This is a genomic window from Massilia aquatica (assembly GCF_011682045.1).
Taxonomy (GTDB): Bacteria; Pseudomonadota; Gammaproteobacteria; order Burkholderiales; family Burkholderiaceae_D; genus Telluria_A; species Telluria_A aquatica.
Genome location: NZ_VVIW01000012.1, coordinates 55454 through 167325 on the forward strand (window position 1 = coordinate 55454; position 111872 = coordinate 167325).

The window sequence follows — 111872 nt, forward strand, 5'->3', positions numbered from 1 at the left end:
GCAGCACGCCGGCGTGGATGGTGAAGTAGTCGACGCCTTGCTCGGCCTGTTCGATCAGGGTATCGCGGAAGATTTCCCAGGTCAGGTCTTCAGCCTTGCCGTTGACCTTTTCCAGCGCCTGGTAGATCGGCACGGTGCCGATCGGAACCGGGCTGTTACGGATGATCCATTCGCGCGTTTCGTGAATGTGCTTGCCGGTCGACAGATCCATGACATTGTCGGCGCCCCAGCGGATCGCCCAGGTCATTTTTTCGACTTCCTCGCCGATCGACGAGGTCACGGCCGAATTGCCGATGTTGGCGTTGATCTTGACCAGGAAATTGCGGCCGATGATCATCGGCTCGACTTCCGGATGGTTGATGTTGGCCGGGATGATGGCGCGGCCGCGGGCGATTTCTTCGCGCACGAATTCGGCGGTGATGGTGTCGGGGATGGAGGCCCCGAACGACTGGCCCGAATGCTGGCGTCCCAGCAGCTGCGCGCTGCGCTTGCCCATCGGGCCGGATGCTTCGAGCTCCTGCAGGTACTCCTGGCGGCGCAGGTTTTCGCGGATCGCCACGTATTCCATTTCGGGCGTGATGATGCCGCGCCGCGCGTAGTGCATCTGCGTCACGTTGGCGCCTTCGAGCGCGCGGCGCGGGGTGCGCTGCAGCTGGAAGCGCAGCGCGGCCAGGGCCGGGTCGTCCAGGCGCGCCTGGCCGTAGGCGGAACTGGGGCCGGCCAGTTGTTCGGTGTCGCCGCGTTCCAGGATCCACGGCAGGCGCGGGGTACCGAGGCCGGAGCGGATGTCGATGGCCGCTTCCGGATCGGTGTACGGGCCGGAGGTGTCATATATATAGACAGGGGGATTCGGTTCGGCGCCGAAGGAGGCGGCCGTATCGGACTGGCTGACGGCGCGCATCGGCACGCGCAGGTCAGCGCGGCTGCCCTGGGCATAGACTTTACGGGAATTCGGAAAAGGCGCAATTGCCGCTTCATCCACCGTGGCGGTGGCGGAATCGAATTTGAGGGGGGCTTTCAGCGGTGCGTTCATGTGGCTCCATTGCGTGCAGGAGCCAGCAAAGGAGTCGGAGCCCGGGATTGCGGCCGTGACGGCGCACCCATGGAACTCACTGGCTTCCCTTCGCTGGCATTATCCAGATCAGGTTCAGAGGGTGTTTCTCACCCGCGCCTCGCTGTTGCGATTTGCAGGACCCCTAGCGTGTGCCGCCTTGCGGCAGCGAGCGCAATTATACCCCCTGATACGGGCGACAACATGGCTTTTTCGCCACGTGATACAGAACAACACCGGCTTGCGGGCAAGTGGGAGACTGGACCACCCGGGCTGCTTGCCAATGGCGCCAGCCTAAGCGCCGTCTTTCCCGCGCAGGCGGGAATCCATAGCACCTCCGCGCGAAGGTGGCATGAATCCGCGCCTGCGCGGGGACGACGAATCTCAGGTCCTCGGCCTTCATGCCAGTCGCCTGCCAATCGTCACTTTGGAGAACCCTCATGATGAAACTGTCAACCAGCGCCAGCGCGGTCCGCTTGCTGCTCTCGTCGCTTGCCATCGGCCTCACTGCGCACGCCGGCGCCGCCGTCGACACCACGCGCGTGATCGTCGCCTTCAAACCCGGCAAGGCGGCCATCGTGCGAGCGGCGGTATCCGGCGCGCACGGCGCGGTCAAGCACGAGATCCACGGCATGGATGCGATGGCGATCGAGGTGCCGGCCCAGGCCCTGAACGGCCTGCTGCGCAACCCGAACGTGGAATACATCGAGGAAGACGTGGTGCGCAAGGCCTTCGCCCTGAGCTCGGCGTCGACCGGCACGCCGTACGCCAGCGGCCAACTGGTCCCGTACGGGATCAACCTGGTGCAGGCCGACCTGCTGCCCGATGCGAATGCCGCCAACCGCAAGGTGTGCATCATCGATTCAGGCTACGACCGCGCCCATGAAGACCTGAGCGCCAACAGCGTCGCCGGCGAGTACGACGCCGGCACCGGCAACTGGTACACCGACGAAAACCACCATGGCACGCACGTCGCCGGCACCATCGCGGCGATCAACAACAGCGGCACCGGCGTGGTGGGCGTGAACCCCAACCGCCTCCTGAAACTGCACATCGTGAAGGTGTTCGGCGCCGCCGGCTGGGCCTATTCGTCAAGCCTGGCCAGCGCCGCCAACAAGTGCGGCAGCGCCGGCGCGAATGTCATCAGCATGTCGCTCGGGGGCGGACGCCCCAGCAAGACCGAGGAGCGCGCCTTCGATGCGCTGGCCGCCAAGGGCGTCCTGAGCATCGCCGCCGCCGGCAACGACGGCAACACGGTGGTGTCGTACCCGGCCGGCTACGCCAGCGTGATGATGGTCGGCGCGCTCGACGAAAACAAGGCCTGGGCCAGCTTCTCGCAGTACAACAGCAAGGTCGAAATCGCCGGCCCCGGCGTCGGCGTGCTCTCGACCGTGCCGATGAACAGCGGCTCCATGCCGGCGCTGACGGTGGGCGCGGCCGTGTACGCGCCGGGGTCGATGGACGGCTCGCCGGTCAAGACTGCCACAGCGCCGCTGGCCGACTTCGGCCTGGGCGACAAGGCCGATGCCGCCGTCTCGGGCAAGGTGTGCCTGATCGCGCGCGGGACCATCGATTTCGCCACCAAGGTCGCCAACTGCCAGAACAGCGGCGGCGTGGGCGCGGTGGTGTACAACAACGTCGCCGGAGGGTTCAGCGGCACGGTCGGCACGGCCACCCTGATTCCATCGGTATCGGCATCGAGCGCCGAAGGTACGCAGCTGAAAACCCAGTTGGGCCAGAGCGCCACGGTGGCGGTGAAACCGGCCAGCTACGCCTACTTCGACGGCACCTCAATGGCGACGCCGCACGTGTCGGCGGTGGCGGCGCTGGTGTGGAGCTACTTCCCGACCTGCAGCGGAACGCAAATCCGCAACTCGCTCGGCAAGAGCGCGCTCGACCTGGGCATGGCGGGGCGCGACACCAAGTACGGCTTTGGCCTGGTGCAGGCAAAAGCCGCCCACGACCGCATCAAGTTACTCGGTTGCGGGAATTGATCCGGCCCCGGATCTGACGCAGGAACGTGCGGAGATGGTACGCTGATAAACTTTTGTTTATCCGGGGCGCGCCGCGCCCCTACCATTCCAGGCACGTATGACCAAAAAGATTTTGCTGTTAAGCGTTTCCGCCGGCGCCGGCCATATGCGCGCGGCCGAAGCGATTCGCGCCGCCGCCAACGCGGCCGCCGGCGGGGTCGAAGCGACCCATCTGGACGTGATGGATTACGTCCCTTCCGCCTTTCGCAAGATGTACACCGAGTTTTACCTGAAACTGGTGAACAAGGCGCCGGCGCTGTGGGGCTACCTGTACCAGGCCAGCAACGACGCCCGCCCGGACAGCACCATGCAGCAGCTGCGGCGCGGCCTGGAACGCCTCAACACGCGAGCGCTGATGACCGCCATCGACGCGGCGCAGCCGGACGCGATCGTCTGCACCCACTTCCTGCCGGCCGAAATTTTGGCGCGCGCGATCCGCAAGCGCGGCTTCACCACCCCGGTGTGGGTGCAGGTGACCGACTTCGACCTGCACCGCATGTGGATGCACGAGAACATGGCCGGCTACTTCGCCGGCAACGAGGAAGTCGCCTACCGCATGCGCCGCTGCGGCATTGCGCCCGAACGCATCCACGTGACCGGCATTCCGATCATGCCCGCCTTCGGCCAGGCGCTTGACCGCACCGCCTGCGCGCGCGAGTTCGGGCTCGATCCCAAGACCACCACCTTCCTGCTGATGGGCGGCGGCGCTGGCCTGGGCAGCCTGGAGACGGTGGCCGAACGCCTGCTGGCCCTGGAAGGCACCTTCCAGCTGATCGTTTTGGCCGGCAAGAACGCCAAGGCGCTGGCCGCGCTCAAGGTGTTGGAGATGCGCTTTCCGGGACGCCTGCTGGCGCAGGGCTTTACCGACAAGGTGGAGCGCCTGATGGCATGCGCGGATCTGGTGATCACCAAGCCGGGCGGGCTGACAAGTTCCGAATGCCTGGCCATGGGCCTGCCGATGATCGTCAATTCGCCGATTCCGGGGCAGGAAGAACGCAACGCCGATTACCTGCTCGAACAGGGCGTCGCCCTCAAGGCGGTCGACGGCCCCACCCTGGAATACCGCATCGCGCACCTGCTGGCGCATCCCGATCAACTGGCGGCGATGAGCCGGCGCGCACGCGCGCTGGGCCGCTCGCATGCGGCCCAGGATGCCCTCGGCCATGTGCTGGGTAACCCCGCCCGCACGCCATCGAACTGACCATACCGAAAAACGCCCCATGACCAGACTCTTATTTGCCGCAACCCTTTTCAGCGCCTGCGCCGGCGCGCTGGCCGACACCGGCATCGACACCGCCAAGCTGACCGAAACCGAGGTCGCCCTGGCCGATGTGAGCCGTGCAGGCCAGCCCGGCAAGGCCTTCATGGCAGCCACCATCATCAACGCCCCAGTGCCGAAGCTGTGCGCGATGATCCAGGACTACGCCGCCTACCCGTCGTTCATGCCGAACGTGGACAAGGTGGCGGTGCTGCGCAAGGAAGACGCCGCGCAGGTCGACATGACGCTCAAGCTGCCGCTCGGGAAGGTGAAAAAATACCGCCTGCGCATGGAACCGAAGGTGTCCGCCGCCCAGTGCCAGCTATCGTGGAAAATGCTGCCCTGGCCCGGCGTGAGCGCCGAGGAAGCGATTGCCGACACCACCGGCTACTGGCTGCTGGCGCCGCACGCCAGCGACAAGAACAAGACCGTGGTCAAATACATGGTGTACACCGATCCGGGCCCGGTGCCGATGGGACTGGGGTGGATCGTCGACAGCATGAGCCGTGGCAGCATGCCCAAGACCCTGGAAGCGCTGCGCCAGCGCGCCGCCGCTGCGCAATAACTGCCCGTCGCGGCTGCGCCCCGTCCTCCTCTATAATGAACGTTTTCGCAAAAATACACGACAAACCATGGAATTAGACAAATCTTTCGAGCCCGCCGACATTGAACGCTACTGGCGCGCGGAGTGGGAAAAACGCGGCTACTTCGCCGCGACCACCGACGCCGACAAGCCGTCGTTTTGCATCCAGCTGCCGCCGCCGAACGTCACCGGCACCCTGCACATGGGCCATGCGTTCAACCAGACCATCATGGATGGCCTGACCCGCTACTACCGCATGCGCGGCTATAACACCGCCTGGGTTCCGGGCACCGACCATGCCGGCATCGCCACCCAGATCGTGGTGGAGCGCCAGCTCGACGCGCAAAAAGTCTCGCGCCATGACCTGGGCCGCGAGAAGTTCGTCGCCAAAGTCTGGGAATGGAAAGAAAAGTCGGGCAACATCATCACCGGCCAGATGCGCCGCATGGGCACCTCGCCCGACTGGGCGCGCGAATACTTCACCATGGATGAACCGCGCTCGAAGATCGTCACCGACGTGTTCGTGCGCCTGTTCGAGCAGGGCCTGATCTACCGCGGCAAGCGCCTGGTGAACTGGGACCCGAAGCTGGGCACCGCCGTATCGGACCTGGAAGTGGTGTCGGAAGAAGAAGACGGCTCGATGTGGTACATCCGCTATCCATTCGTGGACGGCAGCGGCCATCTGACGGTGGCCACCACGCGTCCTGAAACGCTGCTCGGCGACGTCGCCGTGGCGGTCGATCCGACCGACGAGCGTTACCAGGCGATGGTCGGCAAGATGCTCAAGCTGCCGCTGACGGAACGTGAAATCCCGATCATCGCCGACGACTACGTCGACAAGGCCTTCGGCACCGGCTGCGTGAAGATCACCCCGGCGCACGACCTGAACGACTACGCCGTCGGCCAGCGCCACAAGCTGCCGATGATCTGCGTGATGACGCTCGACGCGAAAATGAACGACGAAGCGCCGCAAGCCTACCGTGGCCTGGACCGTTTCGTGGCGCGTAAAAAAATCGTTGCCGACCTCGATGCGCAAGGCTTGCTGCAGGAAGTCAAGCCGCACAAGCTGATGGTGCCGCGCGGCGACCGTACCGGCGTCGTGATCGAGCCGATGCTGACCGACCAGTGGTTCGTGGCGATGACCAAGCCGGCGCCGGAAGGCACGTTCTTCCCCGGTAAATCGATCGCCGAAGTGGCGCTCGACAAAGTCGCCAGCGGCGAAATCAAGTTCGTGCCCGAAAACTGGAACACCACCTACAACCAGTGGCTCAACAACATCCAGGACTGGTGCATCTCGCGCCAGCTGTGGTGGGGCCACCAGATCCCGGCATGGTACGACGATGCCGGCAATATCTTTGTGGCCAAGACCGAAGAAGAAGCCAAGGCCAAGGCGCTGGCGGCCGGCGTGACGGCGCCGCTGCGGCGCGACGACGACGTGCTCGATACCTGGTTCTCGTCGGCGCTGGTGCCGTTTTCGACCATGGGCTGGCCGGAAGAGACGGTCGACCTCAAGACCTTCCTGCCGTCGTCGGTGCTGGTGACCGGCTTCGACATCATCTTCTTTTGGGTGGCGCGCATGGTCATGATGACCGCGCACTTCACCGGCAAGGTGCCGTTCGAGACCGTGTACGTGCATGGCCTGGTGCGCGATTCGAGCGGGCAGAAAATGTCCAAGTCGAAGGGCAATACGCTCGATCCGATCGACCTGATCGACGGTATCGATGTCGAAGCGCTGGTCGAAAAGCGCACCACCGGCTTGATGAATCCGCGCGACGCCGAAAAGATCGCCAAGGCCACGCGCAAGGAATTCCCGGCCGGGATTGCAGCCTACGGCACCGACGCGGTGCGCTTCACCATGGCCAGCTATGCTTCGCTGGGGCGCAACATCAACTTCGACCTGGGCCGCGCCGAGGGCTACCGCAACTTCAACAACAAGCTGTGGAACGCCACCCGCTTCGTGCTGATGAACACCCAGGAAAAAGATTGCGGCGTGCCGGCAGATGCCGACCTGTCGCAGGGCGACCGCTGGATCCTGTCGACCATGCAGCGCGCCGAGATGGAAGTGGCCAAAGGCTTCGACGACTACCGCTTCGATAACATCGCTTCGGCCATCCACAAGTTCGTGTGGTACGACTACTGCGACTGGTACCTCGAAATGGCCAAGGTCCAGATCCAGCACGGCACCGAAGGCCAGCAGCGCGCTACCCGCAACACCTTGCTGCGCGTGCTGGAAGTGATCCTGCGCCTGGCGCATCCGATCATTCCGTTCGTGACCGAAACGCTGTGGCAGACCGTCGCGCCGCTGGCCGGCAAAGTGCTCAACCCGGCGGGCGACTCGATCATGGTGCAGCCGTACCCGGAAGCCAATCCGGCGCTCATCGACGAGCGCGCGGAAGAGTGGATGGTCCAGCTCAAGGCGCTGACCGACGGCACCCGTACCCTGCGCGGCGAAATGAAGCTGCCGGAGTCGATGCGCGTGCCGCTGATCGTCGAAGCGGCCGACGCGGCCGACCGGGCGCGCCTGGAAAGCTACGCGGCTTACGTGCAGACCCTGGGCAAGCTGTCGGAAGTCAATATCGTCGACACCTTGCCGGAGTCGCCGGCGGCGGTGGCGGTGGTGGGCGCCACCAAGCTGATGCTCAAGGTGGAGATCGATGTCGGCGCCGAGCGTGAGCGCATGTCGAAGGAAATTGCGCGCATCGAAGGCGAAATCGCCAAGGTGAACGGCAAGCTGGGCAATGAAAGCTTCGTGGCGCGCGCGCCCGAAGCGGTCGTTGCGCAGGAAAAAGAGCGCCTGGTGGCATTCTCGGCCACCATCGAAAAGCTGCGCGAGCAGCTGGCCAAGTTGCCGGCAGCGTAAGCTGTCACAGCGGTGCGGCGCGCTTTTGATTCCACCAGGAATCAAAAGCGCGCTGTACGTACGGAAAAAAATGTCAAGTTGAAAATAGAGACTGTCTTATTCGGTTAACATTTGATAATATTTTTCTGATAAGAACTTAAAGTTTCTCTATACTATCGCTCTTTGGTGAGTCGGATCCAGTCCCGCTATTGGTTCTCCGGTTAACACCTGCGATGTCCCTGATTTGTTCCCCCTGTTACCCGGTTGCGTGCGCTTGCACGGACCTGGCGTTCCCAGCGCACATAACAACTTCATTCACCGGTTGACGCCGGCACGCAGACCAGCAACTTGAACACTGCCCACCGAATGGCCGTGATGGATATCCATTGCCTGTCGTGGGTACGAGGATTTTTGAAAGAGGAATTACATGAAACAATCAGCTTATGCCATCGCCCTGTCCAGCGCCCTGATCGCCGGTTGCGGCGGCGGGTCGTCCGAGTCGTCGACCGCACCGGCCATGGCGCCGGCGGCGCCGGTGGCTGTGGTGCCGGCGCCTGTACCTGCACCAGCGCCGGCGCCCGTGGTGACGCCGGAGCCGGTCGTGGCCGCGCCGACACCGGTGGTCACTGCGCAACCGGCGCCGGTCCCGGCTCCTGTACCAGCACCGACGTCCGCCCCGGTGCCTACGCCAGCCCCAGCGCCCGCCCCTGCACCGGCGCCGGCCCCTGTATCCGCACCGGCTCCGGCACCAGCGCCAGCACCTGCGCCAGTATCGGCCACATCGACGTCGGCCTCGGCTTCCTTCGCCGACTGCTTCGAGGTAACGCCGGGCACGCAATACACGACCTCGAATACCTACACCCATGTGGTTGTCAAAGAGATGTTCGAGGGCGTCATGGCCTACGGCATCATGGAACTGCGCGATAACGGCGCGCGCCGTGGCGGTCCGTACTTCATCACCGACAACAATATCCACAGGATGCTGGGCGTCGGCCAATACGATACAAGCGGCGTCCAGAAGGGCAAGGATGTGTTTTCCAAGGAAGCAGTCTTCCCGCTGACGATGGTTCCCGGCCAGACGTCCATGGCCAACTTCACCAGCACGAGCACCAGCTGGCGCCTGGAGTTCGACAAGTCGGGCGCATCGAGCACGGTGACCAGCACCGACGTCACAGCGCTCTCCGATCAATTGACATTCGTCGGCTTCGACACGATCACGGTCGCCGGCCGCACGTTCGCGAACGCGTGCAAGATTGCCTCGCCAGGATCGGTCGCGGGGCAGGTGTCGATGGCATGGCGCGCCAAAGGCTTTGGCTGGGTCCGCACCGAAGAGCAAACCGTCCAGGGCGCGCTGGTGCCCGGCACGCGCGTCGAGATCGTCAAGATCATCGCGGCGCCCTGAGTCCTTATTCCGCTCCCCGCGCTGCGGGGAGCACCGCCAATTCAAGAAAAGAGAATCAATGAAACCATCAGCTTATGTCATCGCCCTGTCCACCGTGTTGATCGCCGGTTGCGGCGGCGGATCGTCGGATAACTCCAGCGCGCCCGCAGCCGCGCCGGCGCCGGTTGTTGCCGTACCAGCGCCAGTTCCAGCGCCAGTGCCCGTGGCGACGCCAGAGCCGGTTGCCGTGACGCCTGCACCGGCACCTGTGCCGGCTCCTGCTCCTGCTCCTGCACCTGCTCCAGATCCAGTGCAGGCTCCGACGCCTGCCCCGGCGCCAGTCCAGGTGTCGACCCCTGCTCCTGCCCCGGCGACCGCAGCAACACCCACGCTCGCGGAATGTTTCAAGCTAACGCCGGGCGTGAAGTACGTCGACACGTATGGCAATACGCAAGCAGTAAGCAATGCCGTTTTTGAAGGCATCCCGACCATCGCGATGACGGAAACGCGGACCGATGGCACGCTGTTTGGTATCGTGTACCAGCACGTTATCGGCAACACCTTATACATGCCGGGCATTTTCGACTACACCTCGAATAACATCCCATCCGGAAAATTCGTGAATTCGGCGGATGCCAAAATAGCGCTCGATCTCGTCCCTGGCCAGTCGACTGTAACCCATTACACCGTCACCCGGACCGCGTATCCGGCGAACACCACCAGCATTGAGTCGGAAACGGTGGCATTCACGTTCGTCGGATTCGAGACCATCACGGTAGCGAGCCGCACGTTTGCCAATGCCTGCAAAATCACGTTCGCGCCGGAGAAGAACGGCGATATCCACACCACGTGGATTGCCAGCGGTTTCGGCTCGGCGCGCGCCTACACCAAGGATGCCAAGGGCGCCACCGTGCAGGGCAGCTTCAACGAGATCGTCAAGATTCTCGCCGCACCCTGATTCCCCTGACGCCTGCCCCAACCGGGCGCAGGCAATACCGGCCCTCGGCGCAGGGCCGGCATCCGCGTACCTCGTCCCCTTCCCCCATTCCAGTAAAGCTCACACAACCTGATACAAAGTTGTGGAGTCAGTGCAAAGCCAGTTTGCTACACTAGCAACGCTGCATACACCAACAATACTGGAGACACCATGAAAGCACTGACAACAGCCACCCTGATCGCCGCCATGCTGGCCATGACGCCGGCAATGGCGCAGGAAACAGCGTCCCCGGTCGGCCTGTGGAAAAACATCGATGACGTGACCGGCAAGCCGAAGGCGCTGATCCGCATCAGCGAGAACAACGGCGAGATCCAGGGCAAGCTGGAAAAACTGTTCCGCCCCGAAGGCACCGAGCAGAATCCCAAGTGCAACAAGTGCGAAGGCGTCAACAAGGACCAGCCGATCCTCGGCATGACCTTCATGAGCGGCCTGAAAAAAGAAGGCGACGAATACACCGGCGGCCAGATCCTCGACCCGGACAACGGCAAGGTCTACAAGAGCAAGCTGAAAGTCGTCGAAGGCGGCAAGAAGCTCAACGTGCGCGGCTATGTCGGCATGCCGATGTTCGGCCGCTCCCAGGTCTGGGTGCGCGAAGAGTAAGCTGCTGTTCTGCGCGTCCTGCGCTGCGGCGATCGAGATTATTGCTGATCGCCAAGCTCTCCTCTGTTATTATCTAAAGCGCAAGGTTGCCATGGCATACATGGCAGCGTTTTATCACGTTAACTCACTATTGGACCTGACATGATCATCGACCATCTTGGCTTTTCGGTAAGTAACTATGAGGACAGCAAAACCTTCTTCGGCAAGGCGCTTGCGCCGCTCGGCATTTCGCTGGTCGCCGAAGTCAAAGGCTGGGCGGGGCTGGGCAAGCAGGGCAAGCCGGAATTCTGGTTCGGCCAGGGCGGTCCCGCGCTCGGGCAGATGCATGTGGCCTTCGCGGCCGAGAACCGCGAACAGGTGCGCCAGTTCTACGCCGCCGCGCTCGAAGCGGGAGCGAAAGACAACGGCGCGCCCGGCATCCGCGCCCACTACCATCCGGACTATTACGGCGCCTTTGTCATCGGACCCGATGGCCACAATATCGAAGCGGTGTGCCACACGCCTGAAGCCTGACGCGCAGTCGCGCCCATGTCGCGCCTGAGGAACCGTCGGCCCGTGCCGCAGCGCGAGCGCGACATCGCCCGCCTGCGCGGCAAGCTCGAACGCGAGAAGTCATTGCCATGAAACGCGCGCCGCGCTGACGGGCATGGCGTCGCGACGCTACTGCGCCCCGATCGGAATGACCTTGCGCGGCCCCTTGCGCTGCGCGCTCTGCTGCGCGATGCTGGCGCGGATCGTGGCCAGCTGCTCGCCGCTGCGGTACAGCAGGTTGTAGCTTTCGAACGGGATCATCTTCCCGTCCGGCTGCGCAAAGTGGATGCATGATTTTTTCAGCGCGCGCACATCGAGCGAATAGGCGTCCATGAACTGCACGATCAGCACGCGGAACACGTTCTCGTAACCCAGGCCGGCCGGCGCGTCGATCAGCGGCAGGCAGCACATCAGCTCCGACAGGCAGTTGGCCTGCGACTCGGGCGAATGATTGGTCGCGAACAGCTTGAAGATGTGCTCCTTCATGCTCTTTTTGAGCGTCTCGTCGCGCTCGAAGACGATGGTGTTGCCGCTGCCTTCGACCAGCGTTTGCGGATCGAGGTAGCGCGTCAGCGGCACCGCCTGGCCGGCCGTCTTGAGCGCATACGCCATGGCCAGCGTGTCCGGGTTGCAGGGCACCGGCACGATATCGGCCAGCGTGAACAGGGATGTCTGCTCGGTGATCTTGCGCCGTATTTCGGACACCGTGAGGCGGTGCGCGCGCGGATCGTAGCGCTCCACCCGGCCGGCATCCTGGATCGGCTGCAAGGTCACGCCGCGCACGCAGGGCTGGGTCAGGGCGAAGTCGATGATGGCGCCGATTTCGTCGTCGTTGAGGCCCTTCTTGAGCGTGACCACCAAGGTAGTAGAGAGCTGCGCCGCGTTCAGGTTGGCCAGCGCCTGCGCGCGGATGCGGGTCAGGTCGGCGCCGCGCAATGCCTTGTGCACCTCGCTGCGCAGCGAATCGAACTGCAGGTAGACCTCGATGCCAGGCGCGTAGGTGGCCAGGCGGCGCGCAAAGGCCGGGTCCTGCGCCAATACGATGCCGTTGGTGTTGACCATGACGTGCTTGATCGGGCGCGCCTTGGCCGCGTCGAGAATGTCCCAGAAGCGCGGGTGCAGGGTCGGCTCGCCGCCGGAGAGCTGCATCACGTCCGCTTCGCCCTCGTTGGCCACCACCGCGTCGAGCATCCTGATGATGTCGTCGAAGGGTTTGTGCAGTTCGCGGTGGGTGCCGCTTTCGGCGTAACACACGGGGCAGTTCAGATTGCAGTTGTCGGTGATTTCGACGATCGACAGGCAGGAATGCTGCATGTGATCGGGACACAGGCCGCAGTCGTACGGGCAACCGTACTGCATCGGCGTGTTGAAGGTTTGCGGCATTTCGGGATGCTTGACGAAGACTTCGCGGCACAGGCGATAGTAATCGACATCGTCGCTCACCAGCACGCGTTCGGCGCCATGCGCGCTGCACCACTTGTCCATGAAGACATCGCTGCCCTTGAAAATGATCTTGGCCTCGACCGGATGCAGGCAGGTCGAACAGACCGAGGTGGTGGTGTCGTAAAACAGGTAGGGACGGATTTTGCGGCTCATGGTTCGATCGCTTTCAGTGGCGCCGGCGCGCCGAGCTGCCGGGCGAGCAAGGGAAGATAACAGAGCAGCGCAGCCAGGCACACCAGCTGCACGCCGCCCAGGCCCGCGCCATAATCGTAGCGCAGGGGCTTGATGGCGTCGACCGCGAGGCGCCAGGCCAGGTAGCCGAACAAGAACAGCTTGAACATCAAACCCGGCTTGTCGCGCCAGCGCGCGCGCAGCGCCAGCAGCAGGCCGCCCCACGCGAGCACGAACAGGATGTCATAGAGCTGGGTGGGATGGCGCGCAATGCCGTCGCCGAAATCGACGCCCCAGGGCAGCGCGGTGGCCTTGCCGTAGGTGCCATCATTCAGGCCCGCCAGAAAACAGCCGACGCGTCCGAGCGCGATGCCGGCCATGAGCGGCAGTACGAACTGGTCGCCGGTGGACTGGCGCTGGCCGGTCAGTTTCTTGGCGATTTCCACACCCAGCAAGCCGCCCAGCAGGCCGCCGACAATCGAGGTGCCCGACATCCAGATGCTGATGGCGCCCGCATGCGCGGCCCACAGATGCGGGTACTCGATCCAGAACACCAGCTTGTTGCCGGTGGCGGCGCCGAGGATGCAGCCGATGACGACGGCGTAGCCGCTGCCGCTGAGGATGCCGCTGGCGCCGCTGCGGGCGCGCTGGCGCCGGTACAGCTGCATGCCGATGGCAATCGCGGTCCACTCGAACAACAGATGGACGGCATGGGCAGCGCCGGGGGATAGGGGCAGCGTCATTGCTCCGACTGCGGCGGCGCGCCTGCCTTGCGTAAGCGGCGGTAGATACCCCAGCCAAGCATGGCGGAAAGGGTCACGCCGATGAGCCCAAAGACGAGCAATTCGTTCGCTGCCGCGGGTCCCGAGTGTGCGGCAAGATACAGTCCGAGCACGCCACACGCACCGATGCCGACCATGGCGATCAAGGCAATCAACAAGACGACGGCGCGTAGAAAGGACACAACTGCCTCACGAGAAATGGGCGTTCACGATGCTAGCGAACGCCGGCTCACTTACCGGATGCCCTAAACGCTCTATTGAGCTTTCTGACAAGAAACCAGGCAAGCGTCGCGCAGATCGCCAGCCCAGCCAGGCCCATAAAGAAAGTGCCATCGAACATGTTTGCCGCGTCGGTGTATGGGCGGAAACCGATCATTACGCCGAGCACACCGCACAACCCGAAGCCGACCATGGCAAGCGCGGCGACCAAGATGCCAACAATACGTAAGAACTTCATGGATAGCCTTGCAGAAATCGTCGTCGTTCGTCGGAGCGTGCGGTCATTGTACGCCGCTTCAGGGGCGTTTGACGTGGCGCGCCAGATGGCGGTCGAGCTGGTTGGCGAAGTTCTGGCGGTCGGCCTGGCCGAAGGGCGCCGGGCCGCCGGTGTCCACGCCGCTGCCGCGCAATTCATCCATGAACTTGCGCATGGTAAGCATCTGGGCGATGTTGTCGTTGGTGTAGAACTCACCGCGCGGATTGAGCGCGAAGCCGCCCTTGAGCAGCACGTCGGCGGCCAGCGGAATGTCGCCGGTCACCACCAGGTCGCCAGGATTGAGCAGGCGCACGATTTCGGCATCGGCCACATCGGCCCCGGACGGCACCTGCACCGCGCGCACGAAGCGCGATGGCGGCACCCGCATGAGCTGGTTGGCGACCAGGGTCACGTTCAGTTGCAGGCGCTCGGCCACGCGGTACAGGATGTCTTTGATCACGACCGGGCAAGCATCGGCATCGACCCAGATTTGCATCATCTTCAGTTCTTTCTTGACGGGTTGGCAGCGGATGCGCGCAGTATAGCGCTTCGCCTTGGCGCCTCGCCTTGGCGCCTCGCCTTGGCGCTGTGTTGGCACCGTAACGAAACGTGTGTTATCTTTCGACAAGTTTAATAATTATCATGCAATTTTTCCTTTGAACCTTGCCGGACACTGGTCCGTTGCATCAAACGGAGTCCGGATGTTACCTATACAGGCGCTCGCTTTCCTGGCGGGCCTGGCGGCCTTGTTCGCCACCTCGATCACCTTGCTGCCGCCGGCGCAGCTGCATCCGTTTGCCGGCGGCGCGACCTTGCCGGCGATGGTGATGGGTATTCTGGCGTTCGCCAGTGGATATTTCTTCTTTGCGGTGAGCGGCTACCGCACGCTGCGCTCGGCCTGGCGGCGCAGGCTGGCGGCGCTGATCGTGCTGTTCCAGCTGTTGTCGGGCGGCGCGATGATCTACCGCTATCCGGAACCAGCCGCGCTGGGCGTAATGTTATCGCTGCTGTGCGTATCGGTGTTCATGTTCACGTCGTTTGTGTGGCCGGCCAGGCGCGACCCGGGGTATCGGCCGGCGCGCTGGCGCAAGCACGCAGAGGACGGCCTGCCGGGTAAGTAGGGGCACACTTATCCAAGGTTCACATCGACTGGCAACGCACGCCAGCGCGAGCGATGCACCGGTACCGCCGATGAGCAACCTTGATCCAGCGTCATTTGCAGAGCATACTCCGCAGTCCGCAACGCTTGGAATTGGCTGTCATGAACAACCCCCATCTCACGGCAACAGTCTGCTTCGCGCTGGCAGTCGCCCTGTACTTCTACATGCCGTCGAAGGAATACGCAGCCGGTTTTGCGCTGCTCGGCATGTTTTTCGAACTCTCTGCCTGGAAGAAATTCCTGACGAGGAATCGGAAAAATCCGCCGCCAGACCAGTAATTTCATGGGATTTGAGGATATAAATGAACTTAAATGACGAGACTGTGCGCAAGGCGCAGCTGAAGAATATCGCGCGGTTTCGACGCCCTCAGTTGTATTTTTTGATCGGCTTTGGCGGTGCGTTGGCGACAATTGCTTACGCTGATCATACTTCCAACAATTCATTTGTCCTGTTTTTGATTGCTTTTTCCTTAATCGTTTTCGCAGTAATTTCTTTGATGCGATATCGGTGTCCAAACTGCGGCAACTTGCCCTTCGCAGTTGCGGGAGAAACAGATCAGGTGGAAGCCAGGGTCACCGCAGGGGTTGCTCTGTTTCCTGCGAAATGTAAATGCTGCGGATATTACTTGTCGAAGCGTCGGCTCAAACAAGACAGCGCGAGCTAGCCGGTGCGCCCGTGGATGTATGAACACGGCGGGCGACTATGGCGGTTATTTATACGATGAATGCAGTGCGATGATCGTCATATCAGTGGCGGGGGGCGGACGGAAATGATCCAACCCGGCGCCTGGCAAGGTGACGTTTATGCTTGCGACGTTAAAATTTGCCTAAGGCCTTGCACCGAAAGAAATTTTAAGAAATGGCAGAAGATTATTTCCCCCCCGGCGAACCGCTGAGCAGTTCAATGCGCGCCTCTGTTCGCCCGCTAGTGCTCTTGCTGGAGACGGTAATATTAATACTTACTACGTTTGAAATGTTCATCATGTTTTCATTCATGCTAACGGGAAAACAGCATCAGCAGTCATCATCGTTTTATATGGCTTCTTCTGTTTTCATGCTGGGAGTATTCGGTCATCTATTTTTGTGTGCCGGTTTTTTTCGATATCTGGTATATAGAAGGCAATGGTCTGGCCACCTTCCCAATATTGCCAGATATGCATTAATCATCGGAATTCTGGCAGACCTTTTCATTTTTTATACCTTGTCCACTACAGGACCGGGCACAGTTGGATTAGGGGTCGGCGGCTGGCTGATCGTAAGTGTGGCATTTGGAGGCCCTATCGCGGTAGCAGGACATGTGCTGCATGCAATGCGGACCGGGAAGAATCGCGATTTGCCGCTTTGTAAAGCAGGAACAAATTACAAATGGCCACCTTAATCGATAATATCATCGGCAAGTTGTCTTTCGACTATGGCTGGACACGCCCGTATAAGCTATGTTTTCTTGATGAGCCAATTGTTGTCCGATTGTCCGTTTCGGGTGACGAAGATGGTTTTATCCAGGAGAATCAGCGTTCCGCATTTGCTAACTTTGATGCAAATCTGGATGTCCACGTCAAGAACGCGGAAGCGGCAATATTTGAATACTATTCGGGCATTTTTTCTGAATGCCGAGAGAAATTTGGTGCGGAATTCGCCGACCAAATGGCGCCGATCATCACGCAAAAAGAGCAACTGAAGATTCTTATAAAACCTACCAGTTTATTTATCCCGGAATCATTCGACTCAGATGATCGGATTGTCGGTTTACTGTATAACTGCTCTTGGGATACAAGTCTCGACCTGGCCGTAAAATTTATCAATGAAAATATTGATGAAATTGGTCCGCAAGATATTATATTGTGATGTGATCGCGAACAAGACTACTTCTCCGCGCGAGTCGTCCGGCAAGCAGCCCGGCGGTCAAGCCGGTCGCAAGGGCGCCGCACTTAGCTGTTTTACAGCATTCTCCCAGACATACTGATCATCCGCTGACCCAACAGAGCGACGTCAGATCTCCATGTTCAGATTTGGCATTCTCGACTTTTTATAATGATCGTCCCTAGAGATCAAATGCTGTTCTTATGTGAAATAATCATCTTGTACGATGATATTGACCTTCCGGATGCAGGAGTATTTTGTCCGTCATACTGGGAAGCCGAGCACTTTGATTCCGACGGAGATTTTTACTATTATGGTATTGAATCCCGCTGGACCAATCTTGAGCTGTTGAAGTTTTATGGCGACCAGGAACAGAGCAGCTTCGACGTCAACGTTTATCGGGAGAAGAACCGACTTTACGAGCCTGGAATCTTGGAGGCGTCTGATTTAAGCAGATATATCGACTACAAAAATCAAGGCCGCTACAAATACGTGGACAGCATTCATCAGGCCTCAAACCTGTGCGTTGCCTCGCTTTGCGTGGAGACCAGCAGGATCGAAGATTACCGGGAGTTTCTGATGGCTGTTCACACTTTTCTCGCCCATACGCATGGCAGAACTACCAATTTGAACCAATATTATGCGGCGGATGCGTTCATGACGGAGGTAATCCGGCCTTCACCATCGTTTGGAACTTAATATGCCGGCTGCAAGGCAATGATTGCCATCCCGACCAACGCCAATGCCGCCCCTGCATAATCGTAAGGCGTCAGCGCCACGCCATCGACGAATCGCAACCATAACAGGGCGACGCAGATGTAAGCCCCACCGTAGGCGGCATACGTCCGGCCTGCCGCCGCAGGGTGCAGCGTCAGAAGCCAGGCAAACAGGGCTAGCGACACGGCCGCCGGTATCAGGAGCCAGGCCGCCCTGCCTTGCTTGAGCACCAGCCAGGGCAGATAGCAGCCGACGATTTCCGCCAGCGCGGTCACGAAAAACAGTCCAGCCAGCTTCAGGATATTCAAGCAGCGCCCTTTGAATTGATGTCAGCCCAGATCGGGCCAAGCAAGATCCCTACCGAAATACGCGCTCCACCGGCAACCGGGCACGTGCCTCCTCCAGCCGCCCCGCTTCCACCAGCGCATGAATCTCGTGCGCCAGCGGCGTGACGTCGGTGATGCCGCGTATCCATTGCGTCACGTACAGCTTCACCGCTTCCTTGCTCAGCCCGATCTGGATCGAGCGGTAAGGCAGCTTGTACAGATGCAGGTCGCGCTCCGGGTCCCACTGTATGCGCACCGGAAACAGATCCTTGTTGAACCCGCCGGGCGCGTCGGCATCGCCTTCCGCATGGCTCAGGCAGCCGTGTTCCAGCGCCCACTCAAGCCCTTCCCGGCTGATGTCAATCGCCAGGATGCGGCGCTGGCCGGCATCCTTGAAACCCCATCCGGCGCGGTACATCATCCACAAAAACGATGGCTTGATCCAGGTCATGCGCTCCATCTTGAATGGCGGCGACACGAAGGTTCCCCTGGCAAGGGCGGCGTCGGCAACCTCATCCGAATAAGCCTGGTAGACGCGAATGGTGGCGTCGTCATACACGGCGCGAATCTGGCGCTCGGGCACGTCTGGCGCCTCGTCAATCGTTGATTGCATGCGAATTCCCTCCTAGTTTACGGTAGACAAACCTCGTAAATACCTGCTTGTTCTGGAAGAATTGGGAGGACATACTCCCGAAAAACATTGCTTCCGGAAACCAAAATAGGCGCCGCGTTCAGCGTGGCGACAAGCCCACCATGATGAAAACACTCGCGCTCTCGGCGATCGGCTTCTACCAGCGCCATCTGTCACCCTACAAGGGGTTTTGCTGCGCCTACTGCGCCTACACCGGTAACGCCAGCTGCTCGGCCTTCGGCGCGCGCGCCATCCGCCGCTATGGCGTGTGGGATGGCATGGCGGTGCTGCGCGGACGCCTGCGCAAATGCGGCGTCGCTTATCGCCGCTATCGCCCGCCCCCACCACGTCCCTTGCTGGTGCGCCCGAACCAGGCCGGCGATTGCGATATCCCGTGCGACTGCTCGTGCAACCTGCCGTCCCCTGGCGACGCGTGCGATACCGTGTCCGAATGTATTGATGCCAAAGACTGCTGGGACTGGTGGCGGGACCGCCGCAAACAGCAAGAGGAAGAAGAGCTTATCTACATTCCACCCCAGTCCGACCAGCGCGACGAACGCCGCTGACTCAAGGCGTCAGGTTATCCCACAAGTCACCGGTCGGACTGGTGCGCGGCGCGGAAAGGCCGAAGTGCTGGTACGCCAGCGGCGTGGCAATCCGCCCGCGCGGGGTGCGCTGCAAATAGCCCTGCTGGATCAGATACGGTTCGAGCACGTCTTCGATGGTATCGCTCTCTTCGCCGATGGCCGCCGCCAGGTTGCCGATGCCGACCGGCCCGCCGCCGAACTTGAACAGCACCGCTTCAAGGAGTTTGCGGTCCATGACGTCGAAGCCGACCGAATCGACATCGAGCATGACCAGCGCGGCGTCGGCCATGGGCTTGGTGATTTCACCGGTGCCCTTGACCTCGGCGTAATCGCGCACGCGCCGCAGCAGGCGGTTGGCGATCCGCGGGGTGCCGCGCGCGCGCAGGGCGATTTCGCGCGCGCCTTCTTCGACGATCGGCGCATTCAGGAGCGATGCGCTGCGCGTGACGATGCGCGTCAGTTCCGCCGTGTTATAGAACTCCAGCCGCGCCACGATGCCGAAGCGGTCGCGCAGCGGATTGGTCAGCATGCCGGCGCGCGTGGTCGCCCCCACCAGGGTGAACGGCTGCAAATCGAGCTTGACCGAACGTGCCGCCGGCCCTTCGCCGATCATGATGTCGATCTGGTAGTCTTCCAGTGCCGGATACAGGATTTCTTCCACCACCGGCGAGAGGCGGTGGATCTCGTCGATGAACAGCACGTCATTCGCTTCGAGATTGGTCAATATCGCCGCCAGGTCGCCCGGACGCTCCAGCACCGGGCCGGAGGTCTGGCGCAGGTTCACACCCATCTCGCGCGCGATGATGTGCGCCAGCGTGGTCTTGCCCAAGCCTGGCGGGCCGAACAGCAAGGTGTGGTCGAGCGCTTCGCGCCGCTTGCGCGCCGCCGAAATGAAAATCTCGAGCTGGCCGCGAATCTTTTCCTGGCCGACGTATTCGTCGAGCTGCTTGGGCCGCAGCGCGCGTTCGATCGCCTCTTCGTTGGGCGACGCGGGCGTGGGCGCAATGATGCGCTGCTCGCTGAAATCGTCGGTCTGGATACTCATCGATGAACTTTCGTGTAAATGTTAATGCAGATCAAACTCAGCCTTTGGACAGCGCCTTGAGCGCGAACTTGATGCCGTCCGATACGGTGCTGCCGGCCGGCATATTCTTCAATGCCAAGGTGGCTTCCTTGTCAGAATACCCCAAGGCCAGCAGCGCATTCAACATGTCAGATTTTGCATCGTGCTGCACCACGCCGCCCACCGAACCGAGGTCCGCGCCGAGCTTGCCTTTCAGTTCCAGCAGCAAACGTTCCGCCGTCTTCTTGCCGATCCCGGGCACTTTCACCAGACGCCCCGCTTCCTGCAAGGTCACGGCCTGCGCCAGGTCGTTGACCGTCATGCCGGACAGAATCGACAGCGCCGTGCGCGCCCCCACGCCGGTAATCTTGATCAACTGGCGGAACACGGCGCGCTCGGCGGCGTTGCCGAAGCCAAACAGCAGGTGCGCGTCTTCGCGGATGGCCTGGTGGGTGAACAGGGTGACTTGCGCGCCGAGGGCGGGCAAGTCGTAATAGGTACTCATCGGCACATCGATTTCATAGCCGACGCCGTTGCAATCGACCAGCAACTGCGGTGGATTTTTTTCGAGCAGAGTTCCGGAAATACGTCCGATCATGGGAAGACCTTCAAGCGAGGTTAAACGAGACGGCCGCGCTTCATGCGCAGGCCGGAAAGCGACGGCGCCAGCGCGCCGATCAGCGCCAGCGCGTCGATACTGTTGGCGTGGCAAATGGCCACCCCGAGCGCATCGGCGGCATCGGTACCGGGCAGGCCGGGCAACACCAGCAGGCGCGCCACCATTTCCTGCACCTGTTCCTTGGCCGCCTTGCCGTGGCCGGTGACGGCCTGCTTGACCTGCAGCGCGGTGTACTCGGCCACCGACAGGTCGGCGCCGACCAGCGCCGTAATGGCGGCGCCGCGCGCCTGCCCGAGCAGCAAGGTCGATTGGGGATTGACGTTGACGAAGACTTTTTCCACCGCCGCGCAGTGCGGCTGGTAGGTGCGGACGATCTCGCCGATGCCGTTGAGGATGATCTTGAGACGGCCCGGGAGCTCGCCTTCCGACACCGTCTTGATGGTGCCGGACGCGATGTAGCGCAGCTTGTTGCCCTGCTTTTCGATAAGCCCGAAGCCTGTGGTGCGCAGGCCCGGGTCAATGCCAAGAATAATCATGGACGAATGGTATACCGCCGGAGAAACTTCGGTATACCAAACTTGCGCACCCCGTCGACATTAATGACGGAAATGGCGCGCGCCGGTGTACAGCATCACCACGCCGCGCTCGTCGGCGGCGTCGATCACTTCCTGGTCGCGCATCGAACCACCCGGATGGATCACGCAGGTCGCGCCCGCATCCACCACCACGTCGAGGCCGTCGCGGAACGGGAAGAAGGCATCCGACGCCACCGCCGAACCGGCCAGGGTCAGGCCCGCGTTCTGGGCCTTGATCGAGGCGATCCGGGCCGAGTCGATGCGGCTCATCTGGCCGGCGCCCACGCCCAGGGTCATGCCGTTGGCGCAGAACACAATCGCGTTCGATTTCACGAACTTGGCCACGCGCCAGGCGAACATCATGTCTTGCAATTGCTGCTGGGTCGGCTGCTTCTTGGTGACCACGCGCAGTTCCGCCAAGCCCACATTCTTGGCGTCCGGCGACTGCACCAGCAGACCGCCGCCGACGCGCTTGACGTCGAACGGGTTGTTGGCCGCACCGAGTGGAATTTCCAGCAGGCGCACGTTCTGCTTGGCCGCCATGATGGCGCGCGCCTCGGCGCTGAACGATGGTGCGATCAGCACTTCGACGAACAGCTTGGCGATCGCTTCGGCGGTCTTGCCGTCCAGTTCAACGTTGAGCGCGATGATGCCGCCAAAAGCCGAGGTCGGGTCGGTCTGCAAGGCGCGACTGTACGCGTCCAGCGCATCGGTGCCGATCGCCACGCCGCACGGATTGGCGTGCTTGACGATCACGCAGCCGGCCGGCTGGCCCAGGCCGCCGAGCGACTTGACGCATTCCCAGGCCGCATCGGCATCCGCGATATTGTTGTACGACAGTTCCTTGCCCTGTAATTGCTTGTAGGCGGACAAGGAACCGGCGGCCGGCGCCAGGTCGCGGTAAAACGCGGCCGACTGGTGCGGGTTTTCGCCGTAGCGCATGTCCTGCACTTTTTCGAACGTCATGTTCAGCGTTTGCGGATAGGCGGCGCGCGTGGCGTGCGCCTTGTCTTCGCCCAGGCTGGTCAGGTAATTGGTGATGGCGCCGTCGTATTGCGCAGTGTGAGCGAACACTTTCTTTGCCAGGCGGAATTTGGTGTCGTACGGCACTTCACCGGCCGTCACTTCGGCCAGCACCTGCGCGTAGTCGGTCGGATCGCAGATGACGATCACATCCTTGTGGTTCTTGGCAGCCGAGCGCAGCATGGTCGGGCCGCCGATGTCGATGTTTTCGATCGCGTCTTCCAGCGAACAGTCATCCTTGGCCACGGTGGCCTGGAACGGATAGAGGTTGACCACCACCATGTCGATGGTCGGAATGTCATGCTCGCTCAGCTTGGCAACGTGCTCCGGAAAATCGCGGCGCGCCAGGATGCCGCCATGCACTTTCGGGTGCAGGGTCTTGACCCGGCCGTCCAGCATTTCGGGAAAGCCCGTATAGTCCGCCACTTCCGTGACGGCCACGCCGTTATCGGCCAGCAGCTTGGCGGTGCCGCCGGTGGACAGGATGCCGACGCCGAGCGCGGACAACGCGCGTGCAAAGTCGAGCACGCCGGTCTTGTCGGAAACGGAAATGAGGGCTTGTTTGATCATGGTGAGTGGCCTGGTTGTGGAGTATTCGGTGTTTGCACTGGCGCACCCCTCGGGCGCGATGGGCTCGCGCTCGATAGCACGGCCACTCAGTGTGTGCTAATGACTTATTACAGCAATCCGTGTTCCTGCAATTTCTTCCGCAGGGTATTCCGGTTGATGCCCAACATCTGGGCCGCGTGCGACTGGTTGCCTTCCGCTCGCGTCATGACGACTTCGAGGATCGGCTTTTCGACGGTGAGGACCACCATGTCGTAGATGTTCGATGCCTGCTGCTCGCCCAGGTCGTTGAAATACTCTTCAAGACTCTTCTGGACAACTTCCTGGATACTTTCTTTGCTCATAATATGTTGGTGCTTTTCTGCGGATTAAATGTTTCGCCGCGGCTCTGCAGGCAGCGGTCGTTCCAGTATGTCGTCGTGCTGGCTGAGTGCCGTGTCAGGCTGCCAATGCTACTTGAGCAAGGCCTGCGGGCCGGTATTGTAACCGTTCGCCATGAATGTGTTGGGTTTCAAAAAATGCATCGACGGCGCGCAACTGCGTATCGGTTGATTCGAGCAGGTTCATTTGCTGGCGGAATTCTTCGCCGCCGATCAGGTCGCGTACATACCAGCCGATGTGCTTGCGCGCCGTGCGCACGCCCAAAAACTCGCCGTAAAACGCGTAGTGCGCCTGCAAATGTTCGTTCATCAGTGCGCGCACTTCTTCCACCGCCGGCGCCGGCAGGTGCAGGCCGGTGCGCAGGTAATGGTCGACTTCGCGGCAGATCCATGGCCGGCCCTGGGCCGCGCGCCCGATCATGACCGCGTCGGCCCCGGTAACGGCCAGCACGTGCCTGGCTTTTTCGGGCGTGGTGATGTCGCCGTTGGCCACGACCGGAATGGCGACCGATGCCTTGACGGCGGCAATGGTCTCGTACTCGGCGTCGCCGCTGTAGCCGTCGGCGCGGGTACGGCCGTGCAGGGTCAGCATCTGGATGCCGGCCTGTTCGGCAATGCGGGCGATGCGCAGGGCGTTCTTGTTCTCGCGGTTCCAGCCGGTACGAAATTTCAGGGTGACCGGCACATCGACCGCGCGCACCACGGCGTACAGAATCTGTTCGACCAGGTCTTCGTGTTGCAGCAGGGCCGAACCGCACCAGCTGTTGCACACCTTCTTGACCGGGCAACCCATGTTGATATCGATGATCTGGGCGCCACGGTCGACGTTGAATCTGGCGCAGTCGGCCAGGTCTTGCGGGTCGGCGCCGGCGATCTGGACCGCTTTCGGCTCCATTTCGCCCTCGTGGTCGGTGCGGCGCGAACTCTTTTCGGTGGCCCACAGGCGCGGATTCGAGGCGGCCATTTCGGACACCGCATAGCCGGCGCCCAGCTGCTTGCACAGTTGTCGGAAAGGACGATCCGTCACGCCCGCCATGGGTGCAACGAAAACATTATTGCGTAGCAAGTAAGGACCAATTTGCACGGGCGGGACGCTCAGAGTTTGCGGGAACCCTCTATTTTACCCGAAGTGCTGCTCAATTAATAAGCACTATTTTTCATTTGACAGCACGGCGGCGCCACAAAAAGCGGATCGGGGAGGTTTCTACCGTCTCAGCTGAGCTCGTCAAGCACCTTCGGTTGCAGGTGGCCGACCTCGCCCCAACTGACCAGGCTCAGCTTGCCGGCATGGACGGTGAAGCGGTTGATGCTGGCGTTGAGCACCGGAAAGTCGCGTGGGGTTTCCAGCGACAGGCCGAGGGCGGCGCGGTAGGCGCATTCGAGCACGCCGCCGTGGGCGACCAGCGCCAGGGTCCGGCCGGGATGCCTGTCGCCCCAGTGGACGATGGCCGCGACGGCGCGCTGGTAAAACTGGCGGAACGTTTCGGCCACCCGGGCGCCGGACGGCATCGGCGCATCGATCTCGCGTGCCTGCCAGGCGGCGAACTCGACCGGGAAGCGCTGTTCGATCTCGCTGTACAGCAAGCCTTCGAAGCCGCCGAAACAGCGTTCGCGCAGCAAGGGATCGCGTTGCGCCAGCATGCCGCGCGTGCGCGCCACGGCGTCGGCGGTCGCGGCGGCGCGTTGCAGGTCGCTCGAGACGATCAGGTCGATCCGCTCGCTGGCCAGGGCGTCGGCCGTGGCGGCGGCCTGGCGCAGCCCCTCGTCGTTGAGGGCGATGTCAATATGGCCCTGGAGGCGGCGTTCGGCGTTCCAGGCGGTTTCGCCGTGGCGGATGAGAATGATATTGGTCGGGAGCATGGGAAAGCCGGACACGCCGTGCCCGGCCAGAAAAAAGTTGCGTTGGTTAAGGGACCAGGGTCGCCGCGAGTTCCGGATTGAGCGAATACACGCCCACCATCTGCGCCTCGTCGAGGATGTGGCCGCGAATGGCCAGGCGCGCTTCCGGTCCGCTGAAGCGCCCTTCAAGCGCCAGGCGCGGAATGTCGAGCGCGTAGATGCAGAATATATAGGTATGCACGCGCAGGTCGTTCCACGGCGGACAAGGGCCATCGTAGCCGTAATACTCGCCCGCCATGCCAGGATCGCCCACGAACCAGCTGGTGTAATCGTTTACACCCTGGCGCAAATGGTGTTCGGTGCCGTTTTTGACAGTGAACGGCACCAGCGGCCCCGCTTTGCCGTGCGGCGTGACCCCTTCCGAGAATTTGCCTTCGGTGACCGAGCGCATGGCGACGGGAATATCGACCAGGGTCCAGTGATAGAAATCGGCGCGCGGCAACTCTTCAGCCACCAGCGCGCCTTCCTTGTTAACGTTGGTGCCGACCGTGGGCGCGTCGATATCGTAGCAAAACAGGATCAGCGACTGGGTGCCGGGGGGCACCTCGTCCCAGGCCAGGTGCGGGTTGCGGTTGGTGGACAGGCGGGTGTGCGTATCCGCATCGATCGTGGCAAAGGCGCACGCGGCGGGAATCAGGCCGCCATCGGTAAAGGAATCACTCCAGAGTCTCATCGCAACCTCCTGTACTGATGATATTGACCACAAACGGCCCGCTTAGTTTCATTTTGGGTGCACTTGCAGCCAAAAAGTGACCGGTCCGTCATTCGTCAGCGACACTTTCATGTCGGCGCCGAACTGGCCGGTCTCGACCGTAGCATGACGGGCGCGGGCCTGGCGCACCACATGGTCGAACAGGCGCAAGCCATCCTGCGGGCTGGCAGCCGGGGTGAACGATGGCCGCGTGCCGGATTTGGTGTCGGCCGCCAGGGTGAACTGGGGGACCAGCAGCAAGCCGCCGTTGATGTCCGTCACGCTGCGGTTCATCTTGCCGGCCTCGTCGGAAAACACGCGGTAGCCCAGCAATTTGGTCAGCAGGGCGTCGCCTTCCTTCTCGCTGTCGCCCTTTTCGGCGCACAGCAAGACCAGTAAACCGGCGTCGATGGCGCCGATGGTGGCGCCATCGACCACCACCTTGGCGTGGCTGACCCGTTGCAGCAGCGCGATCATGCCGTGAAGGTCACGCGCGCGAACTTGCGGCGGCCAACTTGCAGCACGAAATTGCCAGCCTCAATCTTGAGCGCCTTGTCGCTGACGACCGCGCTGTCGATGCGCACGCCGCCTTGGTCGACCATGCGCATCGCTTCCGACGTCGACGCGCACAGTCCGGTTTTTTTGAGCAGGTGGGCGATGCTCATTGGCGCGCCGTCGACCGTCATTTCAGGTGCATCATCCGGAATGCCACCAGCGGAACGATTGTCGAAGTCGGCCAGCGCCTCGTCCGCTGCTTGAGCCGAATGGAACCTCGTCACAATTTCTTTCCCCAGTGCTACTTTTGCATCGCGCGGATTGCGCCCGCCGTCGATTTCAGCCTTGAGAGCGGCGATGTCGGCCATCGAACGGAACGAGAGCAGTTCGTAGTAGCGCCACATCATGACGTCCGAGATCCTCATCAGCTTGCCAAACATGGTGTTAGCCGGTTCGGTAATGCCGATATAGTTGTTCTTCGACTTGGACATCTTGTCCACGCCGTCCAGACCTTCAAGCAGCGGCATGGTCAGGATACACTGCTGTTCCTGGCCGTAATCCTTCTGCAGCTCGCGGCCGACCAGCAAATTGAATTTCTGGTCGGTCCCGCCCAGCTCCAGGTCGGCCTTCAGGGCGACCGAATCGTACCCCTGCATCAAAGGATAAAGGAACTCGTGGATCGATATTGGTGTCCCACTCTTGAAACGCTTGGTGAAGTCGTCGCGTTCCATCATGCGGGCAACGGTATAACGCGAGGACAACTGGATCATGCCGCGCGCGCCGAGCGGGTCGCACCACTCGGAGTTGTAGCGAATTTCCGTGCGCGACGGGTCCAGCACCAGCGACGCCTGCTTGAAGTAGGTCATCGCGTTTTCTTCGATCTGCTCTTTGGTGAGCGGCGGGCGCGTGACGTTGCGGCCCGACGGATCGCCGATCATCGAGGTGAAGTCGCCGATCAAAAAGATGACCTGGTGGCCGAGGTCTTGCAGCTGGCGCATCTTGTTCAGCACCACGGTGTGGCCCAGGTGCAGGTCGGGGGCGGTCGGGTCGAGGCCGAGCTTGATGCGCAGCGGGGTGCCGGTTTTTTCGGAGCGCGCCAGTTTTTGGGCGAATTCGCTCTCGATCAGCAGCTCGTCGACGCCGCGCTTGGTGATGGCCAGCGCTTCCAGCACGGTGTCCGTCAGCGGCAGTAAAGGTGTCCCTTGCGCAGGGGCGGCAGGCTTGGAAGTGGCAGATGTTGTCATAGGTGCTTTGTAATAAATCTGTAGCAAAGTGTCGAAATTGTTGGGAAGCTTCAAAAGTTTGATATACTGCTCGATCCGATTAATCTTGCCCAATGAAAACTAAACAAAACAATAACAAGAAATAGTTCAGTGCTCAACGCGAATGTTCAAGCGGCAAATTTTAACTGATTGCATGAACCCTACAAACAAATTCACAGGCAAACGCTTGACCGGCCTGCTAGGAACAACGCGAAAGCAGCGCATCGTCAGCGCTGGCGCGGTCTTTCTCGCAGTCTGCGCATTTGGTGCCGCGGGCGTAGCGCCCCTGGCCCCCGATGCGTCCGACCTGCCGGTCAAATCGATCGCACAAAATCTGGAACTGCCGAACCTGGCCGACCAGATCGCTGCGCTGCAGAAAGACGACCAGCAATTCATCCACGAAGAGAAGGTGCGTCCGGGCGATACGCTCGCCGCCCTGCTCACCCGCCTGGGTGTGGACGATGCCGCCGCCGTCAACTTCATCAAGTCAGATAAAGTCGCCAAAGCCGTGATGCAGCTCAAGACCGGTAAACGTGTCCAGGCGCAAACCGACGAAAACGGCGAACTGCAATGGCTGCGCGCCACCGTCGCCGACGGCGACAACAACCCCGTCAAACAGATTTCGATCACCCGCACCGGCGACAAGTTCGCCGCCCAGGAAGCGCCAGCGAAGCTGGAACGCCGGGTTGAAATGCGGGCCCGCGAAATCAACAACTCGCTGTACTCGGCGACCGACGCCACCACCGACGGCGGCAAGCTGCCCGACGCGATCGTCGCCCAGATCGTCGAAATGTTCTCCACCAGTATCGACTTCCGCTCCGACCTGAAACGCGGCGACCGCTTCAACGTGGTCTACGAAACGTTCTGGCAAGACGGCGAAATGGTACGCGCCGGCCGCATCCTGGCAGGCGAATTCGTCAACCGCGGCGTGACTTACCAGTCGGTCTGGTACGAAGACCCGATCAGCAAGCAAGGTGGCTACTACACCTTCGACGGCAAAGCCCTCAAAAAAGCCTTCCTCAAATCCCCTCTCGAATTTTCCCGTATTTCCTCCGGCTTCTCGATGCGCACGCATCCGATTTCCGGTGCCTGGAAAGCCCATAAAGGCGTCGATTTCGCCGCTGCCAACGGCACCCCGATCCGCGCCTCCGGCGACGGCGTGATCGACTTTGCCGGCGTGCAGGGCGGCTACGGCAACCTGGTCAGCATCAAGCACTGGGCCAACTACACCACCGCCTACGCCCACATGAGCCGTTTCGCGCCGGGCATCCGCAAGGGTAGCAAGGTCAGCCAGGGTGATGTGATCGGCTATGTCGGCTCGACCGGCTGGTCGACCGGCGCCCACCTGCACTATGAATTCCGCGTCAACAACGAAGCCGTCGATCCGATGTCGATCAAGGTCCTGGCGCAAGCGCCAATGACCGCGGCCGAACGGGCCCGCTTCCAGATCGCCGCCGGCGACATGTCGCACCGCTTCGCGCTGCTGCGTCCGACGACCACGGCATCGAACATGGCGCGCTAAGCCGTCAGCGCGTACCATACGAGGGCAGGAACCGGATCACCGGCTCCTGCCCTTTTTTACGCCCGCGTTTTTCGACTGGAACACTTATGAGCACGGATTCGACCCTCTACATCGGCATGATGTCAGGCACCAGCATGGATGGCGTCGACGGCGTGCTGGCCGATTTTGCCGGCGGCGCCATCCGCACCCTGGAAGCGGCCTTCGTGCCCTTCCCCGACGCCCTGCGCGCCGAGCTGATGGCCCTGCAAAGCAGCGGCGACAATGAAATCGCCCGCGAAGCGCTGGCCGCCGCGCACCTGGCCGGCTGCTACGCCGAATGCGTGGCGGCCCTGCTGCCCAGCGCGCCCGGCCCGGTGCGGGCGCTGGCCGCGCACGGCCAAACGGTGCGCCACCGGCCCGAGCTCGGCTACACGCGCCAGATCAACCACCCCGCCCTGCTGGCCGAACTGACCGGGATCGACGTCATCGCCGACTTCCGCGCGCGCGACGTGGCCGCCGGCGGCCAGGGCGCGCCGCTGGTGCCGGCTTTTCACCAGGCCTGCTTCGGCCAGCCCGGCCAGACCCGCGTGGTGATCAATATCGGCGGCATCGCCAACATCAGCGTGCTGCACGCCGACGGCACGGTGAGCGGCTTCGATACCGGTCCCGGCAATGTGCTGATGGATCACTGGATCGGCCTGCACCAAGGCAAGGCGTATGACGCCGATGGCGCCTGGGCGGCCAGCGGACAAGCCGATCCGACCCTGCTCGGCATCTTGCTGGACGAACCGTATTTCCGGCTGGCGGCGCCAAAAAGCACCGGGCGCGACCTGTTCCACGCCGACTGGCTGGGGCGCGCCCTGGCGCAGGCGCCGTCGATGCCGCCGCAAGACGTGCAGGCGACCCTGACGGCGCTGAGCGCCGTGACGATTGCGCGCGCCATCCATCAGCAGGCCGGCGAGGTCGAGGCAGTGTATGTGTGCGGCGGCGGGGCGTACAACGGCGCGCTGCTGCGCGAACTGGCGCAAGCGCTGGGCGGCAAGACCAAAGTCGAAACAAGCGACGCCCTGGGCGTGTCTCCGAATCACGTCGAAGCGCTGGCGTTCGCGTGGCTGGGCTACCGCTTCACAAGGCGCGAAGCGGGCAATCTGCCCCAGGTGACGGGGGCCAAGGGCCCCAGGATACTGGGCGCCCTTTATCCTGCGTAAAACGGCAGGCGGCCGCGATGGCTGCCTGCGCTAAAGCACTTTATACCGAGAACGACGAACCGCAACCGCAGGTCGAGGTGGCGCTCGGATTCTTGATGACGAACTGGGCGCCTTCGAGGTCATCCTTGTAGTCGATTTCGGCACCGACCAGGTACTGGTAGCTCATCGAATCGATCAGCAGTTGCACGCCGTTCTTGACCATGGTGGTGTCATCTTCGTTGACGATTTCGTCGAAGGTGAAGCCATACTGGAAGCCCGAGCAGCCGCCGCCCTGCACAAAGACGCGCAACTTGAGATCGGGATTGCCCTCTTCCTCGATCAGCTGTGCAACCTTTTGCGCGGCGCTATCGGTAAACACGATCGGGGCCGGCATCACTTCTGGCATTTCAGCAACTGCATTCATTTGGAACTCCTACGGGGGAACGGATATCAGTCATTATAGACTGTTGGGACAAGTCACGCTCAGCGACGACTGCCGGCGACCGTCAAATGCAACACCCCGGCGCGGGCCGGGGCGGTGCTGCCAGTGTACCTATAATGCGGCCGTTCGGCCGGAATTCAAGCGCTGGCCTTGCGCTGCTTGCGGCGGCGCGCGCAAACGCCGAGCAAACCGAGTCCGGCCAGCATCATGGCGTAGGTTTCCGGCTCCGGAACCGGGCTCAACAACACTGTGCCGCACACGCCGAGCTGGCACGCATCGGCCAGGATCTGGCCATGGTCGTTGATGCTGTAGGTGGACCGGATGCTCCAGCCGGCGAGCGGATCGAGCGCCGCGTCGAGCTGCAGCAACTGGCCGTTCTGGTAGATGAAGCCATGTTGCAAGCCGTTGGCGTCGGCGCCGTAGCCGAGCACCTGACCCAGGTTGTTGATATCGACCGCCTTGGACGGCTTGCCCGCCGACCAGCCCAGGTCGGTCATGACGCCATCCGCGTAGAAAAAGGCCGACTGCATAACTGTGTCCCAGGAATGGGTGGACTGACCAATGATCTGGCCGCTGTCATTGATGTCGTTGGCCACGCTGGAGCCGCCTTCGAACGCGCCCAGGTCGGTCATATGGCCGTTCTGGTAGACGAAAGCGCGCTGGCGCCATGACGGATCGTGGGCATAGCCGACGATGGTCCCGGCGTTGTTGATCGCGGTAGCGCCGCTGTGCACCCCGCCAAAGGTGCCCAGGTCTTTTGTCACGCCGTTGCTGTACGCAAAGGCATGCGACGCAAAACGTGGCTCGTACGGGTTGCCCCCAGGAATCCGCACATCGGTCTTGGAACTGCCCACTACCGTACCGGCGTTGTTGACGCCGTTGGCCCAGGCGGTCGGCAGCCCGGATCCGTCACTAAGCGGCTTAAGACGCGTGTTCACCCCATTCACGTTCACATAGGCCGCGACAGGCCCGTCCGGCATGTACACATCCCACATCTCGGTCGTCGCCATGTGACCGGCATTGCTGATGGCGCTGACCCTGGCATTGGGATTCTCGTGCATGGTGGGCAGGTCCAACACATGCGTCGTCCCTCCGGAATAATAGGCCGAACGCCCCATGGCCTGGCCATACAAGGTGCCGGCATTGTCGATCAGGCGCCAGGAATCGTACTGACCGCCGGTATTGACCGCCTTGACCGAGTAGGACGGGGCTGCCGCGAGCGCGGGAGCGGCGAAAATGCCCAACAGCAGGGCGGACAGCAGGGAGCGGCCACATGTCATGAGCGTCTTTCTGTGAGGGATGAATACCATCCATCATAGATGTTAAAATAACTAAAAGTAAAGATTAATTGAAATTTAAGTTTTTGATGCCACAGGCGTGCACGGGCACAGGAGCTGTCGCCCACAAGGCGCCTCCCCGACCGCCGGCTGGCTCAACGGCAGCCGGGCGGGCGCCTGCACGCTGCGCGGCTCAGGCAGCGCGTGCGGCGCTGGCGCGACGGCGCGCGCAAAACCCGAGCAAACCGAGTCCGGCCAGCATCATGGCGTAGGTTTCCGTCTCCGGAACCGGGCTCAACAACACTGTGCCGCACACGCCGAGCTTGCAGGCATCTGCCAGGATCAGGCCATTGTCGTTGATGCTGTAGGTGGTCTTGATGATCCAGTTGTCGAGCGGATCGACGGCGGTATCGAGTTGGAGCAGCTGGCCGTTCTGGAAAATGAAGCCGCGCTCCAGGCCGTTGGCATCGGTACCGTAGCCGATGATCTGGCCGGCCTCATTGATATCGACGGCGCTGGAAGCGCGCTGCGCCGACCAGCCCAGGTCGCTCATCACGCCGTTTGCGTACAGAAAGGCGGACTGAACGCCGCTGCCGGCACGGTGCGCCGACTGGCCGATAATCAGGCCAGCATCATTGATCCCGGTTGCCAGGCTGGTACCGCCGGCGAACGCACCCAGGTCGGTCATCCTGCCGTTCTCATAGATAAAGGCCCGCTGTGCCGACGCGGCATTGTCGGCGCCGCCGACGATGGTCCCGGCGGAATTAATCCCCAAAGCGCTGCTGTGGGTGCCTCCCAGCGTGCCCAGGTCCTTCATTTTATTGTCGCTGTATGCAAAAGCATGGCTGGCGAAGCGCGGATAATGCGGATCGCCTCCCGGCAAGCGCAGATTGGTGCTCGAACTGCCCACCACCGTGCCGGCATTGTTGACGCCATGGGAGAACGTGTCCACGCCGCCGCCTCCATGGCCGAACGCAGGCAGAGGCGTGGTGGCGCCGTTGACCGTCAGGTAGCCATCGGCATAGACGACGTCGCCAATCGTGGTCCAGTATTCGTAGCTGGCCATATGGCCGGCATTGCTGATGGCCGTAATCGCGCCGGTGGGAAACGGACTCGTGCTGACACGCACCACCGTGGTGCTGCCGCCGGCATGAAATGCCGTACGCCAGTTTGAAGAACCGTACAGGGTGCCGGCGTTATCGACCAGGCGCCATTGATCGTACTGGCCGGTATGGAGCGTCGTGACCGCGTAGGAGGGAGCGGCAAGCGCGGGCGCGGCGAAGATGCCGAGCACGAGGGCGGACAACAGGGAGCGGACGAATCGCATGAGAGCCTTTCCATGGCGGGTAAATACGAGCCATGATAAAGACTACTTAGCCAAATGGAAAGCTTAATTAAAATTTAACCATGCGGACGGCGGGGAGCGGGAAGCAGACGCTTCCCGCTCTTGTACTGCCTTACGGCAGCAGCGCGACCTGCTGCAGGCCCAGGGTTTCTTCCAGGCCGAACATCAGGTTCATGCACTGGACAGCCTGGCCGGAGGCGCCCTTGACCAGGTTATCCTGGACCACCAGGATAACCACGGTATTGCCGTTGTTCGGACGATGCAGTGCCAGGCGCAACGTGTTCGAACCGCGCGTCGAGCGGGTTTCCGGATGCGATCCGAACGGCATGACATCGACGAAAGCCGCGTCTTGATAGGTGGTTTCGAACAATTCCTGCAAGGCTTCGTTGCTGATCTCGGTGGTCAGGCGCGCATACAGGGTCGAATGCATGCCGCGGATCATCGGCACCAGATGCGGCGTGAAGATCAGGTTGACCGGCAGGCCGGTGAAACGCTGCAGCTGGGCCACAGTTTCCGGGGTGTGACGATGGCCGGACACGCCGTAGGCCTTGAAATTATCGCTCGACTCCGAGAACAGGGTGCCGATTTCCGCCTTGCGGCCGGCGCCGGACACGCCCGACTTGGCATCCGCGATCAGGGCGCTGGCGTCGATCAGGTTAGCCTTGAGCAGCGGCACGAAGCCCAGCTGCATCGTGGTCGGATAGCAACCCGGATTGGCGATCAGGCGCGCCTTCTTGACGGCTTCACGGTTCAGCTCCGGCAAGCCGTAGACGGCCTCTTCCAGCAATTCCGGGCAGGTATGGGGGATTTTGTACCACTGCTCGAAGGTTTCCTGGTTTTTCAGGCGGAAGTCGGCGGCCAGGTCGATCACCTTGACGCCGGCGGCCAGCAGGGCCGGGGCCTGCGCCATGGCCACGCCGTGCGGGGTGGCGAAGAACACCACGTCGCACTTGGTCAGGTCGACCTTGTCCGGCGCCGAGAACGCCAGGTCCACCTTGCCGCGCAGCGAAGGAAACATATCAGCGACGGGCAAGCCATCTTCCTTGCGCGACGTAATCGCGGTCAGCTCCACATCAGGGTGGACCGACAACAGTCGCAGCAATTCCACGCCCGTGTAACCCGTACCGCCGACGATGCCAACTTTGATCATATGTATTCCTTGAAAGTAAATAATGGGCCAGGCCCGAAAGAGGGTGATTCTAACAGCGCAAGCAAAACACTGCGCACCACTGCAAAACTCAAACATTTCCTCACCGGACTTGTTGCAAAACCGGGGACAGACCCCCGAACTTGCAAAACCGGGGTCTGTCCCCGGTTTTGCAACAAGCACGGTGGGAAACAACAAAAAAGCCGCGCGACTTTGCAGTCGGCGGCTTTTTTGAAAGCAGCGCACCGGAGTGCGCGCTGGAGGCGAATTAACGCTTCGAGAATTGCTTTGCGCGACGTGCTTTGCGCAGACCAACTTTTTTACGCTCGACTTCACGTGCATCGCGGGTAACGAAACCGGCACGTGCCAGGTCGCCCTTCAACGATGCGTCGTAGTCGATCAGTGCACGGGTGATGCCGTGACGAACCGCGCCAGCCTGGCCGGACTCGCCACCACCGTGAACGTTGACCTTGATGTCGAAACGCTCGACATTGCCGGTCAGTTCCAGCGGCTGACGGATGACCATCAGGCCCGTTTCGCGCGAGAAGTAGTCAGCGGCTGGTTTGCCGTTAACGATGATTTGGCCAGTGCCGACTTTGATGAAGACGCGAGCGACTGCACTCTTGCGACGGCCGGTGCCGTAATTGTAGTTACCGATCATGTCAGCTCCTTACTTGAACAGCACGAGTGCTGTAGGTTGCTGGGCAGCGTGCGGGTGGGAACCTTCCGCGTACACTTTGAGCTTCTTGATCATGGCGTAGCCAAGCGGGCCCTTAGGCAGCATGCCCTTGACCGCTTTTTCAAGCGCGCGACCAGGAAAACGCTCTTGCATTTTCTTGAAGTTGGTTTCGTAGATACCACCCGGGTAGCCGGAGTGACGGTAGTACGTCTTCTCGGTTGCCTTGGTACCGGTCACGCGCAGTTTGCCTGCGTTGATCACGACGATGAAATCGCCGGTGTCGACGTGAGGAGTGAATTCGGGTTTGTGTTTGCCGCGCAACCGGAGTGCCACTTCGCTGGCAACACGTCCGAGGATCAGATCCGTCGCGTCAACCACGAACCAATCGCGCTGGACTTCATGTCCCTTAGCGGAAAAAGTTTTCATGTTGACTTCCTAAATATAAAACTTATTAAATCGCTCAAATGGTGGTTCCGCTCGTACAACCCGCGGACTCTGCCTTATTGTCTTTTCCTGAGCAAACGGAAAGCCGGCTACTATAGCGCACTCCCCACGGCCGAGTCAAGCCCATCGGCCACTGTTGCACTCGTAGCGAAATGACATCGGCGCCATCCCTAGATAAATCGCAAATGGCCGCCCTGCGGCGCGCCCTAGACTGCACCACAGCCGACCATTTAATTGATGGGGAAAAACTTTCTTGACCAGCGAAACAATGTCAACCTACTATGTCTGAGCATTTATCGTCGGGAGACCTCGTGATATTGAACTACCGCCTTGCCGCTTCACTATTATCCCTGCTGGCGACCCTGGCGGCGCCCGGCCCGGCCGCTGCGGCCCCGACCATGCGCACCTGCCACCTGCCCGGCGCCGAAGAAGGCTTGCGCTGCAGCACCCTGAGCGTTCCGCTCGACTACCAGCAAAAAACCGGCGCCGCCCTGCCCCTGCACGTCATCGTGGCCCCGGCCTTCCGCGAATCGGCCAGGCCCGATCCGGTGTTCGTGCTGGCGGGCGGCCCCGGCCAGGCCGGCAGCGACGTGCTGCCGGTGCTCTATTCCATCTTCCGGCGCGCGCGCGCCACCCGCGACATCGTGTTCATCGACCAGCGCGGCACCGGCCTGTCCGGCAAGCTCGACTGCGATGAGAAAGACTTGCCCGAGAACCTCAGCGACGACGAGCAGAACGCCGCCATACGGCGCTGCCTGGCGGGCATCCGCGCGCCGCTGGCGGCCTACACCACCGACAACGCCGCGCGCGACATCGAACAGGTGCGCCTGGCGCTCGGCTACGCCAGGGTCAACGTCTGGGGCGCGTCCTACGGCACGCGCCTGGCCCAGGCCTACGCGCGCGCCTTTCCCGACGCCGTGCGCAGCCTGATGCTCGACGGCGTGGCCGCGCCCGACCAGATCATCCCGGCCGCCGGGCGCGACGGCCAGGCCGCGCTCGACACCCTGTTCCGCCAGTGCGCGGCCGACCCCGGCTGCAACAAGGCCTACCCCGCCCTGCGCAGCGAGTTCGACAGCCTGCTGGCCAAGGTCAGCGCCACGCCGGTACCGCTGAACCTGCCCAACCCGCGCACCGCCGAGCCCTTGCAGATGAGCATGACCAAGGAGCGTTTCCTGAACACCGTGCACAACGTGCTGTATTCGGCGCTCGACGGCCGCCGCCTGCCATTCCTGATCCACAGCGCTTACCAGGGTCGCTGGGCGCCGTTCGTGGCGCGCCGCAATGTCGGCGCCGACCTGGCCGGCGAAGACGGCACCGCGCTGGTGCTGCACATGGCGGTGATCTGCGCCGAGGACTATCCGCGCATGACGCCGCAATTGCTGGCCGAGGACGCCACCAATTCCTTCCTCGGCAGCGGCCGGGTCGGCCAGTTGATGGAGCAGTGCAAGTCGCTCAAGCTGCCGGCCGTGCCATGGCGCGCGCCGACCCCGATCCTGGCGCCGTCGCTGCTGCTGTCGGGCGCGCTCGACCCGGTCACGCCGCCGCGCCGCGCCGAGGCCGCCGCGCGCCACATTCCCAAGGCCCAGCACCTGGTGGTGGCCAATGCCGGGCACGGCATTTCCTCGCTCGGCTGCGCGCCGCGCCTGCTGCGCGAATTTCTCGACGCACCGGCCAGGCAGGTGGTCGCCGCCTGCCTGAACGAGATTCCGGCCGCCAATTTCCAGGTCGGCAGCGCCGGTCCGCACCCCTAGTTTCAGACACGCCGAGGCCACGATGATTGTTGTAGATGACGTAAGAAAACAATTCGGCAGCTTGCAAGCGCTGGGCGGCGTCAGTTTCGCCGCCGCCGACGGCCAGATCACGGCCTTGCTGGGACCGAACGGCGCCGGCAAGACCACCCTGCTGCGCCTCCTGGTCGGCCTGCTCAAGCGCGACCAGGGCAGCATCAGCATCGGCGGCATCGATCCGGCCGTCGATCCGATGGCGGTGCGCAAGGATATCGGCTTCCTCACCGACCAGTTCGGCCTGTACGAGCGCCTCAGCACGCGCGAATACCTGGCCTATTTCGGCGAGCTGAACGGCATGACCCTGCCGGCGGTCCAGCGCCGCATCGACGAAGTGGCCGACCTGCTGGTGATGCATGACATCCTGGAGCGGCGCGGCAAGGGCTTTTCGCAAGGCCAGCGCATCAAGGTAGCGCTGGCGCGCACCCTGCTGCATCAGCCGCGCCACCTGCTGCTCGACGAACCGAGCCGCGGCCTGGACGTGATGAGCACGCGCGCCCTGCGCACCGCCCTCACCGCCCTGCGCCGCGAAGGTTGCTGCGTGATCATGGCGACCCACGTGATGCAGGAAGTCACCCACCTGTGCGACGACGTGATCGTGATCGCCAAAGGCCACACGGTGGCGCAGGGCTCGCCGCAGGAACTATGCCGCCGCACCGGCATCAGCAACCTGGAAGACGCCTTCGTCAGCCTGGTCGGCGAGGAAGGAATCGCGACATGAAGCCCGCCTTCCTCATCGTTTTCCTGAAGGAATTCAAGGAAACCCTGCGCGACAAGCGCGCGCTGGGCCTGCTGGCCCTGTTCACCTTGATGTACCCGCTGATGCTCGGCTACATGCTCAACCAGCAGATCAAGCGCGCCACCCAGTCCGAACGCGAAGGCATGGAACTGGCCGTGATCGGCGCCGCCCAGGCGCCCAACCTGATGGCCCAGCTCAAGCAAAAGAACATCACCGTGCAGCCGGTCGCGGACATGGACGAAGATGCCATCGGCGCACTGCTGCGCGCGCGCAAGGTGGTCGCCCTGCTGCGCCTCGACCCCGCGTTCGGCGAACACTACCAGGCCATGCGCCCGGCCAGCATCGAGCTGTGGTACGACTCGGCCAGCGACAACAGCCAGCGCCAGCGCGATGTCGAAGAAGTGCTGCAACACTACAGTTCGAGCATCAGCAGCGCGCGCCTGCTGGCGCACGGGGTCTCGCCGGCCACCATGACGCCGATCCGCTTGCAGCGCTACGACACCGGCAGCTCGGCGGCGCGCTCGGCCGGGATGATCGGCGCGATTCTCGGCTTTCTGTTCTTTCCGGCGTTCATTTGCGGTTTGTCGGCGGCGGTCGACAGCACCGCCGGCGAACGCGAGCGGCGCTCGCTGGAAGTATTGATGGCGCAACCGGCCAGTCCCTGGTCACTGATCACCGGCAAGTGGCTGGCGGCCGGTTCGCTGGCCGTGATCGGCATCACCCTGGAACTGGCGCTGGCGCATGGCGTGCTGTCCTGGCTGCCGCTGGAAGAAATCGGCATGAGCTGGCGGGTCACGTCGGCCCAGCTGGCCTGGGTGTGCGTGGCCACCCTGCCGCTGTCGCTGCTGGCGGCCGGCCTGCATATCGCGCTGGCGATGAATGCGCGCTCGTTCAAGGAAGCCCAGAGCATCCTCAGCCTGGTGACCCTGATCCCCATGCTGCCCGGGCTGGCGGTGTCGATGCTGGAATTGAAAACGGCGATGTGGATGTATCTGGTGCCGATGCTGTCGAACCAGACCTTGCTGCGCGAACTGGCCAAGGGCCAGGAACTGGGTGCGCTGCCGTTCGTGCTGACCTTTTTGAGCTCGATGCTGCCGGCGCTCGGCGCGGTGGCGTTCGCCAGCTGGCGCATGAAGAGCGAGCGCTACGTGCTGTCGGTGTAGGGCTGGCCGGCAGGCCTGGCGCGGCTCCATTACAATAGGCCGCAAGAACAATCGTCGGAGAATGGAATGGAAGTCACAGTCAGCTGGAACGGCCCGTCGGGCATGAGTTTTCGGGCGCAAACGGGATCGGGCCACATGGTCAGCATGGATGGCGCGCCCGAGGGCGGCGGCCACAACCTGGCGCCGCGACCGATGGAAATGGTGTTGCTGGGAACCGGCGGCTGTACCGCCTATGACGTGGTGCTCATTCTCAAGCGCGGACGCGAAGACGTGCGCGGCTGCGACGTGACGCTCAAGGCCGAACGCGCCGAGACCGATCCCAAGGTGTTTACCAAGATTCATTTTCACTTCACGGTGACCGGCAAGAACCTGAAACCGGGCGCGGTCGAGCGCGCGGTGAGCCTGTCGCACGACAAATATTGCTCGGCCTCGATCATGCTGGCCAAGATGGCCGAGATTACGCACTCGTTCGAGATCGTGGAAGGCTGAGCCGTTTAGCCGTGGTCCCCGCGCAGCAAACTTGGGTCACTTCACTGCGGGGACGACGGAGGTGGAGCGAACACTAAACGTAATACGCCGTCGTCGTCATCACCTTCGCCATGGCCGTCATCACCCCGCGCACCGGCGCCGCCACCGCCACCGCGCCGAGCGCCTGCGCGGCCGCGCCGTGCGCAATCTCGTCGATGCGCATCTGGTCCACGATGGCACGCGACTTGGCATCCTGCGCCGGCAGCAGATCGAGATGGCTGTTCAGATGCGCCTCCACCTGGCGCTCGGTTTCGACCACGAAGCCCAGGCTGCGCGCGTCGCCCAGTTGCGCCGCCACCGTACCGAGCGCGTAGGCACCCGCATACCACAGGGGATTGAGCAAACTCGGCCGCGAACCGAGCTCGGCCAGCCGCTGGGCGGTCCACGCCAGGTGATCTTCTTCCTCGCGCCCGGCTTCGGCGAACTGTTGGCGCATTTCTTCGGTCTTGGCAAAGCGCGATTGCGAGTTGTACAGCGCCTGCGCGCACACTTCGCCCACGTGGTTGACGCGCATCAGGCCGGCGCTGCGGCGCTGTTCGGCATCATCGAGCTGGCCGTCGTCCGCGTGCGCCGCCGGGGTCGGTCGCGATGCCGACGCCACGCCCGCGATCACGCGCAGGGCCTTGTCCATGCTGACGATCAGCTGGTCGAGTGGATGGATGGATCGTTGTGCTGACATGCGCTGCCCCGGTGGCGATAAAACACCATTATAGGACGTCCGGCTGCGCCGGGGCGCCGCCTGCGGGTGCGGTCGCGGCCGCCGGCGCCGGCGCCTGAGCCTCGATCCAGTCGAGCAGGGGCCCGCCGGGCTCGATGCTGGAAATGTTTTTCGCCACGCCGAGGTTCAGTTGCAGCAGAAAGGGAATGGTGTCGGACGGCACGTCCGGGCAATGCGCGCTGAACGCGGCGATGAAGCGGCTTGACGACACCACCGGCACCACTTTCGCCCCGCTCATGAACTGCAGCACGCTGGTAATCGTGTGGCCCTTGCCGATGGTATGGTAAATGAACTGGTTGAAAGCGCGGTCGACTTTCTTGAAATCAATGGTTTCGGACGTCATCAGCCCGGCCAGGTAGTACAGGCCGAGGGTGACGCGGAAGTACGCGGTCCACTCGGCCGCGTTGCGCCCGCTGCTGGCGACGGCAAGAACTTTTTCTTTGATGGCACTGTCCATGAGGCCCATTATCCACATTTCTTGCCCGCTTGGGCAGGCTGCCGTGCTTGCGGCGGTGAATTTGTGCTGCTACCCTCACGCTTTGAGAGAAGGAACCCGATGATCGAGGTGAAACACCTGGCCAAGCGCTTCGCCGCGACGGTACACAAGGAGCGGCGCGCGCGCCAGCGCGACGTGCGCGAGAGCGATGGCTGGTTCCATGCGGTGCGCGATGTCAGCTTTTCGTGCGCCCCCGGCGAAGTGCTGGGCCTGCTTGGTCCGAACGGGGCCGGCAAGACCACCACCCTGCGCATCCTCTCGACCGCCCTGCGTCCGGACGCAGGCAGCGCCTTCATCGACGATATCGACATCGTGGCCGATCCGATCCGGGCGCGCCAGCGGGTCGGCTTCCTGTCTGGCAGCACCGGTTTGTACGGGCGCCTGAGCGCGCGCGAGAATGTGGAATATTTCGGGCGCCTGCACGGCATGGCGCCGGAGCGCCTCAAGCAGCGCTGCGACGCGCTGTTCGAGCAGCTCGACATGCACGCCTACGCCCACAAGCGCGCCGATGACCTGTCCACCGGCATGAAGCAGAAATGCGCGATTGCCCGCGCCGTGGTGCACGAGCCGCAGGTGGTGATCCTGGATGAACCGACCACCGGGCTCGACGTGATGTCGGCGCGGGTCCTGCTCGAATTTATCGCCAGCTACAAGGCGCTGCGGATTCCCCTGATCTTTTCCACCCACCATCTGCACGAGGTGGAAAAACTGTGCGACAAGGTCTGCATCATCAACCGCGGCCGCAGCGCCTTCAACGGCAGCGTAGCCGAGCTGCGCGAGCTGGGCGGCAGCCACGATCTCTACGACGCCTTCGTGCATATCGTCAACCAGGAAGGCTGAGCCATGTGGACCGTGTATTTCAAGGAATTGCTGGAATTGCTGCGCGACCGCAAGACCTTCATCTTCACCCTGCTGCTGCCGATCGTCGCCATGCCGATGATTTTCGGCGGCCTGGCGTATCTGTCATCGACCATTTTCAAGAAAGCCCAGCACAAGGAACTGACCTACGCCGTGTTCGGCAAGGAATATGCGCCCGGCCTGAGCGAGCGTTTCAAGCACGAAAAAGGCTTGCGCGAGGTGCCGCTGGCCAATGAAGGCGCGATCAAGGCCGCCATCGACAGCGACCGCATCACCTTCGCCATTGTTATTCCGGCCGGGTTCGAAGAGGCCATGGCGGCGCACCGCCAGGCCCGCGTGACCTTGCACTACAACAACGCGGTGGCGCTCGACATGACCCATAAGCGGGTGGCGGCGGTGATCGAGACGCACAACCGGGCGCTGCGCGAGCAAGCCTTGTCGGCCATGAACATGAGCCAGGCCGAGCTGCGGTTTGCGCTCAATCCGATCGAGCTCGAAGAATTGTCGACCGCCGGCACGCGCGAGCGGGTGGGCTCGCTGGTGGGCGGCTTTTTGCCGTATATCCTGCTGATGGTGTGCCTGATGGCGGCCATGTATCCGGCCATCGACCTGGGGGCCGGCGAGAAGGAGCGCGGCACCCTGGAAACCTTGCTGCTGGCGCCGATTTCGCGCACGGCGCTGGTGCTGGCCAAGTTTTTGGTGCTGTTTACGGTGGGGCTGACCTCGGCACTCCTGATGGTGGCGAGCATGGGGCTGCTGCTGGCCGTGTTCGGCGGCTCCTTAGAGGGCGGGCTGGCGCAGATGGTGCGCGCGATCGGTGCGCGCGACCTGGCAATGGTGGCGCTGATGCTGGTGCCGACGGCCGCCATTTTCGCCTCGATCCTGCTGTCGATTTCGATTTATGCGAAGAGTTACAAGGAAGCCTCGGGCATGATTTCGCCGCTGATGATGCTCCTGATCGTGCCGATCGTGGTGGCCATGATGCCGGGGGTGGAACTGAACTGGTTCTGGTCGATGGTGCCGCTGACCAATGTGTCGCTGGCCATGAAGGAACTGGTCAAGGGAACCATGGATTACCGCATGTTTTCGGCGATCTTGCTGTCCACCACCTTGATTGCCGGGGCGCTGTTGGCATGGTGCAGGTGGTGGTTCAACCGCGAGGATGTGTTGTTCCGGAATTAAGTTGTGAGAGCGTCATTGTTGACCACGCGCCTATGAGCCGTCATTCCCCCATTTGTGCAATCTGAACCCATCAAACCGCCGCGCATCGCAATGCGCGGCCGGGACTCCCTCAAATTTTATACAATGCAACTCTAAAAGTACGCCCCGCTACCCGCCGGCCGTACATACAGCGACCGTATCAGGAGTCAGGCATGGAATTACGCATCAGGAATTTATCCAAGACCTACGCCAATGGCGTAGTTGCCTTGGATAAAGTTACCCTCACCATCCCCAGCGGGATGTTCGGCCTGCTCGGCCCGAACGGGGCCGGCAAGTCGACCTTGATGCGCACCCTCGCCACCTTGCAGGAATGCGACGCCGGCTCGGTCTTCTTCGGCGACCTCGATGTGCTCGACGACAAGGACGATATCCGCCGCCTGCTCGGCTACCTGCCCCAGGACTTCGGCCTGTACCCCAAGGTCACCGCCTACGAACTGCTCGACCATTTTGCCGTCCTCAAGGGCCTGTCGCAGCGCAGCCGCCGCCGTGAAGTGGTCGACGGCCTGTTGCAGCAAACCAATCTGTTCGAAGTACGCCACCAGCGCCTCGGCACCTTTTCCGGCGGCATGCGCCAGCGCTTCGGCATCGCCCAGGCGCTGCTGGGCGATCCGCAGCTGATCATCGTCGATGAACCGACGGCCGGCCTCGACCCGCAGGAACGGGTGCGTTTCCACAACTTGCTGTCCGATATCGGCGACGACAAGACCGTGCTGCTGTCGACCCACATCGTGTCGGACGTGTCGGACCTGTGCGCCAATATGGCGATCATCAACAAGGGCCATGTGCTGCTGTGCGGCGAGCCGCAAAAGCTGATCGACGATATCGACGGCAAGATCTGGGCGCGCTTCGTCGCCAAGCACGAGCTGGCCCATTTCCAGCAGGAGCACGCGGTGATCTCGACCCGCCTGCTGACCGGCCGCACCCTGATTCACGTGTATTCCGATCAAGATCCGGGCGACGGCTTCGCGCCCGCCGCCGGCGACCTGGAAGACGTCTACTTCGCCACCATCGCCGGACGCCACGTCGCGGCCAGCAACTGTTGAAGGTGGCGTCCATGTTGGCAATCGCACTGTTCGAAGCGCGCCAGCGGCTCAAGCTGCTCTCGACCTGGGTCTACTTCGGCATGTTCTTTGCCCTGGCGCTGCTGTGGATGGCGGCCGCCGGCGGGGTCTTCAAGGAAGCCCACATTACCTTCGGCGGACGCCTGTTCATCAACGCCCCGCGCTCGATCTCGCTGACGGTCGCCTTCCTCGGCTGCCTGGGCGTGATCGTGATGGCGGCCATGATGGGCCGCTCGGTGCAGCAGGATTTCGAATACGACATGCACCACTTTTTCTTCAGCGCGCCGATCGCCAAGCACGATTACGTGTTCGGGCGCTTCCTCGGGGCCGCGCTGACCCTGGCGGTGGTGTTTTCGAGCATCGTGCTGGGCGCCTGGCTGGGCAGCTTCATTCCCGGCATCGAAGCGGACCGGCTGGGCCAGGGCGGGCTGTGGATGTATCTGCGGCCCTACCTGTTCCTGACCCTGCCCAACATCTTCATCTTCGGCGCCATCTTCTTCGTGCTGGCCGCGCTGACGCGGCGCATGCTGCCAGTGTACGTGGCCAGCGTGGTGATGATGATCGGCTACATCGTCGCGCCCTCGCTGGCGCGCGACCTCGACTACAAGACCCTGGCCGCGCTGATCGACCCCTTCGGCACCACCGCCCTGATCCGCATGACCGAATACTGGACCATCGCCGAGCGCAACAGCCGCGAGATTCCCTTCGGCGGCGTGTACCTGCTCAACCGCGCGCTGTGGTGCGGCTTCGCGCTGGTGGTGCTGCTGCTCGGTTACTGGCGTTTCCACTTCATCGGCACGACCGACCCCCGCCCGGCCGGGCGCGCCGACGGCGAGATCGCCCCGCGCCTGTCGAGCGTGGCCATGGCGACCCAGCAAGCGCCCGACTTCCTGCAGCGCAGCCTGGCCCTGCTGCTGCTCAAGTCGAGCTGGCTGAACTTGCGCGAATCGGTCAAGGATGTCTATTTCGCCGTGATCGCCCTGGCCGGCGTGCTGGCCGTGTTCGGCGCCTCGGTCAACCTCGGCTCGATGTACGGCACCAATACCTATCCGGTCACCTACCAGGTGCTGGAACTGATCAGCGCGGCGTTTTCGCTGTTCATGCTGGTCGTCACCACCTTTTATGCGGGCGAGCTGGTCTGGCGCGAACGCGAAGCGCGGGTGGGCCAGATGCTCGACGCCCTGCCGCTGCCGAGCTGGCTGCCGATGCTGTCCAAGCTGTTTGCCCTGGTCGGCCTGCAAGTGCTGATGCTGGTGCTGGTGATGATGTCGGGCATGCTGATCCAGCTGTTCCGCGGCTACTTCGCCATCGATATCGGCCTGTACCTGCAAAGCCTGTTCCTGATCCAGCTGCCCAATTATGTGCTGATCGCGGTGCTGGCGATGGCGCTACAGGTGTTGATCAACCACAAGTACCTGGCCTACTTCGCCATGATCGTGTACTACGTGGCCACCATCACCTTCGGCTCGCTCGGCCTCGACCATCCGCTGCTGCTGTACGGCACCGCGCCCTCCTTCGTGTATTCCGACATGAACGGCTATGGCCACTTTCTGGTGCGCGACCGCTGGTTCGCGCTGTACTGGGGCGGCGCGGCGCTGATGCTGCTGGTGGCCTCGCTGGTGTTCTGGCCGCGCGGCTGCAACGCCGAACTGGGCAGCCGGATCCAGCTGGCGCGCCGCAACCTGAGCCTGCCGGTGCTGGCCACCTTCGGCGCCGGCCTGGCCGTGTTCCTCGGCACCGGCGCCATCCTGTACTACAACCTGCATATCGAAGGCGACTACCAGACCGCCTGGCAAAAAGACCAGACCCGCGCCCAGTACGAGCTGCGTTACAAGCAATACGCCGTGCTGGCGCAGCCGAAAATCACCGGAGTCGACCTGAAAGTGGCGATCGTGCCCGAACAGCGGCGCCTGACGGTGACCGGCGTCTACCAGCTCGACAACAAGGGCACGCAAGCGGTCGGGCGGATCTTCATCAGCCAGGACCGCCTGTCCAGCCTGAAAGTGCGCATGGGCCAGAAAATCACGCCGCTGATCAGCGATCGCGAGCGCGGCTTTTACGGCTACCAGCTGAGCACGCCCCTGCTGCCGGGGCAACGCCTGGCGCTCGAATTCGATGTCGAATTCGAAGCGCGCGGCATCCTCGGCCTGGAATCGGACACGCCGGTGCTCACCAACGGCACCTTTTTCAACAATGACCGGCTGCCGCGCATCGGCTACCAGCCGATGGCCGAGCTGGAGAACGAGCGCGACCGCAAGCGCCACGGCCTCGGCCCGCACGCGCCGATGCCGTCGCCGCGCGACCCGGCCGGGCTGGCGCGCAACTACCTGGGCCTGGACGCCGACTGGATCGATTTCAACGCCGTCATCAGCACCAGCCCGGACCAGCTCGCCATCGCCCCCGGCACCCTGGAAAAGGAATGGATCTCGGCCGGACGGCGCTACTTCCATTACCGCATGGACAAGCCGATCCTCAATTTCTACGCCTTCCAGTCGGCCCGCTACGAAGTGCGGCACGACCGCTGGCAGGATGTGACGATCGACGTGTTTTACCATCCCGGCCACGATGTCAACGTCGAGCGCATGATCCGCGGCGTGAAGGCCGGGCTCGAATACAACTCGAAGCATTTCAGCCCCTACCAGCACAAGGTGCTGCGCGTGGTCGAGTTTCCGCGCTACGCCGCGTTTGCCCAGTCGTTCCCGGGCACGATCCCGTTTTCCGAGAGCGTCGGTTTCATCGCCCGGGTCGACGACAACAATCCCAAGGATATCGACTACCCGTTCTACGTGGCGGCGCATGAAGTGGCGCACCAGTGGTGGGGACACCAGCTGGTGCCCTCGAACACGCGCGGCGCCACGGTGCTGAGCGAAACCCTGTCCGAATACGCGGCGCTGATGGTCATGAAGCAGCAGGTCGGCCCCGAGCGCATGCGCCGCTTCCTCAGCTACAACCTGGACAAATACCTGATCGGCCGGGCGCTCGAGCCGCGCTACGAGCTGCCGCTGGCGCAGAATGAACACCAGAGCTACATCCATTACTACAAGGGGGCGCTGGCCATGTATCTGCTGCAGGACGTGCTGGGCGAAGCGAAGGTCAACGCCGTGCTGCACGAGCTGCTGACCAGCCAGGCCTTCCACGGCGCGCCCTATCCGAGCGTACTGGCGCTGACCGATGGCTTGCGCCGCGCCACCCCGCCCGAGCATGCCTACCTGATCGACGACCTGTTCGAGCGCATTGTGCTCTACGAGAACCGCGCCACCAGCGCCAGCGCGACCCGGCGCGCGGACGGCAAGTACGAGGTGCAGCTGCAAGCGAGCGTCGTCAAGCAGCGCGCCGGCAAGCTGGGCGACGAGACCGAGGTGGCGGTGAACGACGTGATCGAATTCGGCATTGACGACAAGGATGGCAAGCCGCTGCTGCGCGAACGGCGCGTGGTCGACAGCAAGACCGTCAGCGTGACCATGGTCGTGGCCACGCGACCGTACAAGGCCGGGATTGATCCCGACAACAAGCTGATCGACCGCAAGCCGGGGGATAATATGATCGAGGTGGAGCAGTAGACGATCCGCTGTCTTTTCCGCAATTGAGCGACAGGATCGTTCGGCTGCGCAAATACTGTCCCCGGGTTTTCGTGCAAAGGCATGGCGCAGCACTAGCACTTGTACAAGGTCCACCCCGAATCTTGCGCGTCAAATATTTCTTTTCGTATAAACTTCCACCTTTTACGTGGAAGATAGCATGCCGAGCGTCAAAACGATGGACCAGACCGGCTTTCGCCGTATCCTCGCCCGCAACGTCGCCTTGCCGCTGGCGATCGGCGTCGGCAGTGCCCTCATTTTCGTGGCCGTCATTACCTACCTGCTGTCGGTACTGAGCATGGTGGAGCACAGCGAAAAGGTGATCGGCCACGCCAACGAAGCGGCCAAGCTCTCGGTCGACCAGGAATCGGGCCTGCGCGGCTATTTGCTGAGCAACGACGAAGCCTTCCTCGCGCCCTACACCCTGTCCAAAGGCAAAACCGCAGCCACCCTCGATGCCCTGTCCAAGCTGGTGGCCGACAATCCGCCCCAGGTCGAGCGCCTGCGCCAGATCGCGGCCATGCAGGAACAGTGGAACCTTTACGCCACCAACGCCATTGCCCTGCGGCGCGCCAACAGCGACGTCATCACCCTGGTGCGCAGCGGGCGCGGCAAGGTCGCTTTTGATGAAATCCGCACCACCTTCAACGAATTCCTGGCGGTCGAACAGCGCCTGCTCAAACAGCGCAACGACAGCGCCCAGAGCGTCACGCGCTGGGGCGTGGCCCTGTACCTGGTGGTCAGCCTGCTGCTGTCGGGCCTGCTGGCCTACTTCGGCCGGCGCGAACTGATGCGCCTGTCGGACGTGTTCGGCGACGCCATCGACCAGCACCGCACCCACGGCGAAGCGCTCGAGCGCCAGGCCTGGCAGCGCAGCGGACAGACCCAATTGGCCGAACGCAGCATCGGCCACAACAGCATGGCCAGCCTGGGGCGCGCCACGCTCGATTTCATGGCCGAATACACCGGCGCGGCCGTCGCCGCCCTGTACGCGCGCGACGAAGACGGCAGCCTGCGCCGCATCGCCGGCTACGGCATGCCCCGCGAAGAAAGCGAGCGCGAAGTGCGTTTCAATGGCGCCGACACCCTGGTCGGCCAGACCCTGCTGTCGAAACGCCCGATCGTGATGGGCAACCTGCCCGACCACTACCTGAAGGTCACTTCCGGCATCGGCAGCGGCAGCCCGCGCCACCTGGTCCTGATCCCGGTCGACAATGACGGCGCCGCCAATGGCGTGGCCGAATTCGGCTTCCTGAACGAGCCGCGCAAGCGCGACCTGGAGTTCCTGGAACTGGTCGCGCCGAACATCGGCCGCGCCATCGAAGCGGCGCTGGCGCGGCGCCGCCTGCACGACGCGCTGGCCGAAACCCAGCAGCTCAACGAGGAACTGCAAGTGCAGCAGGAAGAACTGCGCACCGCCAACGAGGAACTCGAAGAGCAGTCGCGCGTGCTGGAAGAATCGCAGACCATCCTGGAGAACCAGAAGGCCGAACTGGAACAGACCAACGAACGCCTGGCCGAACAGGCCAACGCGCTCGACGAAAAGAACAGCGCCCTGGGCGTGATCCAGCATGAGCTCGAAGAGCGCGCGCTCGACCTGCAGCGCGCCAGCAAATACAAGTCCGAGTTCTTGGCGAACATGTCGCACGAGCTGCGCACGCCGCTCAACAGTTCCCTGATCCTGTCCAAGCTCCTGTCCGAGAACGCCAAGGGCAATCTGGAGCCGGAGCAGATCCAGTTCGCCAACACGATCTACGCGGCCGGCAACGACCTGCTCAACCTGATCAACGACATCCTCGACATCTCCAAGGTCGAAGCGGGCAAGCTCGAACTGACGCCCGAAGACATCGCCCTGAGCGAGCTGGCCGACAGCATGCGCCACACCTTCGCGCCGCTGGCCGGGCAGAAGCAGCTCACCTTCACCTCGCAGGTAGCCGCCGGCGCGCCAGTCACCTTGCACAGCGATTCGCAGCGCCTCCAGCAGATCCTCAAGAACCTGCTCTCGAACGCGATCAAGTTCACCGACAGCGGCGAGGTCTCGCTGACCATCGAAGCGCGTCCGGACGGCATGCTGGCCTTCGTGGTGCGCGACTCCGGCATCGGCATCGCCAGCGACCAGCACGCGATCGTCTTCGAAGCCTTCCGCCAGGCCGACGGCACCACCAGCCGGCGCTACGGCGGCACCGGCCTGGGGCTGTCGATCTCGCGCGACCTGGCGGCCCTGCTGGGCGGCTCGATCGAAATCGCCAGCGCGCCCGGCAAGGGCAGCACCTTCACCCTGCTGGTGCCGGCATCCCTGCCGGCCGGCACCCCCGGCCTGCCGCAAGCGGCCGCCAGCACCATGCAGGCGGCTGCGCGCACCGCCCTCGCGCCCGCCCCAGCGCCGGCGGCGCCCCTGCGCACGCCGGTGTTCGCCGATGACCGCAGCCACGGCGGCGCGGCCGGACGCAGCGTGCTGGTGATCGAAGACGACGCCGCGTTCGCGCGCATCCTGTTCGACCTGGCGCACGAAATGCACTACCGCTGCCTGGTCGCGCACAGCGCCGCCGACGGCCTGCAAGCGGCCAACGACTTCCTGCCCGACGCCATCCTGCTCGACCTCGGCCTGCCCGACGGCTCCGGGCTCGATCTGCTGCAAAAGCTCAAGGACAATCCGCGCGCGCGCCATATCCCGGTGCACATCGTCTCGGCCAACGACCGCGCCGAAGCGGCCATGCAGCTCGGCGCGATCGGCTACGTGATCAAGCCGGCCACGCGCGACCGCCTGAAACAGGTGTTCCAGACCCTCGAGGGCAAATTCACCCAGAAGATGAAGCGCGTGCTGCTGGTCGAGGACGACGAGCGCCAGCGCGAGAGCGTGGTCCACCTGATCGACGACGCCGATGTCGAGATCACCGCGGTGGCCACCGGCGGCGAAGCCTTCGCGCTGCTCCAGGCCGGCATCTATGACTGCATGATCATCGACCTGAAGCTACCCGACATGCAGGGCCACGAACTGCTGCGCAAGATGGCGGCCGAAGAAATCGTCTCGTTCCCGCCGGTGATCGTCTACACGGGGCGCAACCTGACCCGCGCCGAAGAAGCCGAACTGCTCAAATATTCGCGCTCGATCATCATCAAGGGTGCGCGTTCGCCCGAGCGCCTGCTCGACGAAGTCACGCTGTTCCTGCACAAGGTCGAATCGCAAATGTCGGCCGAGCGCCAGAGCATGCTGAAAACCGTGCGCAGCCGCGACCGCGTGTTCGACGGGCGCCGCATCCTGCTGGTCGACGACGACGTGCGCAACATCTTCTCGCTCACCAGCGCGCTGGAACAGAAAGGCATCATCGTCGAAGTCGGCCGCAACGGCTTCGAAGCGCTCGAACGGCTCGACCAGATTGCCGACATCGACCTGGTGCTGATGGATGTGATGATGCCGGGGATGGACGGCCTGGAAGCGACGCGCCGCCTGCGGGCGGACGCGCGCTTTGCCAAGCTGCCGGTGATCGCCATTACCGCCAAGGCCATGAAGGACGACCAGGAACAGTGCATGAAGGCCGGCGCCTCGGACTACCTGGCCAAGCCGATCGACCTTGACCGCCTGTACTCGCTGCTGCGGGTCTGGCTGCCGAGCATGGAGCGTCTGTGATGGAGGCTCCCGACAGCATCACCATCGAGCTGCGCCTGCTGATGGAAGCGATTTACCTCAAGTACAGCTACGACTTCCGCGACTACTCGGGGGCCTCGCAAAAACGCCGCGTGCACCACGCGCTGCACCAGATGGACTGCGCCAGCATTTCGGAACTGCAGGCGCGCGTGCTGCACGACCCGGACGCCTTCATGCAGCTGCTGCAGTACCTGACCATTCCGACCAGCGAGATGTTCCGCGACCCGGCCTACTTCCAGGCCCTGCGCGAACACGTGGTGCCGCACCTGCGCACTTACCCGTCGCTCAAGATCTGGATTGCCGGCTGCAGCACCGGCGAAGAAATCTATTCGATGGCCATTTTGCTCAAGGAAGAAGGATTGCTGGAGCGCTCCATCATCTACGCCACCGACATCAACCCGCATTCGCTGGAACGGGCGCGCAAGGGCGTGTTCGCGCTCGATCGCATGCGCGCCTACACCGCCAGCTACCAGATGGCGGGCGGGCGCGCGGCGTTCTCCGACTACTACACGGCCGCCTATGATGGCGCCCTGTTCGACCGCAGCCTGGTGGAGAACGTCAGCTTCGCCGACCATAGCCTGGCGACCGACAGCGTGTTCTCCGAAACCCATTTGATCAGCTGCCGCAACGTGATGATTTACTTTAACCGCAAGTTGCAGGACCGCGCCCTCGGCCTGTTCCACGAGTCCCTGTGCCACCGCGGCTTCCTGGGCCTGGGCAGCAAGGAGAGCCTCGATTTCTCGTCGCACGCCGATGCCTTCGAGCCGCTGGTCAAGGCCGAGCGGATATTCCGCAAGGTGGGGCCATGAACGCCGTGCATGCCAAGGTCCACGCGGATCTGCTGGCCGGACGCAGGATCGACGCCGTGGTGATCGGCGCCTCGGCCGGCGGCATCGACGCCCTGCTGCGCATTTTGCCGGCGCTGCCGAAGAATTTCGGCTTTTCGGTGACGGTGGTGCTGCACCTGCCGGACGACCGCGACAGCCGCCTGGCCGAAGTCTTCCAGCAGCACCTGGCAATGCCGGTGCGCCAGGCCGACGACAAGATGACGGTGCAAGCCGGCAGCGTGTATTTCGCCCCGCCCGGCTACCACCTGTCGGTCGAACGCGACTTCAGTTTTTCGCTGAGCCAGGAGGATCCGGTGCATTTTTCGCGCCCGGCCATCGACATCCTGATGGAGTCGGCCGCCGACGCCTGGGGCCAGCGCCTGCTTGGCATTTTGCTGACCGGCGCCAGCGCCGACGGCGCTTGCGGCATGGCGCGCATCGCCGCCTGCGGCGGCCTGACCGTGGTGCAGGACCCGAAAGACGCCGAGATCGCGACCATGCCCTCGGCCGCGATCCGGCTGCGCGCACCCGACCTTGTGCTGCCCGTACCCGCAATCCGCGCGCTGATGACCGCGATGATGGAGAACCAATGAAGAGCGACCAACAAAAAATCAAGCTCCTGATCGTCGACGACCTGCCCGAGAACCTGCTCGCGCTGAGCAAGATCATCGAACAGGACGACCGCATCGTGTACCAGGCCAGTTCGGGCGAGGCGGCGCTGTCGCTGCTGCTCGAACACGACTTCGCGCTGGCCATCCTGGACGTCATGATGCCCGGGATGGACGGCATCGAACTGGCGGAACTGATGCGCGGCACCGAACGCACGCGCAACGTGCCGATCGTGTTCGTCAGCGCGGCCGGGCGCGAACTCAATTACGCCTTCAAGGGCTACGAGACGGGCGCGGTCGACTTCCTCTACAAGCCGCTCGACATCGCGGCCGTCAAGAGCAAGGTCAATGTGTTCGTGGCCCTGTGCCAGCAGCGCAATGAGGTCAAGCGCCAGGTGGCCGAGCTGGAAGAGGGCCGGCGCGAGCTGCGCGCCACCCAGGTCGAGCTGGAACGCTCGGTGAAGATGCGCGACGACTTCATGTCGATGGTCGCGCACGAACTGCGCACCCCGCTCAACACCCTGTTCCTGGAGACGCAGCTGCGCGGCATGCAGCTCGACAAGGGCAACATGGCCGCCTTCAGCGAAGAGAACATGCGCAAGATGGTGGCGCGCGACGGGCGCCAGATCCAGAGCATGATCCGCCTGATCAACGACATGGTCGACGTCTCGCGCATCCGCAGCGGCAAGCTGTCGATCCGTCCGGCCGAAACCGAACTCTCGGCGCTGCTGGCGCGCATCGTCAGCGACCTGTCGCAGCGCACCGAGGCCGCCGGCGGCACCATCGAACTGCACGCGCCCGAGCCGGTGGCCGGCGTGTGGGACGAATTCCGGGTCGAGCAGATCATCATCAACCTGCTCACCAACGCGCTGCGCTACGGCGGCAGCAAACCGGTGAAAATCAGCCTGGAAGTGCGCGACGGGCATGCCTGGATCGTGGTGCGCGACCAGGGCGTGGGGATCGCGCCGGAAGACCAGCTGCGCATCTTCGCGCCGTTCGAGCGGGCCGGCACCAAGGACGTGCGCGAGGGCCTGGGACTGGGCCTGTACATCGCGCGCCAGCTGGCCGAGTCGCACGACGGCACGCTCGATGTCGAGAGCGCGCCGAACCAGGGCGCGGCGTTCCGCCTGGCCTTGCCGCTGGCCGGATCGCACGCATGATGGTGCCATGACGGTGCCGGCCCCGTACCGCGGCCTGTGGCGGCGCGAGGGCATCTGGCGCAGCGACGGCAGCAGCGACACCAGCACGCTGGTGCTGTGGTTCCAGTCGGCGTGCTGGCACATCGACTCGCGCGGCTTTGCCGGCAGCACTGTGGTCGACGGCGCGCGCTGCGAGTGGCGTCCCGAGATCGCCTTCCCCGCCCTCGGCCCCGGGGTCGATGCGGGCATCATGCGCTTCATCGATGCCGATACGGTGGAAGAAACCGGCATCGACGGCAGCTACCGCGAACTGTGGCGACGCATCGATGCCGGTCCGGTGCGCGCACTGCGCCTGGAAGACGATCGCGGCGCCCGGGCCTGGCTGATGACAGGAACGGACTGGCTGGCGCTGGCGCACGGCAGCGAATTTGTCTTCGCCAGGGGTGCGGGCGAGGCCTGGGTGGTGGCCGCCACCAACCTTGCGCAGCACGCGGGCCGCACCATCGCGTGGCCCCCGCGAGCGTGGCGTACGGGCCAGCAGGTGGTCTTGCCGCTGGCCGCGGCGCGCCCCTGGCGGATAAGCCAGCTCGAGCCTTGAGACGGCCTCCATGTATAATTGACATTAACTTTTTGTCAAACCAGTACCATATTCACTATGAGGCTCATCTGATGTCTACTGCATTTTTTGGCGTAATGATCGGCGCGGCAGCCGTGGCATGGTATCAATACAATAAAAGCAAACGCAGCGCGGCGGCAGCGCCGGCGGGGACGCCTGCCCCCGCCCCGGCCGGCTTCGCCGCTGCGCTGGCGACTGCAAAAGCGGTGTATGCAGCCGACGAGGGACGCGAACCGATTCGCCAAACCGACTACCTGAAGTTACTCGAACTGTTCGAGTCGCTGCTGGGATTGACGACCACGGTGCCGGACGCCCTCGATACCGATTTGCGCCGCGATCTGCCCGGCACTGGCATGGACGGCATCGATGCAAGCGTCGATCTGCGCGGCCGCATCGGCCAGGCGCGCCGTTTCCTGGACACGCATTCCGCAACGGCAGCCATGGGCGCCGGCGTCTTGCAGAACATCAATGCCTGCCTGGGCATCGTCCCGGCGGGAGCGCCGCTCGAGGCGCTCAAGAGCGCCGCACTGCCGCTGCTGGCATCGATCGGCGCGAAAAACATTCGCTAGCTGAAGCAATGGCGGCGAAACGGGTGGCCGGCGACGCACCCGGCCAGGCTCATGCCGCCTCCGACGGCTCGGCATCGATAAACCGGCGCACCATGCCGGTCGCCAGCGGCGCCGCATACCCCATCGGCATGCACGCCGGCGCGGCGCTGGCCAGCTGGAAGCTTCCTTCCATCATGGCCAGCAAGGCGGCCGCCAGCGCCGCGACGTTGGCCGTGCTCTTGCCGTGCGCGGCCAGGCTGGCCGACAGCAATTCCCGCGCCAGCATCGACTCCGCCGCCAGCGCCTGCTGGTAAGCCAGGCGCACCTCGGGCTGGCGCACCGCTTCCGCGCCGATCACCACCCACGCCGCCACGGCGCTGGCGTCGGCCCCTTCGCCCAGTCCGAGGCGCGCCTCGATGTAGGCGCCCAGGCGCGCATCGGCGTCTGCGGCATCCTGCGCAAACACCAGGTAGCGCGCGTGCGCGGCCGCCGCCAGCGCGTTTACCAGCGCCAGCAGGATCTCGCCTTTGCTGTGAAAATGGTAATGCAGCAGGCCGGGCGTGAGGCCCGCACGGCGCGCAACCAGCTGGACGGTGGCCTTGTCGTAGCCATGTTCGGCCATCGTATCGCGCAGCGCTTGCACGATCTGCGCGCGGCGCTGCTCGGAATTGGGCTTTCTCGACATCGTTGGCGGCACTTAAATTGGTTGAACGACCAAATTATACTTGTTTTCTTCGACGTCTTTCGCTAGCCTAGCAATATTGGGTGAGCAACCAAACAATCGAAGGGACCACACGATGAACGCAACTCCCCCCAAGGTAGTGATGCTGACCGGCGGGATCGGCAGCGGCAAGTCGACCTTCGCGCGCGCTTTCGAGGAGCTGGGCGTGCCCTGCATCGACGCCGATGCGCTGGCGCGCATCGTGCACCAGGACGCGGCGCATCCGGCCACCATGCAGATTGCGCGCGCCTTCCCGCAAGCCATGGCGGCCGATGGCAGCCTGGCGCGCGGCACCCTGCGCAGCTTCTTCGCGGTTGACCCGGCCGCCAACGAGGAACTCAAACGCATCCTGCGCCCGGCGGTGCTGGCGCTGGCCGACGACTGGACGCGCCGCCAGCAGGCGTCCTACGTGGTGTGGGAGTCGGCGCTGGCGATGGACCAGGCCCTGCCCGCAGCGCGGGTGCTGGTGGTCGATGCGACGGACCAGATGCGCGCGGCGCGCGTCGCCCTGCGCAATCCCGACTGGACCAGCGCGCAGGTGGCCAGCATCATCGCCATGCAGCTGCCGCGCGCGGACTACCTGGCGCGCGCCGACGACGTGGTCCACAACGACGGCACGCTGGACGATGTGCGCGCCCTGACCTTGCAACTGCATCACCGATACACCGACCTGTGGAGCTGAATCTTGAAAAAAATCGCATTTTCCGGCACGCTCGACCCGATCACCAACGGCCACCTGTGGGTGATCGGCGAAGCGCGCGAACTGGCCGACGAAGTCGTCGTGCTGATTTCCGAAAACCCGTTCAAGAAACCGCAATTCCACGCCGCTTCGCGCAAGGAGATCGTCGAACGCAGCGTGGCCGCGCAAGGGTGGACCAATGTCAGCGTGGTGCTGGTGCGCGGCGACTACACGGCGCGCGCGGCCAAGCGGCTGGGCATCGACTTCCTGATTCGCGGCATCCGTAACACTTCCGACTTCGATTACGAAAACCTGATCCAGCAAGCCAACGTCGATGTGCTGCACGGCGCCAAGACGCTGTTCGTGATGCCGCCGCGCGACCTCGGTTCGGTCAGTTCGAGTTTCGTGCGCGGCTTGCAGGGACCGGTCGGCTGGCACTGGACCACGCGCCAGTTCATGCCGGCGCCGGCCTATTGCGCCTGGATCCTGGACTGGCTGCGCAAGGACTGGGACAGCCTGTGGCCGCTTGATGACGCCAACGCCGCCGCCTGGTTCGCGCGCCTGACCGGCGAGAGCGCTTACGGCGCCAAGGAGCGCCCGTATCACAATCTCGATCACCTGGTGCACGGACTGACCGAGATCACGGTGTGGGCAGCCAATGCCGGCGCCAGCGCGGCGCAGATGGCGGTCCTGAAAAAGGCATTCTGGTTCCACGACGCGGTGTATGGCGGCGGCAGCGGCAGCGGATCGAACGAAGAACAGAGCGCGCAGCTGTGGCTCGCCTCGAACCTCGACAGCGGTGCGGTGGCGCTTGAGGTGGCGGGCCTGGTTCGCGCCACCGAGCACCTGGCGCCGGTCGCGTCGCGCCACGCGCTGCAAGATGTGATGCAGGGCGTGGACCTGGCGATCCTGGGCCAGGCGGCCGACGTGTACGATGGCTATGCGCGCGCGGTGCGCTCCGAGTACCAGCATGTCGAGGAGGCCGATTACCTGGCCGGCCGCGAGCGCATCCTGGCCCATTTTCATGCGCAGGCCAAAGCGGGCACGCTGTATCCGGATGCGTATTTCGCCGACCTGTACAGCCAGCGCGCGCGCGAGAACCTGGCGCGCGAACTGGAGACGCTGCGCGAGCGCCAGTCGTTTGCGGGCGAATCTCCTTAACTCTACGCGGGCAGCGCGACGACGCCCAATGGGGTTCTGGGCTAGCAGCCGGTCGGACTTGGGGAGTCGAAGCGAAAAAATAGCTGGGCGAGGCCAGATTTTGACGCTTTAGGCTGCAATCAGCCGGCTTTCAGAAGGCACCCAGCAGCAATCCAGGATGGAAGGGATTGACTGACCGGCGCCATGGCGTCGGGATCCATGCTTCCCATGTCTACCAGAAAGACGGTGCCCGATACCAGCGACAGCATGACGGCCCGTCCTCCGCTGTCGTCGCCAATGGCAAGATAAGCGGGCGCGTAGTCGCCCACTTCCAGGGTCTGGTTTCGCTCGATCACATCGTCGAGCGGATACATCACCAGGCCGTTGTCGAACCGGATACCGTTCGCGCATCGCAGCAGCGCCCGATACGCCTCGGGCCAGCGCACGCCCGATTGCGCTTCGACCTGGTCGATCGCGGTTTCTGCTGCCGGTGGATTGATCCTGGCAAGTGACGACAGATGAGCAATATTCATTGTTCTATCCAATCCGGCGCGTGGGGTGCGGCGGATTATTCTTCCGCGACAGCTTTCTTGACGGCGGCCGTCTTCGCTGCCGGCTTCTTGGCGGCAGCCTTCTTGGCAGGCGCTTTTTTAGCCGCCGCTTTCTTGGCCGGCGCGGCCTTCTTCGCCGTGGCCGGGGCCGCCTCGTCGCCGCCTTCCGGATCGGCTGCCGCCGCCGCCTTGCCCTTGGCCGGTGCTTTGGCCTTGCGCTCTTCGAACTCGAAGCTGATCTTGCCGTCCTTGCCCTTGACCAGAAACGCCTTGAACGGACGGCGCGTGCGCTGCGATACAAAACCCGGCATCAGATCGGTCTTGCCGTCGTTGAGCAGCTTGACCATTTGCTCGGGCAAGATTTCCTGCTGCAAGATGATGCGGCCGCTGCGGAAGTCGCAGGTCTTCGGTTTGGCCACGCTGTGCTCGCACACATAGGCCAGGCCCATCTCGAACACGCCGCCGGCGCATTTCGGGCACGGTCCGAGCGCGGTCTGGCCGGTGAAGTCGACGCCTTCGCCATCTTCGCCGCCTTCGTCGTTCTGGCCGAAATCAAACTCGAGCTTGCAATTCTTGATCTCTTCATCGCGCACGATGCGCAAAATGGCGGCAAATGGACGCCCCATTTTCGAGCGGAAACCTTGCATCGGGCCGATCGTGCGTTTTTCCAGCAACTCTTCAACTTCGGCAATCTCGAACTGGCGGCTGCCAGGCGTCTTGCTCATGTTGAATTCGCACTTGGTGCAGGCGAAACGACGGTAGTTTTCCTTGACCACGCCGCCGCAGTTCGGGCATGGCGTGTGCAGGGTCGCGTAGTCGCCCGGAATCGTGTCGTTGTTGTATTCCTTGGCGCGCTTGACGATGATTTGCGTCATCTGGGCAATTTCACGCATGAACTCGTCACGCGAAATCTTGCCCTTCTCCATTTGCGACAGCTTGTATTCCCATTCGCCGGTCAGTTCCGGGGCGGTCAGTTCGTTCACGCCGAGGCCGCGCAGCAAGGTCATCAACTGGGATGCCTTGGCGGTCGGAATCAGTTCGCGCCCTTCGCGCAGCAGGTAACGCTCGCCCAGCAAGCCTTCGATGATGGCCGCGCGCGTCGCTGGCGTGCCCAGGCCCTTGCCGGCCATGGCGTCGCGCAGTTCGTCGTCGTCGATCAGCTTGCCGGCGCCTTCCATGGCCGAGAGCAAGGTCGCTTCCGAGTAGCGCGCGGGCGGCTTGGTGACCAGGGCGTTCGGACTGACTTTTTCGGTCTGCACTTTTTCGCCCTTGGCCACCGGCACCAGGTTGCCGCCGGTGTTGTCGTCCTTGTCGCTGTCGGTCGAGGCTTCCTTGCCGTAGATCGCCAGCCAGCCCGGATTGGTCATGACCTTGCCTTCAGTCTTGAACTGGTGGCCCGACACTTCGGTAAAGCGGGTGGTGACCTGGAATTCGGCAGGCGGGAAGAACACGGCCATGAAGCGGCGCGTGACCAGGTCGTACAGCTTCTGTTCCGGCTCCGACAAATTCTTCGGCGCCAGCGTGGTCGGGATGATCGCGAAGTGATCCGAGATCTTGGTGTTGTCGAAAATGCGCTTGTTCGGCTTGACCCAGCCCTTGTCGGTGATCTGCTTGGCGAACTGGTGGTAGTTATTGTTCTCCGCCAGGCTCACCATGGTGTCCTTGACGGTGTTGATATAGTCTTCCGGCAGATGGCGCGAATCGGTACGCGGGTAGGTCAATACCTTGTGCTTTTCGTACAGCGCCTGGGCCAGACCGAGCGTGTTCTTGGCCGAAAAACCGAAACGGCCGTTGGCTTCGCGTTGCAGGCTGGTCAGGTCGAACAGGGCCGGCGCCATCGAGGTGGTCGGCTTCGATTCTTCCGTTACATTGCCCTGGCGGCCCTTGCAGGCCATGGCGATGCTGTCGGCCGCTGCCTTGCTCCACAGGCGCTCGGAGCGCTTCTCGGGGTCGTTCTCGTCCTTTTTAAAGGCCTGGTCGAGCCAGCGCCCTTCATAGATGCCGGCGGCGCACACGAACTCGGCGCGCACTTCCCAGTAATCGCGCGAGACGAATTTCTTGATCTTGTCTTCGCGCTCGACCACGATCGACAGGGTCGGCGTTTGCACGCGGCCCACGGTGGTCAGGTAGAAGCCGCCTTCCTTCGAGTTGAAGGCGGTCATGGCGCGGGTGCCGTTGATGCCGATCAGCCAGTCCGCTTCGGAACGGCAGCGCGCGGCGTCGGCCAGCGGCAGCATTTCTTCGTCGCTGCGCAGTTGCGTGAAGCCGTCGCGGATCGCGCCCGGCGTCATCGATTGCAGCCACAGGCGCTTGATCGGCTGCTTGGCCTTGGCGTTCTGCGCGATCAGGCGGAAAATCAGCTCGCCTTCGCGCCCGGCATCGCAGGCATTAATCAGTTGGGTGACATCCTTGCGCTTGATCAGCTTGTTCAAGACCTTGAGGCGGGCCTCGGTCTTGGCGATCGGGTTAAGCGCGAAATACGGCGGAATCATGGGCAGGTGGGCAAAGCTCCACTTGCCGCGCTTGACGTCGTGCTCTTCCGGCACCGCGATTTCCAGCAGGTGGCCGACGGCCGACGACAGGACATATTCGTCCGATTCGAAGTACTCATCGTGCTTGGTGAAGCCGCCCAGCGTCTTGGCGATATCGTTCGCGACGGAGGGCTTCTCGGCGATGATGAGGGTTTTGGTCATAGGTTTTCTCGTCGTACTATATTAAGTGGTTCGGCCCGCGCATCATACATGCTAAGAGCCTATCTCAGTAGATCGGAGTCGCTGCTGGCGCGCCTGGCAAGCGCGGGCGGCGTTGCTTGTCGTTGCATGGCTAGCCATGCGGCCTCCTCGCGCCTTGCCAGCGCTTGCCATGCATCGCTTACGCGCATGTCGCCATCCGCTTCCCCCGATCTACTGAGCTAGGCTCTTAACCGCAGCAGGCGGCATTTTGCCAGCCCGATATCGAAATTGTAACAACCCGATAGAGCGGCCAATGATAAGCGGGTTGTCGGGAAATCCGCAAGTAGCCACTGCATGCCGAAGGCCACAATCGTGCCGGCAGCGGGGGAAAAGCGTTGCGTGGAAGGGAAACCAGGCGCGCGCGGCGCCGGCCGGACTCAATGCAGCAAGCGCGGGGCCTGCTCGTCGTCGGAACCGAACAGGTCGTCGAACATCAGCGCGTCCGGTTCCTTGCCCTGGCTCCACAGCAGCATCAGCACGATGATCTTGAGCTTGCCCAGGCCCACCGGCGACTCTTCCAGCGCCAGCGCGCGTTCGATCACGATTTCGCGCTGCACCGGGCTGAGCACGCCCGCGCTTTCGAGGAACTGGATGAAGCCGACCGCCGAACTGCCCAGCGCGTCGTATTCGCGCGACACGTAAAAACGCGTGCCGCTCGAGGTGAACGCCAGGGCCGTTTCGTCGCCCGCCATTTCGGTCAGGTCGGTCAGCCACACGAGCGCTTCCGAGATCTCGACATCGTCGAAACCGACAGCGGACAGTTTACGCGCCAACGCGGCCGGCTCGGGGCAGGCATCGGGGCGGTAGTACGTCTCGTAAAGGTAGACCAGGATATCGAACATGGCTCTACTCTATCAGTTAAGCTCGCTAAGACACAAGTCCCGTCCACGCCCCCTTTGCGCGCCAGCGGCCCGGTTGTCTAGCGCTGCACGCGCTGGAACAATCCGCCCGGCAACCGTTCGAGATGACCGGCAAGTTCCAGGCTGAGCAACTGGGCGGCTAGCGCGCCCGCCTCCGTGCCGCTCAGTGCGGCGAGCGCATCGGCGCCGGCCGGTTCGTAGCCGAGCGCGTCGAGCAGCGCGCGCTGGGCGGCGCTCAGGAATGCGGTGGTGTCGGGCTGGCGCGCCATGGTCGCCAGCGGCGCCACGCGCAGCGGCACCAGGATGTCATCGACGCAATCGACCAGGGTGGCGCCTTCGCGGATCAGGATGTGGCAACCTTTTGAGAGCGGCGCGTGGATCGAGCCGGGAATGGCGAACACGTCGCGGCCCTGCTCGACCGCCTGCCTGGCGGTAATGAGCGAGCCGGAACCGGCCGCCGCCTCGACCACCAGCACCGCGCAGCACATGCCACTGATTAATCGATTGCGGCGAGGGAAGTTGCCTGGCGCCGGCTTCATGCCGAGTGGGTACTCACTGATGACGCAGCCTTCCCGGGCGATGCGCCGGGCCAACGCTTCGTTGCGGCGCGGATAGATGCGGTCGGCCCCGGTACCGGTCACGGCCACGGTCGAGCCCGCGCCGCACAAGCCGCCCTCGTGCGCGGCGGCGTCGATGCCGAGCGCCAGGCCGGAGACGATGGTCAGCCCGGCCGTGCTCAGCGCGCCGGCGAAAGCACGCGCATTGGCCATACCCTGCCCGGTCGCATTGCGGCTGCCGACGATGGCCACGGCCGGCGCCGACAGCAGTTCGATGCGGCCGGCGGCGTACAGCAGCAGCGGCGGCAGGGCCAGCTGGCGCAGCAGCGGCGGAAAAGCGGGGTCGTCAAAGGTGAGAAGGTGGTGGCCCGGCTCGGCCAGCCAGTCGCGGACGGTGTCGAGGTAGGCGGCGCAGGCGTCCGCCATCGGCGCGCACAGGGTGCGGGCGAGGCTGTCGGAGACAATCTGGCGCAAGGCCAGGTGGGAAGCGCTGAAGATGGCTTGCGGGGTGGCGAAGCGCTCAAGCAGGCGCTGCGCCGTCACGGCCCCCACGCCCGGGGTCTGCTCCAGGCGCACCCAGGCAGCCAGGCGTTCGGCCTGGCTGGCGGGGTTGGCGGGGTCCGTGTCTTGCACGGCGGTTTTACTCCGGTGATCTGGCCACGTCGCCGATTTTGACCGGCTCGGTTACCTGCATGATCAAGCCGTACGATACCCGGTTGAACACGCGGAAAATGAACAGGGTGCCGGACTGCTCGTCAGGCAACTTGATCATGGTTTTCCCGGTGCCCAGGATGCCCGATTTCGGCGCACCCGGGTCGGCCACCGTTCTGCCCAGAGTGTACAACTGGAGCACGGTGCCGACATCGATTCCGTCAAGCTTGCCGCGATTAATGCTGACCACCTGGTTCTGGCCGGCATGGGTCACGCCCGAATAGATGCCCAGGATGCGCGCGTCGACCATTTGATCGGGCGGGTGCGGCATGTAGTTGCGCATGACGGTCGGCGGCGCCGGAATCAGCAGGTCGCCCACGCCGATTTCCTGCTTCGAGCTGGCCACCATGAAGGTGTGCACATCGACGCCCGGCTTGGCTTCGGCAAACAGCTTGGCCGTACCCAGGTACACCGCTTCATAGGCGAGCAGCTTGCCGCTTTCCGGGTCCTTGAGCGGGGTGCCCGGACGGAACACCTGGAACGAGCTGCCGCCCTTGAGGTCGCCGCGTACATAAATCTTGTCGTCCTGGCCGAGATAGACGTGGCCATCCTGGGCCGCGGCGATCCGCGGCGATCCCTTGAGCTCGTCTTCTTCGACGATCAGGGGCTGCGACAGGAAGGGCTCGATCACGCCGGCCGGGATGGCCTGGATCGCGTCCTTGCCCAGGCCTTCGGTACGAATCTGGGGCGACAGGCGCAGCACGCCATTGGCGCTGCCCGAGCCATCGCCGCTACCCGGACGGGACAGCGACAAGCGGCCGTTCTTGCGGTCGAAATACACGATCTGACCCGGATAAATCCAGTGCGGATTGCGGATTTCCGCCTTGTTCAAACCCCATACCTGGGGCCAGCACCACGGGTGCTGCAGGAACTTGCCGGAAATATCCCACAAGGTATCGCCCTTGACCACAACGTGCTGGTCAGGGGCATTAGGCCGGAATTCGCAGGTGGCCGCTTGGGTCGGGGCTGCGAGCAGTCCCGCAAAAAGCGCCACAACCGCTACGCGGACGCCGACTGTGCTAAAATTTTTCATTGAGATGTCCGTAAAGTGCGGCATTAACACGGAATTGCTAGCTGGACACGTCACCTTGCCAGCCACAGCGCAAGAGACAGCGCGATTTAACGCTACCCTATCGACGATATCGATGATAAGGCTTGCCGAACTGGATCAAATTCTGCACATAAATCCTTGAACTAGCAAGAAAAACCATGCTCAACCCGGTTGCGGGTCTGTTGTGTTTTTGTTGTGTTTTAGAATTCTTATGCGCGGGACCACTTGAAATTATCACCGAATTGTTATCGAAATTACTAGACCTATGGCAATACTGAATATTCTCCGCTACCCAGACGCACGCCTGCACAAGGTGGCCAAGCCGGTCACCGAATTCGGCGAGCGCATCAACAAACTGGTGGCCGACATGGCCGAGACCATGTACGACGCGCCCGGCGTGGGCCTGGCCGCGAGCCAGGTCGACGTGCACGAGCAACTGATCATTGTCGATACGTCCGAGACCAAGGACGAGCTGCGCGTGTTCATCAATCCCACCATCGTCTGGGCCAGTGCTGAAAAGCAGGTCTACGATGAAGGCTGCCTGTCGGTGCCGGGCATCTACGATGGCGTGGAGCGCCCCGCGCAGATCAAGGTCAGCGCCCTCGACGCCAGCGGCAAGCCGTTCGAGTTCAGCGCCGATGGCCTGATGGCGGTCTGCATCCAGCACGAGATGGACCATTTGATGGGCAAGGTGTTCGTGGAATACCTGTCGCCGCTCAAGCGCAACCGGATCAAGGCAAAGATGCTCAAGGAAGAGCGCGGAATCGAACGCGAAGCGGCATTGCGGGCGGCGGGTCGCCGGCATTGAGGTCAAGTACTTCAATAATGCGATAGCACGTCAGGCGTCCACAGCACCCAAAGCCGTCTTTCCCGCGCAGGCGGGAACCCATAGCATCGCCGATCAGCGAAGGTGCTATGGGTTCCCGCCTGCGCGGGAAAGACGGCTTTACGGTTCGCGTATGGCATTACCGCATCGATGGCCGACTTTTTGAGGCTCTTACTTTTTAACCCAGGAATCCCATGAAAATCATCTTTGCCGGCACGCCGGAGTTCGCCGCCGTCGCCCTCCGCGCCCTCCACGAGGCCGGCTTCGAGATTCCGCTGGTCCTGACCCAGCCCGATCGCCCCGCCGGGCGCGGCCTGCAATTGCATGCCTCCGCCGTCAAGCAATACGCGCTGGCCCACGGCATCGAGGTCCTGCAGCCGCTCTCGCTGCGCCTCGACAGCAAGGACCCCGAACGCGCCGCCCAGGCCGCCAGCGCGCATGCGCGCCTGCTGGCCACCGACTACGACGTGATGGTGGTCGCCGCCTACGGCTTGATCCTCCCGCGCAGCACGCTCGAGATCAAGCCCTGCATCAACATCCACGGTTCCCTGCTGCCGCGCTGGCGCGGCGCCGCGCCGATCCACCGCGCCATCGAAACGGGCGACCTGGAAACCGGCGTGACCATCATGGAAATGGAAGAAGGCCTCGACACCGGCCCCATGCTGCTGATGGAACGGGTGCCGATTTTGCCGAGCGACACCACCGCCACCCTGCACGACACCCTGGCCGCCCTGGGCGCAAAGATGATCGTCGAGGCCCTGCACGCGCGCACGGCCGGCACCCTGCACCCGGTGCCGCAGCCGGACCAGGGCGTCACCTACGCCGCCAAGATCGGCAAGGAAGAAGCGGCGCTCGATTTTTCCCTGTCATCGAACGAACTGGGCCGCAAGATCCGCGCCTTCAACCCCTTCCCCGGCGCGCACGCCGAGCTCAACGGGGTCATCATCAAGATCTGGGGCGCCGAAGCGCTGGAAGCGGGCAGCGATGCGCCACCCGGGCAAGTATTGGCGGCCGACGCCCAGCACGGCATCATCGTCGCCTGTCAACAAGGCACCTTGCGCCTCACAGAACTGCAAAAACCCGGCGGCAAGCGTTTGCCTGCGGCCGAGTTTCTTAAGGGATTCCCTTTGGACGGTCTCAGCCTCGACTGAGCCGCCCTGCCAGCTTACTGCTGAGCTGCTTCGCGCTCAGCCTGCTGCGCTTCCATATGTTCACGCAGGATCTGGTTGATGCGGGTTTGGTAACCCGGACCTGCGGACTTGAACCATTTGAGCATGTCGACATCGAGGCGGATCGTCACGATCTGCTTGAGCGGTGCGGCAACTGGCGGGCGCTGAACGGTGCTGGCGTCACCGTTCTGCATGGATGCTGGCTCGGACCAGCTGGTTTGAAAATCATCGTTCATGTATGTGTTCCCCGTAAAGACGCACTGCGGCGTCATCGAAGCGATTGTCGTCTTCGCATGTAACGCAAAGATTGCAGACACAAAGGGTTTTGTATCGTCTTGTATCAAGTCACTATTTAAATACAAAAGGATACAAAGCGAACTCATCAATTGCCCTCCGGGAAACCAAACGGGCACGATGACGTATAATTTTAGGCCCGGTCCAGACCGGTTCCGACCCGCCTTTTGAAAGCACCATCATGACTATCGCCCGTCCCGCCATGTCCACGACTGAAACCCGGCTACGCGACATCCTGTCGCGCCGGATCATGATTCTCGACGGCGCGATGGGCACCATCATCCAGCAGTACAAACTGGACGAAGTAGCCTACCGCGGCGGCCCGGACGGCAGGTTTGCCGGTTTCGCGGCACCCGCCGGCAGCGGCGCGCGCGAACTGTTCGTCAAGGGCAACAACGAATTGCTGACCCTGACCCAGCCGCACATCATCCAGGAAATCCACGAGCGCTACCTCGCGGCCGGCGCCGACCTGATCGAAACGAACACCTTCGGCGCCACCACCATCGCCCAGGACGACTATCACATGGGCCACCTGGCCTATGAGATGAACGTGGCCGCCGCCAAACTCGCGCGCGCCGCCTGCGACAAATACAGCACCCCGGACAAGCCGCGCTTCGTGGCCGGCGCGCTCGGACCGACCCCGAAGACGGCCTCGATCTCGCCCGACGTCAACGATCCGGCCGCGCGCAACGTCACCTTCGACCAGCTGGTCGCCGCCTACCACCAGCAGGTGGGCGGCCTGGTCGAAGGCGGCTCCGACGTGCTGCTGGTCGAAACCATCTTCGATACCTTGAATTGCAAGGCGGCGCTGTTCGCGATCGACCTGTACTTCGACGAGAATCCGGCCATCGAACGCCTGCCGATCATGATTTCCGGGACCGTCACCGATGCCTCCGGGCGCATTTTGTCGGGCCAGACCGTGCCCGCCTTCTGGAACTCGGTGCGCCACGCCAAGCCGCTCACGATTGGCCTGAACTGCGCGCTGGGCGCGGCCCTGATGCGTCCCTACGCCGAAGAACTGTCGCAAATTGCCGACACCTTTGTCTGCATCTACCCGAATGCCGGCCTGCCCAACCCGATGAGCGACACCGGCTTCGACGAACTGCCGCTTGACACCTCATCCCTGCTGCGCGAATTCGCCGACAGCGGCTTTATCAACATCGCCGGCGGCTGCTGCGGCACCACGCCCGACCACATCAAGGCGATTGCCGACATGCTGGCCAGCACCCCGCCGCGTGCAGTACCCGTCATTCCGGTGGCCCAGCGCCTGTCGGGCCTCGAGCCCTTCACCATCGACCAACATTCGCTGTTCGTCAACGTCGGCGAGCGCACCAACGTGACCGGCTCCAAGGCGTTTGCGCGCATGATTCTCAACGAGCATTACGACGAAGCGCTGTCGGTGGCGCGCCAGCAGGTGGAAAACGGCGCCCAGGTCATCGACATCAACATGGACGAAGCGATGCTCGACTCCAAGGCGGCGATGGAGCGCTTCCTGAACCTGATCGCCTCGGAGCCGGACATTTCGCGCGTGCCGATCATGATCGACTCGTCCAAATGGTCGGTGATCGAAGCGGGCCTGAAATGCGTGCAGGGCAAGGCCATCGTCAATTCCATCTCGATGAAGGAAGGCGAAGAAGAATTCATCCGCCAGGCGCGCCTGTGCCGCCGCTACGGCGCCGCCGTGATCGTGATGGCCTTCGACGAACAGGGCCAGGCCGACACCTTTGCGCGCAAGACCGAGATCTGCGCGCGCGCCTACAAGGTGCTGACCGAGCAGGTGGGCTTCCCGCCCGAAGACATCATCTTCGATCCGAACATTTTTGCCATCGCCACCGGCATCGAAGAACACAATAACTACGCGGTCGACTTCATCAACGCCACGCGCTGGATCAAGGACAACCTGCCGCACGCGAAGATCTCGGGCGGCGTCTCGAACGTCTCGTTCAGCTTCCGCGGCAACGACCCGGCGCGCGAAGCAATCCACACCGTGTTCCTGTACCACGCCATCAAGGCCGGCATGACCATGGGGATCGTCAACGCCGGCATGATGGGCGTGTACGACGACATCGCGCCCGAACTGCGCGAGCGCGTCGAAGACGTGGTCCTGAACCGCCGGATCGATTCCACCGAGCGCATGATCGAGATCGCCGGCACCCTGAAAGCCGGCGACAAGCAGGATGTGCAGACCCTGGCCTGGCGCGAAGGCACGGTGCAGCAGCGCCTCTCGCACGCGCTGGTGCACGGCATCACCCAGTGGATCGTGGAAGACACCGAAGAAGCGCGCCAGGAACTGCTGCACAACGGCGGACGCCCGATCCACGTGATCGAAGGCCCGCTGATGGACGGCATGAACGTGGTCGGCGACCTGTTCGGACAAGGGAAGATGTTCCTGCCCCAGGTGGTGAAATCGGCGCGCGTGATGAAGCAGGCCGTGGCGCACCTGATTCCCTTCATCGAAGAAGAAAAACTGCTGGAAGAAAAACGCACCGGCATCGTCGCCAAACCGAAGGGCAAGATCGTCATCGCCACTGTCAAGGGCGACGTGCACGACATCGGCAAGAACATCGTCTCGGTGGTCCTGCAGTGTAATAACTTCGAAGTCGTGAACATGGGCGTGATGGTGCCCTGCTCCGAAATCCTGGCGCGCGCCAAGGTCGAAAACGCCGACATGATCGGCCTGTCGGGCCTGATTACGCCGTCGCTGGAAGAGATGGCGCACGTGGCCAAGGAAATGCAGCGCGACCCGCACTTCCGCATGCTCAAGATCCCGCTCTTGATCGGCGGCGCCACCACCAGCCGCGCCCACACGGCGGTGAAGATCGCGCATAACTACGACGGCCCGGTGGTGTACGTGCCGGACGCTTCGCGCTCGGTGTCGGTGGCGCAGTCGCTGCTCACGCCCGAGAGCCGCGACCAGTACATCGACGACATCGCCCAGGATTACGTGCGCATCCGCGAGCAGCACGCCAACAAGAAGGCGCTGCCGATCCTGCCGCTCGCCGCCGCGCGCGCCAACAAGATGGCGCTCTCGTTCGAGCCGGTGCGGCCCAAATTCATCGGCCGCCGCGCATTCAAGAACGTCGACCTGGGCACCCTGGCCAGGTATATCGACTGGGGCCCGTTCTTCCAGACCTGGGACCTGGCCGGTCCCTTCCCCGCCATCCTGACCGACGAGGTGGTGGGCGAAGCGGCCTCGAAGGTATTCGAAGAAGGCCAGGCGCTGCTCAAGAAAATCATCGAAGGGCGCTGGCTGACCGCCAATGGCGTGGTGTCGCTGCTGCCGGCCAACAGCGTGGGCGACGACGATATCGAGATCTATACCGACGACACGCGCAGTACGGTGGCGTTCACCTATTACGGTTTGCGCCAGCAGGGCGTCAAACCCCTGGTCGACGGCGTGCAGCGCCCGAACCAGTGCCTGGCCGATTTTATCGCGCCAAAAGCATCGGGCATCAAGGATTATATCGGCATGTTCGCGGTGACCAGCGGTCTGGGAATCGAGAAGTACGAAAAGCGTTTTGAAGATGCGCACGACGATTATTCATCGATCATGCTCAAGTCGCTGGCCGACCGCCTGGCCGAAGCATTTGCCGAATATATGCACGAACGCGTGCGCACCGACTTGTGGGGTTATGCGGCGGGCGAGAACCTGACGAATGAAGAGATGATCGGCGAGCGCTATGCAGGGATTCGTCCGGCGCCCGGTTATCCGGCCTGTCCGGAACATACCGTGAAAGCCGATATGTTCAAGGTGCTGCAGGCGCAGGAGATCGGCATGGAATTGACCGAGTCGTTCGCCATGTTCCCGGGCGCGGCGGTATCGGGTTTCTATTTCGCGCACCCGGAAGCGAAGTATTTCGTGGTCGGGAAGATTGGCGAGGACCAGTTGAACGAGATGGCCAAGCGCCGTGGCGTGCCGAAAGAAGACCTGGAACGCTGGCTGGCGCCGAATTTGTCGTAGGATGCAGTGAGGTGGAGTGAACTTTTCCGCTGTTTGCCTGCCTAACTCCCTGTAGCGACGGGAGTGACGGCGCAGCTCCCGCTGATGTTCCGCGCCGGAATTCGCGTACAGGAGGCACTATGGAAATCCACCCCTCTGCCAGGCGCTGGCAGGATCAGGCGATCCTGCTGCTCGGCCTCTGGCTGTTCATTTCACCGTGGGCACTGGCCTATCCCACTGACTCGCCACAGGCCATCAATGCCTGGATCGCGGGCGCGGTCATCGCCCTGCTCGCCGCGTTCGACCTCTACAAAACCTACGTCTGGGCCGTTGTCGTCAATCTCCTTGCGGCAGTGTGGGTGGCGGTCTCGCCCTGGATCCCGGCCGTGGCTGATCGCGGCCCCATGATGAACAACAGCCTCATCGTGGGCATCGCCGTCATCGTGCTGGCCTTGTGGGAGCTGTACAGCGATCCGGACCTGCACCGGCAATGGGCCGGCAGTCCGTGAGCCGCGCGTCGTGGTCCTGACTCGGGGCGCGCCCGCCGCCAATCCGGCGCTCGCGCCCCCATGCCAGGCTCAACATCAGGCTCAGATCGCGTAACGCACCACCTTGTCGCTCCACTCGAAGGCGGCCACTTCCAGTTCGATCAGTTCTTCGCTGGAAATCGCCAGTTCGCGCAGCGCCGGCAGCACCTGGTCGTCGGACTCTTCCATGCGTTCGATGCACTCGGCCAGGTGCAGCAGGTCGCCAAAAAAGCCGCTGCGCCGCAGCAGCGCGTGCGCCACCTCGTCGATCACGGGAATTTGCTCGACGATGACCGTCATCGGCATGCCGAACAAGGCATCCATCAGCGACATGATGCCGACCGTAAAAGCGATCTCGGCCACGTTGCGCTGGCCCGGACGCAGGCGCTGCGCCAGCAATTCGAGCAGGCGCCCGCGCGTGGTGGCAAGCAAGAGCAGCGGCGTCATGCTGTTGCCGCCGCGCGAAGGCTCGGCGTACAGCATGATCTGCAGCCAGCGCTGCAACTGGCGGCGGCCGAGAATGGTCACCGCCTGGCTGATCGAATCGATGCGGTGGCGCATGCCGATGGCGGGCGTGTTGACCAGGCGCAGCAGGTTGAGGGCCAGGGTCACGTCGCGCTTGACCGCGCGTTCGATGTCGATATTATCGGCGTCCGAGGTCACCAGGCTCATCAACTCAAGCACCGCCAGCTGCGACGGCGACAGCTTGCGCCCGCTGATCACGGCCGGGCGGGCAAAATAGTATCCCTGGAAATAGTCGAAACCGAGGCCGAGGCACATCTCGAATTCCTCGCGCGATTCGACCTTTTCGGCAATCAGCTTCTTGTTGTCGCGCTTGAAAAGCGGCGCCGCGGCATTCAAGCCGGACAGCGGCATGGCGCGCACGTCGAGCTTGACGTACTCGACCATCGGCAAGAGCTGCTGCACCTCGGGTGCGTCGAGCCGCACGTCGTCGAGCGCAAAGCGAAAGCCATGCGCGGTCAGGTCGGCGATGCGCTCGAGCACGGGCTGGCTGACCACCATGCTCTCGACGATTTCCAGCACCACCCGCTCGCGCGGCAGGAACACGAAAATGTCGCTCATCAGCACGTCGGCGTCCACATTCAGGAAACCGAGCGCATCGCCGATGACTTTTTCCAGGCCCAGCTGGGCGGTATGGGCGATGACAGTGGCGGTGGCGGCCACATCGTTGTCAATCTCGGCCGATTCGCCTGCCGCATTGCGAAAAAGCATTTCATAACCGTACAAACCTTGTTGTCGGTCGAGGATCGGCTGGCGCCCCAGGTAGAAATCACGCACTGGCATCTGTTGCGCCATGAGGTCGGATTCGGCGTCGTGGCTCATCTGTCCCGTAAATATCAATAATCACAGCCGGTAATGTAACCTAATTAATACCAGTGCGTGGGGGAAATACTTAGCGCTCTTGTATTGACATTCCGTCCACGAACACGTTGAACTCGCCGGGAGCGAAGGCGGTCCACTGTTCGTTGGTGGTCAGGGGTTCAGTGACGATAATGGCTACCCGGTCTTCCGGGGTGGTGACTTGAGAAAAATCAACGCTGACATCTTCATCGGACAGGCTGGCGGTCACAAACGGATGCTGGCGCACCACATAATACAGCTTGGTGGAGCAATGTACGAACAGGGCCGAGCCGTCCGACAGCATCAGGTTAAAGGTGCCGTGCACGGCCACCGCCGCCACCAGTTCCTGCAATGCCGCGCGCAGCACCGGCAGCACGGGCGGCGTGTCGCCGAAGCGCGCGCGCAATTCCTGCAGCAGGAAGCAAAAGGCTTTTTCGCTGTCGGTGCTGCCGACCGGGCGGTAGGGGCCGTTCAAGATCGGCGCGAACTCCTTGAGGTCGCCATTGTGGGCGAACACCCAGTAGCGGCCCCACAGTTCGCGCACGAAGGGGTGGCAGTTTTCCAGCGCAACATGGCCCTGGGTCGCCTTGCGGATGTGCGCGATGACATTCCGTGATTTGATGGGATAACGCTTGATCAGTTCGGCCACAGGCGACGCAACCGCCGCCTGGTGATCGACGAAATGGCGCACGCCGGCGCCTTCGAAGAACGCGATGCCCCAGCCATCGTGGTGGGTATCGGTGCGGCCGCCACGCATGGCGAAGCCGGTAAAGCTAAAAACAATGTCTGTTGGGACATTGCAGTTCATTCCGAGGAGTTGGCACATGGCGCAAGAATACCATGTTCGTGAGGCACGCTGAGGCGCTGGCCGGTCGAAAAAACGGGCAAGTCGCCAACATGGCGGACCCGATGCCGGATGGGGAAAGAGGGGCCGGGCGCGAGTCAGCCAGCCCGGCGGTGGCAAACAGCCCGTAAGCAAATCGACGGACGGTCTGCCGGCTGCAAGGAATTAGTGCAACAACACCGGTTGGCTCATCAGCGAGTCATACGAGCCCAGGAAGTCATCGATCTCTTCCATGGTCGGTTCGCTGGCGATCAGGTTGTTGACGTCGCGCCTGAACGATTGCGCAAGTTTGCCGCCGATAAATGCTTCACGGCGACCGGATTTGTCGACGATTTCATAGCCGCCGAAACGCAAGGCTTCGAGATTGTGATCGACGCCGAATTCGACCACACTGTACTGTTCACTGTTGTAGATCATGTTCATTATTGCTCCTTCGCTCGATCAGACGTTCCACTGTGCTCAACAGAACAGGTGGGGCTTTGCGGACCGATTTCAAGTGCGCAGGTCCGCTGTCAGTTCCAACAGCTGATCGTATGGCGGGTCTTGCAGCCACGATCGCAACTGATCAAGGTGGTCCGTGGCGGCCAGCCCGATGAACAGCCGGTCGGGGCGCAGACGCAGGATCCGGTTTAATGTTACACGCAAAACGAGATTGCCGGTGCAGCACAGGCATCCGGGTGCGATCCGGTGAACAGGCAGGGAGTCGGAAGGAGAAAGCACGGTCTGGCCGGACGGCAAGCCTTCGAGCAGGACGGCGCTGACACCGTGCGCGGGGCCGGCGTCGGCCGCCACCTGCGCCAGGCGCGCCGCGATGGCCGCCTCGCGCTGCGCCGCCGAGCCGCCCGTGACCAGGGTCAGGGCGGTGCGGCGCGCAGAGGGTGCACTCATCCGTTCTTTTTAGCCAGCTTGCCCGGCTCGACGCCGAGTTGCTTGAGCTTGCGGTACAGGTGGGTGCGTTCGAGCCCGGTTTTTTCGGCCACGCGGGTCATGCTGCCGCCCTCGCGCCCCAGATGGTGCTCGAAATACATGCGCTCGAAGGCGTCGCGCGCCTCGCGCAGCGGCAGGTCGAAACTCAGGTTGAAACCGTGCCCTTCCCCGTTCGGCATGCCGCCCATGCGCGGCGCGATGGCCGATTGCGGGGTTTGCGCCGAAAACATGGCCGAGGCCGTCATCGGGCTTTCCTCGGGCTGGGGCGCCAGCATCGGCCGCGGCGCGATGACCGGCGCGCGCACCACTTCCTGAGCCCGTGTCAGGCCCTGCTGCACCGCCTTGAGCAACTTTTGCAGCGCGATCGGCTTCTCAAGGAAGTTAAGCGCGCCGATCCGGGTTGCCTCGACCGCCGTATCGATGGTCGCGTGACCCGACATCATGATGACCGGCATGGTCAAGAGGCCGTCGCGCTGCCACTCCTTGAGCAGGGTGACGCCGTCGGTGTCCGGCATCCAGATATCGAGCAGCACCAGGTCCGGTGCTCCCGCCGCGCGCGCATCGCGCGCCTGCTGCGCATTTTCAGCGAGCGTGATTGCATGGCCTTCGTCGCCCAAGATTTCCGAGAGTAATTCCCGGATACCCATTTCATCATCAACTACGAGAATGTTTGCCATGTGTTTGCCTTCCTCTTTTTTCCCGCTCCAATGGCATGCAGCGCATACCGCTCACAGCCGCGATTTTATTCTTGATTCAACGCTTGTGCCACAACGCTGGCCGGTGCTAACTTTAACAGTAAAATCAACACTGACGCGCCAGTTCCGTCACTCCGGTTCTGTATCTCGATCTTGCCGCCGTGTTCATCGATGATTTTCTTCACCATCGGCAGTCCCAGCCCGGTTCCGCGCACCTTCGAGGTCACATACGGCTCGAATGCGCGCGACAGGATCTTAGGGGCAAATCCCGGTCCGTTATCGACAATCGACAAGCGCACCGCGGTCCCGGCCCCGTTCGCGCCCTGGTAATGAATCGCCTCGGTGGTGATATCGATGCGCGCCGCCGGTGCATCGGGACCGCGCTCGCTCATCGCATCCTGGGCATTTTGCAGCAGGTTATGGATCACCTGGCGCAATTGGGTGGCGTCGCCCATCACCGATGGCAGGTTTTCGGCAAGCTCGGCATGAATGATATCGCTTTCGTCGCCGGATAGGTATAAATGCAAGATTTCGCCGACCAGCGCGTTCAGGTCGAGCTTGTCGAGCACCGCCGGCGGCGCCTTGGCGTAGTCGCGGAAGTCGTCCACCATGCGCTTCATGGCGTCGACCTGGTTGACGATGGTCGCCGTGCCCTTGTTGAGCAGGTCGCGGTCGGTCCCTTGCAGGCGCGACTCGAGCTTCATCTGCATGCGCTCGGCCGAGAGCTGGATCGGCGTGAGCGGGTTCTTGATTTCGTGCGCCAGGCGGCGCGCCACTTCGCCCCAGGCCATCGAGCGCTGCGCCGAGATGACGTCCGAAATATCGTCGAACACCACGATGTAGCCGCTGCCGGCGCCCACCGGCAGGCGCGAGCCGCGCGCCAGCAGGGTGATGTCATGGTCGTCATTGGTGCCGAGCCGGCGCGGGATTTCGATCTCCTGCTGCCAGTGGGTGCGCTTGCGCGCCGAACCGGCCGCGCTCTGCGCGCTCTGGGTCGAAAACGCCTTGGCAATCGCCGCCGCAAACATCTCCAGCCCGTCGATCGCGGCCAGCGCCATGCCCATGTGGCCGGCCACGTCGTGCTGCAAGATGCGCTCGACCGCCTCGTTCGAACTGACCAGCTTCGAATCGGCGTCGAGCACGATCACCCCGGCCGACATATTCTCCAGCACGGATTCGAGGTGCGCCTTGGCGCTCTGCAGGGCCGCGCGGTTGCGCTCGACCGCGCTGCGCGCCTCGAACAGCTGGCCGGTCATGGTGTTGAACGATTGCGTCAGGGTGCCCAGTTCGTCCGAGGTGGCCACGATCGGGCGCGGCGACAGGTCGCCCTCGGCCACCGCGCGCGTGCCCTCGGCCAGCACCAGCAGCGGCTGCGCCAGTTTGCCGGCGATGACAAAAGCACTGGCGATCGCTCCGAAGATCGCCAGCAGCAGGGTGAGCGTGAGCGTTTCGATGTACATCTTGCGCAGGCCGGTGCGCGCCACGAAGCGCTCCTGGTACTCGCTGTAGGCGGTGCGCAGCACCTCGGCGTTGATCGCCAGCTTGACCGGCACCGCCTGGATCAGCTGCAAGAAGCGCGGCGCCGCGCCGGGCGGCTCGGGAATGGCCAGCACCACGCGCAGGCGCAGGCTGGTGGCGCCATCGAGCGCGCTCGAGACGCTCCCGTGGTTGCCGCTGGTATCCTTGAAATCGCGCTCCACCCCGCCCTCGGCCACCGAGTACCCGCCCGGCATCACCGCCTGCAGCAGCATGGCCGGCGTCGGCAGGTCGGCCTTCAGGTCCACGCGTGGAGCGGCCGCGCTGGTGATCATCTTGCCATCCTGGCCGATGATGACCGCGCTCAGCATCCCTTCCTGGTCCTGCACCAGGCGCGTGAGGATATCGTGCGCCGCCACTTCTTCCTGGCCGGCGATGGTGGCCGCGCTGATCTCGCCGGTGGCCCCCAGTTCGCTGCGCGCCTGGTCGAGCGCGGCCACGCCCAGGCTCACGCCCGACTCCAGCGCCGCCTCGATCTTCACGTTGAACCACGACTCGATCGAATTCGACACGAACTGCACCGACACCAGGAAGATCACCAGCCCCGGCAAGATGCCGATGCCGGCGAACAGCAGCACCAGGCGCGTCATCAGGCGCGAGCCGAACTTGCCGCTCTTGTAGCGCGCATACAGGCGCGCCAGCGCCACCACCACGAACACCAGCAGCGCGCCGGCCACGGCCGCGTTCAGGCCGAGCAGCCAGGTGTAGTAACGGTCGAAGAAGCCCGAATTATCGGAGGCGGAGGCGAGCAGGAACAGCAGGATGCTGACGACGGCGGCGCCGACCATCACGGCATAGCGCAAGACCTGTTTCACGATCGCTCCACGTTGATCATTGCGCCGCTGTTTTTCATTGCGCCGCTGTTTTTCATTCCGCCGTATAGGGGAAGGTCTTGTTCTTGGAAGCGAGGCGCCAGTCGGAATTATTGAGCGCGTTGACCTGCATCGGCTTGGGCAGCAGTTCGCGGTCCATGAACATGCGCAGGGTGACGTTATAGGTCTCGCCGCGCTTGAGCGCCGTTTTCGGCGCGATCACCCAGCGGCTGGGGCGGCGGATCAGCACCATCGCGTCGTCCAGGGTCGGAAAGCTCTGCGCCATGCTGCCCAGCACCGACACATGGTACTGGCGCGTGAGCACGTTGTACCAGATGCGGATGGTCTGGCGCGCCGACACCGCCTTGTCGTCATACCAGTACCAGCGCGGGCGGGTCAGTTCAATTTCGGTGGTGAAGTACAGCTGCACGCCATGCTTGATGGCGTCTTCCAGGCCCTCGTTGAGCTCGAACGCATAGCTGGCCGCGAGACGGTAGCCGTCGTCGGTGGCCTCGATGTGGGCATGCGTGATATCGACCACTTCCGCCGCCCGTGCCGGACCGAACGCGCATGCGGACGCGAACATCAGCAGCAGCTGGCAGGCCAGGAGTCGGAAAAATCGTAATGTCACAGGAGGGCCAGAGCCTTAAAAGTTCGCATAGTCGAAGGACCCGTTACGTCGCGTTTTTTTGAAACAGGGCGTAGAACAAACCGTCATGATCCTGCACGGCGGTACCGGTCGGAAGCAACTGTCCCGGCGCGTCGAGGCGGGTCGCGTTGTGGCGCACCGCGAATGCGGCGGCCTGCGCCTCCGATTCCTGGGGCCAGAGCGAACATGTCACGAACAGCAATTTACCATTCGGGCGCAGCATCTGCCAAAGGTTGTCGAGAATTTTGGCCGAAAGTGTTGCAAGTTGGAGTGCGTCGCCCTTGCGCCGCAACCAGCGGATGTCGGGGTGGCGCCGCACGATGCCCGACGCCGTGCACGGCACGTCGGCCAGGATGCGGTCGTACTGCTGGCCGTCCCACCAGACGCTGGTCTGGGCTTCGAAGGCTTTCAGGGTCGCGGACAGTCCGAGCCGCTCGAGGTTCTCGCCGACGCGCTCGAGGCGCTTGGGATCCGAGTCGAGCGCGGTCAGGTCGAGCTGCGCCAGTTCCAGCAGGTGGCAGGTCTTGCCGCCGGGCGCGGCGCAGGCGTCCAGCACGCGCATGCCGTCCCGCACATCGAGCAGCGGCGCGGCCAGCTGGGCGCCGGCATCCTGCACCGAGGCCAGGCCCTCCTCGAAACCGGGAATCAGGGCCACGCCCAGCGCTTTATCGAGGCGCACGGCCCACGGGCCGATTTGGGTGGCGCCCATGCCGGCGTCGGCCAGCAACTGTATATAGGCCTCGACCGTGGTCTTGCGCTGGTTCACGCGCAGGGTCAATGGCGGCTGGGCGTTGCCGGCCGCCAGGATCGCTTGCCAGTTGCCCGGATAGGCGGCCTTGGCCGCGTCGATCCACCACTGCGGATAATTGAACTGCGCCACCGGCTGCGTCAAGGCGCTCTTGAGGAGCTCGTCGCGTTCGCGCAGGAAGCGGCGCAGCACGGCGTTGACCATGCCCTTGGCGTGCGCCATGTCGGGATGCGAACTGGCGACCGTGACGGCCTGGTCGACCACGGTAAATACTTCGTAAGGCGGCTCGGCGCCATCCGGGGTATCGATCAGGGTCAGGGCGCAGCACAGCAGGCTGGCCAGCATCGGCGGCTCGGGCGCCTTGGACGTCATCAGCGCGAGCAGGGTTTCGCTGCGGCCGAGCTGGCGCATGGTGCGGTAAGCGATATCCTGGATCGCCCCGCGCGCCTGGGGCGCGGCGGCGGTCACGCCGAAGGCGGTCAGGAGCGCCTGCGGCAAGGCGGCGCCGGCGCGCACCTGGGCCACGGCATTCGCCGCGCCGAGCAGGCACAGCGCGAGCGAATCGGGTTTCAGGTCGGGGCGGTAGCCGGGCTGGAGCACGGGTTTGACCTCATAACTCGCGCGCATGCGCGGCGCGGCCGGCTTGCTGGTCTTGGCGGCGGCGGGTTTGATGGAGAGCGTCGGGCGCTTGTTGGTCATGGTCGGAGTCAGCTCAGCTACTTAATAAAGGCGCAATTGTACCGGTTTCGATCCCGCACAGGCTTAAACGATCCTTTATGACAACACATTCTTCCAACACCCAACGATTGCTCAACACAAAATCCTACAACCGGGGTCAGAGCTTTAATTAGAAATATTTTTTCTAAAATCAACATGAATGCGAGCGAAAAGGCGACTTCCCAAGCGCCGCCTTCGTGCGCGTGGCGTTCAAGAGGCTTCGTCCGGGTCAAAAACCATTAATCGATGTAATTTCGTTGCTAATTAAAGCTCTGACCCCGGTTGTGGGTTTGTTGGGGGGCGGGGCGTTGTCGATGGGGTGCGAGGGCGGCCTCAGAGGGGCGGCAAACCAGTATAATTGAGCTACTATTGCCCGTGGCACTGCCACCGCTCGACCACTCACCAGATCAACGCTCATGCTCGCCTCACAAAAACAAGAAATCGCCGCCCTGTTCCAGGCCGCCCTCGCCCCTGTCCTCGATGGCACCGGCATCACGCCGTCGGTCGTCCTCGAGCGCCCGCGCGATCCGTCGCACGGCGACATCGCCTGCAATATCGCCATGCAGCTGGCCAAGCAGCTCAAGATGAACCCGCGCGAACTGGCCCAGAAAATCGTCACGGCCCTGCTCGAGAACCCGGCCGGCAAGGCCCTCATCGACAGCGCCGATATCGCCGGTCCCGGTTTCATCAACCTGCGCGTGGCCGCTGCCGCCAAGCAGTCGGTGGTCAAGACCATCCTGGCCGAAGGCCAGGCGTTCGGCCGCAGCGATGCCGGCGCCGGCAAGAAAGTCATCCTCGAATTCGTCTCGGCCAACCCGACCGGCCCGCTGCATGTCGGCCACGGCCGTCAGGCCGCGCTGGGCGACGCCCTCGCCGCCCTGTTCGACGCCCAGGGCTACGCGGTCACCCGCGAGTTCTATTACAACGACGCCGGCGTGCAGATCGCTACCCTGGCCAATTCGGTGCAGGCGCGCGCGCGCGGCTTCAAGCCGGGCGACGCCGAGTGGCCCGAGTCGGCCTACAACGGCGACTACATCGCCGATATCGCCACCGATTACCTGGCCGGCAAAACCGTCTCGGCCAGCGACGGCCTGCCCGCCACCGCCAGCGGCAAGGTCGAGGACCTCGATTCGATCCGCCCGTTCGCCGTCACCTACCTGCGCAACGAGCAGGATATCGACCTGCAAGCCTTCGGCGTGAAGTTCGATAACTACTACCTCGAGTCGTCCCTGTACGCCGACGGCAAAGTCGACAAAGCCGTCGAAGCGCTCATCAAGGCCGGCAAGACCTACGAACAGGATGGCGCGCTGTGGCTGCGCACCACCGACTACGGCGACGACAAGGACCGCGTGATGCGCAAGTCCGAAGGCGGCTTCACCTATTTCGTGCCGGACGTGGCGTACCACATCGTCAAGTGGCAGCGCGGCTTTACCCAGGCCATCAACATCCAGGGCAGCGACCACCACGGCACCATCGCGCGCGTGCGCGCCGGCCTGCAGGCGGTCGGCCTCGATATCCCGCAGGGCTACCCCGACTACGTGCTGCACAAGATGGTCACCGTCATGAAGAACGGTGAAGAGGTCAAGATCTCCAAGCGCGCCGGTTCCTACGTGACCGTGCGCGACCTGATCGAATGGTCGGGCGACGGCGACATCGCCAAGGGCCGCGACGCAGTGCGCTTCTTCCTCATCTCGCGCAAGGCCGATACCGAATTCGTGTTCGATGTCGACATCGCCTTGAAAACCTCGGACGAAAACCCGGTGTATTACGTGCAGTACGCGCACGCGCGCATCTGCCGCATGCTCGAACAGTTCACCGGCGAGATCGCGTCGCTGGCCGATGTCGACCTGGCGCCCCTGACCGCGCCGACCGAGATGACGCTGCTGGCGACCCTGGCCGCCTACCCCGAAACGCTGGCGCGCGCCCAGGCCGAGCTCGGTCCGCACCAGGTGGCGTTCTACCTGCGCGACTTGGCCGCCAACCTGCACAGCTTCTATTTTGCCGAGCGCGTGCTGGTCGACGACGAGGCCCTCAAGCTGGCGCGCCTGGCGTTGATGGTCGCCACGCGCCAGGTGCTGCGCAACGGCCTGGCCCTGATCGGCGTGTCGGCGCCGGAAAAAATGTAACCGTTTCTTCGATTGAAAGCTCCAATGACACGCGATACCCGCCTCAGGTCCAACCTCTCGTTCAAGCACCAGCAAGGCAATACCCTCACCGGCATCGTCATCGGCCTGATCGTGGGCCTGGTGATCGCTGTCGCGGTCGCGCTGGCGATCACCAAGGGCGCCACGCCGTTTACTGATAAAACCGGCAAGGCCGGCAAGATGACGGAACCGACCGCCGGCCAGGCGGCCGATCCGAACAAGCCGCTCTACGGGAACAAGGACGCGGCGCGCGCGGCCAACAAGCAGATCACCGACAAGCCGAAAGCGGCCACGCCGGCAGAAGCCGATCCGCTGGGCGCGGCCATCGCCAACATGAAGGAAAAGCCCGCGCCGGAACCGGCGCCCGCACCAAAGCCGGCGCCAACCCAGGTGGCCGCCGCTCCCGTCCAGGGCACCGCCCAGAACGTGACGCCGCAGTCCGCCGAACCGGCCGAGGACAAGATCACCTATTACCTGCAGGCCGGCGCCTTCCGCGAAGTGGGAGATGCCGAAAACACGCGCGCCAAGCTGGCGCTGCTCGGCTTCGAGGCGGTCATCAGCGAGCGCGCCAACGACAGCGGCGTGCTGCACCGGGTGCGCATCGGCCCCTTCGGCCAGGTCGAGTCGATGAACAAGGCGCGCGCCAAGCTGGTCGACGCCGGCATCGACGTGGCCATCGTACGTAACCAGAAATAAGCACGGACCCACCCAGATGCCACCCCTTTTCAAGATCATGCTCGCCCTGGCGCTTGCCAGTGCCGGCGCCAGCGCGGCCGCCTCGCCCGAGCAGCCGGCCAGCGGCGCCGAATACGTCACCCTGGCCGAGACGCAGAACACCGACGCCGGCCAGAAAATCGAAGTCACCGAGTTTTTCGCCTATTACTGCCCTCACTGCGCCAGCTTCGAGCCGGTGCTGGCCGAGTGGGTGAAGAAAAACAGCGACAAGATCGTCTTCAAGCGCGTCCACCTCGGCCACACGCCGGCCGTGGTGCCGCAGCAGCGCCTGTACTACACGCTCGAATCGATGGGCATCGCGCCGCAGTACCACCCGAAGGTGTTTACCGCGATGCACGAGCAGCGCGTGCGCTTCGGTAACGACGAGCAGGTGTTCGACTGGGCCGCCGGCGCCGGCATCGACCGCGCCGCCTTTACGACCGCCTACCGCTCGTTCGGCATCCAGGCCAAGCTGGCACGCGCCAACGCCATGGTGGCTGCCTACAAGGTGCAGGACTGGCCGAAGATCGCCATCGCCGGGCGCTACCTGACCTCGCCCACCCAGGCCAGCGTCGGCGAGTCCGAAGCCACGGCAGCGCAGCAGCATCAGATGGCCCTGCAAGTGATGGATCACCTGGTCGCCAAAGCGGCCGCGGAAAAAAAATAGCCATGCCTGGACGCGCCCCATGAACCGCGTGTTCATCACCGGCGCGTCGAGCGGGCTCGGTGCCGCCCTGGCGCGCGAATACGCGGCGCGCGGCGCCACGGTCGGCCTGGTCGCGCGCCGGCGCGACGCGCTCGACGCCCTGCGCGCGCAATTGCCCAACCCCGAACGCCACCCCGTCTACGTGCTGGACGTGACCGACCGCGCCGCATTGAGCGCCGCCGCGGCCGACTTCATTGCCCGCTGCGGCGGGGCCGATATCGTCATCGCCTGCGCCGGCATTTCGGTCGGCACCCTGACCGAATACAGCGAAGACCTGGCGGTGTTCGACGCCATCATCGCCACCAACGTCGGCGCCACCGTAGCCACCTTCGCGCCCTTCATCGCCACCATGAAAGCGCAGATGAAAGCACAGGACACGCCGTGCCGCCTGGTCGGCATCGGCAGCGTGGCCGGCGTGCGCGGCCTGCCCGGCGCCGGCGCCTACAGCGCGTCCAAGGCGGCGGTGCGCGTGTATTGCGAGTCGCTGCGGCTCGAACTCAAGCCGCATGGTATTGCCGTGGTGACCATCGCGCCGGGCTACATCGACACGCCCATGACCAAACATAATTCCTACCCCATGCCTTTCCTGATGACGCCCGCGCGCTTCGCCGCCAGGGCCGCAAAAACCATCGCCGCCGGCACCACTTACCGCGTCATCCCGTGGCAGATGGGGGTGGTGGCCAAGCTGCTGCGGCTGCTGCCCGACGTGCTCTACGACCTGCTCTTCGTCAATGCACCGCACAAGGCGCGCAAGGCAGCCAAGGCGGCGCCCGAGGGGACGCGCGAGGCGGCGCCCGAGGGGACGCCATGAACGAGACCTTCGCCATGGATGCCGGCGCCATTGCGCGCCACTTCGGCGCGGCGACAATCGACATCGAAGTCGTCACCGAAACCGGATCGACCAACGCCGACCTGCTGGCGCGCGCCGCCGGCCTGCGCCGCCCGGTCCTGCGCGTGGCCCTGCACCAGACGGCCGGACGCGGACGCGCGGGCCGCAGCTGGCTGTCCGCGCCCGGCACCGCGCTGACGTTTTCGCTGGCCTGGCATTTTGCAGGGCCGCTGCGCGAGCTGGCCGGCCTGCCGCTGGCGGTCGGGGTGGCGCTGGCCGACGCCCTCGGCGCGCTCGCGGTGCCGGTCCAGCTCAAGTGGCCCAACGATGTGCTGCGCGACGGCGCCAAGCTGGCCGGAGTGCTGATCGAAACCCAGGCCGCACCAGGCGGCGGCGTATGGGCGGTGATCGGCATCGGCCTCAACCTGCTCATGCCCGATGACATCGAACAGCGCATCGGCCGCAGCGTGGCCGCCGCTCCGTGGCTGGCGCAGATGGACCGCAACGCGCTCATCGCCCAGCTGCTGTCCGCGCTGGCGGATAACCTGGGCCAGTTCGCGCAGGGCGGCTTTGCGCCCTTTTGCGCGCGCTGGAACCGCCTGCATGCGTACCAGGGCGTGCCGGTGGTGATCATCGACCGCGGCGTGACCCTGCACGAAGGCGTGGCCGCCGGCGTCGACGACGGCGCCCGCCTGCTGCTCGACACCGCCGCCGGCCGCATCGCCATCGTGGCCGGCGACGTCTCGCTGCGGGAGGCCTGACATGTTGTTATTGATCGACGCCGGCAATACGCGCATCAAGTGGGCCCTGGCCGACGAAGGCGCCGCGCCCGGCGCGTGGGTCGCCAGCGGCGCCGTCACCCACGCCGAACTCAATCACCTGCCGGCCGCCTGGCCAAAGCAGGGCATCACGCGCGCGCTGGTATCGAACGTGGCTGGCAGCAAGCTGCACGACCAGCTGCGGCTGATGATGCCCACCGCCGACGTCACCTGGTTCGCCTCAAAAGCGCAGCTGGCCGGCCTGCGCAACGCCTACCGCAATCCGTCCCAGCTCGGGTGCGACCGCTTCGCCGCGGCGCTCGGGGCGCGTGCGCTGGCGCCCGGCCAGGCGGTCATCGTGGCCACCTGCGGCACCGCCACCACCATCGACGCGGTCAGCGCCGACGGCGTGTTTTTGGGCGGGATGATCCTGCCCGGCCTGGGGCTGATGGCCAGCTCGCTGGCGCACAATACCGCGCAACTGCCCGAGGTGGCGCCCGGCCTGCTTCCGGCCGGCTTTGCCGACAATACGGCCGACGCCATTCTGTCCGGCTGCCTGTCGGCGCAGGCTGGCGCCATCGAACGCGCCTGCGCGCTGCATGGCGCGAGCGCCTGCATCGTCTCGGGCGGCGCGGCGCAGTACATCGCTCCCGTGCTGCGCCTGTCGATCGGCCACCGGATCGTCGATAATATCGTCCTGATCGGCCTTCATTCCACCGTCACGTCTTCGCCACTCCAGGATAGCCCGTGTTGAAATTCATGTTTTGGACCCTCCTTGCCATTAACGCCGCGCTGTTCGCCTACGGCCAGGGCATGCTCGGCAATTTCAGGGAGAACGAGCGCGAGCCGGGCCGCATGCGCAACCAGATCGGCACCGAGAACATCAAGCTGGTCGCGGCGCGCCCTGTGCCGCCGCCGGAAGCGGCAGCGGAACCAGAGACGGTGGTGCCGCCGCCGACACCCGTGCTGGTGATGGCCAAACCACCTGCGCCGGTGCCGGTAGAGCCCAAGCCTGAACCCAAGCCGGAGCCCAAGCCAGAGCCTTCGCCGGCCGCACCGAAGCCGGAACTGGTTGCCTGCACCTTGGTCGGCAATTTTACGCAGCCGGAAGCGCGCCGTTTCGAGGCGATGCTGGCGCCGCTGGCGCTGGGCCAGCGCCAGACGCGCGAGAATGTCGCCGTGCCCGAGGTGACCAGCCATATCGTGTTCATTCCTTCGCCAGGCAGCAAGGAAGCGGCCGACCGCAAGGCGGCCGAACTGAAGGAATTGGGCATCACCAGTTATTTCATCATCAACGACAACACGCCGATGAAGTATGCGATTTCACTCGGCGTGTTCAAGTCGGAGACCTCGGCCCAGACCTTGCTGGCCACCCTGACCAAGCAGGGCGTGGCCGGCGCCAAGGTGGCCGGGCGCACCAGCCAGGCGACCAAGATGGCATATCGCTTCCGCGCCCTGGAACCGGCCGCCAAGGCCAAGGTCGATGCGGTGCTGGCCAAGTTTCCGGACCATCCGGCGCGCAGCTGCAAATAAGGACCAGCGAGGCCGCCGCTGCCCGGCCGGATCAGCGCTGTACGACGATCGGTTTGAGACGCAGGGTCGACGGCAGCTCGCGCAGCGCCTGCATGGCGTCGTCGCGGCTCGGGAAGGGGCCGCTGAACAAGCGGTGCAGCGCGCCGCCCTGCACCACTTCGACACCCGAGAGCGCGCCGCCCGTGGCCGCGATCTGCGCGCGCACGTCGGCCGCCTTGTCGGCGCGGCTGAAGGCCCCCAGCTGCAGATAGAAGCCGCCCTGCGCCGCCGTCGTCTGGGCCGCTACCGGCACGGGTGCCGGCGCGGTCAGGGTCAGCGCGCTGCTTTCACCGGGCGGCGGCATGTCCACCGCCATCGTGCTCACTTCCCCGTCCGGCTCGGGTGCCAGGCGCCGGATGGTGGCGATGCGCTCCTGCGCATTGGGCAGCAGCCTTTCGATTTCCACCATGTGACTGCCCTTGCCGAGCAAGCCCAGTTTGAGCGCGGCCGTATACGACACGTCGACCACCCGGCTCGAATGGAACGGCCCGCGGTCGTTGATGCGCACCACCACCTGCTTGCCGCTATCGAGGCTGGTGATGCGCGCGTACGAAGGAATCGGCAGGGTCGGATGGGCCGCCGTCATCTTGTACATATCGTACAGTTCCCCCGACGAGGTTTTCTGGCCGTGAAATTTTTTGCCGTACCAGCTGCCCACGCCGCGCTGCTTGAAGGGCTGCTCGCTCAACATCGGGGTATAGGTCTTGCCGAACACGACGTAGGGACGGTTGGCGTAGCGCGCGTACGGTTCGGCCTTGACCACGGCGTCGGGCACGTCGAACAGGTTGGGCGGCGGATTCTCGCCGGGACCATCGTCCTGGTAGTAGCCGCCGCGCCCGGAACCGGCGCGCGGCAGGGTCGGCAGCTCGCCATGCTTGGCCGGCTTGGCGCCCGGCGACGGGAACGGCAAGATGCGCCGGTGGCCTTCCGAATCGGTGCCGCAGGCGGTCAGAAAAAAGGCCAGTGCGCAGAGCGCACTGGAAGTGGGTAGCGTTTTTGATACCGCCATGGTGACTCCGTGATCAGGTTTGCACCAGCTTGCGATGCCGCTGGATACTCATCAGTATACCTGCCCCGAGTCCGAGGGTCACAAAAGCGGTCCCGCCATAGCTCATGAACGGCAGCGGCACGCCCACCACCGGCAGGATGCCGCTGACCATGCTCATGTTCACAAAGGCGTAGGTAAAGAAGATCATGGTGATGGCGCCGGCCAGCAAACGCGCGAACAAGGTCGGTGCATTGGCCGCGATCATCAGGCCGCGCCCGATCAGCAGCAGGTACAGCAGCAGCAGGCCGAGAAAGCCGATCAGCCCGAACTCTTCGGAGAACACCGAAAAAATGAAGTCGGTGGTGCGTTCGGGGATGAATTCGAGGTGGGTCTGGGTACCCTTCATCCAGCCCTTGCCACTGACCCCGCCCGAGCCGATCGCAATGGTCGACTGGATGATGTGGAAGCCCTTGCCCAGCGGGTCGGCGTACGGGTCGATCAGGGTGATCACCCGTTCGCGCTGGTAGTCGTGCATCAGCGACCAGGCCACCGGCAGGCTGGCGGCGCCGGCCACGAACAGGCCGAGCAAGGCCTTCCACGACAGGCCGGCCAGGAAGATCACGTAAAAACCCGAGGCCAGCACCAGCAGCGAGGTGCCCAGGTCGGGCTGCAGCTGGATCAGGCCGACCGGCACGGCCAGCAGCACGGTGGCGATCAGGAAGGAATGCCAGCGCACCAGGCCCGCCTTCTGGTGGAAGTACCAGGCCAGCATCAGCGGCATGGCGATTTTCATGATCTCGGAGGGCTGGATGTCGAAGCCAATGTGCAGCCAGCGGCGCGCGCCCTTCTTGATGATGCCGAACATGAATACCGCGATCAGCAGGGTCACGCCGACCGTGTAGATGGGCACGGCCAGGCGCATCAGGGTCTGCGGCGGCACCTGGGCCGCCAGCCACATGACCACGAAGGCGATCATCATGTTGCGCAACTGGCCTTCGACGCGGCCGGGGAAGTCGGCGCCGGCCGAGTACATGGTGATCAGGCTGGTGCCGAGCAACAGGAAGATGATCATCGCCAGCGGCGCGTCGAACACCAGCAGATAGGGTTTGGCGCGCCGCCACAGCGAGCGCCGTTCGTTGATGCGCATGGCTGTCAGTCCTCCTTCGGCGCCGGCGTTTCGGCGCCCGGCTTGTATGGCATGTCGGTGGCCGTGTCGGTCTTGAGTTCTTCCAGCGGCAGCAGTTCCGCGTCTTCCTTGGGCACCTTGGCGCCGTCCTTGCCGGCCGGGCGCTTGCCGAGCAGGTAGTAGTCGAGCGCCTTGCGCGCGATCGGGGCCGCCACGGCGGCGCCGAAGCCGGCGTTTTCGACGATCAGCGCCACCGCGATGCGCGGCTTGTCGGCCGGCGCGAAGGTGATGTACAGCGAATTGTCGCGCAGGCGCTCGTTGACGTTCTTGGCGTTGTACTTTTCGCCGCGGCGCAGGCCCACCGCCTGCGAGGTGCCGGTCTTGCCGGCCGAAACGTAGCCGGCGTTGGCGAACACGGTCTTGCCGGTGCCGCGTTCGGATACCCCGACCATGGCGCGCTTGATGAAGTCGATGTTCTCCTGGCGCAGCGGGATGCGCGCGCTTTCCTTCGGCACCGTCAGGGTGCGCGCGCGCGTGATGCTGTCTTCGACGATCTTGACCAGGTGCGGCTTCATCACCACGCCGTTGTTGGCCAGGGTGGCCACTGCGTGCGACAGCTGCAGCATGGTGTAGCTGTTGAAGCCCTGGCCGATGGCGATGTTGACGGTGTCGCCGCCGACCCAGGTCTGCATCGGCTTGTTTTTGGCGAAGCGGTTGCGCTTCCAGTCTTTCGACGGCAGCACCCCGATCTTTTCGTTTTCCAGGTCGATCCCGGTCTTCTGGCCGAAGCCGAACGGCTTCATGAAGTCGTGGATCATGTCGATGCCAAGGTCGTTGCCGAGCTGGTAGTAATAGGTATTGCACGAGACGATGATCGAATCGGTCAGGCTGACCATGCCGTGCCCGCCCACCTTGTCATCCCTCCAGGTGTGCCCGCCCAGGGTGAAATAACCGGCGTCCGAGATCGTGTGGTTCTGGGTGCGCTTGCCCAGCTCCAGCGCGGCCAGCGCCATGAACGGTTTGAAGGTCGATCCGGGCGGATAGGTGCCTTGCAGCGGGCGGTTCATCAGCGGACGGTCGAGCGAGGTATTGAGTTCGTTCCAGCTCTGCGAGTCGATGCCGTCGACGAACAGGTTCGGGTCGAACCCGGGGCGCGACACGTAGGCCAGGATGTCGCCGGTCTCCGGTTCGATGGCGACCAGCGCGCCGCGGTACTCGCCGAAGGCTTCTTCGATGATCTTTTGCAGTTCGATGTCGATCGACAGGATCAGGTTGCTGCCTGCGGTCGCTTCGGTGCGCGACAGGATGCTGACCGCGCGCCCGCTGGCGGTGCGGATGATCTTCTGGTAGCCGGTGCGTCCGTGCAGCTGCGCTTCGTAGCTCTTTTCCAGGCCTTCCTTGCCGATATGGTCGGTGCCGTTGTAATTCGCGCTGTCGGGCCGCTCTTCGAGCTCCTTGGCTTCTTTCTGGTTGATGCGGCCGATGTAGCCGATCACGTGCGAGGCGGTTTCGCCCAGCGGATACTGGCGGAACAGGCGCGCCTGCACCTCGACGCCGGGAAAGCGGAAGCGCTGGGCGGCGAAACGCGCCACTTCGTCGTCGGTCAGGCGGGTGCGCAGCGGCACGCTCTCGAAGTTCTTCGACTCGGCCAGCAGCGACTTGAAGCGCTTGCGGTCTTTCGGCTCGATCTCGATCAGGGTGGACAGCTCGTCGATCACCGAGTCGAGCGTGTTGCGCAGCTTGGACTGGGTGATTTCGAGCGTGTAGGCCGAGTAGTTGCGCGCCAGGACCACGCCCTTGCGGTCGACGATCAGGCCGCGGTTGGGCACGATCGGCACGATGGCGATGCGGTTGTCTTCGGCTTTTTCGGCAAAGCCGTCGTGCTTGACCACCTGCAAAAACACCAGGCGCGCAACAAGCGCGCCGAAACAGATGAAGACAAGTGCGACCAGCGCCACCACGCGCAGGCGAAACAGGTGGATTTCGCGGTCGTTATTGGTTAATTCAGTCATGACGCACCCACCCCATCAGATCGGGCGCGTGTGGTCACGGTCGACGGCGCGCCGCTGGGGCGCCAGCAGCATCCAGGTAATCACGGGCCACAGGGCGATGGCCACCACGCTTTCGATGAAGTACATCCAGCCGGGAAATTTGCCCGACACGATCACCCGCACCACCACCTGGATCGCCTGGGTGGCCAACAGCAGCGGAAACACGTGCAGCGCCTGGGTCAGCACCGGGAACCACAGCACGCGCCGGTGGATCATGATGGCGAGGTAGGAGAGCAAGGTATAGGCCAGCGCGTTTTCGCCGAGCAGGGTCGCTTCGTGCACGTCCATCAGCAGGCCCATGAAAAACGCCACGCCGATGCCGACCTTGCGCGGCTGGTGGATGCCCCAGAAGACCAGCACCAGCGCCACGAAGTCGGGGGCGCCCATCCAGTGCCCCCAGGGCAGCAGGTTGAGCATGAAGGCGCAGGTCAGGCTGAACGTAATGAACAGCGGGCTGACCGGCAGCAGGATGTAATGCGGGCGATTCATCGGTTGGTATCCTTGGGTGCGGGCGCTGCTGGTGCCGCTGCTGCCGGCGCAGCCGTGGCGGCCGGCGCGCGCACTGGCGTGGCAGGCGCCTTGCCGGCGGCGGCCGGCGCCTTGCCGGCGGCGGCGGCGGTAGCGGCGCTGGCAATCGGCACGGCGCCCTCTTTGATCGGGGCCATTTTTTGCAGGTTCTTCCTGGCTGGCACGGGCGGCTCTTCGGCCGGGCGCTGCGGCACTTCCGGCAGCGTGGTCAGGATCAGCAGATGGCGGTTGCGGTCGATGCCGGCCAGCGGCTGGCACACCACGCCGCCAAAGGCGCCGGCGCCGCTGTTTTCGACCTTGCTGACCTTGGCCACGGCCAGGCCGGCCGGGTACACGCCGTCCAGGCCCGAGGTGATCAGGACGTCGCCGACCTGGATGTCGGCGTTGGGCGCGACGAAGCGCAGGTCGAGCGTGCCGGACTGGCCGCGCCCGTAAGCGACGCTGCGCAGGCCGTTGCGCAGCACCTGCACCGGAATGGCCTGCTCGCGGTCGGTCAGCAGCGTGACTTCGGAGGTGAAGGGGAACACGCGCGTGACCTGGCCGACCACGCCGGCGTTATCGATGACCGGCTGGCCGAGCGCGGCGCCGTGCTGGCTGCCGCGGTCGAGCACGACCTTGCGGGTCGAGCTGTCGCGCGCGTCGTACAGGATTTCGCCAAGCATGGTCTTGACCGGCACATGCTCGCGCGCGCCCATGAGTTTGCGCAACTGCGCGTTTTCGGCGCTCTGGAGCTGGGCTTGCTGGAGTTTTTCGGCCACCGCGACCTGCTCGATCTTGAGGTCGCGCACTTCCTGCTTGAGCGAGGAAACGGAAGAGAAATAGCCGCCCATGTTCGCCAGCGCGTCGCGCGGCATCAGGGCTGCCATCTGCAAGGGATAGAGCACGGTGCCGGCCACCTGGCGCACCGAGGACAACATCTGGACGCGGGCGTCGATCATCAGCAAGACGATCGAAATAAACGCAAAAACCGTCACCTTGACCCGGGCTGGGGCGCCTTGCTTGAAGAGTGGCGGAGGACTGTATTCCATGAAATCCAATAAGCGGGACGAAAGCTAAGCGCGGCACATCCGGGTGATGCGGCATCAGGGTCAGACCTCCGGCTTGCATGCATTGTTCAACTGGGTCTGTCCCTGGTATCCCAACGCATTGCAAGCCGAAGATCTGAACGGTACGCCGGCCACGCCGGCAGTGCAAGCCGGCACAACGCCGCGCGCGCGAAGCGCAGCGGCCTGCCCGCTTTTATTCGTACGAGAAGATCGAGCCCAGCTTGTCCATCCGCTCGAGCGCCATGCCGGAACCGCGCACCACGCAGGTGAGCGGATCTTCGGCGACCAGCACCGGCAGGCCGGTTTCTTCCATCAGCAGGCGATCGAGGTCGCGCAGCAGCGCGCCGCCGCCGGTGAGCATCATGCCTTTTTCGGCGATGTCGGCACCGAGTTCCGGCGGGGTCTGCTCGAGCGCGTTCTTGACGGCCGAGACGATGTTATTGAGCGGGTCGGTCAGCGCTTCGAGGATCTCGTTGGACGAAATGGTAAACGAACGCGGGATGCCTTCGGACAGGTTGCGGCCCTTGACTTCCATTTCCTTTACTTCCGAACCGGGGAAGGCCGAACCGATGGCCTTCTTGATCGCTTCGGCGGTCTGCTCGCCGATCAGCATGCCGTAGTTGCGGCGGATGTAGTTGACGATGGCTTCGTCGAACTTGTCGCCGCCGACCCGCACCGAGCCCTTGTAGACCATGCCGCCGAGCGAGATGATGCCCACTTCGGTGGTGCCGCCGCCGATGTCGACCACCATCGAGCCGGTCGCTTCCGACACCGGCAGGCCGGCGCCGATGGCCGCTGCCATCGGTTCTTCGATCAGGTAGACCTGGGAAGCGCCGGCGCCGAGGGCCGACTCGCGGATCGCGCGGCGCTCGACCTGGGTCGAACCGCAGGGAACGCAGATGATGATGCGCGGGGAAGGACGGAACACCTTGGAGTCGTGCACCATGCGGATGAACTGCTTGAGCATCTGTTCGGTGACGGTGAAGTCGGCGATCACGCCGTCTTTCATCGGGCGGATCGCCTCGATATTGCCCGGCACTTTGCCGAGCATCTGTTTTGCCTGTTTGCCGACTGCCTGGATCGTCTTTTTGCCGTTCGGGCCGCCTTCCTGGCGGATCGCAACGACGGAAGGTTCATCCAGGACGATGCCTTGTCCACGTACATAAATCAGGGTGTTCGCCGTACCGAGGTCAATGGCCAGATCGCTGGAAAAGTAGCTGCGTAAAAAACCAAACATGAGTGTCCTGATGCGCAACCGGCTGCGCGTAAGCATTAAAATGAGTAGAGAAACGCTACGAAATAGACAGCCGCCGCGCGCTGACTTCCCGCACCGGCACGGCTGTTTGCATGCTGCGGCCACTCCTATTCGGCGCCGACAACGCATTAGCCCGCCATTCTACCTTATAATTTGCGCGTTAATCGCTGAAAAACCGGTGTTTTGCGCGCGTATTCCCCCTGTGAGATCAGGGCCTTTAGGAAGCTTTTATCGGCTTTAGCGCTCTGTTATCGAAACTTCACTATTCGTCCGCACTTTATTCGTCCACACTTTTTGAACGCGGCCCGCGCCGCGCACATTCCATGTCCCTGACACTATCAGATGTAAATCGCATTGCCTATCTGTCCAAGCTCGAGATGGACGAGGCCCACGCCGAGACCGCCCTGGTGGAATTGAACGGCATTTTCGCCCTGGCCGAGCAGATGAAAGACGTCGACACGACCGGCGTGGAGCCGCTCTCGCACCCGCTGGCGGCGATCCTCGGCAAGCTGCCGCTGCGCCTGCGCGACGATGTCGTTACCGAGGAAAACGCGCGCGAAGCCTACCAGGCGCCGGCGCCGAAGACCCAGGACGGCTTGTACCTGGTGCCGAAAGTGATCGAATAAGGTCGCCCCGCCCTCCTTACGCGCCCCATCGGGCTACCCGAAATTACGTCACGAGCATCCGCCATGCATACTAAAACCATTCAACAGCTGTCCGCGCTCCTGCACGCGAAGCAGATTTCAGCCCTTGAGCTGACCACCCACTTCCTGCAACGCGCCAAAGCGAGCGAGCTGAACGCCTTCCTGCAAGTCGATGAAGCCTTGTCGCTCGAACAAGCCAAGGCCGCCGACCTGCGCCTGGCCTCCGGCAATGCCGGCCCGCTGACCGGCATTCCGATCGCGCACAAGGATATTTTCGTCACCAAGGGCTGGCGTTCGACCGCCGGCTCGAAGATGCTGTCCAATTATGTCAGCCCGTTCGACGCCACCGTGGTCGACAAATTCAAGCGCGCCGGCATGGTCACCCTGGGCAAACTCAATTGCGACGAATTCGCCATGGGTTCGTCCAACGAAAACTCGGCCTTCGGCGCCGTGAAAAATCCTTGGGACACCCTGGCCGTGCCGGGTGGCTCCTCGGGCGGCTCGGCCGCGGCGATCGCTGCGCGCCTGGCGCCGGCCGCCACCGCCACCGACACCGGCGGCTCGATCCGCCAGCCGGCCGCGTTTTGCGGCGTGACCGGCATCAAGCCGACCTATGGCCGCGTGTCGCGCTTCGGCATGATCGCGTTCGCCTCCTCGCTCGACCAGGGCGGCCCGATCGCCCAGACCGCCGAAGACTGCGCGATGCTGCTCAATGAAATGGTCGGTTTCGATCCGCGCGACGCCACCAGCCTGACGGCCGAACAGGGCAATGTGCGCGAAGACTTCACGCGCGACCTGAAGGCGCCGCTCACAGGTTTACGCATCGGCTTGCCAAAAGAATATTTCGGCGAAGGCCTGGCGGCTGACGTGGAGCAAGCCGTGCGCGCCGCGCTCGATGAGTTTGTAAAACTGGGCGCGACCCTGGTTGACATTTCGCTGCCGAAAACGTCGCTCTCGATCCCTGTTTACTACGTCATCGCCCCGGCCGAAGCGTCGTCCAACCTGTCGCGCTTCGACGGCGTGCGCTACGGCCATCGCGCCAGCGAGTACAAGGACCTGGAAGACATGTACCGCAAATCGCGCGCCGAAGGCTTTGGCCCGGAAGTGCAGCGCCGCATCCTGGTCGGCACGTATGTACTGTGCCACGGCTACTACGACGCCTACTACCTGCAAGCCCAGAAGATCCGGCGCCTGATCGCCGACGACTTCCAGGCCGCGCTGGGCAACACCTGCGACGTGATCATGGGACCGGTCGCGCCGAGCGTGGCCTGGGACCTGGGCGACAAGACCAACGATCCGGTGGCCAACTACCTGGCCGACATCTTTACCCTGTCGACCAGCCTGGCCGGTTTGCCGGGCATGTCGGTGCCGTGCGGCTTCGGCCAGGGCGAGAAAAACAGCAAGCGCCCGGTGGGCCTGCAAATCATCGGCAATTACTTTGCCGAAGCCAAGCTGCTCAATATTGCCCACCAGTACCAACTGGCGACCGACTGGCACACCCGCGCGCCGGCCGGCATCTGATTTTCGCCGGGTGCGCACAAGGTGCGCACCGGCAACCTGACAAGAAAAGAGAACACTATGCAATGGGAAGTCGTCATCGGTCTTGAGAACCACGTGCAGCTCACGACCAACTCCAAGATTTTCAGCGGCAGTTCGATCCAGTTCGGCGCCGAGCCGAACACCCAGGCCAGCCCGGTCGACCTGGCGCTGCCGGGCGTATTGCCGGTGATGAACCGCGGTGCGGTGGAACGCGCGATCCGCTTCGGCCTGGCGGTGGACGCCAAGGTCGCGCATGAATCGGTGTTTGCGCGCAAGAACTACTTTTATCCGGACTTGCCGAAGGGTTACCAGATCAGCCAGTTCGCCGATCCGGTCGTTATCGGCGGCAAGATCACCTTCGGCTTCGAAAAAGATGGCCAGTTCCAGACCAAGACCGTCAACCTGACGCGCGCCCACCTGGAAGAAGACGCCGGCAAGTCGCTGCACGAAGACTACGCCGGCATGACCGGCATCGACCTGAACCGCGCCGGTACGCCGCTGCTGGAAATCGTGTCGGAGCCGGAAATGCGCAGCGCGGCCGAAGCGGTGGCCTACGCCAAGGCGCTGCACACCCTGGTCGTGTGGCTGGGTGTGTGTGATGGCAACATGCAGGAAGGCTCGTTCCGCTGCGACGTCAACGTCTCGGTGCGTCCGGCTGGCACGACCGAACTGGGCACCCGCTGCGAGATCAAGAACCTGAACTCCTTCCGGTTCATGGAAGAAGCGATTGCGTACGAAGTGCGGCGCCAGATCGACCTGATCGAAGATGGCGGCAAAGTGCAGCAAGCCACGCGCCTGTGGGATCCTGACAAGAAAGAAACGCGTTTGATGCGCATCAAGGAAGACGCCCAGGATTACCGCTACTTCCCCGACCCGGACTTGCCGCCGCTGCTCATTTCCGACGAGTGGATCGCGCGCGTCAAGGCCGACATGCCGGAACTGCCGGCGGCCATGCGCGCCCGCTTTGCCGGCGACTATGGCCTGCCGGAATACGACAGCCTGTTCCTGACCTCGTCGAAAGCAATGGCGTCGTACTTTGAAGCCGTGGTCGCCAGGACCGGCAAAGAGCAAGCCAAGACCGTAGCCAACTGGCTGATGGGCGACGTGGCGTCGACCCTGAACCGCGAAAACGTCGACATCGCCGATTCGCCGGTGGAAGCGTCGCAACTGGCAGTGATGATCAAGCGCATCGCCGACGGCACGATTTCCAACAAGTCCGCCAAGGAAGTGTTCGCCGGCATGTGGGATGCCAAATCGACCGATGAACACATCGCCGACGTGGTCATCAAGGAAAAAGACCTGGTGACCATCTCCGACAGCGGCGCGCTGGAAAAGATCGTCGACGACGTGCTGGCGGCCAACGCCAAATCGGTCGAGCAATACCGCGCCGGCAAGGAAGCGGCCATCAACGCGCTGATCGGCCAGGCCATGAAGGCGTCCAAAGGCAAGGCCAACCCGGCCGAGCTGACCGAGATGCTCAAGAAGAAACTGGCAGCGTAAGCAGCCTGACGCCATCTCCGCCAGTGCGTGGGGATGGCGTTGTTCCCGCACTCCCCTCCCCGGCCATGACCATCCATCCGTCCATTGCACGCATCCACGCCAAGCTCGAAGCGCTCAGGCTGGCCGACCCGCAGCTGGCCCTGTTTGGCGCCGCCACCCACGAGTACCTGCTGGCCCCGGTCAAGACGCCGGCCGAGGTCAGCGAGTTCGAGCGCCATGCCATATCTGGATGGATAACCATTGCTGCGATGGCGGCATCCATCCGGACACCGCATTCGGGCAAAGCGGACGCATCGCTTTCCTGGCGTGGTATGAATTGTGGCTCGATACATCGCTGCGGCAAACGGGACAAGCAGGGATGACAGACAGATGATCCTTGCCGTGGACGTGCAATATGACGACGACTGTGGCTATGCCGCAGGGTTGCTGTTCGAGCGCTGGGATGACGTGGCGCCGGTGGCGGCGGTCAGCAAAAAGCAGCCGGGCGTCGGTGAATATGTTCCCGGGGAATTCTACAAACGCGAATTGCCATGCATCCTCGCGCTGCTCGATGAACTCGACCAGCTTCCCGAGACCATCGTCATCGACGGCTTCGTGTTTCTCGACGGGCATTCCCAGGCGGGACTGGGCAAGCATCTGTACGATGCGCTGGGCGGCAAGGCCAAGGTCATCGGCGTGGCAAAAACCGCATATGCCGGCATCAAAGACGACTACAAACTGCTGCGCGGCGACAGCATCAAGGCGCTGTTCATCACCTGCATCGGGCTGGAACTGGCCGAGGCCAGGGAACACATCGCCGCCATGCACGGGCCGCACCGCATGCCGGTGCTGCTGAAAACGGTGGACCGCCTCTGCCGCGAGCAGGCACTGGCGGGCGCGGCCGGCATTGCGCAGGATTTACCTCAGAGCTGAACGCGTTTGAGGGCGCGCAAACAAGCGTTTGGTTTTCGCGGTCAGACTGGATGATCGCTATCCTGACAATCGCCCATCATGCTTACCATCGCAGATCTTGAAGATCTCGCCCGCTCTCGTCCGCACGAGGCCACCGCCCTCCTTATCGCACGACAATTCGACAGATCATCCTACCTTAGCGGTTACGCCGTCGAGCTGATCCTGAAAGCACGGATTTGCGTCCATTTGGATTGGAATGGATATCCCGATACGCGCAAGGAGTTCGAGAAATATACGTCACTTCGCACTCACCATCTGGAAACACTGCTCGACTTGACCTGTCTTCAAAGAAAAGTCCGAACTAAATATGATGGCTACTGGTCCAATATTTCTGAGTGGCCGGCAGAGGACCGCTATCGCCCATCAGGTTTTGCCACTGAAAAGATAGCGCGCGCAAAGGTAGCCTCAGCATCGTTCTTGTGAGGAATTTATGAGCGAAAAACTGGACGACTTGCTGGACAAACTAGCCATCATCGAAGGCGAAATATCTGCGGAAAAAGGCAAACTGACTTTTTTTGGGTTGTTTAAACGATCGTCGCCGACTGAATCCTGGATTCTCATCGTGTCGTCAAGTTGGTCAGATGGAGACGGACATCCGGACGCAATCGACTACATCGTCGGCAAATACTATGCGGTGTGCGACGACTCGGAGCGTGTCCTCATCGCCAGGGTAGCAATCGTCGACACGGATGACGACGCGCTGGAGGATCTTCTGGAAGCGTACGACGTCGAACACGGCCGTGTGAAAATAAGAAAAAACGCTATGTCGATGAGGAGTTCGAACGCGGCTATATTTTTACCTGCAAACGGTGGGAAGTGGCAACGTCGCCGAACTCATGCCGGGATACTGCCAATCAACCTGGTTAAAGACTTTCGCCGCACGTAGCATGCAGTACATCCCGGCAAATCCCTCACCGCCCACACGGAGCACGACATGCTTTCTGTAACCGAGCTCCACGAACTGTCGGTAACGCGTCTGCGCGAGGCAACAGCACTTTTCATTGCCAAGGAATATTCCGGCTCCGTTTATCTCAGCGGCTACGCGGTAGAGCTGACGTTCAAAAGAAAAATTTGCGTGGTACTCAACTGGGAGGGATTTCCGGAAACACGGTCAGAATTCAATGGACTCCACTCCTTCAAGATTCATGACCTGAAACTACTCGCGTTTCTGGCAGGTTTAACCGAAGTCTTGGGAACCAAATACGTCCACGCGTGGTCAGACGTAATGACATGGTCGCCGGACGACCGCTATCGCCGTCCCGCCACCCTCAACGCGGATCATGCCAGAAAAATGCTGGCGGCCGCATCGCACTTGGTGAGCAACCTATGAACACGTTCACAGACAAACTACTGACTCTGGAAGAAAGCATTGCGCGGCAAAAAGGCCCATTCATCCTGTTCGCGGTATTGAAAGAGTACCGTATGGTGGACTCCTGGGATCTGGTCGTCTCTGCGGAATGGATCGAATACGACATTGCAGGCGCCATCGAATTCATCGCAAAACAGCTCTACAAAACCTTTCCCATTGCCGAGCGCAAGATCATGCGTATTGCGACCGTCGCGCCGGACAATCCCGATCTTCTCGACCTGCTCGATCAATACGAAGCCGACCATGAAGTCAAGCGTATGCGCCGCGGTACCTATTTTCAGCACACCATCGATCAAGGATACCTGTTCACGGCGCGCCGGCGCACAACCGAGCCGGGCTGACCCGCTACCCGGACCCGCCGCGCAGCGCCCGCCGCCTTACACCCCGTAGCGCGTCCGGTACGCCGCCACCGCATCCTTGTACTGCGCCATCTCCGGATCGGCCCCTGCCGCGTTCAGGTAAGTGAACAAATCTTCCAGATTCCCGATCGACACCACCGGAATATTGAACTCCTGGCTGACCTGCTGCACCGCCGAACTCGGCGACAATGCGCCATCCGCGCCCGAGCGCTCCATGCGGTCGAGCGCGATCAGCACGGCGCACGGCTCGGCGCCGGCGGCGCGGATCATATCGACCGATTCGCGCACCGAGGTGCCGGCCGAAATCACGTCGTCGATAATCACGACCTTGCCCGCCAGCTTGGCGCCGACGATGGTGCCGCCTTCGCCATGGTCCTTGGCTTCCTTGCGGTTGTAGGCGAATGAAGTGTTGTGCCCCTTGCCCGCCAGCGCCACCGCCGTGGCCGACGCCAGGGTGATGCCCTTGTAGGCCGGTCCGAACAGCATGTCGAACTCGATGCCCGAGTCGATCAGGGTCTGGGCGTAGAACTGGGCCAGCTGGGCCAGGGTGGCGCCGTCATGGAACAGGCCGGCATTGAAGAAATACGGCGACAGGCGGCCAGCCTTGGTGGTGAACTCGCCGAAGCGCAACACGCCCGCCGACACCGAAAACGCGATAAACTGTTGGCGCAAATTATTCACGACGACCTCATTTGTTCATATAGAAAAGTGGCGCTATTTTACGCCACCCTCCTCACCCCCTGGAACCATGCCAAAAATTATTTCCGCGAACCTGAACGGGATCCGCTCCGCCCACAAGAAAGGCTTTTTCAACTGGATGGCGAACCAGACCGCCGATTTCGTCTGCGTCCAGGAGCTCAAGGCGCAGTTGCCCGACATGACCGAGGAATTCCTGATGCCGGGTGGTTATCACGGCCATTTCCATTACGCCGAGAAAAAGGGCTACTCCGGCACCGGCATCTACAGCAAGGTGGCGCCAGATGCCGTGCGCATCGGTTTCGGCAGCCCCGAATTCGATGCCGAAGGCCGCTACGTGCGCGCCGATTTCGGCAACCTGACCATCATTTCGGTCTATTGCCCGTCCGGTTCTTCTTCGCCGGAACGCCAGGAAGCCAAGTTCCGTTTCATGGAACTATTCTTGCCGCACCTGCTGGAATTGCGCGCCGAAGGCCGCGAAGTGGTCATCTGCGGCGACTGGAACATCGCCCACAACGAGATCGACCTGAAGAACTTTAAAGGCAACAAGAAGAATTCGGGCTTCCTGCCGGAAGAACGCGCCTGGCTGACACGGATTTTCGATGAAGTCGGTTTTGTCGACGTGCATCGCGGCATCGACAAGCGTCCCGAGCAATACACCTGGTGGAGCAACCGCGGCCAGGCCTACGCCAAGAATGTCGGCTGGCGTATTGATTATCACGTGGCAACGCCCGGCATCGCGGCGCGGGCCAAGGAAGTGTTCATTTACAAGGATGAGCGCTTTTCGGATCACGCCCCGCTGATCATCGATTACCGCCTCTAAAGGCAAGCTACAGGATGCGCTCGCTCTCGAAGCGGCGCGCCCGGCCCGTCAAGGGATCGTCGAAGCCGATTGCGCGTGCCAGCAGCTTGAGCGGGTTGGCAAAATCGTCGCCCTTGCACGGCAGCGCCTCGGGGTAAAACGCGTCGTTCATGATCGGCGCGCCCAGCGCGGCCATGTGCACCCGCAACTGATGCTTGCGGCCCGTATGCGGCTGCAAGCGGTACAGCATGGCATCACCCCGGGCTCCGATGACATCGACCACGCTCTCCGAATTCGGCTCGCCCTCCACTTCCTGCATGCGGAAGAACGGCTCCCCCTCCACCATGCGGCTGCGGTGCACCAGCGGAAACGTCAACCACGGCAAGGGTGCGGCCAGCGCTTCGTACTCCTTGTGCACGCTGCGCTTCTGGAACAGCGACTGGTAGGCGCCGCGGGTGGCTTCCTGGTGCGAAAAAATCACCACCCCGGCCGTTTCGCGGTCGAGCCGGTGAATCGGGGTGAGCTGGGTCAGCCCCGTTTTGTTTTTCAGGCGCACCAGCAAGGTTTCGTGCAGGAAGCGTCCACCGGGCGTCATCGGCAGGAAATGCGGCTTGTCGACCACCAGCAGATGGTCGTCGCGAAACAGGATCTGTTCCTCGAAAGGAATGGGCGTCTCGGCCTCGAGCTCGCGGTAATACCAGATGCGCATGCCACGCTTGAGCATGCTGTCGGGCCCGAGCACGGCGCCAGCGGCGTCGACCACCTCGCCGCGCACCATACGGTCGCGCCAGACCACCTCGTCCACATCGGCAAAATGGCGCGTCAGGAAGGCCAGCGCGCCATCGGCCGGATTGTGGTCGAGCCACAAATAACTGGGCGCCACGCCATCGCGGATGGGCAGCGGAACGTGCGCGTTGGCGTCGGCCTGGCGTCCCATTTATTGCATTGCGGTGGTGCGGTACGGCGGCAGCTGCGCCACCGGCGTGTTCTGGCTGCGCGCGTACAGCGGCAACAGCACGTTCATGTGCGCCTGCATCTGGCGGATGCGTTCCTTGCCGCCCGGGTGGGTCGAGAGCCAGGCCGGCGGCGCGCCATTGTTTTGCGCCGCCATTTTTTGCCACAGGATAATGCCGGCACGCGGATCGAAACCGGCGCGCGCGGCCAGATCCAGGCCGATCAGGTCGGCCTCGCGTTCATCGTCGCGCGAAAATTTGAGCGAGGCGAACTGCGCGCCATACTGGGCCACGGTGTCGGTCGTGCCCGGGTCGAGCCCGAACACGGAAGCGATGATGGCGCCGCCCAGGCGCGCGCCCACGTTGGTCGCGGTCGACTTGACCGTCTGTCCGCGCCCGTGTTCGCGCAGCGCGTGCGAGATTTCGTGGCCCATGATGGCCGCCACTTCATCGTCGGTCAGGTTCAGCTTGGTGAGGATGCCGCTGAAAAACGCAATCCGCCCGCCCGGCATGCAAAACGCATTGACCTGGTCGGACGAGAGCAGGTTGACCTGCCAGTTCCACCTGGCCGCTTCCGGATTCCAGCGCGTGGCGTAGGGAATGATGCGCTTGGCGATGCCGCGCAGGCGAATCACCTGCGGATGGTCGTCCGGCACCAGCGCGCCCTTCTGCTGGGCCTGGCCCATCAGTTGCGTGTACTGCTGCGCCGCTTCCTCGTTCATGCGCTCGGCCGAGGCCAGCTTGCGGTAGGCCGGCATCTTGCGCACCTGGATGCCATCCTGCACCGACGCCGCGCTCTTGCCCGAGGCCTCGGTTTTGATCGGCGCCGGCAAGGGCTGGGCGCTGGCCACGCCGGATACGCTGGACAGGCTGAGCGCCACGGCCAGCAACATTGGTCTGATCTTTTTCATGTGTCGTTTCTATGCTGTGTATTTGATAACAACATCATCGCAGGAAAGCGGCGAAACGCGCACACGATAAGCGCGCCGCTTTGCTGCGTGATGTCATGCCGCCGGGAGTGCCTGCGCCGGCCGCACCTTCTTGCGCAGCCGGAATACCGCCAGGCTGCCGCGCAGGTTGGGCAGGAACGAAACCGGCTTGCCATCGGCCAGCGCCACCCGCTCCAACACTTCGAGGCCGCATTCTTCCGCCAGTTCCTCGAAATCGTAAATGGTCGCGCAGCGCACGTTGGGCGTGTCGTACCACTGGTACGGCAGCGACTTGGAGACCGGCATGCGGCCGCGAAGCAGCGCCATGCGGTGCGGCCAGTAGGCGAAATTGGGGAACGAGACGATCGCTTCGGCGCCGACCCGCACGATATCGCGCAGCAGCGCTTCGACATGCTGCATCATCTGCAGCGACGACAGGCACAGGACCGTGTCGAAGGAATTATCAGAAAACAGGCCGAGGCCTTTTTCCATGTCCTGCTGGATCACGTTGATGCCGCGCCGCGCGCTGGCCAGCAGCGAATCGTCGGCGATTTCGATGCCATAGCCGGTGCAGCCCTTGCCGCTCTGGAGATAACGCAGCATGGCGCCGTCGCCGCAGCCCACGTCGAGCACGTGCGACTGCTCCGGCACCCAGTGCGCGATGAACGCCAGATCGGGGCGCAGGCTGGAGAGGTCTTCAAAATTCATGCTTGCCCTTTCACCGGCATGGCTTCCCAGATGCGCTGGTAGTAAGCGCGCACCATGTTCATGTACCGCTCGTCCTCGAGCAGGAAGGCGTCGTGGCCGTGGGGGGCGTCGATTTCGGCGTAAGTCACGCGGCGCCGGTTGCATACCAGCGCCTCGACGATCTCGCGCGAGCGCTCGGGCGAAAAGCGCCAGTCGGTAGTGAACGAGGCGACGAAGAAGTCGGCCGTGGTACGGGCCAGCGCGCGCGTGAGCGAACCGCCGAATTCGCGCGCCGGATCAAAATAATCGAGCGCCTTGGTGATCAGGAGGTAGGTATTGGCATCGAAATACTCCGAGAACTTGTCGCCCTGGTAGCGCAGGTAGGATTCGATCTCGAAGTCGATGCCGAAGTCGAATTTGTACGCGTTGGTCTCGGCCGCGTTGCGGAGCTTGCGGCCGAATTTTTCGGCCATGTCGTCGTTCGAGAGGTAGGTGATGTGGCCGACCATGCGCGCCACCCGCAGGCCGTTTTTCGGCACCACGCCGTGCGCGTAGAAGTCGCCGCCACAATAATCCGGGTCCGACAGGATCGCCTGGCGCGCCACGTCGTTGAAGGCGATGTTCTGCGCCGACAGCTTGGGGGTGGAGGCGATGACGACGCAGTGGCGCAGGCGGTCGGGGAACATGATGCTCCACGCGAGCGCCTGCATGCCGCCGAGCGAGCCGCCCATGACGGCGGCGAACTGCGCGATGCCAAGGGCGTCGGCCAGGCGCGCCTGGGCGGCGACCCAGTCTTCCACCGTCACCACCGGGAAGGAGGCGCCGTAGGGTTTATTGGTGGCCGGATTGAGGTGCATCGGACCGGTCGAGCCGAAGCAGGAGCCGAGGTTGTTCACGCCAATGACGAAGAAGCGGTCGGTGTCGAGCGGTTTGCCGGGTCCGACCATGCTGTTCCACCAGCCGGTGCTTTTCGGGTCGCCCTCGTAGGTGCCGGCCACGTGGTGCGAGGCGTTCAGGGCGTGGCAGACCAGCACCGCGTTCGACTTGTCGGCGTTGAGGGTGCCGTAGGTTTCGTACACCAGGGTGTAATCGGCCAGGGCGCCACCGCCCTGCAACCGCAGCGGTTCGGCAAAGCGCATCGCTTGCGGGGAGACTATTCCAATGGATGACATGAGACTTAAAAGAATGATTAAAGCCACTGCCCTGAACGCCGTCTTCCCCGCGAAGGCGGGGATCCATAGCACCTTTGCTCAAAGGTGCCATGGGTTCCCGCCTTCGCGGGAATGACGGTTTTCAGGTTCGAGGTAAAACGGAGAGCTGCATCGCAACGATAGGGACCAAGCTACCAGAAGCCAATTAAATCACCTGTAACTGCTGCACCGCCTCCACAATCGCGTGCGGCTCGGTGGTGCGTAAAATCTTGCGCGTTTGCGGGGTGATCGTACTCAGGTCGCAATTGAGGATCTCCTGCTTGACCGACAGCAGCTGCGCCGGATGCATCGAGAATTCGCGCAATCCCATGCCCAGCAACAGGCGCGTCAACTTCACGTCGCCGGCCATTTCGCCGCACACCGCCACATCGATCCCGGCCTTCTTCCCCGCCGAAATGGTCATCGCGATCAGCTGCAAAATGGCCGGGTGCAGCGGGTCGTACAAGTGCGCCACTTCGTAATCGACGCGGTCGATCGCCAGGGTGTACTGAATCAGGTCGTTGGTCCCGATCGACAGGAAGTTCATGCGCTTGACGAACATCGGCAGCGCCAGCGCGGCCGCCGGAATCTCGATCATGGCGCCGACGTCGATCGCCGCATCGTACTTCTGCCCCGCCTCGCGCAGCTGCGCCTTGGCTTGCTCGACCATCGCCAGGCACTGATCGATCTCGAACACGTGCGACAGCATCGGGATCAGCAAACGCACCTTGCCGAACGCCGACGCGCGCAGGATCGCGCGCAGCTGCGTTAAGAACAGCTGCGGCTCGGCCAGGCAATAGCGGATCGCGCGCAGGCCCAGCGCCGGATTGAGCGCGGTGTGCTCGGTCTGGTCGAGCGGCTTGTCGGCGCCGATGTCGAGCGTGCGAATCGTCACTGGCCGCCCCTTCATCGCCACCACCGCCTTGCGGTACTGCTCGAACTGTTCGTCCTCGCTCGGAATCTTGTGCGCCTGCCCGCTGCGGCCCATGAACAGGAACTCGGAGCGGAACAGGCCCACGCCTTCGGCCCCGCACTCGAGCGCGTGCGGGCAGTCGTCCGGCAGCTCGATATTGGCCAGCAAGGTAATGGTGGTGCCGTCGCGCGTGATGGCCGGGGTTTTCTTGAGCTTCGAGAGCTTCTTGCGCGCCTTGAGCATGGCCGCCTGGCGCGCCCGGTACTGCTCCAGCACCAGCGTGCTCGGATTGCAGATCACCACGCCGGCGTCGCCGTCGATGATCACCCAGTCATCCTGCTCGATCAGTTGCGAGGCCTGCGACATGCCCACCGCCGCCGGAATATCGAGGCTGCGCGCCACGATCGCCGTGTGCGAGTTCTGCCCGCCCACGTCAGTCACGAAACCGATGAACGAGCGGTCGCGAAACTGCAGCATGTCGGCCGGCGAGATGTCGTGCGCGACGACGATCATCTGCGGCTGGAATTCTTCGTCCGTCAAGGGCACCGGCGCCAGTTGGGCGGTGCCCATCAGGACCTTGAGCACGCGCTCGGCCACCTGCTGGATATCGGCCTTGCGCTCGCGCAGGTACGGGTCTTCGATTTCGTCGAACTGCGCCGACAGTTCGTCGATCTGCGTCACCAGCGCCCACTCGGCGTTGTAGTGGCGGGTGCGGATGATGTCGAGCGGCGCTTCCGAAATCATCGGGTCAGACAAGATCAGGGCGTGCACGTCGATGAAGGCGCCCAATTCGGTGGGCGCATCCTTGGGCAGGTCGGTCCACAGCGCCTGCAAGCCGCGATGCACTTCCGCCAGCGCGTCCTGCAGGCGCTTGACCTCCGCTTCGAGGTGTTCTTCGGCCACCAGGTAATGCTTGACGTCGAGCGCGGCGGGCGTGAGCAGGTGCGCGCGGCCGATCGAGATCCCGCGCGAGACGGGAATGCCGTGCAGCGTGAACGATGCCATGGACATGCCGGTGGAGGTGCGCCCGACCGGCATTACTCGCCTTCGCCGAATTTGTCGTTGATCAGCGCGGTGAGCGCCTCGACACATTCCTTTTCATCGGCGCCATCGGCTTCCAGGGTGACCTTGGCGCCTTTGCCGGCGGCCAGCATCATCACGCCCATGATCGATTTGGCGTTGATGCGGCGCGCGTTACGCGTGAGCCAGACGTCGCTCGAAAACTTCGCCGCCAGCTGCGTGAATTTGGCGGAGGCGCGCGCATGCAAACCCAGCTTGTTGATAATTTCAAGATCTTGTTGAATCATTTTTTTGTCGTCTCTTCACACGGATCGCACACCCGGTGGCCGCAGCCACCACCCTGGGGCTAAATACCCCTTCTTTTACGCCGGTCCTACCTTGATACGGTTATCGACCCGCACCGCCCCGCTCTGCGCGCCGGCCAGCGCCATCTCGACCACCACGTCGAGCGTGTCGCGCCGGTAGGTGATCGCGCGCAGCAGCATCGGCAGGCTGATGCCGGCGATGACTTCGACGCGCCCGGCGTCGGCCAGCGAATTGCAGCAGTTGGCCGGCGTGCCGCCCTTGATATCGGTGATCACCAGCACGCCGGTGCCGTCATCGAGGCGGCAGATCGCCTGGCGCGCCAGCTCGTTCACCTCGGCCAGGTCCTGGTCGGCGGTGACGTCGATCGCCTCGAAATGCTCGGTGGGGCCGCGGAACACGTGCGCCACCGCGGCGATAAACGCCTGGCCGAGCGGTGCATGGGTCATCAACAGAATGCCTACCATAATATGTCTGCCTTACTTTCCCTGGCTGCGCCGCTCGACGGCGTCGATGAACATGGCGGCCACGTCGAAGCCCGCCTGGTCGAAGATCTCCTGGAAGCAGGTCGGGCTGGTGACGTTCACTTCGGTGAGACACTCGCCGATCACATCCAATCCTACCAGTAACAGGCCACGCTCGGCCAGCACCGGGCCGAGGCTCCCGGCGATATGCAGGTCGTGCGCGCTCAGGGGCTGGGCCACGCCGATGCCGCCGGCGGCCAGGTTGCCGCGAATTTCGGTCCCCTGCGGGATGCGCGCCAGCGCGAACGGCACCGGTTTGCCGTCGATGACGAGAATGCGCTTGTCGCCCTTGACGATCTCGGGGATGTAGCGCTGCGCCATGATGGTCTGTGCGCCGTTGAGGGTCAGCGTTTCGATCACCGAGCCGAGGTTCATGCCGTCGGCGCCGATGCGGAAGATGCCGGCCCCGCCCATGCCGTCGAGCGGCTTGAAGATCACATCGCCATGCTTGGCGTGGAAGGCGCGCAGGCGCGCCGCATCCGACGTGACCAGGGTGGGCGAGGTGAATTCGGTGAACTGGGCGATCGCCAGCTTTTCATTGTGGTCGCGGATCGCCGACGGCTTGTTGAAGATGCGCGCGCCCTGCTTTTCGGCCAGTTCGAGCAGGTAGGTACCGTACACGTACTCCATGTCGAACGGCGGGTCCTTGCGCTGGATCACGGCATCGAATTCGGACAGGCGCATCGCCGCCTTGGGCGCGGCGCGGTACCAGTCGTCGGCGTCGCCGGTCAGGGTGATCTGCGCAATGTCGGCGCTGACCACGCCCTCTTCCAGGGCCATGTCGCGCTGCTCGAAGGCGTAGACCGCATGGCCGCGCCGGGCCGCTTCGCGCATCATGGCGAAGGTCGAATCCTTGTACGTCTTGAAGCCGGACAGCGGATCGGCGAGGAAAGCGATTTTCATGGGCGATTCCATTGAGGGTAATGCCTGATTTTAGCCGGAAACGCCGATGTTGGCTTGGGATGAGGCCGGATGAGTGAGTGGGAGCGCCTCAGGGCACATTGTCATGCCATGGAAAAGCCACGTCTTGCGCCGGCGGCTGGCTCGATGTCGTACGCGCCAGTCCACATACAGGCCAATGGCGGGCTCCAACGCGGCAGTGACAGCCTGCTACCATACTTTCAAAGTAATTGGCTTTCTGACAACCGACATTGAGCAGGCTGGCCAGCTAACGTCCGTTCTTGACAGTTCATTCGTTAAGCGGCTCGCCGGGCCACGCATCTTCCAGGGTCGGAATGCAGGGAGAAAGAAAGGGATCGGGCATCTCGGACAGGGTTCCGCGTGCAAGGCGCCATACCCGGAATGCATTTTCCTTTCCATCATCTGTCTCATCGTCATGCACGTACAGGAGACCATAGGAGTCGGGCAGCTCCCTTGCCACCCACTGAAACAATTCGACGACTTTGCCATACCGATGGTTGCGCAGGCCATGGGCATAGAGAACGATCAACTCGTTACCGGTTATTTTCACTTCGAAAAGAGAAAACTGATCATCCGCTGCACGAATCGCTTCACGCAGCCGTTCAAGCGCGATCGTCTCCAACGCCTGTCGACGATCCGGATTGAGGTCCGGATCTGGAACGCGAATTGTTGCCCACCCATGGAATTCAAACATGCCTTTTCCTTAGCTACCGAGTGTCCTGAGTCAGAAACGCAGGACACTAGCAGGGGCGAACGAGCACTGGTGAACCGTGCATCCGGAACAGACGATGTCGTCCTCTCCCCAATGGTTCAAGGACTTGCGCTCCGCCAGGCGGGAAGACCCGCGCTGCGGCTGCCGCCTCAATACACCTCGGGATTCGGATCAGTCCGCTCCATCTCGAGCGAGGCCGCAATCAGCCCCAGCCTTGCCACAACCCCATACACATAGAAGCGGTTCGGCGCCGCCGTGCCCGGCTTGGCTTTCAGGTCCGGCACCGCGTGCTGCTGGGCAAACGCCAGCGGCACGTACTGCGAACCGGGTGCGTTGAGGTTCTGGTCGATGCCGCGCTCGGCGTGAATCCGGTAGAAGCCGCCCACCACGTAGCGGTCGATCATGTACACCACCGGCTCGGCCACCGCATCCTTGATGTTCTCGAAGGTCGGCACGCCTTCCTGAATGATGACGTCGCTGATTTCCACGCCATCTTTGATGACCGACATCTTCTGGCGCTGCGCACGGTTCAGTTCGCGCACCTCGCTGGCATCCTTGATGGTCAGGATGCCCATGCCGTAGGTGCCGGCGTCGGGTTTCAGGATCACGAACGGCTTTTGCTCCTTGATCCCGTATTCCTTGTACTTCTTGCGGATCTTGGCCAGCAGCATGGTCACATTGTCGGCCAGGCATTCCACGCCCTGGTCTTCATCGAAATTGATGGCGCCGCATTTACTGTGGAAGGGGTTGACCATCCACGGATCGACATCGATCAGCTTGCCGAACTTCTTGGCCACTTCATCGTAGGCGGCCAGGTGGTTGCTTTTTCTCCGCAGCGCCCAGCCGGCGTGCAGCGGCGGCAGCAAGGATTGCTCGTGGATATTTTCCAGGATCGACGGAATGCCCGCCGACAGGTCGTTATTGAGCAAAATGGTGCACGGATCGAAATCCTTCAGGCCCACCCGGCGTCCGTTGGCGGACCGTACCAGCGGCTCGACCACCAGCATGTTCCCGTCCGGCAGCGCCAGCGGGGTCGGCTGGGTGATTTCGGGCGACAGCGAACCGAGCCGCACATGCAGCCCGGTCTGGCGGAAAATCTGCATCAGGCGCGCCACGTTCTGCAGGTAATGCGGATTGCGGGTGTGCCCTTCCGGCACCAGCAACAGGTTGCGGGCGTCCGGGCAATATTTGTCGATCGCGGCCATGGCGGCCTGCACCGCCAGCGGCAGCATCTCGGTGGCAAGATTGTTAAAACCGCCAGGGAACAGGTTGGTGTCGACCGGGGCCAGCTTGTAGCCGGCGTTGCGCAGGTCGACCGAGCAATAGAACGGCGGCGTATGCTCCTGCCACTCCATGCGGAACCAGCGCTCAATGGCGGGGGTGGCCGCCAGGATTTTCTTTTCGAGGTCGAGCAGCGGGCCAGTCAGGGCCGTGACGAGGTGGGGAACCATGGTTACTTCCTTAAATGATGCGGGAGGCCGACCCTCCAGGCATGCAGAGCACGCTATATTACCGCGCAAGAACCTCAAATCGGGGCGAAAGCCCTATTTTAAAGCCCCACCGCGTTGACGCCAAAAAACCTTCTTGCTGATCCGTCCCCCACGGCCGGATCGCACCGCCTGTTTACGCCGGTGGCGTGGTGAAGAAATGCTCCATGATGCCGCCGTTGCGCACCTCCGCCACCGAGGTCCTGAGTTTGACCGGATCGGTTTCATCATGGGGGAGCTGGGTATCTTTCCTGACGCCGATGCCTTTCGATGGCCCGAATTCTTCGTGCTGGAACCTGGTGGCGGGGACGCCGATGACTTCGTCCGAGCCGATCTTTTGAATCATATGAGCGATCTCCTTGACCACCGTGCTTTCGACACCGTCGAAAAATGCGCTCTTGTTCCACGCTTGCGGCGCATGTGCGATCAGATCGTTAAACGCGCTGTTGTTACGATCGTAAGTCTCTTGCAAGGCATCGAATCCGGCATCGCCTTCGTTCACCTCGTTACCGCCCGCATCGACAAAGGCGTCGTTGACCATCGATTTGTCGAGCACTTCGGCCGCATCCAGGATGTGTTTGAAATGGGGGGCGTCGAGATTCAGACCCGCATGCTGCTTCAGGCTCCTCAAGGTACTGCTATCGAAATAGCCACCGTGATTTTGCGCAAATTTGCCCCAGGCCGCCGGTTCGTTATCGCGCGAATGCGGCATCGCCTCCAGGGTGGTCCGCACTGCGTGCAATTGCCCGGCCACGAACGGCGCGGCATACTCGGTCGCGAACGCTTTCAGATGCGCCAGATCGTCCTTGGTGGCCGAGGTGGTTGCCAGAATATTGGGCAGCGAATCTTTTACCCAGACGCTGAACAGTTCTTTGACTGCCGATGACAGATCATGATCGCTGTCGAGTCCCGGTTCTGCCTGGAGCAGGATGGAAGGAATTGCCAGGGTGTTGGCAAGCGCCTTGTTCAGATGGACGGCGGGGGCGCCGGCGGGGTCCAGTCCGCGTTGGGCGGCGAGGTTCTTGAGCCCTTGGTAAGCAGTCCCCATGGCGCTCTGT

Annotated in this window: 111 protein-coding genes, 4 pseudogenes and 1 riboswitch (2 of these 116 running past the window's edge); of the genes and pseudogenes, 53 read left to right on the forward strand and 62 right to left on the reverse strand. The window is 63.2% G+C overall.

Going from position 1 to position 111872, the window contains the following annotated elements; translation table 11 throughout:
* Nucleotides 1-1021 carry the 5' portion of a phosphomethylpyrimidine synthase ThiC gene (thiC, locus tag F1609_RS19720; RefSeq protein ID WP_167078489.1) on the reverse strand. The gene continues 893 nt to the left of window position 1, outside the view, so the window shows 1021 of its 1914 coding nt (coding positions 1-1021); it begins with the start codon at nucleotides 1019-1021; its stop codon lies off the left edge, out of view.
* A gap of 80 nt (nucleotides 1022-1101) precedes the next feature.
* Nucleotides 1102-1208: riboswitch (TPP riboswitch) on the reverse strand.
* Between the two features lie 283 nt (nucleotides 1209-1491).
* Between thiC and F1609_RS19725 the strand changes: the two genes are divergently transcribed.
* From F1609_RS19725 to F1609_RS19760, 8 genes are all read left to right on the forward strand, one after another.
* Nucleotides 1492-3045 (forward strand): S8 family serine peptidase, encoded by a 1554-nt coding sequence (locus F1609_RS19725; protein ID WP_167078309.1) that lies wholly within the window; start codon nucleotides 1492-1494, stop codon nucleotides 3043-3045.
* Between the two features lie 97 nt (nucleotides 3046-3142).
* The gene (locus F1609_RS19730) at nucleotides 3143-4285 is read left to right on the forward strand and encodes an MGDG synthase family glycosyltransferase (RefSeq protein WP_229421955.1); all 1143 of its coding nucleotides are present in this window, start codon (nucleotides 3143-3145) and stop codon (nucleotides 4283-4285) included.
* 19 nt (nucleotides 4286-4304) lie between these two features.
* The gene (locus tag F1609_RS19735; RefSeq protein WP_167078311.1) at nucleotides 4305-4907 is read left to right on the forward strand and encodes an SRPBCC family protein; all 603 of its coding nucleotides are present in this window, start codon (nucleotides 4305-4307) and stop codon (nucleotides 4905-4907) included.
* 67 nt (nucleotides 4908-4974) lie between these two features.
* The gene (locus F1609_RS19740; RefSeq protein WP_167078312.1) at nucleotides 4975-7785 is read left to right on the forward strand and encodes a valine--tRNA ligase; all 2811 of its coding nucleotides are present in this window, start codon (nucleotides 4975-4977) and stop codon (nucleotides 7783-7785) included.
* 406 nt (nucleotides 7786-8191) lie between these two features.
* Nucleotides 8192-9166, forward strand: coding sequence for a hypothetical protein (locus F1609_RS19745; RefSeq protein WP_167078209.1), 975 nt, complete (start codon nucleotides 8192-8194; stop codon nucleotides 9164-9166).
* A gap of 58 nt (nucleotides 9167-9224) precedes the next feature.
* The gene (locus tag F1609_RS34095) at nucleotides 9225-10103 is read left to right on the forward strand and encodes a hypothetical protein (RefSeq protein ID WP_187363070.1); all 879 of its coding nucleotides are present in this window, start codon (nucleotides 9225-9227) and stop codon (nucleotides 10101-10103) included.
* 189 nt (nucleotides 10104-10292) lie between these two features.
* On the forward strand, nucleotides 10293-10742 hold the full coding sequence (locus F1609_RS19755) for a DUF2147 domain-containing protein (protein ID WP_166870354.1): 450 nt from the start codon (nucleotides 10293-10295) through the stop codon (nucleotides 10740-10742).
* 141 nt (nucleotides 10743-10883) lie between these two features.
* Nucleotides 10884-11255 (forward strand): VOC family protein, encoded by a 372-nt coding sequence (locus F1609_RS19760; RefSeq protein ID WP_187363071.1) that lies wholly within the window; start codon nucleotides 10884-10886, stop codon nucleotides 11253-11255.
* Between the two features lie 147 nt (nucleotides 11256-11402).
* Here F1609_RS19760 and F1609_RS19765 read toward each other — a convergent pair whose 3' ends face one another.
* Genes F1609_RS19765 through F1609_RS19785 form a run of 5 tightly spaced genes read right to left on the reverse strand, consistent with a single transcriptional unit; the run spans nucleotide 11403 to nucleotide 14640 of the window.
* Nucleotides 11403-12869, reverse strand: coding sequence for a radical SAM protein (locus F1609_RS19765; protein WP_167078314.1), 1467 nt, complete (start codon nucleotides 12867-12869; stop codon nucleotides 11403-11405).
* Nucleotides 12866-13630, reverse strand: a complete 765-nt coding sequence (locus tag F1609_RS19770; RefSeq protein ID WP_167078316.1) for a prolipoprotein diacylglyceryl transferase — start codon at nucleotides 13628-13630, stop codon at nucleotides 12866-12868. The genes F1609_RS19765 and F1609_RS19770 overlap by 4 nt, the downstream gene beginning before the upstream one ends.
* The gene (locus F1609_RS19775; RefSeq protein ID WP_167078318.1) at nucleotides 13627-13851 is read right to left on the reverse strand and encodes a hypothetical protein; all 225 of its coding nucleotides are present in this window, start codon (nucleotides 13849-13851) and stop codon (nucleotides 13627-13629) included. Before F1609_RS19775 ends, F1609_RS19770 begins: the two co-directional genes overlap by 4 nt.
* Nucleotides 13852-13898: 47 nt before the next feature.
* A complete protein-coding gene (locus F1609_RS19780) occupies nucleotides 13899-14126 on the reverse strand; it encodes a hypothetical protein (protein ID WP_167078320.1) in 228 nt (75 codons plus the stop codon).
* A gap of 58 nt (nucleotides 14127-14184) precedes the next feature.
* The gene (locus tag F1609_RS19785; RefSeq protein WP_166898485.1) at nucleotides 14185-14640 is read right to left on the reverse strand and encodes a YaiI/YqxD family protein; all 456 of its coding nucleotides are present in this window, start codon (nucleotides 14638-14640) and stop codon (nucleotides 14185-14187) included.
* 205 nt (nucleotides 14641-14845) lie between these two features.
* Between F1609_RS19785 and F1609_RS19790 the strand changes: the two genes are divergently transcribed.
* Nucleotides 14846-15265, forward strand: coding sequence for a hypothetical protein (locus F1609_RS19790; RefSeq protein WP_167078322.1), 420 nt, complete (start codon nucleotides 14846-14848; stop codon nucleotides 15263-15265).
* Between the two features lie 8 nt (nucleotides 15266-15273).
* Here F1609_RS19790 and F1609_RS19795 read toward each other — a convergent pair whose 3' ends face one another.
* On the reverse strand, nucleotides 15274-15588 hold the full coding sequence (locus F1609_RS19795) for a hypothetical protein (protein WP_167078323.1): 315 nt from the start codon (nucleotides 15586-15588) through the stop codon (nucleotides 15274-15276).
* 17 nt (nucleotides 15589-15605) lie between these two features.
* On the opposite strand from F1609_RS19795, the gene F1609_RS19800 reads away from it, so the two are divergent.
* The 4 genes from F1609_RS19800 (at nucleotide 15606) to F1609_RS19815 (ending at nucleotide 17862) form a co-directional block, all read left to right on the forward strand.
* A complete protein-coding gene (locus F1609_RS19800; RefSeq protein ID WP_167078325.1) occupies nucleotides 15606-15968 on the forward strand; it encodes a hypothetical protein in 363 nt (120 codons plus the stop codon).
* Nucleotides 15969-16162: 194 nt separating this feature from the next.
* Nucleotides 16163-16681, forward strand: coding sequence for a hypothetical protein (locus F1609_RS19805; protein ID WP_167078327.1), 519 nt, complete (start codon nucleotides 16163-16165; stop codon nucleotides 16679-16681).
* The gene (locus F1609_RS19810; RefSeq protein WP_167078329.1) at nucleotides 16669-17148 is read left to right on the forward strand and encodes a DUF6985 domain-containing protein; all 480 of its coding nucleotides are present in this window, start codon (nucleotides 16669-16671) and stop codon (nucleotides 17146-17148) included. Before F1609_RS19805 ends, F1609_RS19810 begins: the two co-directional genes overlap by 13 nt.
* A 234-nt stretch (nucleotides 17149-17382) precedes the next feature.
* The gene (locus F1609_RS19815; protein WP_167078331.1) at nucleotides 17383-17862 is read left to right on the forward strand and encodes a hypothetical protein; all 480 of its coding nucleotides are present in this window, start codon (nucleotides 17383-17385) and stop codon (nucleotides 17860-17862) included.
* On the opposite strand, the gene F1609_RS19820 is transcribed toward F1609_RS19815, so the two are convergent.
* Together F1609_RS19820 and F1609_RS19825 are read right to left on the reverse strand one after the other, a co-directional pair.
* On the reverse strand, nucleotides 17859-18188 hold the full coding sequence (locus F1609_RS19820) for a YnfA family protein (protein WP_167078333.1): 330 nt from the start codon (nucleotides 18186-18188) through the stop codon (nucleotides 17859-17861). The two genes, F1609_RS19815 and F1609_RS19820, sit on opposite strands and share 4 nt — an antisense overlap.
* A 49-nt stretch (nucleotides 18189-18237) precedes the next feature.
* Nucleotides 18238-18819 (reverse strand): DUF4291 domain-containing protein, encoded by a 582-nt coding sequence (locus F1609_RS19825; protein ID WP_167078335.1) that lies wholly within the window; start codon nucleotides 18817-18819, stop codon nucleotides 18238-18240.
* Nucleotides 18820-18959: 140 nt separating this feature from the next.
* Here F1609_RS19825 and yidD point away from each other — a divergent pair, with 140 nt between their 5' ends.
* On the forward strand, nucleotides 18960-19403 hold the full coding sequence (yidD, locus tag F1609_RS19830; RefSeq protein ID WP_167078337.1) for a membrane protein insertion efficiency factor YidD: 444 nt from the start codon (nucleotides 18960-18962) through the stop codon (nucleotides 19401-19403).
* 1 nt (nucleotide 19404) lies between these two features.
* On the opposite strand, the gene ruvB is transcribed toward yidD, so the two are convergent.
* The 10 genes from ruvB to tyrS form a co-directional block, all read right to left on the reverse strand.
* Complete coding sequence (gene ruvB / locus F1609_RS19835; protein ID WP_167078339.1) at nucleotides 19405-20469, reverse strand: Holliday junction branch migration DNA helicase RuvB; 1065 nt, start codon at nucleotides 20467-20469, stop codon at nucleotides 19405-19407.
* Nucleotides 20470-20506: 37 nt separating this feature from the next.
* On the reverse strand, nucleotides 20507-21085 hold the full coding sequence (gene ruvA, locus F1609_RS19840) for a Holliday junction branch migration protein RuvA (protein ID WP_167078340.1): 579 nt from the start codon (nucleotides 21083-21085) through the stop codon (nucleotides 20507-20509).
* Nucleotides 21086-21105: 20 nt separating this feature from the next.
* Nucleotides 21106-21642 (reverse strand): crossover junction endodeoxyribonuclease RuvC, encoded by a 537-nt coding sequence (gene ruvC / locus F1609_RS19845; protein ID WP_167078342.1) that lies wholly within the window; start codon nucleotides 21640-21642, stop codon nucleotides 21106-21108.
* Between the two features lie 60 nt (nucleotides 21643-21702).
* Nucleotides 21703-23274, reverse strand: coding sequence for a bifunctional phosphoribosylaminoimidazolecarboxamide formyltransferase/IMP cyclohydrolase (gene purH / locus F1609_RS19850; protein ID WP_167078344.1), 1572 nt, complete (start codon nucleotides 23272-23274; stop codon nucleotides 21703-21705).
* Between the two features lie 107 nt (nucleotides 23275-23381).
* Nucleotides 23382-23615 carry a helix-turn-helix domain-containing protein gene (locus tag F1609_RS19855; protein WP_054266301.1) on the reverse strand — a complete coding sequence of 78 codons (234 nt, stop codon included), beginning with the start codon at nucleotides 23613-23615 and terminating at the stop codon, nucleotides 23382-23384.
* A 94-nt stretch (nucleotides 23616-23709) separates the two neighbouring features.
* Nucleotides 23710-24735, reverse strand: coding sequence for a tRNA dihydrouridine synthase DusB (gene dusB / locus F1609_RS19860; RefSeq protein WP_167078346.1), 1026 nt, complete (start codon nucleotides 24733-24735; stop codon nucleotides 23710-23712).
* 128 nt (nucleotides 24736-24863) lie between these two features.
* On the reverse strand, nucleotides 24864-25511 hold the full coding sequence (locus tag F1609_RS19865) for a histidine phosphatase family protein (RefSeq protein ID WP_167078349.1): 648 nt from the start codon (nucleotides 25509-25511) through the stop codon (nucleotides 24864-24866).
* Nucleotides 25512-25557: 46 nt separating this feature from the next.
* Nucleotides 25558-26223, reverse strand: coding sequence for a YbhB/YbcL family Raf kinase inhibitor-like protein (locus F1609_RS19870; RefSeq protein ID WP_167078351.1), 666 nt, complete (start codon nucleotides 26221-26223; stop codon nucleotides 25558-25560).
* A gap of 48 nt (nucleotides 26224-26271) precedes the next feature.
* Complete coding sequence (dtd, locus tag F1609_RS19875) at nucleotides 26272-26718, reverse strand: D-aminoacyl-tRNA deacylase (RefSeq protein ID WP_167078353.1); 447 nt, start codon at nucleotides 26716-26718, stop codon at nucleotides 26272-26274.
* The gene (tyrS, locus tag F1609_RS19880; RefSeq protein WP_167078355.1) at nucleotides 26715-27980 is read right to left on the reverse strand and encodes a tyrosine--tRNA ligase; all 1266 of its coding nucleotides are present in this window, start codon (nucleotides 27978-27980) and stop codon (nucleotides 26715-26717) included. Before tyrS ends, dtd begins: the two co-directional genes overlap by 4 nt.
* A 172-nt stretch (nucleotides 27981-28152) precedes the next feature.
* On the opposite strand from tyrS, the gene F1609_RS19885 reads away from it, so the two are divergent.
* Together F1609_RS19885 and F1609_RS19890 are read left to right on the forward strand one after the other, a co-directional pair.
* Nucleotides 28153-29520 (forward strand): M23 family metallopeptidase, encoded by a 1368-nt coding sequence (locus F1609_RS19885; protein WP_167078357.1) that lies wholly within the window; start codon nucleotides 28153-28155, stop codon nucleotides 29518-29520.
* An 86-nt stretch (nucleotides 29521-29606) separates the two neighbouring features.
* Nucleotides 29607-30707, forward strand: coding sequence for an anhydro-N-acetylmuramic acid kinase (locus F1609_RS19890; protein WP_167078359.1), 1101 nt, complete (start codon nucleotides 29607-29609; stop codon nucleotides 30705-30707).
* Nucleotides 30708-30747: 40 nt separating this feature from the next.
* Here F1609_RS19890 and erpA read toward each other — a convergent pair whose 3' ends face one another.
* The 8 genes and pseudogenes from erpA to rplM form a co-directional block, all read right to left on the reverse strand.
* A complete protein-coding gene (erpA, locus tag F1609_RS19895) occupies nucleotides 30748-31110 on the reverse strand; it encodes an iron-sulfur cluster insertion protein ErpA (protein WP_167078360.1) in 363 nt (120 codons plus the stop codon).
* A 155-nt stretch (nucleotides 31111-31265) separates the two neighbouring features.
* Nucleotides 31266-31376, reverse strand: a pseudogene (locus F1609_RS35510) (FxDxF family PEP-CTERM protein); the annotation flags it as partial.
* A 126-nt stretch (nucleotides 31377-31502) separates the two neighbouring features.
* Nucleotides 31503-32438, reverse strand: a pseudogene (locus tag F1609_RS19900) (DUF3466 family protein); the annotation flags it as partial.
* Between the two features lie 160 nt (nucleotides 32439-32598).
* Nucleotides 32599-32697 (reverse strand): annotated as a pseudogene (locus F1609_RS35515) (PEP-CTERM sorting domain-containing protein); the annotation flags it as partial.
* Nucleotides 32698-32823: 126 nt separating this feature from the next.
* A pseudogene (locus F1609_RS19905) lies at nucleotides 32824-33732 on the reverse strand (hypothetical protein); the annotation flags it as partial.
* Nucleotides 33733-33862: 130 nt separating this feature from the next.
* The gene (argC, locus tag F1609_RS19910; protein ID WP_167078366.1) at nucleotides 33863-34900 is read right to left on the reverse strand and encodes an N-acetyl-gamma-glutamyl-phosphate reductase; all 1038 of its coding nucleotides are present in this window, start codon (nucleotides 34898-34900) and stop codon (nucleotides 33863-33865) included.
* 265 nt (nucleotides 34901-35165) lie between these two features.
* The gene (gene rpsI / locus F1609_RS19915) at nucleotides 35166-35558 is read right to left on the reverse strand and encodes a 30S ribosomal protein S9 (protein ID WP_054266290.1); all 393 of its coding nucleotides are present in this window, start codon (nucleotides 35556-35558) and stop codon (nucleotides 35166-35168) included.
* A gap of 9 nt (nucleotides 35559-35567) precedes the next feature.
* The gene (gene rplM / locus F1609_RS19920; RefSeq protein ID WP_054266289.1) at nucleotides 35568-36002 is read right to left on the reverse strand and encodes a 50S ribosomal protein L13; all 435 of its coding nucleotides are present in this window, start codon (nucleotides 36000-36002) and stop codon (nucleotides 35568-35570) included.
* Between the two features lie 329 nt (nucleotides 36003-36331).
* Here rplM and F1609_RS19925 point away from each other — a divergent pair, with 329 nt between their 5' ends.
* The 4 genes from F1609_RS19925 to F1609_RS19940 all read left to right on the forward strand — a co-directional run bounded on the left by F1609_RS19925 (nucleotide 36332) and on the right by F1609_RS19940 (nucleotide 40195).
* On the forward strand, nucleotides 36332-37771 hold the full coding sequence (locus F1609_RS19925) for an alpha/beta fold hydrolase (protein WP_370661647.1): 1440 nt from the start codon (nucleotides 36332-36334) through the stop codon (nucleotides 37769-37771).
* Nucleotides 37772-37793: 22 nt separating this feature from the next.
* Complete coding sequence (locus F1609_RS19930) at nucleotides 37794-38525, forward strand: ABC transporter ATP-binding protein (RefSeq protein WP_167078370.1); 732 nt, start codon at nucleotides 37794-37796, stop codon at nucleotides 38523-38525.
* Nucleotides 38522-39706 (forward strand): ABC transporter permease, encoded by a 1185-nt coding sequence (locus F1609_RS19935; RefSeq protein WP_167078372.1) that lies wholly within the window; start codon nucleotides 38522-38524, stop codon nucleotides 39704-39706. Before F1609_RS19930 ends, F1609_RS19935 begins: the two co-directional genes overlap by 4 nt.
* 66 nt (nucleotides 39707-39772) lie before the next feature.
* On the forward strand, nucleotides 39773-40195 hold the full coding sequence (locus tag F1609_RS19940; RefSeq protein ID WP_167078373.1) for an OsmC family protein: 423 nt from the start codon (nucleotides 39773-39775) through the stop codon (nucleotides 40193-40195).
* Nucleotides 40196-40268: 73 nt separating this feature from the next.
* Here the strand turns inward: F1609_RS19940 and coq7 are convergent, their stop codons facing one another.
* Entirely contained in the window at nucleotides 40269-40913 is a 645-nt protein-coding gene (coq7, locus tag F1609_RS19945) for a 2-polyprenyl-3-methyl-6-methoxy-1,4-benzoquinone monooxygenase (RefSeq protein WP_167078375.1), read from the reverse strand.
* A gap of 28 nt (nucleotides 40914-40941) precedes the next feature.
* Nucleotides 40942-41409: a hypothetical protein gene (locus F1609_RS19950; protein ID WP_229421957.1), complete on the reverse strand. Its 468-nt coding sequence runs from the start codon at nucleotides 41407-41409 to the stop codon at nucleotides 40942-40944.
* 99 nt (nucleotides 41410-41508) lie between these two features.
* On the opposite strand from F1609_RS19950, the gene F1609_RS19955 reads away from it, so the two are divergent.
* From F1609_RS19955 to F1609_RS20000, 10 genes are all read left to right on the forward strand, one after another.
* Nucleotides 41509-42288, forward strand: coding sequence for an ABC transporter ATP-binding protein (locus tag F1609_RS19955; RefSeq protein ID WP_167078377.1), 780 nt, complete (start codon nucleotides 41509-41511; stop codon nucleotides 42286-42288).
* 3 nt (nucleotides 42289-42291) lie between these two features.
* Complete coding sequence (locus F1609_RS19960; RefSeq protein WP_167078378.1) at nucleotides 42292-43488, forward strand: ABC transporter permease; 1197 nt, start codon at nucleotides 42292-42294, stop codon at nucleotides 43486-43488.
* Between the two features lie 191 nt (nucleotides 43489-43679).
* Complete coding sequence (locus tag F1609_RS19965) at nucleotides 43680-44570, forward strand: ABC transporter ATP-binding protein (protein ID WP_167078380.1); 891 nt, start codon at nucleotides 43680-43682, stop codon at nucleotides 44568-44570.
* Nucleotides 44571-44581: 11 nt separating this feature from the next.
* Nucleotides 44582-48148 carry an ABC transporter permease/M1 family aminopeptidase gene (locus F1609_RS19970; protein ID WP_167078382.1) on the forward strand — a complete coding sequence of 1189 codons (3567 nt, stop codon included), beginning with the start codon at nucleotides 44582-44584 and terminating at the stop codon, nucleotides 48146-48148.
* Nucleotides 48149-48326: 178 nt separating this feature from the next.
* Nucleotides 48327-51794 carry a response regulator gene (locus tag F1609_RS19975; protein WP_167078384.1) on the forward strand — a complete coding sequence of 1156 codons (3468 nt, stop codon included), beginning with the start codon at nucleotides 48327-48329 and terminating at the stop codon, nucleotides 51792-51794.
* The gene (locus F1609_RS19980) at nucleotides 51794-52621 is read left to right on the forward strand and encodes a CheR family methyltransferase (protein ID WP_167078386.1); all 828 of its coding nucleotides are present in this window, start codon (nucleotides 51794-51796) and stop codon (nucleotides 52619-52621) included. The genes F1609_RS19975 and F1609_RS19980 overlap by 1 nt, the downstream gene beginning before the upstream one ends.
* Nucleotides 52618-53232, forward strand: coding sequence for a chemotaxis protein CheB (locus F1609_RS19985; protein ID WP_167078388.1), 615 nt, complete (start codon nucleotides 52618-52620; stop codon nucleotides 53230-53232). The genes F1609_RS19980 and F1609_RS19985 overlap by 4 nt, the downstream gene beginning before the upstream one ends.
* Nucleotides 53229-54407 carry a hybrid sensor histidine kinase/response regulator gene (locus tag F1609_RS19990; protein WP_167078390.1) on the forward strand — a complete coding sequence of 393 codons (1179 nt, stop codon included), beginning with the start codon at nucleotides 53229-53231 and terminating at the stop codon, nucleotides 54405-54407. The genes F1609_RS19985 and F1609_RS19990 overlap by 4 nt, the downstream gene beginning before the upstream one ends.
* 7 nt (nucleotides 54408-54414) lie before the next feature.
* The gene (locus F1609_RS19995; RefSeq protein ID WP_167078392.1) at nucleotides 54415-54984 is read left to right on the forward strand and encodes a hypothetical protein; all 570 of its coding nucleotides are present in this window, start codon (nucleotides 54415-54417) and stop codon (nucleotides 54982-54984) included.
* A 71-nt stretch (nucleotides 54985-55055) separates the two neighbouring features.
* Nucleotides 55056-55571: a hypothetical protein gene (locus tag F1609_RS20000; protein WP_167078394.1), complete on the forward strand. Its 516-nt coding sequence runs from the start codon at nucleotides 55056-55058 to the stop codon at nucleotides 55569-55571.
* A 49-nt stretch (nucleotides 55572-55620) separates the two neighbouring features.
* Here F1609_RS20000 and F1609_RS20005 read toward each other — a convergent pair whose 3' ends face one another.
* On the reverse strand, nucleotides 55621-56235 hold the full coding sequence (locus F1609_RS20005) for a TetR family transcriptional regulator (protein ID WP_167078396.1): 615 nt from the start codon (nucleotides 56233-56235) through the stop codon (nucleotides 55621-55623).
* 112 nt (nucleotides 56236-56347) lie between these two features.
* On the opposite strand from F1609_RS20005, the gene coaE reads away from it, so the two are divergent.
* Together coaE and coaD are read left to right on the forward strand one after the other, a co-directional pair.
* On the forward strand, nucleotides 56348-56953 hold the full coding sequence (gene coaE, locus F1609_RS20010; protein ID WP_167078398.1) for a dephospho-CoA kinase: 606 nt from the start codon (nucleotides 56348-56350) through the stop codon (nucleotides 56951-56953).
* A gap of 3 nt (nucleotides 56954-56956) precedes the next feature.
* The gene (gene coaD / locus F1609_RS20015) at nucleotides 56957-58111 is read left to right on the forward strand and encodes a pantetheine-phosphate adenylyltransferase (RefSeq protein WP_167078400.1); all 1155 of its coding nucleotides are present in this window, start codon (nucleotides 56957-56959) and stop codon (nucleotides 58109-58111) included.
* A gap of 119 nt (nucleotides 58112-58230) precedes the next feature.
* Here coaD and F1609_RS20020 read toward each other — a convergent pair whose 3' ends face one another.
* The 5 genes from F1609_RS20020 to F1609_RS20040 form a co-directional block, all read right to left on the reverse strand.
* On the reverse strand, nucleotides 58231-58623 hold the full coding sequence (locus tag F1609_RS20020; protein WP_167078402.1) for an SMI1/KNR4 family protein: 393 nt from the start codon (nucleotides 58621-58623) through the stop codon (nucleotides 58231-58233).
* A 35-nt stretch (nucleotides 58624-58658) separates the two neighbouring features.
* Nucleotides 58659-61334 (reverse strand): DNA topoisomerase III, encoded by a 2676-nt coding sequence (locus tag F1609_RS20025; protein ID WP_167078404.1) that lies wholly within the window; start codon nucleotides 61332-61334, stop codon nucleotides 58659-58661.
* A gap of 416 nt (nucleotides 61335-61750) precedes the next feature.
* The gene (locus F1609_RS20030) at nucleotides 61751-62215 is read right to left on the reverse strand and encodes a Smg family protein (RefSeq protein WP_167078407.1); all 465 of its coding nucleotides are present in this window, start codon (nucleotides 62213-62215) and stop codon (nucleotides 61751-61753) included.
* Nucleotides 62216-62292: 77 nt separating this feature from the next.
* Entirely contained in the window at nucleotides 62293-63423 is a 1131-nt protein-coding gene (dprA, locus tag F1609_RS20035) for a DNA-processing protein DprA (RefSeq protein WP_167078408.1), read from the reverse strand.
* A 7-nt stretch (nucleotides 63424-63430) separates the two neighbouring features.
* Entirely contained in the window at nucleotides 63431-64534 is a 1104-nt protein-coding gene (locus F1609_RS20040; RefSeq protein ID WP_167078409.1) for a LysM peptidoglycan-binding domain-containing protein, read from the reverse strand.
* 283 nt (nucleotides 64535-64817) lie between these two features.
* Here F1609_RS20040 and def point away from each other — a divergent pair, with 283 nt between their 5' ends.
* Both def and fmt read left to right on the forward strand, forming a co-directional pair.
* Nucleotides 64818-65360 (forward strand): peptide deformylase, encoded by a 543-nt coding sequence (gene def, locus F1609_RS20045; protein WP_167078410.1) that lies wholly within the window; start codon nucleotides 64818-64820, stop codon nucleotides 65358-65360.
* A 212-nt stretch (nucleotides 65361-65572) separates the two neighbouring features.
* Nucleotides 65573-66529, forward strand: coding sequence for a methionyl-tRNA formyltransferase (gene fmt / locus F1609_RS20050; RefSeq protein ID WP_167078411.1), 957 nt, complete (start codon nucleotides 65573-65575; stop codon nucleotides 66527-66529).
* 14 nt (nucleotides 66530-66543) lie between these two features.
* Here the strand turns inward: fmt and F1609_RS20055 are convergent, their stop codons facing one another.
* Nucleotides 66544-66783, reverse strand: coding sequence for a BrnA antitoxin family protein (locus F1609_RS20055; protein ID WP_167078413.1), 240 nt, complete (start codon nucleotides 66781-66783; stop codon nucleotides 66544-66546).
* A 260-nt stretch (nucleotides 66784-67043) separates the two neighbouring features.
* Here F1609_RS20055 and metH point away from each other — a divergent pair, with 260 nt between their 5' ends.
* Nucleotides 67044-70802, forward strand: coding sequence for a methionine synthase (gene metH, locus F1609_RS20060; RefSeq protein WP_167078492.1), 3759 nt, complete (start codon nucleotides 67044-67046; stop codon nucleotides 70800-70802).
* A gap of 119 nt (nucleotides 70803-70921) precedes the next feature.
* Nucleotides 70922-71290, forward strand: a complete 369-nt coding sequence (locus tag F1609_RS20065) for an SPW repeat protein (RefSeq protein WP_167078415.1) — start codon at nucleotides 70922-70924, stop codon at nucleotides 71288-71290.
* A gap of 81 nt (nucleotides 71291-71371) precedes the next feature.
* Here F1609_RS20065 and F1609_RS20070 read toward each other — a convergent pair whose 3' ends face one another.
* The 8 genes from F1609_RS20070 to rsmB all read right to left on the reverse strand — a co-directional run bounded on the left by F1609_RS20070 (nucleotide 71372) and on the right by rsmB (nucleotide 79580).
* Nucleotides 71372-72613, reverse strand: a complete 1242-nt coding sequence (locus tag F1609_RS20070) for an EAL and HDOD domain-containing protein (protein WP_229421958.1) — start codon at nucleotides 72611-72613, stop codon at nucleotides 71372-71374.
* Between the two features lie 109 nt (nucleotides 72614-72722).
* Nucleotides 72723-73496, reverse strand: coding sequence for a class II glutamine amidotransferase (locus F1609_RS20075; RefSeq protein WP_167078418.1), 774 nt, complete (start codon nucleotides 73494-73496; stop codon nucleotides 72723-72725).
* Between the two features lie 183 nt (nucleotides 73497-73679).
* A complete protein-coding gene (locus F1609_RS20080; protein WP_054266260.1) occupies nucleotides 73680-73937 on the reverse strand; it encodes a BTH_I0359 family protein in 258 nt (85 codons plus the stop codon).
* Between the two features lie 69 nt (nucleotides 73938-74006).
* Entirely contained in the window at nucleotides 74007-74402 is a 396-nt protein-coding gene (locus F1609_RS20085) for a P-loop NTPase family protein (protein WP_167078421.1), read from the reverse strand.
* The gene (locus tag F1609_RS20090; protein WP_166870248.1) at nucleotides 74399-75118 is read right to left on the reverse strand and encodes a response regulator; all 720 of its coding nucleotides are present in this window, start codon (nucleotides 75116-75118) and stop codon (nucleotides 74399-74401) included. Before F1609_RS20090 ends, F1609_RS20085 begins: the two co-directional genes overlap by 4 nt.
* A 65-nt stretch (nucleotides 75119-75183) precedes the next feature.
* Nucleotides 75184-77487, reverse strand: coding sequence for a sensor histidine kinase (locus tag F1609_RS20095; protein WP_167078423.1), 2304 nt, complete (start codon nucleotides 77485-77487; stop codon nucleotides 75184-75186).
* Nucleotides 77488-77539: 52 nt separating this feature from the next.
* On the reverse strand, nucleotides 77540-78070 hold the full coding sequence (locus F1609_RS20100; RefSeq protein ID WP_167078425.1) for a DUF4390 domain-containing protein: 531 nt from the start codon (nucleotides 78068-78070) through the stop codon (nucleotides 77540-77542).
* An 88-nt stretch (nucleotides 78071-78158) separates the two neighbouring features.
* On the reverse strand, nucleotides 78159-79580 hold the full coding sequence (rsmB, locus tag F1609_RS20105) for a 16S rRNA (cytosine(967)-C(5))-methyltransferase RsmB (RefSeq protein ID WP_167078427.1): 1422 nt from the start codon (nucleotides 79578-79580) through the stop codon (nucleotides 78159-78161).
* Between the two features lie 434 nt (nucleotides 79581-80014).
* Between rsmB and argS the strand changes: the two genes are divergently transcribed.
* From argS to F1609_RS20140, 7 genes are read left to right on the forward strand one after another with little or no spacing between them, the layout of a single operon-like run.
* A complete protein-coding gene (argS, locus tag F1609_RS20110; protein WP_167078428.1) occupies nucleotides 80015-81724 on the forward strand; it encodes an arginine--tRNA ligase in 1710 nt (569 codons plus the stop codon).
* Nucleotides 81725-81748: 24 nt separating this feature from the next.
* Entirely contained in the window at nucleotides 81749-82438 is a 690-nt protein-coding gene (locus F1609_RS20115; RefSeq protein ID WP_167078430.1) for an SPOR domain-containing protein, read from the forward strand.
* A gap of 16 nt (nucleotides 82439-82454) precedes the next feature.
* A complete protein-coding gene (locus F1609_RS20120) occupies nucleotides 82455-83123 on the forward strand; it encodes a thiol:disulfide interchange protein DsbA/DsbL (RefSeq protein ID WP_167078432.1) in 669 nt (222 codons plus the stop codon).
* Between the two features lie 19 nt (nucleotides 83124-83142).
* A complete protein-coding gene (locus F1609_RS20125) occupies nucleotides 83143-83973 on the forward strand; it encodes an SDR family oxidoreductase (protein WP_167078434.1) in 831 nt (276 codons plus the stop codon).
* Nucleotides 83970-84752: a biotin--[acetyl-CoA-carboxylase] ligase gene (locus F1609_RS20130; RefSeq protein ID WP_229421959.1), complete on the forward strand. Its 783-nt coding sequence runs from the start codon at nucleotides 83970-83972 to the stop codon at nucleotides 84750-84752. Before F1609_RS20125 ends, F1609_RS20130 begins: the two co-directional genes overlap by 4 nt.
* A 1-nt stretch (nucleotide 84753) precedes the next feature.
* Nucleotides 84754-85503 (forward strand): type III pantothenate kinase, encoded by a 750-nt coding sequence (locus tag F1609_RS20135; RefSeq protein ID WP_167078435.1) that lies wholly within the window; start codon nucleotides 84754-84756, stop codon nucleotides 85501-85503.
* 5 nt (nucleotides 85504-85508) lie between these two features.
* Nucleotides 85509-86282 (forward strand): SPOR domain-containing protein, encoded by a 774-nt coding sequence (locus tag F1609_RS20140; RefSeq protein ID WP_229421963.1) that lies wholly within the window; start codon nucleotides 85509-85511, stop codon nucleotides 86280-86282.
* Between the two features lie 31 nt (nucleotides 86283-86313).
* Here F1609_RS20140 and F1609_RS20145 read toward each other — a convergent pair whose 3' ends face one another.
* The 6 genes from F1609_RS20145 to F1609_RS20170 all read right to left on the reverse strand — a co-directional run bounded on the left by F1609_RS20145 (nucleotide 86314) and on the right by F1609_RS20170 (nucleotide 93297).
* Nucleotides 86314-87330, reverse strand: a complete 1017-nt coding sequence (locus F1609_RS20145; RefSeq protein ID WP_167078437.1) for a septal ring lytic transglycosylase RlpA family protein — start codon at nucleotides 87328-87330, stop codon at nucleotides 86314-86316.
* A gap of 13 nt (nucleotides 87331-87343) precedes the next feature.
* Nucleotides 87344-88456: a rod shape-determining protein RodA gene (gene rodA, locus F1609_RS20150; RefSeq protein ID WP_167078439.1), complete on the reverse strand. Its 1113-nt coding sequence runs from the start codon at nucleotides 88454-88456 to the stop codon at nucleotides 87344-87346.
* Nucleotides 88457-88461: 5 nt separating this feature from the next.
* On the reverse strand, nucleotides 88462-90447 hold the full coding sequence (gene mrdA / locus F1609_RS20155) for a penicillin-binding protein 2 (RefSeq protein WP_167078441.1): 1986 nt from the start codon (nucleotides 90445-90447) through the stop codon (nucleotides 88462-88464).
* A 15-nt stretch (nucleotides 90448-90462) separates the two neighbouring features.
* Nucleotides 90463-90975 carry a rod shape-determining protein MreD gene (mreD, locus tag F1609_RS20160; RefSeq protein ID WP_166870224.1) on the reverse strand — a complete coding sequence of 171 codons (513 nt, stop codon included), beginning with the start codon at nucleotides 90973-90975 and terminating at the stop codon, nucleotides 90463-90465.
* Nucleotides 90972-92042, reverse strand: coding sequence for a rod shape-determining protein MreC (gene mreC, locus F1609_RS20165; RefSeq protein ID WP_167078443.1), 1071 nt, complete (start codon nucleotides 92040-92042; stop codon nucleotides 90972-90974). Before mreC ends, mreD begins: the two co-directional genes overlap by 4 nt.
* Before the next feature lie 211 nt (nucleotides 92043-92253).
* On the reverse strand, nucleotides 92254-93297 hold the full coding sequence (locus tag F1609_RS20170; protein ID WP_126077727.1) for a rod shape-determining protein: 1044 nt from the start codon (nucleotides 93295-93297) through the stop codon (nucleotides 92254-92256).
* A gap of 341 nt (nucleotides 93298-93638) precedes the next feature.
* Between F1609_RS20170 and gatC the strand changes: the two genes are divergently transcribed.
* From gatC to F1609_RS20215, 9 genes are all read left to right on the forward strand, one after another.
* A complete protein-coding gene (gatC, locus tag F1609_RS20175; RefSeq protein WP_167078444.1) occupies nucleotides 93639-93941 on the forward strand; it encodes an Asp-tRNA(Asn)/Glu-tRNA(Gln) amidotransferase subunit GatC in 303 nt (100 codons plus the stop codon).
* Nucleotides 93942-94004: 63 nt separating this feature from the next.
* Nucleotides 94005-95480, forward strand: a complete 1476-nt coding sequence (gene gatA, locus F1609_RS20180) for an Asp-tRNA(Asn)/Glu-tRNA(Gln) amidotransferase subunit GatA (RefSeq protein WP_167078446.1) — start codon at nucleotides 94005-94007, stop codon at nucleotides 95478-95480.
* A 57-nt stretch (nucleotides 95481-95537) separates the two neighbouring features.
* Nucleotides 95538-96998, forward strand: a complete 1461-nt coding sequence (gatB, locus tag F1609_RS20185) for an Asp-tRNA(Asn)/Glu-tRNA(Gln) amidotransferase subunit GatB (protein WP_167078448.1) — start codon at nucleotides 95538-95540, stop codon at nucleotides 96996-96998.
* A 65-nt stretch (nucleotides 96999-97063) separates the two neighbouring features.
* Entirely contained in the window at nucleotides 97064-97360 is a 297-nt protein-coding gene (locus tag F1609_RS20190) for a hypothetical protein (protein WP_196785464.1), read from the forward strand.
* Between the two features lie 7 nt (nucleotides 97361-97367).
* Nucleotides 97368-97910 (forward strand): endonuclease V, encoded by a 543-nt coding sequence (locus tag F1609_RS20195; RefSeq protein ID WP_167078450.1) that lies wholly within the window; start codon nucleotides 97368-97370, stop codon nucleotides 97908-97910.
* A gap of 78 nt (nucleotides 97911-97988) precedes the next feature.
* Nucleotides 97989-98372, forward strand: a complete 384-nt coding sequence (locus tag F1609_RS20200; protein WP_167078452.1) for a hypothetical protein — start codon at nucleotides 97989-97991, stop codon at nucleotides 98370-98372.
* Nucleotides 98373-98379: 7 nt separating this feature from the next.
* Nucleotides 98380-98835, forward strand: a complete 456-nt coding sequence (locus tag F1609_RS20205; RefSeq protein ID WP_167078454.1) for a hypothetical protein — start codon at nucleotides 98380-98382, stop codon at nucleotides 98833-98835.
* Between the two features lie 48 nt (nucleotides 98836-98883).
* Nucleotides 98884-99279: a hypothetical protein gene (locus F1609_RS20210; protein WP_167078456.1), complete on the forward strand. Its 396-nt coding sequence runs from the start codon at nucleotides 98884-98886 to the stop codon at nucleotides 99277-99279.
* Entirely contained in the window at nucleotides 99276-99659 is a 384-nt protein-coding gene (locus F1609_RS20215; protein ID WP_167078457.1) for a hypothetical protein, read from the forward strand. The genes F1609_RS20210 and F1609_RS20215 overlap by 4 nt, the downstream gene beginning before the upstream one ends.
* 36 nt (nucleotides 99660-99695) lie before the next feature.
* Here F1609_RS20215 and pyrE read toward each other — a convergent pair whose 3' ends face one another.
* Nucleotides 99696-100358, reverse strand: a complete 663-nt coding sequence (pyrE, locus tag F1609_RS20220) for an orotate phosphoribosyltransferase (protein WP_167078458.1) — start codon at nucleotides 100356-100358, stop codon at nucleotides 99696-99698.
* A gap of 67 nt (nucleotides 100359-100425) precedes the next feature.
* On the opposite strand from pyrE, the gene F1609_RS20225 reads away from it, so the two are divergent.
* Entirely contained in the window at nucleotides 100426-101196 is a 771-nt protein-coding gene (locus F1609_RS20225) for an exodeoxyribonuclease III (RefSeq protein WP_167078459.1), read from the forward strand.
* Between the two features lie 7 nt (nucleotides 101197-101203).
* Here the strand turns inward: F1609_RS20225 and F1609_RS20230 are convergent, their stop codons facing one another.
* The 11 genes from F1609_RS20230 to F1609_RS20280 all read right to left on the reverse strand — a co-directional run.
* Nucleotides 101204-102112: an RluA family pseudouridine synthase gene (locus F1609_RS20230; RefSeq protein WP_167078460.1), complete on the reverse strand. Its 909-nt coding sequence runs from the start codon at nucleotides 102110-102112 to the stop codon at nucleotides 101204-101206.
* Complete coding sequence (locus F1609_RS20235; protein WP_167078461.1) at nucleotides 102113-103039, reverse strand: M48 family metallopeptidase; 927 nt, start codon at nucleotides 103037-103039, stop codon at nucleotides 102113-102115.
* A gap of 93 nt (nucleotides 103040-103132) precedes the next feature.
* Complete coding sequence (gene metW / locus F1609_RS20240) at nucleotides 103133-103765, reverse strand: methionine biosynthesis protein MetW (RefSeq protein WP_167078462.1); 633 nt, start codon at nucleotides 103763-103765, stop codon at nucleotides 103133-103135.
* Complete coding sequence (gene metX, locus F1609_RS20245) at nucleotides 103762-104883, reverse strand: homoserine O-succinyltransferase MetX (RefSeq protein WP_229421960.1); 1122 nt, start codon at nucleotides 104881-104883, stop codon at nucleotides 103762-103764. Before metX ends, metW begins: the two co-directional genes overlap by 4 nt.
* A gap of 217 nt (nucleotides 104884-105100) precedes the next feature.
* Nucleotides 105101-106852, reverse strand: a complete 1752-nt coding sequence (gene ptsP / locus F1609_RS20250) for a phosphoenolpyruvate--protein phosphotransferase (RefSeq protein WP_167078495.1) — start codon at nucleotides 106850-106852, stop codon at nucleotides 105101-105103.
* 32 nt (nucleotides 106853-106884) lie between these two features.
* Nucleotides 106885-107154, reverse strand: coding sequence for an HPr family phosphocarrier protein (locus F1609_RS20255; RefSeq protein WP_166882345.1), 270 nt, complete (start codon nucleotides 107152-107154; stop codon nucleotides 106885-106887).
* A 75-nt stretch (nucleotides 107155-107229) separates the two neighbouring features.
* On the reverse strand, nucleotides 107230-107637 hold the full coding sequence (locus F1609_RS20260; protein WP_167078464.1) for a PTS sugar transporter subunit IIA: 408 nt from the start codon (nucleotides 107635-107637) through the stop codon (nucleotides 107230-107232).
* 12 nt (nucleotides 107638-107649) lie between these two features.
* Nucleotides 107650-108597: a glutathione synthase gene (gshB, locus tag F1609_RS20265; RefSeq protein WP_167078465.1), complete on the reverse strand. Its 948-nt coding sequence runs from the start codon at nucleotides 108595-108597 to the stop codon at nucleotides 107650-107652.
* Nucleotides 108598-108883: 286 nt separating this feature from the next.
* Nucleotides 108884-109309, reverse strand: a complete 426-nt coding sequence (locus F1609_RS20270) for an Imm7 family immunity protein (RefSeq protein ID WP_167078466.1) — start codon at nucleotides 109307-109309, stop codon at nucleotides 108884-108886.
* Between the two features lie 167 nt (nucleotides 109310-109476).
* Nucleotides 109477-110778 (reverse strand): glutamate--cysteine ligase, encoded by a 1302-nt coding sequence (gene gshA, locus F1609_RS20275; protein ID WP_167078467.1) that lies wholly within the window; start codon nucleotides 110776-110778, stop codon nucleotides 109477-109479.
* A gap of 172 nt (nucleotides 110779-110950) precedes the next feature.
* Nucleotides 110951-111872: the 3' end of a hypothetical protein gene (locus F1609_RS20280; protein ID WP_167078468.1), read on the reverse strand. Its footprint extends 1214 nt past the window's final position; 922 of the gene's 2136 nt are visible here — the last part of the coding sequence; its start codon lies off the right edge, out of view; the stop codon is at nucleotides 110951-110953.

What these genes read in the sequence shown, in the direction of transcription:
- F1609_RS20120 (WP_167078432.1), top strand. Translation starts at nt 82,455, where the DNA reads ATGCCACCCCTTTTCAAGATCATGCTCGCCCTGGCGCTTGCCAGTGCC.
- coaE (WP_167078398.1), top strand. Translation starts at nt 56,348, where the DNA reads ATGAACGCAACTCCCCCCAAGGTAGTGATGCTGACCGGCGGGATCGGC.
- F1609_RS20025 (WP_167078404.1), bottom strand. Translation starts at nt 61,334, where the DNA reads ATGACCAAAACCCTCATCATCGCCGAGAAGCCCTCCGTCGCGAACGAT.
- mreC (WP_167078443.1), bottom strand. Translation starts at nt 92,042, where the DNA reads ATGGAATACAGTCCTCCGCCACTCTTCAAGCAAGGCGCCCCAGCCCGG.
- F1609_RS19760 (WP_187363071.1), top strand. Translation starts at nt 10,884, where the DNA reads ATGATCATCGACCATCTTGGCTTTTCGGTAAGTAACTATGAGGACAGC.
- F1609_RS20255 (WP_166882345.1), bottom strand. Translation starts at nt 107,154, where the DNA reads ATGATTCAACAAGATCTTGAAATTATCAACAAGCTGGGTTTGCATGCG.
- F1609_RS20075 (WP_167078418.1), bottom strand. Translation starts at nt 73,496, where the DNA reads ATGTGCCAACTCCTCGGAATGAACTGCAATGTCCCAACAGACATTGTT.
- F1609_RS20215 (WP_167078457.1), top strand. Translation starts at nt 99,276, where the DNA reads ATGAACACGTTCACAGACAAACTACTGACTCTGGAAGAAAGCATTGCG.
- gatA (WP_167078446.1), top strand. Translation starts at nt 94,005, where the DNA reads ATGCATACTAAAACCATTCAACAGCTGTCCGCGCTCCTGCACGCGAAG.
- F1609_RS19805 (WP_167078327.1), top strand. Translation starts at nt 16,163, where the DNA reads ATGGCAGAAGATTATTTCCCCCCCGGCGAACCGCTGAGCAGTTCAATG.
- F1609_RS20070 (WP_229421958.1), bottom strand. Translation starts at nt 72,613, where the DNA reads ATGCCAGTGCGTGATTTCTACCTGGGGCGCCAGCCGATCCTCGACCGA.
- F1609_RS20260 (WP_167078464.1), bottom strand. Translation starts at nt 107,637, where the DNA reads ATGGTAGGCATTCTGTTGATGACCCATGCACCGCTCGGCCAGGCGTTT.
- F1609_RS19960 (WP_167078378.1), top strand. Translation starts at nt 42,292, where the DNA reads ATGTGGACCGTGTATTTCAAGGAATTGCTGGAATTGCTGCGCGACCGC.
- F1609_RS19795 (WP_167078323.1), bottom strand. Translation starts at nt 15,588, where the DNA reads ATGAAATTACTGGTCTGGCGGCGGATTTTTCCGATTCCTCGTCAGGAA.
- F1609_RS20200 (WP_167078452.1), top strand. Translation starts at nt 97,989, where the DNA reads ATGCTTACCATCGCAGATCTTGAAGATCTCGCCCGCTCTCGTCCGCAC.
- rplM (WP_054266289.1), bottom strand. Translation starts at nt 36,002, where the DNA reads ATGAAAACTTTTTCCGCTAAGGGACATGAAGTCCAGCGCGATTGGTTC.
- rpsI (WP_054266290.1), bottom strand. Translation starts at nt 35,558, where the DNA reads ATGATCGGTAACTACAATTACGGCACCGGCCGTCGCAAGAGTGCAGTC.
- purH (WP_167078344.1), bottom strand. Translation starts at nt 23,274, where the DNA reads ATGATCAAACAAGCCCTCATTTCCGTTTCCGACAAGACCGGCGTGCTC.
- F1609_RS19930 (WP_167078370.1), top strand. Translation starts at nt 37,794, where the DNA reads ATGATTGTTGTAGATGACGTAAGAAAACAATTCGGCAGCTTGCAAGCG.
- F1609_RS19855 (WP_054266301.1), bottom strand. Translation starts at nt 23,615, where the DNA reads ATGAGCAAAGAAAGTATCCAGGAAGTTGTCCAGAAGAGTCTTGAAGAG.
- mrdA (WP_167078441.1), bottom strand. Translation starts at nt 90,447, where the DNA reads ATGACTGAATTAACCAATAACGACCGCGAAATCCACCTGTTTCGCCTG.
- fmt (WP_167078411.1), top strand. Translation starts at nt 65,573, where the DNA reads ATGAAAATCATCTTTGCCGGCACGCCGGAGTTCGCCGCCGTCGCCCTC.
- F1609_RS19730 (WP_229421955.1), top strand. Translation starts at nt 3,143, where the DNA reads ATGACCAAAAAGATTTTGCTGTTAAGCGTTTCCGCCGGCGCCGGCCAT.
- F1609_RS19770 (WP_167078316.1), bottom strand. Translation starts at nt 13,630, where the DNA reads ATGACGCTGCCCCTATCCCCCGGCGCTGCCCATGCCGTCCATCTGTTG.
- F1609_RS19870 (WP_167078351.1), bottom strand. Translation starts at nt 26,223, where the DNA reads ATGAGACTCTGGAGTGATTCCTTTACCGATGGCGGCCTGATTCCCGCC.
- F1609_RS20040 (WP_167078409.1), bottom strand. Translation starts at nt 64,534, where the DNA reads ATGAAAAATTTTAGCACAGTCGGCGTCCGCGTAGCGGTTGTGGCGCTT.
- ptsP (WP_167078495.1), bottom strand. Translation starts at nt 106,852, where the DNA reads ATGGCATCGTTCACGCTGCACGGCATTCCCGTCTCGCGCGGGATCTCG.
- F1609_RS20140 (WP_229421963.1), top strand. Translation starts at nt 85,509, where the DNA reads ATGTTTTGGACCCTCCTTGCCATTAACGCCGCGCTGTTCGCCTACGGC.
- ruvA (WP_167078340.1), bottom strand. Translation starts at nt 21,085, where the DNA reads ATGATCGGACGTATTTCCGGAACTCTGCTCGAAAAAAATCCACCGCAG.
- F1609_RS20125 (WP_167078434.1), top strand. Translation starts at nt 83,143, where the DNA reads ATGAACCGCGTGTTCATCACCGGCGCGTCGAGCGGGCTCGGTGCCGCC.
- F1609_RS19745 (WP_167078209.1), top strand. Translation starts at nt 8,192, where the DNA reads ATGAAACAATCAGCTTATGCCATCGCCCTGTCCAGCGCCCTGATCGCC.
- F1609_RS19810 (WP_167078329.1), top strand. Translation starts at nt 16,669, where the DNA reads ATGGCCACCTTAATCGATAATATCATCGGCAAGTTGTCTTTCGACTAT.
- F1609_RS19975 (WP_167078384.1), top strand. Translation starts at nt 48,327, where the DNA reads ATGCCGAGCGTCAAAACGATGGACCAGACCGGCTTTCGCCGTATCCTC.
- F1609_RS20115 (WP_167078430.1), top strand. Translation starts at nt 81,749, where the DNA reads ATGACACGCGATACCCGCCTCAGGTCCAACCTCTCGTTCAAGCACCAG.
- F1609_RS20170 (WP_126077727.1), bottom strand. Translation starts at nt 93,297, where the DNA reads ATGTTTGGTTTTTTACGCAGCTACTTTTCCAGCGATCTGGCCATTGAC.
- F1609_RS19995 (WP_167078392.1), top strand. Translation starts at nt 54,415, where the DNA reads ATGACGGTGCCGGCCCCGTACCGCGGCCTGTGGCGGCGCGAGGGCATC.
- F1609_RS19980 (WP_167078386.1), top strand. Translation starts at nt 51,794, where the DNA reads ATGGAGGCTCCCGACAGCATCACCATCGAGCTGCGCCTGCTGATGGAA.
- mreD (WP_166870224.1), bottom strand. Translation starts at nt 90,975, where the DNA reads ATGAATCGCCCGCATTACATCCTGCTGCCGGTCAGCCCGCTGTTCATT.
- F1609_RS19955 (WP_167078377.1), top strand. Translation starts at nt 41,509, where the DNA reads ATGATCGAGGTGAAACACCTGGCCAAGCGCTTCGCCGCGACGGTACAC.
- F1609_RS20055 (WP_167078413.1), bottom strand. Translation starts at nt 66,783, where the DNA reads ATGAACGATGATTTTCAAACCAGCTGGTCCGAGCCAGCATCCATGCAG.
- F1609_RS34095 (WP_187363070.1), top strand. Translation starts at nt 9,225, where the DNA reads ATGAAACCATCAGCTTATGTCATCGCCCTGTCCACCGTGTTGATCGCC.
- F1609_RS19890 (WP_167078359.1), top strand. Translation starts at nt 29,607, where the DNA reads ATGAGCACGGATTCGACCCTCTACATCGGCATGATGTCAGGCACCAGC.
- F1609_RS19725 (WP_167078309.1), top strand. Translation starts at nt 1,492, where the DNA reads ATGATGAAACTGTCAACCAGCGCCAGCGCGGTCCGCTTGCTGCTCTCG.
- F1609_RS19940 (WP_167078373.1), top strand. Translation starts at nt 39,773, where the DNA reads ATGGAAGTCACAGTCAGCTGGAACGGCCCGTCGGGCATGAGTTTTCGG.
- F1609_RS19735 (WP_167078311.1), top strand. Translation starts at nt 4,305, where the DNA reads ATGACCAGACTCTTATTTGCCGCAACCCTTTTCAGCGCCTGCGCCGGC.
- F1609_RS19800 (WP_167078325.1), top strand. Translation starts at nt 15,606, where the DNA reads ATGAACTTAAATGACGAGACTGTGCGCAAGGCGCAGCTGAAGAATATC.
- F1609_RS20000 (WP_167078394.1), top strand. Translation starts at nt 55,056, where the DNA reads ATGTCTACTGCATTTTTTGGCGTAATGATCGGCGCGGCAGCCGTGGCA.
- F1609_RS19765 (WP_167078314.1), bottom strand. Translation starts at nt 12,869, where the DNA reads ATGAGCCGCAAAATCCGTCCCTACCTGTTTTACGACACCACCACCTCG.
- tyrS (WP_167078355.1), bottom strand. Translation starts at nt 27,980, where the DNA reads ATGACAACATCTGCCACTTCCAAGCCTGCCGCCCCTGCGCAAGGGACA.
- rsmB (WP_167078427.1), bottom strand. Translation starts at nt 79,580, where the DNA reads ATGACCAACAAGCGCCCGACGCTCTCCATCAAACCCGCCGCCGCCAAG.
- F1609_RS20210 (WP_167078456.1), top strand. Translation starts at nt 98,884, where the DNA reads ATGCTTTCTGTAACCGAGCTCCACGAACTGTCGGTAACGCGTCTGCGC.
- metH (WP_167078492.1), top strand. Translation starts at nt 67,044, where the DNA reads ATGTCCACGACTGAAACCCGGCTACGCGACATCCTGTCGCGCCGGATC.
- F1609_RS20130 (WP_229421959.1), top strand. Translation starts at nt 83,970, where the DNA reads ATGAACGAGACCTTCGCCATGGATGCCGGCGCCATTGCGCGCCACTTC.
- erpA (WP_167078360.1), bottom strand. Translation starts at nt 31,110, where the DNA reads ATGAATGCAGTTGCTGAAATGCCAGAAGTGATGCCGGCCCCGATCGTG.
- F1609_RS19785 (WP_166898485.1), bottom strand. Translation starts at nt 14,640, where the DNA reads ATGCAAATCTGGGTCGATGCCGATGCTTGCCCGGTCGTGATCAAAGAC.
- rodA (WP_167078439.1), bottom strand. Translation starts at nt 88,456, where the DNA reads ATGCGCATCAACGAACGGCGCTCGCTGTGGCGGCGCGCCAAACCCTAT.
- F1609_RS19865 (WP_167078349.1), bottom strand. Translation starts at nt 25,511, where the DNA reads ATGCTCCCGACCAATATCATTCTCATCCGCCACGGCGAAACCGCCTGG.
- ruvC (WP_167078342.1), bottom strand. Translation starts at nt 21,642, where the DNA reads ATGATTATTCTTGGCATTGACCCGGGCCTGCGCACCACAGGCTTCGGG.
- F1609_RS20145 (WP_167078437.1), bottom strand. Translation starts at nt 87,330, where the DNA reads ATGGCGGTATCAAAAACGCTACCCACTTCCAGTGCGCTCTGCGCACTG.
- argS (WP_167078428.1), top strand. Translation starts at nt 80,015, where the DNA reads ATGCTCGCCTCACAAAAACAAGAAATCGCCGCCCTGTTCCAGGCCGCC.
- F1609_RS20230 (WP_167078460.1), bottom strand. Translation starts at nt 102,112, where the DNA reads ATGGGACGCCAGGCCGACGCCAACGCGCACGTTCCGCTGCCCATCCGC.
- def (WP_167078410.1), top strand. Translation starts at nt 64,818, where the DNA reads ATGGCAATACTGAATATTCTCCGCTACCCAGACGCACGCCTGCACAAG.
- gshB (WP_167078465.1), bottom strand. Translation starts at nt 108,597, where the DNA reads ATGAAAATCGCTTTCCTCGCCGATCCGCTGTCCGGCTTCAAGACGTAC.
- F1609_RS20030 (WP_167078407.1), bottom strand. Translation starts at nt 62,215, where the DNA reads ATGTTCGATATCCTGGTCTACCTTTACGAGACGTACTACCGCCCCGAT.
- coq7 (WP_167078375.1), bottom strand. Translation starts at nt 40,913, where the DNA reads ATGTCAGCACAACGATCCATCCATCCACTCGACCAGCTGATCGTCAGC.
- F1609_RS20190 (WP_196785464.1), top strand. Translation starts at nt 97,064, where the DNA reads ATGACCATCCATCCGTCCATTGCACGCATCCACGCCAAGCTCGAAGCG.
- F1609_RS19965 (WP_167078380.1), top strand. Translation starts at nt 43,680, where the DNA reads ATGGAATTACGCATCAGGAATTTATCCAAGACCTACGCCAATGGCGTA.
- F1609_RS19990 (WP_167078390.1), top strand. Translation starts at nt 53,229, where the DNA reads ATGAAGAGCGACCAACAAAAAATCAAGCTCCTGATCGTCGACGACCTG.
- F1609_RS20270 (WP_167078466.1), bottom strand. Translation starts at nt 109,309, where the DNA reads ATGTTTGAATTCCATGGGTGGGCAACAATTCGCGTTCCAGATCCGGAC.
- F1609_RS20080 (WP_054266260.1), bottom strand. Translation starts at nt 73,937, where the DNA reads ATGAACATGATCTACAACAGTGAACAGTACAGTGTGGTCGAATTCGGC.
- metW (WP_167078462.1), bottom strand. Translation starts at nt 103,765, where the DNA reads ATGAATTTTGAAGACCTCTCCAGCCTGCGCCCCGATCTGGCGTTCATC.
- F1609_RS19825 (WP_167078335.1), bottom strand. Translation starts at nt 18,819, where the DNA reads ATGCAATCAACGATTGACGAGGCGCCAGACGTGCCCGAGCGCCAGATT.
- F1609_RS20135 (WP_167078435.1), top strand. Translation starts at nt 84,754, where the DNA reads ATGTTGTTATTGATCGACGCCGGCAATACGCGCATCAAGTGGGCCCTG.
- F1609_RS20100 (WP_167078425.1), bottom strand. Translation starts at nt 78,070, where the DNA reads ATGTTCGCGTCCGCATGCGCGTTCGGTCCGGCACGGGCGGCGGAAGTG.
- gatB (WP_167078448.1), top strand. Translation starts at nt 95,538, where the DNA reads ATGCAATGGGAAGTCGTCATCGGTCTTGAGAACCACGTGCAGCTCACG.
- F1609_RS19885 (WP_167078357.1), top strand. Translation starts at nt 28,153, where the DNA reads ATGAACCCTACAAACAAATTCACAGGCAAACGCTTGACCGGCCTGCTA.
- F1609_RS20235 (WP_167078461.1), bottom strand. Translation starts at nt 103,039, where the DNA reads ATGAAAAAGATCAGACCAATGTTGCTGGCCGTGGCGCTCAGCCTGTCC.
- F1609_RS20195 (WP_167078450.1), top strand. Translation starts at nt 97,368, where the DNA reads ATGATCCTTGCCGTGGACGTGCAATATGACGACGACTGTGGCTATGCC.
- F1609_RS20225 (WP_167078459.1), top strand. Translation starts at nt 100,426, where the DNA reads ATGCCAAAAATTATTTCCGCGAACCTGAACGGGATCCGCTCCGCCCAC.
- F1609_RS19935 (WP_167078372.1), top strand. Translation starts at nt 38,522, where the DNA reads ATGAAGCCCGCCTTCCTCATCGTTTTCCTGAAGGAATTCAAGGAAACC.
- argC (WP_167078366.1), bottom strand. Translation starts at nt 34,900, where the DNA reads ATGATCAAAGTTGGCATCGTCGGCGGTACGGGTTACACGGGCGTGGAA.
- F1609_RS19780 (WP_167078320.1), bottom strand. Translation starts at nt 14,126, where the DNA reads ATGAAGTTCTTACGTATTGTTGGCATCTTGGTCGCCGCGCTTGCCATG.
- F1609_RS20205 (WP_167078454.1), top strand. Translation starts at nt 98,380, where the DNA reads ATGAGCGAAAAACTGGACGACTTGCTGGACAAACTAGCCATCATCGAA.
- F1609_RS20085 (WP_167078421.1), bottom strand. Translation starts at nt 74,402, where the DNA reads ATGAGTGCACCCTCTGCGCGCCGCACCGCCCTGACCCTGGTCACGGGC.
- F1609_RS19950 (WP_229421957.1), bottom strand. Translation starts at nt 41,409, where the DNA reads ATGGACAGTGCCATCAAAGAAAAAGTTCTTGCCGTCGCCAGCAGCGGG.
- metX (WP_229421960.1), bottom strand. Translation starts at nt 104,883, where the DNA reads ATGCGCTTTGCCGAACCGCTGCGGTTGCAGGGCGGTGGCGCCCTGGCC.
- F1609_RS19985 (WP_167078388.1), top strand. Translation starts at nt 52,618, where the DNA reads ATGAACGCCGTGCATGCCAAGGTCCACGCGGATCTGCTGGCCGGACGC.
- F1609_RS20005 (WP_167078396.1), bottom strand. Translation starts at nt 56,235, where the DNA reads ATGTCGAGAAAGCCCAATTCCGAGCAGCGCCGCGCGCAGATCGTGCAA.
- yidD (WP_167078337.1), top strand. Translation starts at nt 18,960, where the DNA reads ATGATGAAAACACTCGCGCTCTCGGCGATCGGCTTCTACCAGCGCCAT.
- F1609_RS20065 (WP_167078415.1), top strand. Translation starts at nt 70,922, where the DNA reads ATGGAAATCCACCCCTCTGCCAGGCGCTGGCAGGATCAGGCGATCCTG.
- F1609_RS20090 (WP_166870248.1), bottom strand. Translation starts at nt 75,118, where the DNA reads ATGGCAAACATTCTCGTAGTTGATGATGAAATGGGTATCCGGGAATTA.
- F1609_RS19755 (WP_166870354.1), top strand. Translation starts at nt 10,293, where the DNA reads ATGAAAGCACTGACAACAGCCACCCTGATCGCCGCCATGCTGGCCATG.
- F1609_RS20020 (WP_167078402.1), bottom strand. Translation starts at nt 58,623, where the DNA reads ATGAATATTGCTCATCTGTCGTCACTTGCCAGGATCAATCCACCGGCA.
- F1609_RS19790 (WP_167078322.1), top strand. Translation starts at nt 14,846, where the DNA reads ATGTTACCTATACAGGCGCTCGCTTTCCTGGCGGGCCTGGCGGCCTTG.
- dtd (WP_167078353.1), bottom strand. Translation starts at nt 26,718, where the DNA reads ATGATCGCGCTGCTGCAACGGGTCAGCCACGCCAAGGTGGTGGTCGAT.
- F1609_RS19970 (WP_167078382.1), top strand. Translation starts at nt 44,582, where the DNA reads ATGTTGGCAATCGCACTGTTCGAAGCGCGCCAGCGGCTCAAGCTGCTC.
- gatC (WP_167078444.1), top strand. Translation starts at nt 93,639, where the DNA reads ATGTCCCTGACACTATCAGATGTAAATCGCATTGCCTATCTGTCCAAG.
- F1609_RS19740 (WP_167078312.1), top strand. Translation starts at nt 4,975, where the DNA reads ATGGAATTAGACAAATCTTTCGAGCCCGCCGACATTGAACGCTACTGG.
- gshA (WP_167078467.1), bottom strand. Translation starts at nt 110,778, where the DNA reads ATGGTTCCCCACCTCGTCACGGCCCTGACTGGCCCGCTGCTCGACCTC.
- ruvB (WP_167078339.1), bottom strand. Translation starts at nt 20,469, where the DNA reads ATGAGTATCCAGACCGACGATTTCAGCGAGCAGCGCATCATTGCGCCC.